80 protein-coding genes, 4 tRNA genes and 1 pseudogene (1 of these 85 only partly in view) are annotated in these 90,436 nt (G+C 48.9%); 44 read left to right on the top strand and 41 right to left on the bottom strand.

Annotation, left to right across the window (positions count from 1 at the left end; all coding sequences use genetic code 11):
* Positions 1–125: 125 nt before the first annotated feature.
* The 5 genes from ACPEPR_RS05525 to ACPEPR_RS05505 all read left to right on the top strand — a co-directional run bounded on the left by ACPEPR_RS05525 (position 126) and on the right by ACPEPR_RS05505 (position 2,804).
* Positions 126–467 carry a DUF6036 family nucleotidyltransferase gene (locus ACPEPR_RS05525; RefSeq protein WP_228288773.1) on the top strand — a complete coding sequence of 114 codons (342 nt, stop codon included), beginning with the start codon at positions 126–128 and terminating at the stop codon, positions 465–467.
* A gap of 4 nt (positions 468–471) precedes the next feature.
* Positions 472–861: a hypothetical protein gene (locus tag ACPEPR_RS05520; RefSeq protein ID WP_005181943.1), complete on the top strand. Its 390-nt coding sequence runs from the start codon at positions 472–474 to the stop codon at positions 859–861.
* A gap of 108 nt (positions 862–969) precedes the next feature.
* The gene (locus tag ACPEPR_RS05515; protein WP_005181941.1) at positions 970–1,359 is read left to right on the top strand and encodes a hypothetical protein; all 390 of its coding nucleotides are present in this window, start codon (positions 970–972) and stop codon (positions 1,357–1,359) included.
* 290 nt (positions 1,360–1,649) lie between these two features.
* Entirely contained in the window at positions 1,650–2,174 is a 525-nt protein-coding gene (locus tag ACPEPR_RS05510; RefSeq protein WP_005181937.1) for a hypothetical protein, read from the top strand.
* A gap of 204 nt (positions 2,175–2,378) precedes the next feature.
* Positions 2,379–2,804: a hypothetical protein gene (locus ACPEPR_RS05505; protein WP_104470692.1), complete on the top strand. Its 426-nt coding sequence runs from the start codon at positions 2,379–2,381 to the stop codon at positions 2,802–2,804.
* A 98-nt stretch (positions 2,805–2,902) separates the two neighbouring features.
* On the opposite strand, the gene ACPEPR_RS05500 is transcribed toward ACPEPR_RS05505, so the two are convergent.
* From ACPEPR_RS05500 to ACPEPR_RS05490, 3 genes are all read right to left on the bottom strand, one after another.
* Positions 2,903–3,859: a 2-hydroxyacid dehydrogenase gene (locus ACPEPR_RS05500; RefSeq protein WP_168398999.1), complete on the bottom strand. Its 957-nt coding sequence runs from the start codon at positions 3,857–3,859 to the stop codon at positions 2,903–2,905.
* 100 nt (positions 3,860–3,959) lie between these two features.
* On the bottom strand, positions 3,960–4,157 hold the full coding sequence (locus ACPEPR_RS05495) for a hypothetical protein (protein WP_005181929.1): 198 nt from the start codon (positions 4,155–4,157) through the stop codon (positions 3,960–3,962).
* A gap of 100 nt (positions 4,158–4,257) precedes the next feature.
* Positions 4,258–5,532: a hypothetical protein gene (locus ACPEPR_RS05490; protein WP_016659613.1), complete on the bottom strand. Its 1,275-nt coding sequence runs from the start codon at positions 5,530–5,532 to the stop codon at positions 4,258–4,260.
* 121 nt (positions 5,533–5,653) lie between these two features.
* Here ACPEPR_RS05490 and ACPEPR_RS05485 point away from each other — a divergent pair, with 121 nt between their 5' ends.
* Both ACPEPR_RS05485 and ACPEPR_RS05480 read left to right on the top strand, forming a co-directional pair.
* A complete protein-coding gene (locus ACPEPR_RS05485) occupies positions 5,654–6,436 on the top strand; it encodes a class I SAM-dependent methyltransferase (protein ID WP_171526531.1) in 783 nt (260 codons plus the stop codon).
* A 13-nt stretch (positions 6,437–6,449) separates the two neighbouring features.
* Entirely contained in the window at positions 6,450–6,998 is a 549-nt protein-coding gene (locus ACPEPR_RS05480; protein ID WP_168395838.1) for a hypothetical protein, read from the top strand.
* Positions 6,999–7,063: 65 nt separating this feature from the next.
* On the opposite strand, the gene ACPEPR_RS05475 is transcribed toward ACPEPR_RS05480, so the two are convergent.
* A complete protein-coding gene (locus ACPEPR_RS05475) occupies positions 7,064–8,266 on the bottom strand; it encodes a TIGR03862 family flavoprotein (RefSeq protein ID WP_168399000.1) in 1,203 nt (400 codons plus the stop codon).
* A 2-nt stretch (positions 8,267–8,268) separates the two neighbouring features.
* The gene (locus ACPEPR_RS05470; protein ID WP_171066723.1) at positions 8,269–8,919 is read right to left on the bottom strand and encodes an SAM-dependent methyltransferase; all 651 of its coding nucleotides are present in this window, start codon (positions 8,917–8,919) and stop codon (positions 8,269–8,271) included.
* Between the two features lie 84 nt (positions 8,920–9,003).
* Here ACPEPR_RS05470 and ACPEPR_RS05465 point away from each other — a divergent pair, with 84 nt between their 5' ends.
* On the top strand, positions 9,004–9,177 hold the full coding sequence (locus ACPEPR_RS05465) for a DNA gyrase inhibitor YacG (protein ID WP_168399001.1): 174 nt from the start codon (positions 9,004–9,006) through the stop codon (positions 9,175–9,177).
* 181 nt (positions 9,178–9,358) lie between these two features.
* Positions 9,359–9,538 carry a hypothetical protein gene (locus tag ACPEPR_RS05460; protein ID WP_005181916.1) on the top strand — a complete coding sequence of 60 codons (180 nt, stop codon included), beginning with the start codon at positions 9,359–9,361 and terminating at the stop codon, positions 9,536–9,538.
* A 69-nt stretch (positions 9,539–9,607) separates the two neighbouring features.
* On the opposite strand, the gene ACPEPR_RS05455 is transcribed toward ACPEPR_RS05460, so the two are convergent.
* The 5 genes from ACPEPR_RS05455 to ACPEPR_RS05435 all read right to left on the bottom strand — a co-directional run bounded on the left by ACPEPR_RS05455 (position 9,608) and on the right by ACPEPR_RS05435 (position 14,021).
* Positions 9,608–10,252, bottom strand: a complete 645-nt coding sequence (locus ACPEPR_RS05455; RefSeq protein ID WP_127800305.1) for an MBL fold metallo-hydrolase — start codon at positions 10,250–10,252, stop codon at positions 9,608–9,610.
* 3 nt (positions 10,253–10,255) lie between these two features.
* Positions 10,256–11,284, bottom strand: coding sequence for a ferrochelatase (gene hemH / locus ACPEPR_RS05450; protein WP_168383890.1), 1,029 nt, complete (start codon positions 11,282–11,284; stop codon positions 10,256–10,258).
* A gap of 66 nt (positions 11,285–11,350) precedes the next feature.
* Complete coding sequence (locus tag ACPEPR_RS05445; RefSeq protein WP_127801785.1) at positions 11,351–12,379, bottom strand: DUF4062 domain-containing protein; 1,029 nt, start codon at positions 12,377–12,379, stop codon at positions 11,351–11,353.
* A gap of 114 nt (positions 12,380–12,493) precedes the next feature.
* Positions 12,494–13,363: a glutamate racemase gene (murI, locus tag ACPEPR_RS05440; protein ID WP_168397726.1), complete on the bottom strand. Its 870-nt coding sequence runs from the start codon at positions 13,361–13,363 to the stop codon at positions 12,494–12,496.
* 46 nt (positions 13,364–13,409) lie between these two features.
* Positions 13,410–14,021, bottom strand: coding sequence for a DUF1285 domain-containing protein (locus tag ACPEPR_RS05435; RefSeq protein WP_034598302.1), 612 nt, complete (start codon positions 14,019–14,021; stop codon positions 13,410–13,412).
* A 188-nt stretch (positions 14,022–14,209) separates the two neighbouring features.
* Here ACPEPR_RS05435 and ACPEPR_RS05430 point away from each other — a divergent pair, with 188 nt between their 5' ends.
* Positions 14,210–15,922 (top strand): electron transfer flavoprotein-ubiquinone oxidoreductase, encoded by a 1,713-nt coding sequence (locus ACPEPR_RS05430; protein ID WP_104472115.1) that lies wholly within the window; start codon positions 14,210–14,212, stop codon positions 15,920–15,922.
* Positions 15,923–16,063: 141 nt separating this feature from the next.
* Here ACPEPR_RS05430 and ACPEPR_RS05425 read toward each other — a convergent pair.
* Together ACPEPR_RS05425 and tusA are read right to left on the bottom strand one after the other, a co-directional pair.
* A pseudogene (locus ACPEPR_RS05425) lies at positions 16,064–16,597 on the bottom strand (type VI immunity family protein); the annotation flags it as partial.
* Between the two features lie 166 nt (positions 16,598–16,763).
* Positions 16,764–17,021 carry a sulfurtransferase TusA gene (tusA, locus tag ACPEPR_RS05420; protein ID WP_005181880.1) on the bottom strand — a complete coding sequence of 86 codons (258 nt, stop codon included), beginning with the start codon at positions 17,019–17,021 and terminating at the stop codon, positions 16,764–16,766.
* Between the two features lie 198 nt (positions 17,022–17,219).
* Here tusA and ACPEPR_RS05415 point away from each other — a divergent pair, with 198 nt between their 5' ends.
* A complete protein-coding gene (locus ACPEPR_RS05415) occupies positions 17,220–18,059 on the top strand; it encodes an HlyC/CorC family transporter (RefSeq protein WP_005181878.1) in 840 nt (279 codons plus the stop codon).
* Positions 18,056–19,615 carry an apolipoprotein N-acyltransferase gene (gene lnt, locus ACPEPR_RS05410; protein ID WP_168399002.1) on the top strand — a complete coding sequence of 520 codons (1,560 nt, stop codon included), beginning with the start codon at positions 18,056–18,058 and terminating at the stop codon, positions 19,613–19,615. The genes ACPEPR_RS05415 and lnt overlap by 4 nt, the downstream gene beginning before the upstream one ends.
* A gap of 154 nt (positions 19,616–19,769) precedes the next feature.
* Here the strand turns inward: lnt and ACPEPR_RS05405 are convergent, their stop codons facing one another.
* From ACPEPR_RS05405 to gspF, 3 genes are all read right to left on the bottom strand, one after another.
* Positions 19,770–20,105 (bottom strand): hypothetical protein, encoded by a 336-nt coding sequence (locus ACPEPR_RS05405; protein ID WP_168399003.1) that lies wholly within the window; start codon positions 20,103–20,105, stop codon positions 19,770–19,772.
* Positions 20,106–20,390: 285 nt separating this feature from the next.
* Positions 20,391–20,822 (bottom strand): type II secretion system major pseudopilin GspG, encoded by a 432-nt coding sequence (gspG, locus tag ACPEPR_RS05400; protein ID WP_168399004.1) that lies wholly within the window; start codon positions 20,820–20,822, stop codon positions 20,391–20,393.
* A gap of 51 nt (positions 20,823–20,873) precedes the next feature.
* Entirely contained in the window at positions 20,874–22,079 is a 1,206-nt protein-coding gene (gspF, locus tag ACPEPR_RS05395) for a type II secretion system inner membrane protein GspF (RefSeq protein ID WP_005181870.1), read from the bottom strand.
* Positions 22,080–22,230: 151 nt separating this feature from the next.
* Here gspF and ACPEPR_RS05390 point away from each other — a divergent pair, with 151 nt between their 5' ends.
* The 6 genes from ACPEPR_RS05390 (at position 22,231) to ACPEPR_RS05365 (ending at position 29,232) form a co-directional block, all read left to right on the top strand.
* Positions 22,231–24,453 carry a primosomal protein N' gene (locus tag ACPEPR_RS05390; RefSeq protein WP_168399005.1) on the top strand — a complete coding sequence of 741 codons (2,223 nt, stop codon included), beginning with the start codon at positions 22,231–22,233 and terminating at the stop codon, positions 24,451–24,453.
* Positions 24,454–24,503: 50 nt separating this feature from the next.
* Entirely contained in the window at positions 24,504–26,345 is a 1,842-nt protein-coding gene (locus ACPEPR_RS05385; protein ID WP_168381707.1) for a monovalent cation:proton antiporter-2 (CPA2) family protein, read from the top strand.
* A gap of 50 nt (positions 26,346–26,395) precedes the next feature.
* A complete protein-coding gene (locus ACPEPR_RS05380) occupies positions 26,396–27,271 on the top strand; it encodes an Hsp33 family molecular chaperone HslO (protein WP_005181862.1) in 876 nt (291 codons plus the stop codon).
* Positions 27,272–27,682: 411 nt separating this feature from the next.
* Entirely contained in the window at positions 27,683–28,144 is a 462-nt protein-coding gene (locus ACPEPR_RS05375; RefSeq protein ID WP_127800189.1) for a DUF2147 domain-containing protein, read from the top strand.
* A gap of 403 nt (positions 28,145–28,547) precedes the next feature.
* Positions 28,548–28,886, top strand: a complete 339-nt coding sequence (locus ACPEPR_RS05370; RefSeq protein WP_168399006.1) for a chaperone modulator CbpM — start codon at positions 28,548–28,550, stop codon at positions 28,884–28,886.
* A 76-nt stretch (positions 28,887–28,962) separates the two neighbouring features.
* Positions 28,963–29,232: a YdcH family protein gene (locus tag ACPEPR_RS05365; protein ID WP_034598128.1), complete on the top strand. Its 270-nt coding sequence runs from the start codon at positions 28,963–28,965 to the stop codon at positions 29,230–29,232.
* Between the two features lie 86 nt (positions 29,233–29,318).
* Here the strand turns inward: ACPEPR_RS05365 and ACPEPR_RS05360 are convergent, their stop codons facing one another.
* From ACPEPR_RS05360 to ACPEPR_RS05335, 6 genes are all read right to left on the bottom strand, one after another.
* Positions 29,319–30,545 (bottom strand): magnesium transporter CorA family protein, encoded by a 1,227-nt coding sequence (locus ACPEPR_RS05360; RefSeq protein WP_168369775.1) that lies wholly within the window; start codon positions 30,543–30,545, stop codon positions 29,319–29,321.
* A gap of 97 nt (positions 30,546–30,642) precedes the next feature.
* Positions 30,643–32,730, bottom strand: a complete 2,088-nt coding sequence (gene pnp / locus ACPEPR_RS05355; RefSeq protein WP_171526711.1) for a polyribonucleotide nucleotidyltransferase — start codon at positions 32,728–32,730, stop codon at positions 30,643–30,645.
* A 247-nt stretch (positions 32,731–32,977) separates the two neighbouring features.
* Positions 32,978–33,247 carry a 30S ribosomal protein S15 gene (gene rpsO / locus ACPEPR_RS05350; protein WP_004637724.1) on the bottom strand — a complete coding sequence of 90 codons (270 nt, stop codon included), beginning with the start codon at positions 33,245–33,247 and terminating at the stop codon, positions 32,978–32,980.
* Positions 33,248–34,025: 778 nt separating this feature from the next.
* Complete coding sequence (gene recD / locus ACPEPR_RS05345) at positions 34,026–35,801, bottom strand: exodeoxyribonuclease V subunit alpha (protein ID WP_168399008.1); 1,776 nt, start codon at positions 35,799–35,801, stop codon at positions 34,026–34,028.
* 62 nt (positions 35,802–35,863) lie between these two features.
* Positions 35,864–39,580: a UvrD-helicase domain-containing protein gene (locus tag ACPEPR_RS05340; RefSeq protein WP_168399009.1), complete on the bottom strand. Its 3,717-nt coding sequence runs from the start codon at positions 39,578–39,580 to the stop codon at positions 35,864–35,866.
* A 3-nt stretch (positions 39,581–39,583) separates the two neighbouring features.
* Positions 39,584–43,270 carry an exodeoxyribonuclease V subunit gamma gene (locus tag ACPEPR_RS05335; RefSeq protein WP_168399010.1) on the bottom strand — a complete coding sequence of 1,229 codons (3,687 nt, stop codon included), beginning with the start codon at positions 43,268–43,270 and terminating at the stop codon, positions 39,584–39,586.
* Positions 43,271–43,451: 181 nt separating this feature from the next.
* Between ACPEPR_RS05335 and ACPEPR_RS05330 the strand changes: the two genes are divergently transcribed.
* Entirely contained in the window at positions 43,452–43,958 is a 507-nt protein-coding gene (locus ACPEPR_RS05330) for a hypothetical protein (RefSeq protein ID WP_005181834.1), read from the top strand.
* Positions 43,959–44,032: 74 nt separating this feature from the next.
* Here the strand turns inward: ACPEPR_RS05330 and pap are convergent, their stop codons facing one another.
* Positions 44,033–45,457, bottom strand: a complete 1,425-nt coding sequence (gene pap, locus ACPEPR_RS05325) for a polyphosphate:AMP phosphotransferase (RefSeq protein WP_168399011.1) — start codon at positions 45,455–45,457, stop codon at positions 44,033–44,035.
* A gap of 207 nt (positions 45,458–45,664) precedes the next feature.
* Between pap and ACPEPR_RS05320 the strand changes: the two genes are divergently transcribed.
* The 14 genes from ACPEPR_RS05320 (at position 45,665) to ACPEPR_RS05255 (ending at position 61,514) form a co-directional block, all read left to right on the top strand.
* Positions 45,665–46,369: an FFLEELY motif protein gene (locus tag ACPEPR_RS05320; protein WP_168384420.1), complete on the top strand. Its 705-nt coding sequence runs from the start codon at positions 45,665–45,667 to the stop codon at positions 46,367–46,369.
* A 207-nt stretch (positions 46,370–46,576) separates the two neighbouring features.
* Positions 46,577–47,518: a bifunctional demethylmenaquinone methyltransferase/2-methoxy-6-polyprenyl-1,4-benzoquinol methylase UbiE gene (gene ubiE, locus ACPEPR_RS05315; protein ID WP_168399012.1), complete on the top strand. Its 942-nt coding sequence runs from the start codon at positions 46,577–46,579 to the stop codon at positions 47,516–47,518.
* 19 nt (positions 47,519–47,537) lie between these two features.
* Positions 47,538–48,209, top strand: coding sequence for a ubiquinone biosynthesis accessory factor UbiJ (locus tag ACPEPR_RS05310; RefSeq protein ID WP_168399013.1), 672 nt, complete (start codon positions 47,538–47,540; stop codon positions 48,207–48,209).
* 12 nt (positions 48,210–48,221) lie between these two features.
* Positions 48,222–49,841, top strand: coding sequence for an ABC1 kinase family protein (locus tag ACPEPR_RS05305; RefSeq protein WP_104494772.1), 1,620 nt, complete (start codon positions 48,222–48,224; stop codon positions 49,839–49,841).
* A gap of 194 nt (positions 49,842–50,035) precedes the next feature.
* Positions 50,036–51,112 carry a patatin-like phospholipase family protein gene (locus ACPEPR_RS05300; protein WP_005181814.1) on the top strand — a complete coding sequence of 359 codons (1,077 nt, stop codon included), beginning with the start codon at positions 50,036–50,038 and terminating at the stop codon, positions 51,110–51,112.
* A gap of 149 nt (positions 51,113–51,261) precedes the next feature.
* The gene (gene hisIE, locus ACPEPR_RS05295) at positions 51,262–52,047 is read left to right on the top strand and encodes a bifunctional phosphoribosyl-AMP cyclohydrolase/phosphoribosyl-ATP diphosphatase HisIE (protein WP_005181811.1); all 786 of its coding nucleotides are present in this window, start codon (positions 51,262–51,264) and stop codon (positions 52,045–52,047) included.
* Between the two features lie 11 nt (positions 52,048–52,058).
* Positions 52,059–53,561, top strand: coding sequence for a UvrD-helicase domain-containing protein (locus tag ACPEPR_RS05290; protein ID WP_005181808.1), 1,503 nt, complete (start codon positions 52,059–52,061; stop codon positions 53,559–53,561).
* 16 nt (positions 53,562–53,577) lie between these two features.
* Positions 53,578–54,945, top strand: a complete 1,368-nt coding sequence (locus ACPEPR_RS05285) for an AAA family ATPase (protein ID WP_160241676.1) — start codon at positions 53,578–53,580, stop codon at positions 54,943–54,945.
* 339 nt (positions 54,946–55,284) lie between these two features.
* The gene (locus ACPEPR_RS05280) at positions 55,285–58,122 is read left to right on the top strand and encodes a monovalent cation/H+ antiporter subunit A (protein ID WP_104499198.1); all 2,838 of its coding nucleotides are present in this window, start codon (positions 55,285–55,287) and stop codon (positions 58,120–58,122) included.
* 2 nt (positions 58,123–58,124) lie between these two features.
* Positions 58,125–58,490, top strand: a complete 366-nt coding sequence (locus tag ACPEPR_RS05275; protein ID WP_160241677.1) for a Na+/H+ antiporter subunit C — start codon at positions 58,125–58,127, stop codon at positions 58,488–58,490.
* Positions 58,490–60,298 (top strand): monovalent cation/H+ antiporter subunit D, encoded by a 1,809-nt coding sequence (locus ACPEPR_RS05270; protein ID WP_168399014.1) that lies wholly within the window; start codon positions 58,490–58,492, stop codon positions 60,296–60,298. Before ACPEPR_RS05275 ends, ACPEPR_RS05270 begins: the two co-directional genes overlap by 1 nt.
* 2 nt (positions 60,299–60,300) lie before the next feature.
* Complete coding sequence (locus ACPEPR_RS05265; protein ID WP_168395539.1) at positions 60,301–60,822, top strand: Na+/H+ antiporter subunit E; 522 nt, start codon at positions 60,301–60,303, stop codon at positions 60,820–60,822.
* Positions 60,819–61,094, top strand: coding sequence for a monovalent cation/H+ antiporter subunit F (locus tag ACPEPR_RS05260; protein ID WP_005181799.1), 276 nt, complete (start codon positions 60,819–60,821; stop codon positions 61,092–61,094). The genes ACPEPR_RS05265 and ACPEPR_RS05260 overlap by 4 nt, the downstream gene beginning before the upstream one ends.
* 9 nt (positions 61,095–61,103) lie before the next feature.
* Positions 61,104–61,514 carry a Na+/H+ antiporter subunit G gene (locus tag ACPEPR_RS05255; RefSeq protein ID WP_160243587.1) on the top strand — a complete coding sequence of 137 codons (411 nt, stop codon included), beginning with the start codon at positions 61,104–61,106 and terminating at the stop codon, positions 61,512–61,514.
* A 201-nt stretch (positions 61,515–61,715) separates the two neighbouring features.
* On the opposite strand, the gene ACPEPR_RS05250 is transcribed toward ACPEPR_RS05255, so the two are convergent.
* The 10 genes from ACPEPR_RS05250 to tpiA form a co-directional block, all read right to left on the bottom strand.
* Entirely contained in the window at positions 61,716–62,120 is a 405-nt protein-coding gene (locus ACPEPR_RS05250) for a ribosome-binding factor A (RefSeq protein ID WP_168395541.1), read from the bottom strand.
* Positions 62,120–64,840: a translation initiation factor IF-2 gene (gene infB, locus ACPEPR_RS05245; RefSeq protein ID WP_005181788.1), complete on the bottom strand. Its 2,721-nt coding sequence runs from the start codon at positions 64,838–64,840 to the stop codon at positions 62,120–62,122. The genes ACPEPR_RS05250 and infB overlap by 1 nt, the downstream gene beginning before the upstream one ends.
* Positions 64,841–64,850: 10 nt before the next feature.
* Complete coding sequence (nusA, locus tag ACPEPR_RS05240; protein ID WP_005181786.1) at positions 64,851–66,335, bottom strand: transcription termination factor NusA; 1,485 nt, start codon at positions 66,333–66,335, stop codon at positions 64,851–64,853.
* 32 nt (positions 66,336–66,367) lie between these two features.
* The gene (rimP, locus tag ACPEPR_RS05235) at positions 66,368–66,892 is read right to left on the bottom strand and encodes a ribosome maturation factor RimP (protein WP_005181784.1); all 525 of its coding nucleotides are present in this window, start codon (positions 66,890–66,892) and stop codon (positions 66,368–66,370) included.
* 228 nt (positions 66,893–67,120) lie between these two features.
* A tRNA-Met gene (locus tag ACPEPR_RS05230) sits at positions 67,121–67,197 on the bottom strand.
* 143 nt (positions 67,198–67,340) lie between these two features.
* Positions 67,341–67,417 (bottom strand) — tRNA-Met (locus ACPEPR_RS05225).
* A gap of 77 nt (positions 67,418–67,494) precedes the next feature.
* A tRNA-Met gene (locus tag ACPEPR_RS05220) sits at positions 67,495–67,571 on the bottom strand.
* Between the two features lie 51 nt (positions 67,572–67,622).
* Positions 67,623–67,707 (bottom strand) — tRNA-Leu (locus ACPEPR_RS05215).
* 53 nt (positions 67,708–67,760) lie between these two features.
* On the bottom strand, positions 67,761–68,090 hold the full coding sequence (gene secG / locus ACPEPR_RS05210; protein ID WP_005181783.1) for a preprotein translocase subunit SecG: 330 nt from the start codon (positions 68,088–68,090) through the stop codon (positions 67,761–67,763).
* Between the two features lie 13 nt (positions 68,091–68,103).
* Positions 68,104–68,895 (bottom strand): triose-phosphate isomerase, encoded by a 792-nt coding sequence (tpiA, locus tag ACPEPR_RS05205; protein WP_005181780.1) that lies wholly within the window; start codon positions 68,893–68,895, stop codon positions 68,104–68,106.
* 289 nt (positions 68,896–69,184) lie between these two features.
* Here tpiA and pilB point away from each other — a divergent pair, with 289 nt between their 5' ends.
* Genes pilB through coaE form a run of 4 tightly spaced genes read left to right on the top strand, consistent with a single transcriptional unit; the run spans position 69,185 to position 73,627 of the window.
* Positions 69,185–70,891, top strand: coding sequence for a type IV-A pilus assembly ATPase PilB (pilB, locus tag ACPEPR_RS05200; RefSeq protein WP_160243588.1), 1,707 nt, complete (start codon positions 69,185–69,187; stop codon positions 70,889–70,891).
* A gap of 30 nt (positions 70,892–70,921) precedes the next feature.
* Positions 70,922–72,148 (top strand): type II secretion system F family protein, encoded by a 1,227-nt coding sequence (locus ACPEPR_RS05195; RefSeq protein ID WP_016659656.1) that lies wholly within the window; start codon positions 70,922–70,924, stop codon positions 72,146–72,148.
* The gene (locus ACPEPR_RS05190; protein WP_005181774.1) at positions 72,148–73,008 is read left to right on the top strand and encodes a prepilin peptidase; all 861 of its coding nucleotides are present in this window, start codon (positions 72,148–72,150) and stop codon (positions 73,006–73,008) included. Before ACPEPR_RS05195 ends, ACPEPR_RS05190 begins: the two co-directional genes overlap by 1 nt.
* 10 nt (positions 73,009–73,018) lie before the next feature.
* Entirely contained in the window at positions 73,019–73,627 is a 609-nt protein-coding gene (gene coaE / locus ACPEPR_RS05185) for a dephospho-CoA kinase (RefSeq protein ID WP_005181773.1), read from the top strand.
* On the opposite strand, the gene ACPEPR_RS05180 is transcribed toward coaE, so the two are convergent.
* The 3 genes from ACPEPR_RS05180 to ACPEPR_RS05170 all read right to left on the bottom strand — a co-directional run bounded on the left by ACPEPR_RS05180 (position 73,624) and on the right by ACPEPR_RS05170 (position 75,743).
* Positions 73,624–74,544 carry a DMT family transporter gene (locus ACPEPR_RS05180; RefSeq protein ID WP_016659657.1) on the bottom strand — a complete coding sequence of 307 codons (921 nt, stop codon included), beginning with the start codon at positions 74,542–74,544 and terminating at the stop codon, positions 73,624–73,626. The genes coaE and ACPEPR_RS05180 overlap by 4 nt on opposite strands.
* A gap of 17 nt (positions 74,545–74,561) precedes the next feature.
* Positions 74,562–75,314, bottom strand: coding sequence for a 23S rRNA (guanosine(2251)-2'-O)-methyltransferase RlmB (rlmB, locus tag ACPEPR_RS05175; RefSeq protein ID WP_005181769.1), 753 nt, complete (start codon positions 75,312–75,314; stop codon positions 74,562–74,564).
* 105 nt (positions 75,315–75,419) lie between these two features.
* Positions 75,420–75,743 (bottom strand): pyrimidine/purine nucleoside phosphorylase, encoded by a 324-nt coding sequence (locus ACPEPR_RS05170; protein ID WP_005181767.1) that lies wholly within the window; start codon positions 75,741–75,743, stop codon positions 75,420–75,422.
* Positions 75,744–76,454: 711 nt separating this feature from the next.
* Between ACPEPR_RS05170 and recN the strand changes: the two genes are divergently transcribed.
* The 4 genes from recN (at position 76,455) to ACPEPR_RS05150 (ending at position 80,103) form a co-directional block, all read left to right on the top strand.
* Positions 76,455–78,119 (top strand): DNA repair protein RecN, encoded by a 1,665-nt coding sequence (gene recN, locus ACPEPR_RS05165; protein ID WP_104989178.1) that lies wholly within the window; start codon positions 76,455–76,457, stop codon positions 78,117–78,119.
* 109 nt (positions 78,120–78,228) lie between these two features.
* Positions 78,229–78,783 carry a YqgE/AlgH family protein gene (locus ACPEPR_RS05160; RefSeq protein ID WP_005181761.1) on the top strand — a complete coding sequence of 185 codons (555 nt, stop codon included), beginning with the start codon at positions 78,229–78,231 and terminating at the stop codon, positions 78,781–78,783.
* Positions 78,776–79,216 (top strand): Holliday junction resolvase RuvX, encoded by a 441-nt coding sequence (gene ruvX / locus ACPEPR_RS05155; protein WP_005181760.1) that lies wholly within the window; start codon positions 78,776–78,778, stop codon positions 79,214–79,216. The genes ACPEPR_RS05160 and ruvX overlap by 8 nt, the downstream gene beginning before the upstream one ends.
* Positions 79,217–79,335: 119 nt before the next feature.
* Positions 79,336–80,103 (top strand): IclR family transcriptional regulator, encoded by a 768-nt coding sequence (locus ACPEPR_RS05150; protein ID WP_016659660.1) that lies wholly within the window; start codon positions 79,336–79,338, stop codon positions 80,101–80,103.
* Between the two features lie 85 nt (positions 80,104–80,188).
* Here the strand turns inward: ACPEPR_RS05150 and ACPEPR_RS05145 are convergent, their stop codons facing one another.
* Complete coding sequence (locus ACPEPR_RS05145) at positions 80,189–80,812, bottom strand: alpha-ketoglutarate-dependent dioxygenase AlkB family protein (RefSeq protein WP_016659661.1); 624 nt, start codon at positions 80,810–80,812, stop codon at positions 80,189–80,191.
* A gap of 137 nt (positions 80,813–80,949) precedes the next feature.
* Here ACPEPR_RS05145 and ACPEPR_RS05140 point away from each other — a divergent pair, with 137 nt between their 5' ends.
* Positions 80,950–82,752 carry an ABC transporter ATP-binding protein gene (locus ACPEPR_RS05140; RefSeq protein WP_005181751.1) on the top strand — a complete coding sequence of 601 codons (1,803 nt, stop codon included), beginning with the start codon at positions 80,950–80,952 and terminating at the stop codon, positions 82,750–82,752.
* A gap of 82 nt (positions 82,753–82,834) precedes the next feature.
* On the opposite strand, the gene pgsA is transcribed toward ACPEPR_RS05140, so the two are convergent.
* The 3 genes from pgsA to uvrC all read right to left on the bottom strand — a co-directional run bounded on the left by pgsA (position 82,835) and on the right by uvrC (position 86,239).
* Positions 82,835–83,422 (bottom strand): CDP-diacylglycerol--glycerol-3-phosphate 3-phosphatidyltransferase, encoded by a 588-nt coding sequence (gene pgsA / locus ACPEPR_RS05135; RefSeq protein ID WP_034598126.1) that lies wholly within the window; start codon positions 83,420–83,422, stop codon positions 82,835–82,837.
* Between the two features lie 108 nt (positions 83,423–83,530).
* Entirely contained in the window at positions 83,531–84,325 is a 795-nt protein-coding gene (locus ACPEPR_RS05130; protein WP_160241681.1) for a thioesterase family protein, read from the bottom strand.
* A gap of 114 nt (positions 84,326–84,439) precedes the next feature.
* Positions 84,440–86,239 carry an excinuclease ABC subunit UvrC gene (gene uvrC / locus ACPEPR_RS05125; protein ID WP_005181732.1) on the bottom strand — a complete coding sequence of 600 codons (1,800 nt, stop codon included), beginning with the start codon at positions 86,237–86,239 and terminating at the stop codon, positions 84,440–84,442.
* 173 nt (positions 86,240–86,412) lie between these two features.
* On the opposite strand from uvrC, the gene ACPEPR_RS05120 reads away from it, so the two are divergent.
* Positions 86,413–87,489 carry an AAA family ATPase gene (locus tag ACPEPR_RS05120; protein ID WP_168397781.1) on the top strand — a complete coding sequence of 359 codons (1,077 nt, stop codon included), beginning with the start codon at positions 86,413–86,415 and terminating at the stop codon, positions 87,487–87,489.
* Here ACPEPR_RS05120 and ACPEPR_RS05115 read toward each other — a convergent pair.
* Together ACPEPR_RS05115 and lpxO are read right to left on the bottom strand one after the other, a co-directional pair.
* Entirely contained in the window at positions 87,478–87,894 is a 417-nt protein-coding gene (locus ACPEPR_RS05115; protein ID WP_005181729.1) for a PH domain-containing protein, read from the bottom strand. The genes ACPEPR_RS05120 and ACPEPR_RS05115 overlap by 12 nt on opposite strands.
* Before the next feature lie 121 nt (positions 87,895–88,015).
* Positions 88,016–88,930, bottom strand: a complete 915-nt coding sequence (gene lpxO, locus ACPEPR_RS05110; protein WP_075167599.1) for a lipid A hydroxylase LpxO — start codon at positions 88,928–88,930, stop codon at positions 88,016–88,018.
* Between the two features lie 489 nt (positions 88,931–89,419).
* Here lpxO and fadB point away from each other — a divergent pair, with 489 nt between their 5' ends.
* On the top strand, positions 89,420–90,436 hold the start of the coding sequence (gene fadB / locus ACPEPR_RS05105) for a fatty acid oxidation complex subunit alpha FadB (protein ID WP_104489917.1). It continues 1,137 nt past the right edge of the window; 1,017 of the gene's 2,154 nt are visible here — the first part of the coding sequence; its start codon is at positions 89,420–89,422; its stop codon lies beyond the right edge, outside the window.

The following is a 90,436-nucleotide window of genomic DNA, read 5'->3' as shown; positions in this document are numbered from 1 at the left end:
ATTCGTAAGACGACTAAGGGTGTTAAAGCCCTTTTTCGCAGTACCAATGAAGCGTCAAAAGAGATGTGTGCAACTTAGGTTGCACTACGGAAACTCGGTTGCTTTAGCTCCGAGTAGTTCATTATCTGGATCATAATAATCTTGAAACAAATTTAGAATTTGACAGTGGATTTAATACCAGCCTTGCCTCCATCGATCCTGATTACAGGGAACGAGTGATCCCCTTAACCGCTGAAAGTATCGTAGAGGTCTATCTCGTATCTGGCGTAGATTTGGCTGTTTCTAAATTGGCACGCTTGTCTGACAGAGACATCGAAGATATTCAAGCATTATATGCAAGAAACAAGTTTTCGCTTGAGCAGTTCAAAGAAATAGCAAATAATGCTAAAGACTATTACGTTACACCTGAGCAATTCGATTCTAATATTCAATATATGATTTCGCTTCTTTCAGACCTGGGAGATTGACACAATGAATCAGCTGGAATTTGAGCATGCTTTAAAAGCACTGTTAAAGCAGCCATTGAATTCTGCAACATTCGAGCAGGTTAAACCCGTTGCTGAAGCATTATTATATTCAGAACTACTACCTGCTGTGAGTTCCAGTTTAAACCCCTTAGAAAAGCGCCGACTGTTTTTTCTATTAGAAAAATTCCGCAGATACTCATGCTCAAGTGTTTCTAGACGCCAACAACTTAAAGCACTCTCCCAAGCCTTGAATGTCGTTCCATTGCCGAGCACTCATGATACAAGAAGATTAGTTGACCCTCTGGCAAAACGTGTAGGCCTCAATGAAGATTTAAATCATTTAAAACCTCAATTACTGACCTTACAAACACGCCACTACTCACTTTACAGTTAATTCTCTCCTCCTTCTCTTAAGTACCACTATTCTATAGGTCATACCTATAGGCTTTTCCTTCCATATTCCCTATACTCAAACTGAAAACACTCAACAAGAAAGAAGCTTATGAAACTTAAAACTTTAATTTTATCTGGTCTAACTTGCCTTTCTCTGGGTGCATGTACCTCTGCGCCAGTCATTCCACAACTACAAGCGGGGGTATTACAAGAAGTCCAAAATCTTGAGGTCTATCCAGACACCACGCATAACTCGGCCAAACTGACCAAGTTTATTGATAAATGCGTGATTGAATTTAGAGGGCAGCTCAAAGCCGGCCGCTCAATTGAACAATGGGCATTTAAAGGCAACACCCTCATTTCAGCCGGTTCAGCTACCTTTGCCCAAGATGGCACCAGCACCGCCCATAATTTTGACCTGCATGATGCCACGGTACAGAAAAACTTCCTGACCCTGCGCGATCATTTCCATAAAGATGCACTGGCGCAATGTAACTAAAAATTCAAGCATCATGCCTGCAAAAGGTATGGTGCTTTTCCACATTTCCTAGAAAAAATAAAAATAACCCGAAAAATAAATAGATTTTTCATCATTCAAATTATATCTGCTATACCAACTGGTATAAGACTTCGCAGCCAATCCCCGGTTTACAAAAATGCCTGAATTGTTAAGCAGTTGTAGCAAGATTGTGGATGTTTTTGCATAAAGCATATCGGCGCATATTTTTCTCCTTAAGATAGGCACCGCTCACAGCATTGCGTCTGTGGCACACATGCAAGGAAAATCCTATGAAGAAAACTCTCACAACAATATTCATGAGCAGCGCCCTACTCGCGACATCTTCACTGTATGCCGCGCCCGCACTTCAGGCCAATGTCAACGCATCGGCAGCTGTGCAGACGCCACAGGCTGGTGGACTTTTAAATAATGTAGTGCAAGGTACGCAGCAGACCTTACACAGCGCAGGCGAGCATGTCGGTCAAGGATTACATAGCGTAAAAACCACGACCCAGAACACCTGGCAAAACACCAAACAGTTCAGCAATGAAAAAGCCGAAGCCGGCAAAGAAAAAGCCGCAGATTTAAAACAGGCGGCCTATGAACGCTCAAGCGAACTGAAACAGTCTGCCGCCAAGAAAGCCGCAGCAGCCCGTGAACATGCCGCAGATCGTACGGAAAAAACCAAAAACAGCCTGAAACAGAAATCGGCACAGGTACAATTGCACAGCAATGCGCAGGTTGATGTCGATACGCCTGTGGCCAAAGCCAAAGTCAGCAGTAAAACCCATACCGCGGTTGGCGCTGCACAATAATCAAAATGAGAGAACCAAGCCTGCAACCCTGCGGGCTTTTTTAATTTTGTGGTTGAGTTTCAAGACAATTCAGCAGATGCTCAACACAGTAACAGGAATCTTCATGATTTCTTCATGCCTTCAGTTTAGGCTTAGGCTTTCCATTCTCTTTTAGCAGGGGTCATGATTATGCATAAAATGAAATCCGTATTGGCTGTTGGCCTTATGCTCATGGGCACTGCAGTCTGGGCACAAACTCCACCAGCAGAAGCGAATAGCAGCACCAAGCTCCAAGCCCCGATTCAACCTTATGCCGATAATCCGAATTTACTGCATGTCTGGGCCTATAAAGCACAGCAAGGTGTTTTAAACGCGGCAGATCGGGTTGGTGAAGTGGCAGAAAAAGGTGTGCAAAAAGTACGGCCTTCGGTGCATCAGGCCTGGGAAAATACCAAAACCTTAACCAGCAACACCACGCAACAGGCCAACCAGAAAATTCAGGACACCAAAGAAGCTTTAGGCGGCGCACCGCAACAGCCGGTACCAATTGTACAGGGCAGCTTGAGTCAGCCAGATACCGCTCAACCGGCGGCATCAGTACCTGCTGAAACCGGTTCAGGGGCCACCAGCTATGCCGTGACCGAACTTTAAGACGGGAGTGAGCGAGAGCCTCATCATCACTCGCCTTTTCATTCCACCCAAAAATACGGACCTGAATGCGTCCGTATTTTTTATTGCTTGATATCTGCTTAATTGACCTGACGGATCGGTTGGCCCTGCTGAAACGCGATCACGTTTTCTACCATTTGCTGCACAATCCGCTGCCGCGCATCTACACTGCCCCATGCACTATGCGGGGTTAAAATTAAATTGGGAATAGCTGGGTCTAACAGGATATTGCCCTGCTTGGGTGGCTCGACACTCAGCACATCCATCGCCGCACCGGCAATTTGTCCGGACTGTAAGGCTTCGGCCAGCGCCGCTTCATTGACAATACCGCCGCGGGCACAGTTAACTAAAAACGCGCTATGTTTCATGGCAGCAAACTCAGCCGGCCCGATTAAATCCCGGGTATCTTCGGTCAGTGGACAATGCAGGCTTAAAAAATCCACCTGCGGTAACAGCTCGGCAAAAGGCACCCGCGACGCAGATTGTGGCCGGTTGGCGAGAGCAGCAATTTTGACCTGCATGCCGAAGGCTTCGGCTAGCTTGGCCACTGCCTGCCCCAACTCACCATAACCGACAATGCCCAGCGTTTTTCCAGCCAGCTCGACAATTGGATAATCCAGCAGACAGAACTGGCTAGAACGCTGCCACTGGCCCTGTTGCACCGCCTGATAATAAGGCACAAAAGAAGTAGCCAGATTTAACATCAGCATTAAGGTATGTTGCGCCACTGCGGCCGTGCCATAACCCTGACAGTTACACACCACCACACCCTGGCGGCGAGCCTGTTCCAAATCGACATTATTGGTACCGGTGGCTGAAATCAGGATCAGTTTAAGCTGCGGGCATTGCTGTAATGTCGCGGCATCCAGCAAGACTTTATTGCTGATAATCACCTCGGCAGATTGCACCCGTGGCAGCAGCTCTGCAGGCGAAGTGGTTGGATACAGCGTTAACTGCTGCTGAAAGACAGCGTTTAAGTCTTCTAGCTGTAAATCATCCTGATCCAGCGAGGCAAAATCCAGAAATATGGCGTTCATGTGGTGCATCCTCTCATCATGGCGTGAAGAAATTAAAGCACACTTGTAGCGCTGCGCGTCAGTTCAAAAATGGGATGCCCACAAAAAAACGCCCATGAGTTCATGGGCGCTTGCTGTGATAATTGCGTAAAGAAAAGCGGATTTGCCGAATGACATAAATGGTTAAAGCCAATACCAATAACAGGCCACTGCCGAACACCATATAGGCTGAATAATGCACCGTTTGTGCCGAAGCAACGGACGGAACAGCCCAACCCAGCAGGCTCAGTACCACAACAGACAGAGGTCGAATGGTCATAACACTACCCTACTTTTATCCACTGGTTGTTTTACATCCATCTTCATCTTAGCCTGAATATAAAATAAAACAAGGACTTCGGGGTCAGTGCAGTTTTGGCTTACAGCACCACTTCGGGCTGGGTCACAAATTTGGCACTTTCCGGGCTATCATCGACAAATTCATTGCCGCCAAATTCATCACTACTTAAATTCAGCTGTTTATAACTCAGCACATAATAATCGCTGTATTTTTTAATCACGATGGGGTGCATACCGGCGCTGAGCTCATCCTGTTCCTGAAACAGTTTCATGACCTGACGATCATTCATGGCCACAATATAACGCTGGTCATTCAGCCAGATTTGTACCAGTCCATTGCCCTTGGCATAAATCGGAATCAGGAATTTATGGTTTAAGGCCACAGCACTGGCAGCATAGCTTTCGATCTTCTGGCTAATGACATTAAATACCAGCCCATGGCCAAAACAGTCCATCAGCTGGCGGCGGCTTTCCTGCGGCAGGTTAAACTGAATCCCGAGTTTATGCAGGTCATGCTGATCGACCTGTTTATTGCTGAGCAGCGAGCGAATCAGGTTCTGCTTGAGCTTGGCATCAAAAAAGCCGCTGTCCAGTTGCAGTTCGTTATTTTTCAGGATTTGCCCCAGCGCATGTTTGTGCCGTGGCAACAGGTTTTCAATCAGCTTGCGATAGTAGAACTTGCTGTTCTTTTTGACCTGACGCATCTTCTGGTAAAAATGTGCCGGATCAAAAGGATGGCTAAGAAAATCATTGAGCAAATCGGAACTGGCCAGCACCGCAATCGCATCATGTCCGGTAAACGGTAAATGCAGGGTCTGCAGCGAAGGCAGTACCGCCTGCAGTTTTAAATACTGGGCGCGGTCTTCGGCATAGTGCGGATCATAAATCACGATATATTCGCGCTCAGCCGAAACATCTTGGGGCTGAATACGCATGTCAGCATTGTGCTGCGGATGGAAGAACATATTGTAGCGCGTGTCCAGAATATCTTCCGGATCAATCGAATATTGCGGCACCAGTGCCACCACACGTTGCAAATCAAGCAGGTTGGAATATTTGATGGCCGCATAACCACCCATCGAACCGCCATAGCCAATACGCTGCTGAAACGGCGCAATGGTGGCGGCAATTTCATTCAGCATCGCGCGCATCGACTGTTCGGGAAACCAGGATTTCTCCTTTGGCATGATGCCAACCACATTATAGCCGTGTTTGCTCAATGACTTTTCAGCATTAATGGTCAGGCCTTTGGCGCGGGTAATTAAATCGCCAAAAGAAAAAATCAGCGCCTCTGAATGACCGGGCATCCAGATGACGCGGATATGATCGTCTTCAAAAATTATGTGTTTATCCATTCCCACACCAGAGCTGCACAGCCCTCTATCAAGATTCAAAATAACAAATAGACCGTATGCCGACGACTAAAAAGCGAATATGTTATTTTATAGATGCCCGGCAGATAAAAAAGCGCAAAATATGACACAATTCCTCCATCCTGCAGCAGAACAAGGCTTTTCCACAGCCGCCGAACTTTATCAACAGGTCCGACCAAGTTATCCACAAGCGCTGGTTGCATGGTTAAAAAACCAGCTCAAATCTGATGCCGCACCGGTCTGTGTCGACCTAGGTGCCGGTACCGGTAAATTCCTGCCGATTCTGCAACAGCTTAGCCCGCATGTGATTGCTGTTGAGCCGGTGGCCGAAATGCTGGCACAACTACAGCAACACTATCCTGATGTGCAAAGCATTCAAGCCTATAGTCATGCCCTGCCGCTGCCTGATGCCAGTGTCGATGCCGTCTGCTGCGCGCAGTCCTTTCACTGGTTTGCCAATCTTGAAACCCTGAACGAAATTTACCGGGTGCTGAAACCGGGTGGCCAGCTGTTGCTGATCTGGAATCAGCGTGACACCCGCATCGACTGGGTCAAAGCACTGGCCGACCATATAGCACCGCTGGAAGGCGATACCCCGCGTTTTCATAGCGGCCAATGGCGACAGGTCTTTTCGGCTGCGACCGGCTTTAACGCTAACGCAGAAGCTACTTTTCAGCAATGGCAAAGCGGTACAGTTGAACAGGTGGTGTCAAAACGCCTGCTTTCTACCAGTTTTATTGCCGCGCTGCCTGAACACCAGCAACAGCAGCTGAAACAGCAGTTCGAGCAGATGGTGCTGCAATATACAGGCAAACAGCCGCAGCAACAAATTGACTTTCCCTACCTGACCCATGTGTATAGCTTTACAAAAATTACAGAACAATAAGGATGAACCTGTCATGTCCAATCTGATCAAACCTTTATCTCTGGCCTGTCTGCTTGGCAGTGCACTGCTGCTGAGTGCCTGCGAGCGTAATCCGTCACCAGAACCGAAGCAGGAATTAAGCGCCGAAGATCAGGTGCTGCAGGAACTGAAAAGTGAGCCGGTACGCACTTTCCCGAAAACCGAGCAGGACTTTCATGACCTGCAGCTGCTAACCGACTATGAACAGCGCTTTGGCCAGATGAGTGAAGACATGGAAGTTGAACTAATGCAGATGCAGCAGCAAGGCACGCTGGATGATGTCTTTGCACGAAGCCGGCAAGGTGACAATATCCAGTCGGCCCTGAATATGCTGAAAGCGCTGGATTTAAAAACTGAACAGGGCCGCTATATTCAGGGTCTGATGTATGAATATTGGGATCATCAGGCCCAGCTGCATGCCCAGCAACCAGCTTCAGCTGCATCGGAGAGTGCACCAGACAGCGTTAAAGGTCTGGGGAAATTTATTCATGCCCAAGAGCAATTAGAACACTGGCGCGACCAGTATCCACAGCTCGAGCATTAAATGATATACACAACCTCAGGGCCCTAAATAGCCCTGATTTTTTACAGGCAGGATGTCTGTGAGTTTTACTGCCCTGTAGCGAGATAGGCATGTACACCTTCCCCAGCTGCCCGTCCGGTGGCAAAACAGGCCGTGAGCAAATAGCCGCCGGTGGGTGCATCCCAGTCCAGCATTTCACCGCAGCAAAATACTGCCGGATGATCCTTCAGCTGTAACTGCGGGCTGAAGGCACTGCGCTTGATTCCGCCGGCACAGCTAATCGCTTCTTCAATCGGGCGAAAACCCGTTAATTCAATCCGCAGCTGTTTCACCTGTGCCGCCAGTGCCTCCGGCTGATGCCATAAGCTTTTATCGACCAGTTCGCGCAGCAGACTGCTTTTGGCTGCATCTAAACCGGCTTTACGCCAGACATTGCTAAGCGACTGCTTTTTACTGGGGTGTAATTTTTTGGCCAGCTGCGCCTGCGACTGCTCGGGCAGTAAATCCAGAGAGAGCACCATGCGCTGCTGCTGTTTCAGCTGTGCACGTAAGGCCCGGCCCTGCTTATAAATCAGGCCACTTTCCAGTCCATAATGGGTCAGGACAATATCGCCGACACTGCGCGTATGCGGTTCCACCCAGGTCTCAACCCGTTTTAAAGGCTGACCAAACACTGGCTGCATAAAGCTGGACCACGGATACTCCACCCCGGCATTGCTGGCCTGAAATGGTTCAATCTGCTCTGGATGGAGCCAGTCCTGCCAGGCACCATCACTGCCTAATTGCGACCACGACAGCGCACCACAAGCCAGCACAATCGCATCAAATGCTTCACTGCGCAGTTGCCCATGTTTTAAGTCCAGAATCTGCAGCTGTTGCTGCTCAAGGCCTTTGACCTGCTGGCGGTAATGAAACTGCACCCCATTATCCGCCAGTCGTTTTAACCAGGCCCGTAATAACGGCGCAGCTTTCATCTCCACCGGAAATATCCGCCCGGATGAACCGACATAAGAGCGAATGCCCAAGCCTGCCATCCAGTCCTGAATCCAGCCAGCATCCCAGCGCTGAATCCACGGCGCCAGCCAGTCGGCCTGATCATAACGCTGAATAAACTGCGGCACTGCTTCGGCATGGGAAATATTTAACCCGGTTTTTCCGGCCATTAAAAACTTGCGTGCTGCCGAAGGCTTCTGCTCATAGACATGCAGGTTATAGCCATACTGGCTGAGCACCTCAGCCGCCATCAAGCCGGCCGGGCCTGCCCCGATAATGGCAATCCGCTTGGACATGCTTATTCTTCCACTGCCTGCGCTGGCGACTGGCCCTGAAGCGGCTGAAAATCGTCAAAACGGGTACGATAACCCTCCGGTTTGCGAATAATCAGTTGCTGGCACAATTCACCGCGCTGCAAATATTTAATTTCAAAATGGGTCCGGGCAGAATCGGCGGCAATCCGCTGTTTCTCAAACGGCAGTTTCCATAGCGCCAATAATTGCTGTTCAGCTTCGGCAATATATTCAGGGATATTACTGGCCAGGGTAATCTGTCCATTCGGTTGCAAACGTGACAGCAAAAACTCAAAAAATGGCATGTTCAGCCAGCGCTGGGCCGGATTATGCGGCTCCGGATTCGGATATAAAATAAAGCACTGCTCGACTTGCGCCGGATATAGCGCATGTACAATCCACGGTAAGGCATCGGCATGGACTGGCTGCAGATTGGCATGCGGTTCTAATCCATGCTGCTTTTGCATGGCCAGAAACTTTTCCCGGGTGCGCTCAATCGCATACAGGGTTTGCTCAGGATGTTGCCCACTGAACAACAGCGCGTGCTTGCCTTTGCCTGCACCAATTTCGATACAGACAGGAGTATTGGCAATGGCTTGAAAGTCACGCGGAGCATGCATACGCTGGGCTTGAAATTGACGAATGGGCATAATCAGATCAAACTTATAAAAAACCGCACAAGTCTATCAAGTGCAGCTGTTTTTGCCTAATCTAATCCGGGATTTTATCAGGAGACCCGCATGCCACGTACATTCCCTTGCCCACGTTGTGGTGAACCTTCTGTCTGGGAAGGCAATGAATTTCGCCCTTTCTGTTCCGAGCGTTGCAAGCTGATTGATTTGGGCGCCTGGGCCAGTGATGCATATCGCCTGCCGACTCAGGATGCACCCTCGGTAGATAACCCGGAAGACTAAAATGAGTTACGCGGTTTTACAAAAAGCCGCTTTTACTGGAAAGGTGTAATAAAAATCCTACACATTTAAAACTTCTTTGCGCAAACAGCGCACACATTTAAAAATTTTACTGCAAAACGTTACCCTATTCGCATTCGGTTCTTTTTTAAATGGCCTCGAGATTCTAATTATCGAGCCCTGTATGCCCACGCTCCTGAAAATTCTTTTTTTCGCCTTTCTGCTTGCCGCAATCTTAATGCTGGCGGTCGGTTTATATAGTCAGGATACGCTGCTGATTGGGGTGGCGGTATTATTTGCCTTAATGGCCTGGCTGGTGGGCATGGAAGCGAAAAAACAGCTGAATGACCCGTTTCGCAAATAAATGGCAATCAAAACGGCGCAATAAAAAAGTCAGCACTGTGCTGACTTTGGTTAGGGTGAAATTTGCAGATTAACCGGCCTGCCCCGCCACAAAAGGATTGTGCTGTTTTTCAAAACCAATGGTACTGATCGGACCATGCCCTGAAATAAACTGGGTTTCATCGGGCAGGCTAAAACATTCACGCTGGATTGAATCCAGTAATTGCTGATGATTCCCTCGCGGGAAATCTGTCCGGCCAATCGAGCCTTTAAACAGCACATCACCGGTCCAGAGCAAACCGTAATTGGCATTATAGAACATCACATGACCTGGGGTATGTCCCGGCGCAAAACGCACTTCAAACTGTTCATTGCCCAGCTGCAGCTGCTCACCACCTTCCAGCCACTGATCCACCTCGACCTTTTCAGGAATCGGGAAACCATAACGCGCCGATACTTCCTGAATCATATCCAGCCAGAATGCATCTTCCTTATGCGGGCCAATGACCGGCACATCCCAGCGTTTTTTTAAGGCACCGACAGCACCAGCATGATCCAGATGGCCATGAGTTAACCATAAGGCTTTCACAGTTAAGCCCAGTGCTTCAACTTCTGCCTGCAGCTTGTCCGGTTCGCCGCCCGCATCAATCAAAATGGCCTCTTTGCTTTCTGCATCCCAGACGATGGAACAATTTTGGGCAAATGCCGTGACCGGCACAATTTTGACTTGTAACATGGGTTAAGCGTCCTGTTGAAAATGGGCAAAAGTCTGTTTCAGCGCATCCAGATTAGCCTGAAGCAAGGCATTCAGCAATTGTAAATGATCGTCCCGCTGGTTGAGCGCCGGAATATAGGCATAGTGTTCCCCGCCCGCCTGCTGAAAAATCTCGGCATTTTGTATCGCCAGTTCTTCCAGGGTTTCCAGACAGTCGGCAGAAAATGCCGGACTCATGATCTGAACCGATTTAACTCCCTGCTGGCCCCATTCTTCGAGCAGCACATCGGTATAGGGCTTGACCCATTCTTGCTTGCCAAAACGTGACTGGAAGCTGATCGCCCACTGATCCTCATTTAAACCCAGCGCCTGCGCCACCAGTTGAGCGGTTGTGCGACTGCGCTCGGCATACGGGTCGCCTTTATCGGCATACGGCTGTGGAATACCGTGAAATGACATCAGCAGTTTTTCCGCCGGACCATGCTCGGCCTGAAATTCGCGCACACTCTGCGCCAAAGCCTGAATATACAAAGGATGCTGATAATAATCGCGGATAATGCTCAGCCCCGGCAAATTGCGCTGCTGCGGAATCCATTTGGCTATAGCATCATATAGCGGCGCGGTGGAAGTTGCGGAATATTGAGGGAATAGCGGCAGGACAAGGAGATGATCTTGCGGCTGCTGGGCCAGCTTTGCCAGCAAAGCGTCGATGCCCGGGTTGCCATAGGTCATGGCTGGCACAATATTCAGCTCAAATTCCGGGTAGAGCGGAGTTAAGGTCTGTCTGATGGCATCAACCTGCGCCTGCAAAATTTCGCGCATAGGCGAATCCTGATTCCAGACCATGGCATAAGCATGTGCCACGCGTTTGGGGCGAAACGGTAAAATAAACAGCCTTAAAATGATTTGCCACAGCAGTTTGGGAATTTCAATCACCCGCTGATCAGACAGGAACTGTTTCAGAAAACGTCGTACCGCGGGCACAGTCGGTGCATCCGGTGTGCCCAAATTGGCCAGAATAATGGTGATTTTCGGTTTCGCAACAACAGACATTAGGCTCTCAGGAATCATCAGGGAACGCGTTTACTTTAACAGCTTTCCCGTCTGTTACTAAATGAATTAATACGTCGATTTATATTGAAAAACACGATCATTATCAAGCAGGTTACTGTCCAGCAACTTCTGCCCTTTGGCTGTAGTCTGCCATAGCATACGCTGGCGTTCATCCCGGCCGGCCTGCACAATCCAGTCATTCTGGCGCATCTGCATTTTAATGGTATGCAAGGCACGAATATTGATTTGCGCCCGTGCCACCGCATGCGCCCGTGGCATTTCACGCCGCGCATCAGTCAGGCCGGTATCATTTAAATATTCATTCATGCGTTTGGAAAAATATTCTTCCGGGGTCGGATGAATAAAGGTCGAGCCTAAAATACTGAACAGCTGCGCCCAGGTCAGCTGTTTTTGTACTTTCAGTTCTTTAAAATTACCATCCTGATAGGCATGCATCCGGTATTCAAACTGGAAAGCTTCATGCATGGATACTTTGGGCAGGCTTAAAAACGGATCGGCTTCGGTCTTGCCGAGTTCATTTTTTAACTGGGCCACTTTGGCCTGTAGCTGCTCGATTTCATCATGCAGGGCCTGGGTATTTTGCGGACGCACCCAACCCACCACCGGATAACGCTCCAGCATTTGCGGCATATTAAAGCGTACTGCCAGCTCCAGATCACGCAAGCTGCGATAGCAAAACACCTGATCAACTTCCTGCTGCAACAGGCGACGGAATTCTTTAAATTTTTCCCGCAGTTCAGGTTTGGCATCCTGCAAGCTGGCATCACGTGAATCCGGGTCTTCATGCATAAACACAATCATCGGTTTCTGCTTGGTGACCGCGTAAATATATTCCAGATGCATATAGCCCACACCCGATACCGACTGCTCGCCATACTGGCTGCCCAATAACAGCACCACATAATCGCAGTCATCAATCTGACGACGGGCAAATGCCGTACTCAATGGCGTACGCTGCTCCAAGCCCCAGGAAAAGAAGCCCATTCCCACCAAGGTCTGTGTCAATACCATGCGTTCCGGCTGCATCTCTGAACCGGACGTAGAGATAAATACCTGATAGCGTTTATCGAGCATTGGCTCTCCTTCCTTCCCTCAATAGCTGAAGCGCCCAATGGGCATCAGTATTGTTCCCCAATCAAAAAATAAGTCATGCTGAAGCAATCATGTTGCTTTCTTTATGGAGCTGGCTTAGCGTGGCAGATTGGAAATTTTCCAGCGGATCTGCTCAGGCATCAGATGCCCGACAATCGGTTGTAAATGTTCAGCATTTTGACCGCTGACATAACAATGAATCTGCACCTGATCGGCTCGGCTCTGTTCAAATAATAACTCATTTTTCGTTAAAATGCGGGAAGTTTGACGCGCAACGGCAGTTCCTGAGTCAATTAATGTCAATTTCTGACCAAAAATAGACTGAATCGCAGTTTTTAAGAAGGGATAATGGGTACACCCCAGCACCAGATGATCTGCGCCAGCATCCACCACTGGCTGTAGCAGTTCACTTAAAGTAGTTAAACAGGCCGTGCTCATTTGTGCTCCGCTTTCCACAAAAGGCACCAGTTCAAGCGAAGTTAAAGGAATCACCTTGACCTCAGCCGGCAAGGCAAAACGCTGAATCACGTCTTTAATTAGCTGGCCACGAAAGGTCGCCGGTGTCGCCAGCACAGCCACGGTTTTGGTTTTGCTCTGCAGTACCGCCGGTTTTAAGGCTGGGACCAAACCAACAATCGGGAAATCTTCCCCATAATGCGCACGCAGATAATCCAGGCTAAAGGCCGAAGCAGTATTGCAGGCCACCACTGCAATTTTACAGCCCTGCCGATACAGCCACTCGATAGCCTGAGCGGTCAGTTCGCGAATTTCCTGATCATCACGCGGACCATAAGGCACATGCGCCGTGTCGGCATAATAAACAATCTGTTCATTGGGCAAATGCTGGGCAATTTCCAGCGCCACCGACAAGCCGCCAATGCCTGAATCAAAAATCCCGATTGGCGCATCCGCCTGCGCTCTGGTCATAGGGTGCAACAAAGGAGCAAGGGGATGAATGGCGGTCATGGCAGCGGAATGAGCAGTTTGAAATAGGATGGCTCAAGCTTAAACCTCAGGTGCCTAATTGCAATAGCAAATCACCACTTTTCAGGCTTAAAATCGCATCGCCTTCGGCATTTTCCTGCAAGCTGCCCAGCTCGACCAGATGAAAAAAAGCCGCGCGCTGGATCAGGGCATTTAGGCCAAAACGCACATGCACATAGGGACGCAACTCCCCTTCATATTCACGCATAAAGATCGGATGCTGCTCATCGACAATCACCAGGTCCTGGGTGGTAGTGGTCAGTTGCAGATAGGTCTTGCCTTCAATATCAACCTGATCTACCTGATTGACAAATAAAGGCTCATCTTCCACCTCAATTTCAATCTGCTCGACCGGGGTTTTTAAATAGAACGTGTGACCTTCTTTCCAGAGTACGGTAGAAAACAGCTCAATTAATGACTGGCGCTTCACCAATTGACCTTCGTGCCACCATTCTCCATTGGCTTTTACCGTTAAATCCATTTTGCCACAATGCTTTGGATGCCATTGCTCCAAAGGGGGAATTGACCTTTTGTGACCGGGCTGTGCATCTTTTAAGTATTGCGCAATGCCCATTAAATTTTTATCATCAGAAAATGCTACTTTTTTCGTCGGATTTGGTTCATTGTGCTCATTGTTCATCATTGAATACCCTGCTGACGGAAAAATAATATGATTCAGCCAATTGGCTAGACCAAGGTTTAAAACTATACTAGCCCACAATATAAAAGACACGATAGCAAATTTGTGTCTAGGAACTAAGAACACTCATGGCAGCACCGGATTCTGAGATGACGGTTGCCACCTTCTAGTATTATGAGGAGTCCTACATGGAACACATCGAACGTGAATCGATGGAGTTTGACGTAGTTATCGTAGGTGCTGGCCCTGCGGGTCTGTCTGCGGCGATTAAAATCCGTCAACTTGCAATTGAAAATAACCTGAATGATCTGTCCGTTTGTGTCGTAGAAAAAGGCTCCGAAGTCGGTGCGCACATCTTGTCAGGTGCGGTGCTGGAACCACGTGCCATCAATGAGCTGTTCCCGAACTGGAAAGAAGAAGGTGCACCGTTAAATGTACCGGTGACAGAAGATAAAACGTTCTTCCTGCTGTCTGAAACCACATCAAAAGAAGCACCACACTGGATGGTGCCAAAAACCATGCACAACAATGGCAACTATGTCATTTCACTGGGCAACGTGGTGCGCTGGTTAGGCCAGAAAGCCGAAGAACTGGAAGTGTCTATTTTCCCGGGCTTTGCGGCGTCTGAAATCCTGTACCATGAAGATGGCACAGTAAAAGGTATTCAAACCGGTGATATGGGCATTGGTAAAGATGGTGAACCGACCCACAACTTTGCCCCAGGTTATGAACTGCATGCCAAATACACCCTGTTTGCTGAAGGCTGTCGTGGTCACTTAGGCAAACGCCTGATCCAGAAATTTAATCTGGACAAAGATGCCGACCCTCAACACTACGGTATCGGCATTAAAGAGCTGTGGGAAATTGATCCGGCCAAACATAAACCAGGTCTGGTGATGCACGGTGCCGGCTGGCCATTGTCTGAAACCGGTTCTTCCGGCGGCTGGTGGCTCTACCACGCGGAAAACAACCAGGTCACGCTGGGGATGATCGTCGATCTGTCTTATGAAAATCCGCATATGTATCCATTTATGGAAATGCAGCGCTGGAAGACTCATCCTCTGATTAAGCAATACTTGGAAGGCGGTAAGCGTATTTCTTATGGTGCGCGTGCCGTAACCAAAGGTGGCTTTAACTCGCTGCCTAAATTCACTTTCCCGGGTGGTTCTTTAATTGGTGATGATGCAGGCTTCCTGAACTTTGCCAAAATCAAAGGCTCTCATACCGCAATGAAATCCGGCATGCTCTGTGGTGAGGCAGTCTTTGAAGCGATTGCTGCTGGTGTCGAAAAAGGTGGTGACTTGGCGATTGCCCGCGTGACTGAGGGTGAAGATTTCTTTGTAAAAGAATTAACCTCTTACACTGAGAAGTTCAACAACAGCTGGCTAAAAGAAGAGCTTTACAACGCGCGTAACTTTGGCCCGGCAATGCACAAGTTTGGTCAATGGTTTGGTGGTGCGTTTAACTTTATCGACCAGAACATCTTTAAAGTGCCATTTACCCTGCATGATTTAGTGCCTGACTTCAGCGCACTGAAAACCGTAGATGCGGTAAGCTTTAAGCCGAACTATCCAAAACCGGATGGCAAGCTGACCTTTGACCGTTTGTCTTCGGTGTTTGTATCCAATACCGTACATGAAGAAAACCAGCCAGCGCACCTGAAACTAACCAATGCGTCGATTCCAGTCGATGTGAACTTGCCTAAATGGGATGAGCCGGCACAGCGCTACTGCCCTGCGGGTGTGTATGAAATTATGGAAAATGATGATGGTTCCAAGCGCTTCCAGATTAACGCAGCCAACTGCGTACACTGCAAGACCTGTGACATTAAAGATCCATCACAGAACATCACCTGGGTAACACCGGAAGGTGGTGGTGGTCCAAACTATCCAAATATGTAATCTCGATTGAGATCAAAATAAACCCGCGTAAGCGGGTTTATTTTTTCTTTCTTAGATAAATCCAACTCAATAATTATAGCTATTTTTGTTATTTAAGTAAAAATATATACTAAAGTTATAGTAAGCCGTTCATGACTGAGTTTATTCTTCCCCATCAAACTGCCAATACACATCTCCCCAATCACTTTCAAAATCAGGGAAAATATCTCCGTGTTTAAAATATTGGCGTGAGTTTTCTTTGGCAAATGTATACCAGTAACCTGCGTGTGGGCAGGGTTCTCCAGCGAGTACAATATCAATTCTTTCTGGTTCTTGAGCTTCGACTTCCACTCGTTTTAATTCAGGCCATGTACTGTCTTTATCAAATCGAGCAATCCATTGTTTCGCACTTACTACATCAAAACGTGGGTTTGGATCATCTGACCATGCATCTAAGGTCGTAAGTTTTAAGTTATCACAACGTATCGGTTTAATTAGCTCATTTGCCAACACCAATAGATCAGGGACATCTTCTTCAACTGGATAAAGTGAGAGCTCACCCAAACGAATCCAAAGACTATATTGAGTCGGATTGTTCGAATCCTCTATTTTAGTTATTTCAATACGTGGATCATTGAGTTTTTCGCGAATTTGCTCTTCACTTAAACCTAACTTTTCTAGCCAATAGGGCGAAAGGGCTTTGTTGCACAAAGATTTCATAACTATATGATTTTAAAAGTTTTGATTATTTTTTGATCCAAAATTAAATTTATTTAAATCAGATGCTTACATATTTATGCAACAAAGCCACTATCCGATAAAAAGCATGGCCTTTAAAACCGCGGCATTGTCGGAGGATGACCTAGCCTTTTTTGACCAGATAATGAAATTCTTTATTGCCAGCAGCATCCAGCACTTCTTCCTGTAACAGCAGCTCATGGCCCAAATGCATACAGAATTTTGGAATATCCCACGAAGTAGAATTGTCGGTGGCAAAAATCTCCACCACATCGCCCGATTTAGATTTACGAATGGCTTGATGCAACATCATCACTGGTTCAGGGCAACGCAGACCGCGCGTATTTAGCTGAATGGCAGGGGTAATGGATGAATCAGACATAATAAAACTCGGCGAGATACAATTTTTCTATTCTAACACAAAGCCAGCAAAACCACTGATGCTGCAAGCTGGCTTTATCCGCCTGATAAATCATCAAATTCATTGTTTCAGCGAAAGTCGATAAACAATAGACAACTGTATTTTCTGCGGTATGATTAAATCAAGTTTTTTAGATACAACGAGTCTTTAGGAAGGATCATGCACGAGGAATCAGGCCCATCGTGGGGTATGCGTGGCTTACGTAAATGGTTAGGTACTGCACCGGAAACCCGCGATGAATTGCTAAAATTAGTACAAGATTCACGTCGTTTTTTAGAACCCGATACTGTGGCAATGCTGGAAGGTGTGCTGGATTTGCCGGCCACCAAAATCCGTGAGGTTATGACCCCGCGCACTTCCATGATCAGCTTGCAGGAAGATGATGAGCTGCTGGATATTCTGCATGTACTGGTCGAGTCGGCCCATTCACGCTTTCCGGTCTTCTCTTCAGACCAGCCTGACAATGTAGTGGGGATTCTGCTGGCCAAAGACTTGTTACCCTTTCTGACCGAACCAACGCCGAAGGTCGATATCCGGGCACTGATGCGTCAGCCACTGTTTGTGCCAGAAAGTGCGCGTTCCGATCAGGTCCTGCGTATGCTGAAAAATACCCAGACCCATATTGCCATTGTAATTGATGAATATGGCAGCACTTCAGGACTGGTAACCCTAGAAGATATTCTGGAAGAAATTGTTGGTGAAATTGAAGATGAGCATGATCAGGCCGATGCCGAAGCACAATACATTGTGCCCGATCATGATCCGCAGACCGCCAACACCTGGCTGGTACAGGCACTTACACCAATTGAACACTTTAACAATGTTTTAGATGCTGATTTTTCTGACGATGAAGTAGAAACTGTCGGCGGTTTACTGCTTCAGGAAATTGGATTGGTGAGTGATCTGCAAGGTCAAATTATTGAAATTGGGGATTGGCAGTTTAAGATTCTTGAAGCAGATGCACGCACTATTCATCTGATTCGAGCTGTACGTCAATGAGGACTTATTTCACCAAGCTGTTAGATTCATCCCAACAACACAAACAGCTCCCGCTAGTTTATCCCCTGCTGATTGCCTTAATCGCAGGTGCCATTTTCAGTTTTGCCCTGGCACCGTATTATTACTGGTGGATTGCCCTGCTGTCTCCGGCCTTGCTTTATGCAGTTTTACGTCAGCGCTCTGCCAAACAGGCCTTTTTTATTGGCTGGGCCTACGGTATTGGCCTGTGGTTTGTCGGTGCCTTCTGGCTATATACCTCCATTCATGTCTATGGAGATACCCCGGCCATTTTAAGCGTGCTGATGATTGCGATTATGGCCTTGGCCATGGGGCTATTTACCGCCATTCAAACCTGGCTGTATCGCCGCTTCTTCCCGGAAACGCCGCTAACTTTTGCGCCGCTGTGGGTGTTCTTTGAATGGGCCAAAACCTGGGTATTTACCGGTTTCCCGTGGCTATTTGTCGGCTATGCCTTTACTGAGCGTTTTCTGGACAGCTATGCGCCCTTATTCGGGGTGTTCGGAGTGTCGTTTGTGGCCATTATTCTGGCCTGTGCGCTGGTGGAAATTCTGAATAAACGCATCTTCTGGCTGGTGCCGTCATTGCTGCTCCTGGCCGGCGCTTGGGGTGCTTCCCAGCTCAACTTTGTCAGCGAGAAAGATGAACCGCCGCTGTCCGTATCCTTGATTCAGGGCAATATTCCGCAAGACCTGAAATGGCTGACCGAATATCAACTGAAAACCCTGTTAATCTACAGCGAACTGACCCGCACCGAATGGGGCCGCGACCTGATTGTCTGGCCGGAATCTTCCATTCCAATGTTCCAGACCGATATCGAACCGTTTTTAGCGGCCATGAAAACCGAGGCGGAAAAAACGGGAAGTGCCTGGGTCACCGGCATTCCGTATTGGGACCTGCCTGAATCGCAGCAAAATGGCCAGCCGATGTACTACAACAGTATTATGGCCACCGGTACAGATTCAGAAGGCTTATACAAGAAACAGCGCCTGGTGCCATTTGGTGAATATATTCCTTTATCCGGCCTGTTAAGCTGGGTCTTGCCGGCCTTGCAGAATGATCCATCCATGAGTGGTTTTTCGCGCGGTGCCAAAGAGCAAAAACCGCTGATGATTCATAACTCACCGTTGGGTGCAGCCATCTGTTATGAAGTGGCCTATCCGAATCTGACCCGTCGTAATGCCAGCCAGAGTGATTTTCTGGTGACTGTGTCCAATGATGCCTGGTTTACCGGTACAGCCGGCCCGTGGCAGCATTTACAGATGGTGCAGATGCGTGCCAAAGAAAATGGCCGCTGGTTTATTCGGGCCACCAATACCGGTGTGACCGCCTTTATTGACCATCAGGGCCATATTGTGCAGCAGGCTCCAATTGATCAGGAAGCAGTGCTGCGCGGTGAGTTACCGGCAATGCAGGGCCAGACCTTGTATACCCGCCTTAGTGATTGGCCGGTGCTGATCTTCTCCTTCCTGTTGCTGATTTTGGGCTGGATCTATCGTCCACGTAAGGTCGATGTCAGCTTTAAGTCGAGAAGATAATTCGCCTATGAAGTCCCCCTTTATCAAAGGGGGGTTAAGGGGATTAACTTTATAAATCCCTCCCTTGCGAAGCAGTGCTTCTCACCCTTTGTAAAAGGGAGGCGTAATAAAAAAACCGAGGTGCATGCCTCGGTTTTTTTTATTTTGTCTATATTTAAAGCTGGGTCACCAGATAGGACAGCATCGCCGCCAGAGAGAACATCGGCAAATAACGATAGACTTTTACCACTGCCTGCTCAAAGCAAGAGGCCTGTTCTGGTTCTAGTTTTAAAATAGTGGCTTGTAGCGCCGACCAGAAACTTAAGAGCAAGCACGAGCTCATCAGGCTCAGCGCGAAGAAACCGACCATAATCTGGCTGCTGCCTTCGGTGCTTTGCCAGAGATGCAAAAAGCCCTGACTCAAGGGAAGCAGGCTTAAAATCAGCAGAACAGACTTCAGCATCGTCCAGTGAAACTGGTTAATTTCATCCGACAAGATTAATGCTTTCATACCATCCTCCAGACAAATATGTGCCTTTTGACTTATTATGAACGGTTTTAATGAAATAAATAGATGATATTGCTCCACATTCCCGGGATTATTGTAATCAGTACTGTTGGGAATAATTCTTATTATGAATCTCAAATCTGGAAGATTATCTTAAATCTATATTTATCAAGATATTAGTATATTTTTTATAATTAAGAGCTATTATCACTTCACCTTTAATTGAATAGTCCAATCAGGTGAAGTGATATATTCCATCACGGCATTTATAATCAAGCCGGCTTAAGGCTAATAATAAATATCGGCATCGGTGCCTTCACCGCCCTGCTGACCATCTGCACCAAAAGAATACAGGTCAAAAGCGCGACCTTCAGAGCCTGGAATTACATATTGAATGTCATTGTCCCAGCTGTCTTTTGGATAACCGCCTTTGACATAACCACCCGGCAACCAGTTTTTAGCTGACGCGGGCTGATTGACCAGCGCATCTAAACCGCCATCCTGCATGGATGGATAACGGCCATTGTCCAGCTTGTATTGATCCAGCGCGCCGGCCACACCTTTTAAGGTAATTGCGGTGGTATCGACTTTGGCTTTTTCACCACGGCCCATCACGTTCGGGACAATTAGCGCCGCCAGCACGCCTAAAATGACAATCACCACCATTACTTCAATGAGGGTAAAACCGGCCTGTTTATTCGAATAGGATTTCCGTTGCATCAGGTTCTCTCTTGAATCTTTCATCATTTGTTATCTTCAATGGGTCTCGATTTAAATCATATTATTCATATTGACAATAGGCAGCATCACCGCAATCACAATCACCAGCACAATACTGGCCATCAGCACCAGCATTAAGGGCTCCAGCAGCGCCAGTAAGGTCGAGATGAGCGTGGTCACCTCCCGATCCTGCATGGTCGATGCGCGCTCCAGCATCCGGTCGAGCTCACCCGATGCTTCACCACTTTTAATCATTTGTACCATCATCGGCGGGAAATAACCACTGCGCTCCAGTTGGGTGCCCAAGTTCCCCCCTTCGGTGACTTTCTCGGCCGCCAGATTAACCGAATCGCGGATCACCCAGTTACTGCTGACCGCAGCGCCAATTTTTAAGGCATCAACCAATGGTACACCGGACTGGGTCAGAATCGACAGGGTGCTGGCAAAACGTGCTGCGTTTATACCACGTGACAGTTTACCAAATAGTGGCAGTTTGAGGGTTAAACGATCAAATGCATAATGGCCGGCCGAGGTTTTTAAAAAGCGGACCAACAGGAAGATGCCCAGAATCGTCCCGACCAGCAAAAAGGGCCAGGCCAGACGGATAAAATCACTGGCTTGCATTAACGCCACGGTAATCCACGGCAAGGCGCCTTTGTCCTGATCAAAGGTTTTGACAATATCCGGCACCACATAGGTCATCAGCCCCATCACAATCGCGAAGGACATCAGCATTAAAATAATCGGATAAATCATCGCGCCCTGCACTTTTTTCTGCATGGCAAAGCGGTTTTCAGTGTAGTCCGACAGCTGGTCCAAAATTAAATCCAGATGTCCAGAACGTTCCCCGGCGGCAATGGTGGCAATATATAAATCCGGAAAATGCCCCGACTGCTGTAAGGCATTGGCCAGTGAATATCCTTCTAAAACCTTGGAGCGTACCGACAGCAATAAATTCTGCACATGGACTTTTTCACTTTGCTTGGCCACGGCGCGCAAGGCTTCTTCCAGCGGAATGGCTGCGGCCACCAGTACCGACAGCTGCCGGGTCATTAAGGCCAGATCATAAGCGGTCATTTTTTTCTGGAACCAGCGCTGGGCCTGATGCTTCTGTTTTTGTTCTACCGGATCAACACTAATCGGGATAAGGGCCTTGTCACGCAATTGCTGACGAATCTGCCGTGCAGAATCCCCTTCTAAAACCCCTTTTTGCTGCTTTCCTGATGCATCAAGGGCTGTAAACTGATATGCAGGCATTGTAATGCTCTAATTTTCCAAAAAATTATTCAACGCAGTTGCGTCTCACCACCAAAATCATTCATATTCTGAGATATAAATTATTTGCTCACTCTATCATAACTCCAGATCGAGCACGACGACATTTTCATCAGGAAGCAGACCCGCTGTTATGCCAAATTCGCCCGTTCATCCCGCCCCCATCTACCGTGTTCGTGTAGCTGTTCCGGTCTATCTGTATGACGGGTTTGACTATATGCTCAGTGCGGCTGAATATCAGCAGGCTGCCGTTGGCGCGCGGGTGCTGGTGTCCTTTGGCCGGCAGAATCTGGTGGGCATCATTATTGAAAAACTCCCGCCCGATCATCCGCTTGACCCCAAGATTAAACTGAAAGCCATTAGCGAGCTGCTCGACCAGCAGCCGATTCTAGATCAGAAAGTTTTAACTTTGTTGACATGGTCGGCGCAGTATTATCAGTTTCCGATTGGCGAAGTGATGCATAGCGCCCTGCCCAGCCTGTTACGTCAGGGACGCCCGTATAATTTACTGGCACGAATGTGGAAACTACTGGATGATCAGGCCGAAGCCAAACTGAAGCGCTCCGAGAAGCAGCAGGAGGCCTATAAAGTCCTGAAGCTGCATCCGAGCGGGACTTCAGAAAATATCCTGAATCTGGCCGGTATTGAAACTGCAACCTTAAAAGCGCTGGAAAAAAAGCAGATTTGCTATTGCGATCTGGAGCAGCAGGATTTTAGCCCGGTGCCAATGACGCTGGCGCAAATGCCGTTAACTCCGAACAGTGACCAGAAACGGGCCATTGAAACCGTACTGAAAGCGCAGCATCGTTATCAGGCCTTTTTACTCGATGGTCTGACCGGTAGTGGTAAAACCGAAGTCTATCTGCAGATCATGCAAGAGGTGCTAAAACAAGGTAAACAGGTATTGGTGCTGGTGCCGGAAATTGGCCTGACTCCTCAAACCATTAGCCGCTTCCAGTCACGTTTTCACTGTCATATTGCGCTGCTGCATTCCGGTTTAAATGACAGCAAACGTTTGCAGGCCTGGCAGGTCGCCCAGACCGGCAAGGCTTCGATTATTCTTGGTACACGCTCGGCAATTTATACCCCGCTGCCCAATCTGGGGCTGATTATTCTGGATGAAGAACACGACCTGTCATTTAAACAGCAGGAAGGCTTTCGTTACCATGCCCGTGATGTAGCCTTATACCGTGCCCATTTAGAACACTGCCCGGTGATTCTCGGTTCGGCTACCCCTAGTATTGACAGCTATGCCCTGACCGAACAGGGTAAAATGACCCGTCTGGAACTGAACCAGCGTGCCGGCCCGGCACTGATGCCGAAAATTCACATCATTGATTTAAAAGTTGCGCAAAAACAGCAAGGTCTAAGCTTGCTGCTGATTCAGGAAATCAAAAAACGCCTGCAGAAAAAAGAACAGGTGCTGATTTTCTTAAACCGCCGTGGTTATGCGCCGGTGCTGGTCTGTGACAGCTGCGGCTGGCAGGCACAATGCCCACACTGTGATGCCAACTTTACCCTGCATCATAGTCCATATACCCATCTGCATTGCCATCATTGTGGCACCATTCACCGCAAGCCGGAGCAATGCCCGCAGTGCCAGCATAGCGAACTGAAAACCCTGGGCATGGGCACGGCCAAGGTTGAAGAAAACCTGCAACATCTGTTCCCGGACTATGAGGTGGTGCGGGTAGACCGCGATTCCACCAGCCGCGTCGGCAGCTGGCAAAAAATTTATGACCGCATTCAAACCAGCCAGCCACTGATTCTGCTTGGCACCCAAATGCTGGCCAAAGGGCATCATTTTCCTTATGTCACCTTAGTAGCGATTTTAGATATTGATGCCGGCCTGTTAAGTGTTGATATCCGGGCACCGGAACGGACTGCGCAGCTGATTGTGCAGGTGGCCGGTCGTGCCGGTCGCGGTGAGCATAAAGGCGATGTCTATTTACAGACCCTGCGTCCTGATCATCCGCTGCTGAGCACGCTGGTCGAGCAGGATTATCGTGCCTTTGCCCGGCAAACCTTAAAAGAACGTCAGGCCGCCCTGCTGCCCCCATTTCGCTATACCGCCCTGATTCGCTGTGAATCGAAAAGTCAGGAGCAGAATCAGCAGTTTTTACAGCAACATGCCCAGTGGCTGCGAGAAAATTCTGAACAGTTAATTGATATCTGGGGCCCGATTCCAGCGCCAATGGAACGCAAGGCCGGCCGCTATCAGGCGCATCTGGTGCTGTTGTCGCAAGATCGCGCCCGTTTACATTTTTATCTACGTGCATGGTGGCAAAATATGTTGCATCACAAGCCATCAAATATGAAACTTAGCTTAGATATAGACCCTCAGGAATTCAGTTAACCACTGACTTTGGCTGCAGCCTGAGGGCACCATAACTCCTAGGATTGTCGATGTCGTTACTGCTGCAAATCACCCTGTTTCTGGGTGCCTCTTTATTACTGGTTCCGCTGCTCAAGCGTTTTGGGATTGCCACCGTACTCGGCTATCTGTTTACCGGTATTTTATTGGGCCCGAGTGTGTTCAATATCGCCAGCGACCCGGAAGCCATTCAGGAACTGGCTGAATTTGGCGTCATTTTACTGATGTTCATTATTGGTCTGGAACTCAGACCCCAGCGGCTCTGGCAAATGCGTCAGTCGATTTTTGTCATGGGCAGCGCGCAGGTGGCCGTCACTGGCCTGTTACTGGCGATTCTGGTGTTTTTCAGTTTGCAGCAGCAGATTGCCGCCAGCCTGATTATTGGTTTTGCCCTGGCCCTGTCCTCAACCGCCTTTGTGCTGCAACTCTTGAATGAAAAACAGCAACTGAACAGCAGTTATGGCCAGCAGTCTTTTTCAATTCTGCTATTTCAGGATATCGCCGCCATTCCATTAATTGCAATTATTCCCTTGCTGGCCGGTACTGAATCGACCCATCACGGGCTGGCCTATTTCGCCGCGATTTTAGCCACCTTTAGCGGGCTGTTTTTATTTAGCCGTTATCTCATGCGCCCGTTTTTCCGTTTTGTTGCCAAAACCGGCGCGCATGAGCTGATTACCGCGGTCGGCCTGTTTATTGTGCTGGCCGTGGTCTGCCTGATGGATGTCTTGGGGATTAGCACCACGCTTGGCGCCTTCCTGACCGGGGTGCTACTGGCCGATTCCGAATTCCGACATGAACTGGAAGCCAGTATTGCACCGTTTAAAGGACTATTGCTCGGCCTGTTTTTCATGACCGTGGGGATGACCACTCAGATGTCCCTGCTGATCGACAGTCCACTGTTCATTCTCGGCGGCGCCTTAGTACTGCTGTTGGTGAAATTTATTTCCCTGACCGCAATTGCCCGGTATTTTAAATATTCCTGGCAAAACAGTTTGCTACTGGCCACCTGTCTGGCGCAAGGCGGTGAATTTGCCTTTGTGGTGTTACAGGTTGCCTTAACAGAAAAAGTGGTGGCACAGGCCATTTTAGAGCCGATTACCCTGATGGTGACCCTGTCGATGGTGCTAACCCCGGTGCTGTACTGGTTCATGACCAGTCAAGTGATTCCGCGTCTGAATCAGGACAAGACGCCGGAATATGACCAGATTCCCGATGCGCATCCAGTGCTGATTATTGCCGGTTTTGGCCGGGTTGGGCAGATTATTGCGCGGGTGGCCTATTTGCAGCATCTACCCTATACCGCCATTGACAGCAATCTGGATAAAGTCGATTTTGTGCGCAATTATGGCGGTAAAGTCTATTATGGCGATGCCACCCAGCCCGATATTTTACGTGCTGCGGGGATTGAACATGCCAAGACCTTTATTCTGGCCATTGATGATATTGAAGACTCGATGAATGTGGCCCGGCATATCCGCCTGAATTATCCGCAGCTCAAACTGCTGGTGCGTGCCCGTGACCGCCATCATGTGCATTTATTGCGGGATTTAGGCGTTGAACACATCTGGCGTGAAACCTATTTATCTTCTTTAGGCATGGCCTATTGCGCGCTACGCGACCAGGGTATTGCAGAAGAAGATGCTTACAAGAGTATCGAATTGTTTCGCAGTTATGATGAAAAATTACTGGCCCAGCAGCAGAACATTTATACCGATGAGCAAAAAATCTATGAAACTCATCGCAATGCACTGGCCGAGCTGGAGCACCTGTTCGAGAATGATGCTCAGGTCCGGGAAAGCCCGACCGGTGTAGATTTAAAGCGTTCACTACAAAACCATCATATTGATGTAACACGTAATGAATCAAACTGACTTGTGATTTACAATATCATCACCATTAATGCAGGGTTATGGAGAATTTTATGTCTGATTTACGCCAACGCTTTTTTATTGAAGATAGCCCTGTCCGCGGTGAGATTGTTCATCTTGAAGAAGCCCTGCAAACCATTTTGGCCCAACGTGACTATGCGCCTGCCATCCAGGTCCTTTTGGGAGAAATGCTCAGTGCCACCGCTTTGCTGGCCAGTACCTTAAAAATTAAAGGTCGGATTAGCCTGCAAATTCAGGCCAGCGGCACCTTTAAATGGGCAATGGCCGAATGTAATCATCTGGGTGAAATTCGTGCTTTGGCAGATTATGAACCAGATCCACATTTCCAGCAGGCTGAAGACAGCAGCACGGTACTCAAAACCCTGGTCAATCCGGTGCTGTTTATTAATATTGAACCGGAATTTGGTGAGCGTTATCAGGGTATTGTGCCTTTAGACAAGCCAAATCTGGCCGGCTGCCTGATGCAATACTATGATTTATCTGCACAAATTCCCACCCGTATTGTACTGGCCAGCAACGACCAGCGTTCTGGCGGCTTGCTGATTCAGCTGTTACCGCGAAATAGCGAAGAAGAACAGCAACGTGTAGATGAAGATTTATGGCCACGTCTGACCATGCTGACCGAAACCCTGAAAACCAGCGAACTGACCGATCTGGAAGTTCAGGAAGTATTGTACCGTCTGTACAACGAAGAAGAAGTACGTCTGCCAGAAGTTGAACATCTTAAATTTGGCTGTACCTGTTCCAAAGAACGCTGTGCTACGGCACTGACCCAGATTGGGGCCAATGCAGTACGCGAAACCTTGGAACATCAAAACCCGATTGTGATGGATTGCCAGTTCTGTAATGCACGTTATCAGTTTACTGCAGAAGAAGCACTCGGCCTGTTTGGTGAACACCTAAGCTAAGCCGCACAATTTAAAATGACCAAGAGATCAAACCGGAGAACGGTTTGGTCTCTTTTTTATGTTCAGTTTCATGCGCTTATTCAATCTTTATGACCCTGTAAATATAGGTTCGAATAGCGCACGCTTTTTACTGAACTCAGCATCAATCTCGCTCAAGCCGTTACTCATCTTTTTTAAGCTATGGGGTTGCGACAAACCATACCGCTTTATTCATCTAGCGCAAGCACACATTCTCTGTATAACCTGACTGATGAATTCAAGCGTGTGCAATAGTTGCAACTATTTAGTGGTTTCTCATCTTATTGTGATCGCTTTCACTTATTATTTCATTGATTTAACAGTATTTTCTTCTATAGAATTAGGCACTTTACTCTAATTTTAATAACGTGCATGGCGTTGGGGATAATAATCATGAAAAAGGGGTTTACAGGGATTGTTGCTGGATTGCTTTTGGCAACAGTTTCAGGCGTATCTTTCGCAGAGAATGATCCATTGGTGGGGAAATGGAAAACAATTGATGACCGTACCAGTTATTCCCGTGCCGATGTCGAAATCCGTAAAAAGCCAGATGGCACCTATGAAGGTATTATTGTTGAAACCCGCAACATTCCGGGCGCAGAAAAAATGAATATTTGCCACCAATGTCCGGGCCAGCTTAAAAACAAACCGTTTATCGGCTTGCCATTTATCTGGGGCTTTAGGCAGGATCCAAAAAACCCGTTACAGTTTGTGCAAGGCAGTGTACTCGACCCGATTGGCGGCAAAGTCTATAAAGGCAAGGCACGCCTAAGTGCCAACGGTAAACGCCTGACCTTACGCGGCTATGTCGGTGTTTCCGTGATTGGTCGTAGCGTGACCTGGATTAAATACTGATTCTTCAACAGGTTTACAAGAGGCTTCTACGGAAGCCTTCATTTTATCTTAATGATATGGACATAATTTGAAACAATATAGTTGCTCTACCCTCTGTCCGTCCCTCTCGAAAGCCTGAATAATGAATAAAATTTAAACAGTTTATTTAAACTGGAGATTAGCCAAAAGTAGGCCTGCTGAGCGTCCTTGGTGCCAGCAAAATGGCGAAAAAGCAAGCAAGGCTACGTTTCAAGCACAAAGGAATACCAAACAAAACAGCCAAATGCTGAAATATGGTTTTAAATAAAATTAATCCTTCAGATAAAACAACAAGAGCGCAGCGCATAGACCCGAAATTACGTTAGAACAACCCATGCATCTGCTCTTCCTTGTTTTAACAAGTTCAAGCTAAAAGGAGTAAGCCATGACCACGATCCAATATCGCGAAAACTCCCAGTCTGGTCGCCCACAAGCTGAAATTATAGATGAGCGCGTATCTTTTGATTTAGAGCATTTTGCTGAAGCTTGTGGTCAAAGCCCGGAATGGATATTACAGCTTTTAGAATATGACATTCTCCCTTCACGTCCGGAAGAACGGATTCACCAGTTTTTTGGGGAAGATGTCTCTCGTGCCCGCCAGGCCTATCGCCTGCAACGTGATTTTAATGCCAGCTTTTCTGCCGTCGCCATGATGCTCGACCTGATTGATGAACTGCAAAATTTGCGCAAAGAAGTCAAACATCTACATTTAAGACAAAGCTAGGCACCACGCCATTTACTCTCTACAGGGAAATCTGCGTATTTCCCTCTCTTTATTTTTGGGAAAATAGACGGTCGCAATGAAAACAAAAGAATGCAACAAAAAGGTCAAACTCATGTTCCCGGAGTTTCGGGAATTAATGCAACAACTGCGCGAAGACAACCCACATTTTGCGCGCCTGTTTGAAGATCATGAACATCTGGACCGGAAAATCAGCCAGCTCGAGCTTGATCCGGTTCATCAGATTAATGATGATATCGAGGCGCTGAAACGCAAAAAATTAAAACTGAAAGATCAGATTTATCAGCTTTTGCAGCAGGCCCAGCAAAATCCTTCATCTTCACCTTAACCGGTTTTTATTGCAGTGCGATGAAATCTGCACGCTGCCCGAAAGAAAGCAGATGCTTTCTTTCGGGCAGGCAAATGAAGGCTGCATTATTTTGGTTTAAGCTGAGAATCTCGAAGAGCGTTCTGACCTTCCGGCAGTAATGGCTTGCCAGGCACATAATCCAGAAACCAGAACAGGTCCATCCGGGTCCGATCCGGCCGCTGCGAAAGCATGTCCAGCACACTTTTTTCACCGCGTCCCACCATATGCCGCCGATAAAAATAATACAGCAGCAACAAGGTGGTAATAAGCATGGTGCCAAGCATCACCCAGAAAGCATAGGGTGAATCCAGCCCCGGAATCATCACGAAATTCATGCCGTAAATTCCGGTTAACAGGGTTAAGGGTGCAAACACCGCGGTAATAATCGCCAGAATCCGCATATTTTCATTGGTCTGGTTGGCAATGGCAGAAAAATGCAGGTCTATGGCCGCCTGAATGGCACTTCTTAAACGCAAGGTATGTTTCTGGATGCGGGCCACATGGCTGCTTAAGTCATCTACCCGCACCAGCATGATTTCCTGTTTTTCACTGCGTTTCTTGCCTTTTAAATGCAGATAGTTTTCGACAATTTCATCGCGCAGTTCCTGCAAGGTATCAATCTGTTCTTCACACAGATTTTCCACATGCTGAAATGCCATATTTTCCTGTAGCAACTGATGCCACTGGTTAAAACGGCGATGGCCCTGCAACAGCTCACGCTGCCAAAACTCGACCCGGCGGGTTAAAGGATGACGCAGGTTTAAATAGTCATCGACCATACTGTTCAGTAAACGTAAGGCCAAATCTAGAGGCGAGGTCGCCAGTTTTTTTGGTTTATTCTGCTCTTCAGCCGGCCGGCTTAAAATGGTATCTAAACGGGCAATATAATTTTCGATGGCTTTATTGCCCTGCTCACTCACCGTAATAAGCACCTGCGGGGTCAGAATAAAACTGACCGGTGTGGTGCTTAAGCCAAACACATGCTCATGCGCTTCGTCATTAAAGTTATGAATCTGGTCATCCGGAGTAATCAGTTTGCGGAAAATCAGCAGGTCATAATCTTCCAGACTGTCGAAATTACAGGGATGTTCCAGATTTAAAATATCTCGCAGATGATATTCATTCAGCCACAGCTGGGTGTGCTGCAGTACCTGTTGCTGCCACTGTTCCGGATGCTGGCGTACATCTTCCCGGGTATAGTCCAGCCAGATAAATTCTGCCTCGGCGGCCGGCCCCCGATGCAGAAATAACTGTTGTGTGGTGTCATGGAGGGAAAAATAATACTGTTGCATCCGCGTGCATCCACATTCCTGTCATTTTATTTTGCGATCATGCCATAAAAAAGCCCGCTTCATAAAGCGGGCTTTTTCAATTCATCAGGGCCTGAAATTAAGCCTGATCAATGTCTTTCATGGTTAACTTGATACGGCCACGGTTGTCGACATCTGCAACCTGGACTTTCACTTCCTGGCCTTCTTTCAGTACGTCAGTCACGTTAGCTACACGCTCATTTGAAATTTGAGAAATGTGCAGCAGACCATCTGTACCCGGCATGATGTTTACGAAGGCACCGAATTCAACAATACGAATTACTTTACCGGCGTAGATTTTGCCTGGTTCAACTTCAGCAGTTAAAGCCTGAATTTTGGCAATAGCCGCTTGTGCAGCTGCTTTGGTTTCACCAAATACGCGAACGGTACCGTTGTCTTCAATATCAATTGCCGCTTTGGTTTCTTCAGTGATTTGACGAATGGTTGCACCGCCTTTACCAATCACGTCACGGATTTTGTCCGGGTTGATGGTAATGACCTGGAAGGTAGGCGCATGCATTGAAATTTCTGGACGTGCACGTGAAATCACTTTGTTCATTTCGTTCAGGATGTGCATACGACCGGTATAAGCCTGGTTCAATGCCACTTCCATGATCTCTTCAGTGATCCCTTCGATTTTGATGTCCATTTGCAGCGCAGTAATACCGTTGGCAGAACCGGCAACTTTAAAGTCCATGTCGCCCAGGTGGTCTTCGTCACCCAGGATGTCAGAAAGCACTGCGAAACGCTCGCCTTCTTTGACCAGACCCATCGCAATACCCGCAACTGGTGCTTTTAGTGGAACACCGGCATCCATCAGTGACAGAGATGCACCACATACAGACGCCATAGAAGATGAACCGTTCGATTCAGTAATGTCCGATACAATACGGATTACGTACGGGAAGCGGTCAGCAGCTGGAAGAACCGCTTGTACACCACGACGTGCCAGACGACCGTGACCGATTTCACGACGTTTAGGACCAGACTCACGACCCGTTTCACCAACCGAGTAAGCCGGGAAGTTGTAGTGCAACATGAAGTTGTCAGTTTTGGTTCCAGCCAGGGTATCAACCATTAATGCATCACGGGTGTTACCAAGAGTCGTTGTTACCAACGCCTGTGTTTCACCACGGGTGAACAGCGCAGAACCGTGAGCACGATCAAGAACGCCCACCTGTACATCTAACGCACGTACAGTTTTGGTGTCACGACCATCAATACGCGGCTTACCAGACAGGATGTTGTCACGTACAGTGCGGTATTTCAGATCTTCAAACAGTTCATTCAGGTCATCTGCGATGCCATCTACATCTTCTTCAGGTACGAACTGCGCAACCGCCTCTGCTTGCAATGCATCCAAAGCAGCATAACGGTCTTGTTTGATTGCAATGGTATAGGCTTCAGAGATTTTCGCTTCAAACGCTTCTTTTAATTTCGCGCGAAGGCCTTCATTTTTCTCTGGTGCAGTCCAGGTTGACTCAGTTGCGCCAGCCGCTGCTGCAAATTCATTAATCGCCTGAATCGCAATTTGCATTTCGTCATGACCGAATAACACTGCGCCTAGCATCTGGTCTTCAGACAGTTCTTTCGCTTCAGATTCAACCATCAGTACTGCAGCTTCTGTACCTGCAACCACGAGGTCAAGGTCAGACTGTGCCAGCTGTTCGTGGTTCGGGTTCAGGATGTATTCACCGTTGATTAAACCCACACGTGCTGCACCAATTGGGCCACGGAACGGTGTACCCGCAATTGCCAGTGCTGCTGAAGTACCTAACATGGCAGCAATATCCGCTTCCATGGTTTTGTCAGAAGAGACAACTGTTGCTGTTACCTGGATTTCGTTGTAATAACCTTCCGGGAACAATGGACGAATTGGACGATCAATAAGACGTGAAATTAAAGTTTCTGCCTCAGACGCACGGCCTTCACGTTTGCCATAACCACCCGGAATACGGCCAGCAGCGTATTGCTTTTCTTGATAGTTTACGGTTAGTGGGAAAAAGTCCTGACCGGCTTTTGCTGTTGGCTGTGCAACTACCGCCACCAGTACCGATACACCACCCATGGTGATTAAAACCGAGTTGGCCTGACGTGCAACACGACCGGTTTCCAGTACCACGTTGTACTGACCATATTGGAATTCTTTACGAATAATATTAAACATTGACATGTATTTTTGTTTCCTGATTTTATTCTAGTGGAGACCCCTAAGGTTTGGCATTCACGACTCAGGTTCAAGTAAATGACAAAGCTTAGAAGCCGACCTCACTAGAAATATAGGTTTTTTAAACACAAAGAAGGAGCGAAACAATCGCCCCTTCTTAATTACCCGGTCAACGCCGGGTACACTTTAGTTTTCAGACATACAGCGCAACGCATGCAATAACCCGAAAATAAAAGTCTAAATCGAATTAACGACGTAAACCTAAAGCACCGATCAACGCAACATAACGACCGTGATCTTTACCGTTTAAGTAGTCTAATAATTTACGACGTTGGTTAACCATACGGATCAGACCGCGACGGCTATGGTGGTCGTGTTTGTGCTCTTTGAAGTGACCTTGTAAGTCATTGATTTGAGCAGTTAAAAGAGCTACTTGAACTTCTGGTGAACCAGTGTCGTTTTCAGCACGAGCAAATTTAGCGATGATCTCTGCGCGATCTGCGTTTGTTAAAGCCATTCGATTTCTCCGAGATGCTTATAAAATACCTTGATAAAAATCAAACCGATGTCAAGCATCTGTCTGACTGCCGTGCATCACTACAGCAAGTGCATTATTTTAAGACAAAACCGCTTAAATTGCAAAACACAACGCGAAAAAGCCATGAATTATCCGATGCGATGTCACATGAATGATGCAGCGTCTGCCCGGAGGATTGATTCTGTTCATAAAACACCAAAGAGAAATCCGGGATGATGAAACGTAAATAAGCTGAAGTGGAATAAAAATAGCCCGGGAATAAATTCCCGGGCTATTTTTTGCGCTGTAGTTTCTTCTTTTTTCGTTGTTCTAATTTTATTTATTGTGATGTATAGCGAGGCTTTGGCCTTCTTCTAATCAACATTCCCTGTTTTAATTGGCTTTCCTTATGTGATAGATTTTGCCACAAGCCCTTGGGGAAAGAAGCAGATAATTACCTCTCTCCTTGTACGTTTTCGCTTACGTCGATGAATGACGCTTCATTTTTTTGATTTTGAACTGCCAATAAAAAAGCCCTGTAGTCTCTCCCAAAACTACAAGGCTTAGCGGCTGTAAGTTTCCTCTTTTTTTCACCTACTTCAATGTAAGCTCGCTGTCTCTCGACTTTCTTATTCTGGTTTTGCGATTTTCCTCAACTTTCCGTGTTGAGCTTTTGTGTGAAGTCATCTTCTCAAAAACTCAGGCAAAGCTCTATGCGCAAATTTCTCGAATCGTTGTAAGCATTTTCTTACAACGGCCGGGTTTATTTATGCCAACTTTATAATGACAAATGTTCATTTACTTTTTCTAACACACCACTGTTACGGCTGGTTTTCACGGTTAAGGCCTGTACCAGCGCCTGCCGGTCGGCCAGTAAACTCACCACCGATTTGGCCCGGGTAATGGCGGTATAGATCAGTTCCTTGCTCAGCAGATTCTGCGCGGCCTGATCCAGCACCACCGCCACATGCTGAAACTCCGAACCTTGAGATTTATGAATGGTCAGAGCAAATGCGGTTTCAATATTTTTTGGCAAGCGTGTGGCTGGCACCCATTTATCCAGACTCGGGAAATACACTTCAAACTGCCGGTTGCCCTCACGCAGACGTTGCAGACACAGGCCAATATCACCGTTGGACAGGCCGAGCTGATAGTCGTTATAGGTCATCATTACCGGCCGGCCGACATACCAGTCGCCCTGCTTGGCCACGTCCAGAACCAGTTGCTGCAACAAACGCTGCTCAATCTGCATGTTCAGCTGTTGCAAGCCCAAGCCACCATGCCGAATTGCAGTCAGAATCCGATACTGGTCAAAGGCTTTCACCACCTGCGCCACCACCGCGTCCGGATCATCGGCCTGTAAATACTGTTTTAGGCTGTGCACATAGCCCTGATAGCCCAGCATCAGTTTGTCATAATAGCCCTGCCCGGCTATGGGATCCGGGGCTTCATCGGGTAAATATTCCAGTTGCAGTACATCGGCCATGTCCTGCGTTAAAGTTACGGCCTGTAATTCGCCCGGCTGCACCAGCTGTGCGGCAAACTGCTGCAAGATTTGCGCGGCCGGCTGTTCAGCCGTTTGCTGCTGAATAAAGCGGGCCATTTCACCAATTAAGGCACCGGCTTTAAAACGGCGACTGGTGACCAGATGCACATGATTATCTGCCAGTGCCGGCACCTGCTGTAAATCGGCCAGTACCGAACCAACATCGACCGACGCCAGCTGCTGCGCATCTCCCAGTAAAATCACCCGGGTCTGTTCAGCAATGGCATTGAACAGCATACTGGCCAGATTCAGGTCCAGCATGGAGGCTTCATCAATCACAATCAGGTCATAAGGTAAAGGCTGCCGAGCATGAAAACGTGGCTGCTGCCGGTTGCCAAGGCCCAAAAGCCGGTGGATGGTAATTGGAGTCAGGCGTTTGAGATCGTCACTGACCAGATTGGCAATTTTCGGATCATCAAAGGAATTCTGCAGTGCTTCTTTCATACGCTGCGCGGCTTTTCCGGTCGGGGCTGCCATGGCAATCCGGATTTCCGGCAAGGCCTGGTTTAGCACGGCAATAATCCGCGCCAAAGTATAGGTTTTACCGGTACCCGGGCCGCCCGTAATCAGGTTAAAAGCGGTAGTCGCGGTCATTTTGAGCGCCTGCTGCTGGTGCTGGTCTTCCAATAAATGCAGATAGTCCGACACATCTACCGCCGTAACAACTTGCTGTTTTAAGCGTGCCACCTGCTGTGCCAGCGCCGACTCCAGCGCCCAATATCGGTACAGGTATAAATGCTGCTGGTCATAAATAAACGGCGCCACCGAACCCGGTTCAGAACCGGAGCCGACCAGATTGGCCAACGCTGCCACCTGTTCGGCAGAGGCGGCTATACAGCTGTCACCATTGAGAGTGGCTTCCAGCAACTGTGCGATGATTTTAGCGGAATCTTCTCGCTTTTCCGCCTGAAAAAAAGGCGCCTGTAAAAGATAGTTACTCCAAAGCGCAAACCATGCCGGGCTTTGTGTTTCAGGCGTTGCTGTTAAAACTGTCCGCTGGTTGTCCACACCATTATCCTCAAAGTTATCCACATGCTAAATCATTCTTTCTTTAAATGTTATTAAATGATTTAGGCAATTTTCCCCAGTTGATCGACAGTTGGATTCCCCAACAGTGCATCCAGTCGCAAAATAAACTCGACCGGCGGTTTCCAATGGTACACGCCCTGCCCGGCCTGACCATTCATGCCACGCAAATACAAATAGCTGGCCCCACCTAAATGTTGATAAATATCGTAATTTTCTAGATGGACTTTCAGGTAGCGATGCAGGGCTACCAGATACAGACCGGCCTGCAGCCAGTAACTGGACTGTGACATGCTGGCCTGCACCGAGGCCGCCTGATAATGCGACTGATCGGCGCCTAAAAAGTTACTTTTATAATCGGCAATATGGTAACGGTGGCCATCAAAATACACCAGGTCAATCGAACCGGTTAAATAGCGCGCCGAATTGGCATCATGAAAATCCAGCATCTGAATGCCATATTCATCAAACAGCTGATGAATCCGCTTGATCGCCAAGACCTGATCGGACAAGGACAGATAAAACGGAAATTCTGCCAGATGCTGCTCGGGCGCCAGCTGTTTTAACTGAAAGCCCGGATGCAGCGGTGTACTCAGCACATCCAGCAGCCATGCCGACAGCCAGCTCAGCAAGATTTCCTCCGTATGTTCCGGATATTCCTGACTAAACTTGTCCTGCAGCTCCTGCCACAAAGAAGGATAATCATTTTTAAAACGGCGCTGGATTTCCAGCGGCCAGTCCTGCTGATCCTGAAAATCAATGTGTTCAAAAATCTCATGCAGGAAATTACCGGCCAGCGTACCCATCGGGAACTGGCGTTTAATCCAGGCAATCGGCTGATTCAGGATGTCGACATCAGCCACCGCTACTGGCTGATGCAGTTCATCAGAGGCACTGCTGTGCTGCTCAATGTGCGCCGCCAGCGCATCAATCGCCTGTTTACGGCTTAAATGCTGGGCCAGAGCACTGAAACTGGTTTTACTGCGCGGATAAAAACGCTGCTGCGGGAAAGTCTTTGCCGTTAATGGCAGCGTCTGCTCATGCTGCTGCAGCTTCAGCCTTGGCGGCTTTTCAGTCAGCAACGCTTCATCGCCACAATGCGGATGCTGGAAAACGTCGCTGCCCTGACCGCGCCAGAAGGCCAGACCGGAGCAGGATTTTCCGCTCTGATCCTGCAAAATGGCATAGACCCGATGGCTGGCCCGGGTCAGTGCCACATACCACAAACGGCGCTGCTCGGCTTCGGCCCGGAGCTGATGCTGCTGTTGATCCTCTGCACTGAGCAAGGCTGCTGCATTTACCGCAATCAGACGCTGCTGCTCGGTTTGACCGGTCAGCGGATTGACCGCCTGAATGGTCGAAAAATTCAGGGTTTTGTTGACCTCACGAAAGTCCTTATCAGCCCCCAGCAAAAACACCACTTTAAATTCCAGCCCTTTGGACTGGTGGATGGTCATCAACTGTACCCCGGCGGCATTGGACAGTTTTCGCTCCAGTTCCCACTCGCGTTCACTTGGCGCCTGCAACTGTTTTAAATACCACTGATACAGGGTTTGTGCGCCCTGATAATGTTCGCTGTGCTGGCTAAGCAGTTCGCTTAAATGGCGCAGATTGACCACCACCCGTTCATTGTCACGGCTGTGATGGGCGACCAGATTCTCCCAGACCTGAAACAGGTTCAGGGCATATTGCCAGGCACTTAAAAAGCCTTTTTCAAACCAGATGCTGCGGATGCCGTCAAAATCATCCATAAACTGGCTCAAGCCAGCCGGATGGGCCTCCAGTTCCAGTAAGCGCTGTAAATTAAAATTCAGCAGGCGGCTTAACAAGGCTCTTTTGACTTTGGCTTCATCATAAGGATGCATAATTGCGATCAGCACCGCCCCCACATCTTTGGCGATCTGGCTGTCAAACACACTGCGTTTGGATGGACGGTTCACCCGAATCCCGAGCCGCTCCAGCTCGTACTGCACCTTGTCCAGCCCGTCATGGTTTTTGGACAGCACCGCAATATCATCTTCAATTAGCGGGCTGCGCTCCTGACCATTGTGCAGATAGATTTGCTGCTGCGCCGCCTGATTTAAAAGCGCCCGGATTTTCCAGGCCACCTGCAATGCTTCATTATTTTTGTCTTCCAGCATTAACCAGCGTAAGGGCTGCCGGTTCTCCCCTTGCCCGTCAATTAACGCCGGATGGGGGCGAGGTCCAGCTTCTACCAGGCTATATTGCACCTCTTCACCAAAATCCATCTGGCGCTGGAACAAGGCATCGACCACTTCCACCAAAGCCGGAATAGAACGATGATTGTATTTCAGGCTATACAGACGTCCCTGTTTGGCCTGCACATCGGCCCGGGCCTTGTTATAGGTCAGCATATCACCGCCGCGGAAACCGTAAATGGCCTGTTTTGGATCACCCACCATAATCATGCAGCCCTGCTGATAATAGCGGGCATGACGCCAGATACTGGCCAGCATACTGTCCTGATCCTGGTTTGTATCCTGAAATTCATCGACCAGAATCAACGGATATTTACTGTGCACAAACTGGGCAAAACGCAGTCCCTGCTCGCCCTGCAAGGCTTCCGACAGGCTGCGGATCTGCTGGGCAAAGGTGGTTTCACCTTTTTGCTGCAACACCTGCGGCAGGCGTTTTTTTACTTCACGGCTTAAATAGTATTTGAGATAGGCATCCAGCAGCTCTAAATCCAGTTGCAGTTGCTGCAACTGCTGGCAGAAGGCTTTCAGCCGTTGAATCACCGCATGCTGTTCAAATTGCGTCAGCACCTCGTCCGGGCATTTGTTCAGCACTTTTTTGGTGGATAAATCGGTACACAGCTTTAAGGTTTTTTCAAAATGTGGTGCAAACAAGGCATAGCCACGTTGCTGGGACAACGCCTTTAGTAATGCCGGCAAAGCCTCGCATAAGGTGTGTTGCATCAGCTGATTGGTGCGCCACTTTTTCCCAACCAATGCAGCGTACTGGCCCTGCTCCAGATAATAGTCGCTTAGGCTGTCGACATCAGCCAGATCCAGCTGCAACAACTCATCAATGGCTGCTTCAAACTGGTTTAAATCCAGTTCGGGCGCCGGTACTTCACGAAACTGGGCCGAGGCAAAATTCAGGGTATTTTCAACAATACCCACATAGGCGTCGACATGCTTGAGTTTCTTTTGCAACAGCAGATAATTCACCACCTGCTGTGGCTGGGCCTGCAGCCATTGCCGCAGCACATCATGAATCAGCTGATGCACATAACTTTTGGCATCATCGGTAATATCGGCGCGTTCAATCTTGCCACATTCAAAACTGAATTCTCGCAATAGCTTCTGGCTAAAACTGTCTAAGGTACCCACAAACAGTTCATCCAGCTGGTCAATCACCAGCTTGAGCCGATCACGGGCAAAGTCCGGTTTGGCAGCATAATCCGCCAGCACTTTTTGTAACAGCGGATCGGACTCAGTCTGGGCCTTAGCTTGCAGTTCAGCTTCGGTATAAGACTGGCACTGTTCAAAATAACGCAGGGTTTCAACCAGACGTGCGCGAATACGGCTTTTCAGCTCGGCCGCGGCAGCGCGGGTAAAGGTGGTCGCCACCACCTGATGGGGTAAATAGGCTTCCAGAAAAATCCGTACAATCAGGCTGGATAAGGTATAGGTCTTGCCGGTGCCAGCTGAAGCTTCAATCCAGTGCAGCCCCTTGAACTGCATGTCAGTAATGGGCTGGAAAGATAGCGGCGAAGAATGTGGAGTAGCGGCCATCATTTACTCCTCAAGCGTCTGCTGGTGCCAGAAAATCGGCTGGTATAAATCATAGGAAAACTGTTCACAGGCATGCGCCAATAATAAACTGGCATCCTGCTCCTGCAAAATAAACTGCCAGTCACGATGATGCTTGCAGGCTTCGTTGTCGGCCACCGAAAAGGCACTAAACTGGCCCGAATCATTCCAGTCCTTATACAGCCCCTCCAGATCTTTCAGCTGCATACGCTGTTCGGCATCGGGTTCCCATTCATGCTGCTTGCCTTTTTCCGCCACTTTCAGCAGCAAGGCCGATGGCAGCACCAAAGGCTGGCGCTGGCCATAGTCCCAAGCCTTAAACCAGTGTTCCAGCCACTGTCTGGCCTGATTGGAACTGACTCCTTCACAGCAGACGGTATCATCACTAAATACCACAATCCGCTGATGCTGCTGGCCGCCATCACCCAGATTCAGATAGGCCAGCCAGAGCAGATATTCCAGCCAGAGTGCGGTACGGCGTTTGGCACGCGCACTGGACGCTTCCAGACTAACCCAGCGCTCGGCGCCCTGTTTTGGCAGGGTCAGGCGGATGTGCAAGTCAGGACGCACTTTCCAGACCTGTCGGGTGATAGTCGTTTCACTCGGTGCATAGTGCTGCAAGCGGGCCTGTAGCTGCTGCTGTTCGACCAGACTCATGGTCCAGCTGCCTTCACGAATTTTGCCAATCGGCAGGCGGTCTTGTAACAGTGCCGGATCGGGCGTATCGTGCTGCTGTTTCAGAAAATCGCGGATGGTATAGCGACCCAAACCATCCAGCAATAACGGCTCGGCCTGATCGCTGCGCTGTTCCGGACGTAGGTTTTCCACCCCGACACTTTTTAAATACAGCCGCGCCGGGAAAATCATGTCCTGAATCCATTGCTGGCTGTCCAGCACCTGCAAATCCTGGGTCAATAAAGGATAAGGCTGATTGGCCCAGTGACTGCGCTGCCCACCCGGCTGACGAATCTGCTGTGCCACTGCATACCACTGGTCCTGAAAACGGATGATCTCGCTGGATTCAAAACCGAGAGGATCAAACGGCTGTAAACGGTGCACACAGTACAGCTGACGCAACTGCTCCGGCACCTCAATCCCGTCAATACTCACGGTCTGGTTCAGCGCAGACTCGGGCTGCGGCGCGGCAACAATCAGCGCCAGATGCTGAATCAGCTCCTGCAAGATGCTGGACGGATCACGCACCTGCCCGTCATTGACATCAAAGCCGTTATAAAACAGCCAGACCTTGTCCTGCGCCAATAGCAGTGCATCCAAAAATGCACCCTGATCATCTTCCAGACGCGAGCGGTCACCCAGTTGCGGTTTCAGCAACTGCATTAAATCGAATGGCAGCTGCACATTACGATTCGGGAATTTGCCACTGTCCAGATTCAGCATCACCACCAGTTTATACGGCAGCGGACGCAGCTGGCCCAGCTGGCAAAAGGTAATCTGGCCGCTTGGTTCAGCCTGTTCCTGTTGTGCTGCCAGCTGTGCTTCAATTTCTTCCAATATATACGGCAAAGGCAGACTTAAGGCCGCCAGTGCATGCCGGTCCTGCTCATCATAATAGCTGGCCAAAGTCAGCATACGGTATTGCTTTTTAATGATTTTATAGACGTTTTCCAGCGCGGTGACACCAGCTGCGCTAAACTCGTCAATGTCTTGCATTAAGCGTTTTAGCCACTGTTCGGCCCGCGTGTTCTCGCCGCGTTCATGCGCAATCATCCAGTGCCGGCGCTCGGCCAGGTCCTGATAAATCTGGATCAGTTTGGCAATCAGTTCAAAATCGGCCGGCATTACCTCGGCAAAACATAGGGTGTCCTGAAACAGGGTATGTTCCGGAATGGCCAGCCCCAGCGCCAGACGATCCAGCGCAAATTTAAAACTGAAGCGATAATCCTGATCATCGGCGCTCAGGCTGCGCTGCAAATGCTCGGCATCAAAACCGCGTTTAAAACCGGCGGCACTAAGCAGCTCCAGCAAACGCTCCAGCTGGGTAATGTCCAGCTCATAACGCTGCAAACTGGCCGCTAGTCCCAGCCAGTCAGCAAATTCATCCAGACTAAAGCGGCCCTGTAACAGACGAATCCGGCCGGCCACGGCGCGCCAGGCATTGCTGACATCCAGCTGGCTGACCCCGGCAATCTGAATTGGCAAATACACGCTGTGCTGGGCCAACCGGCTACTGTCATGTAAGGGACTGCCCAGATCACGCGCACTCGGTGGCGGCGCAAAGACACTGCGGATTAAAGGCTCAAGCTCTTTTAAATTTGGACTTAAAACCAGAATATCGCTTGGCCGGCGTGGCTGCTCTTTTGTGCCTTGCGACAGCCAGTGCAGCAGCTGGTCTTTTAACACTTCCAGCTGACGCAGACTGGAATGGCAGACATGAATCTGGATGGAATCATCATGCTGCTCTAAAGCATATTGATGCGCGGCCGGTTCATTTAAATACAGGATATCGGCCTGCAGCTTGCCCAATAAGCTGGGCTGATAGTCATCAATAAACAGATCGGCCCAGACGCCTTCTTCACCGGAAGATAAGGCAGAGAGTAAGGAGAAATGATCGCGTGCCTGCTTGCCCAGACGGGTCAGCAAGGGATGACGCGACTCGCGGTTCTGGGCATTAAAATGCAGGGTAAACTGTTCGAAAAACTGAGCAATCTCGGCGTCATTGGCCTGTGGATGCTGCGCCAGAAAACGCTGTTTCACCCGCGCATCATAACGTGCCTTCCAGTTCGGATCGACACTGTCGGCCCAGTATTCCTGTGAAGGGTTATAATGCAGGATAAAAATTTCAATGTACTGACCTAAACGGCGCAGGAACTGTAACTGCTGCGGCGGCAAGTCCAGCAAGGTAAATACCACCAGCTGTTTCGGTAATTTGCGTAGCGCCTTGCCCGACTGCTCCGGACTGCCCAGCGCCTGCCAGAACAGCTGGTCAATCTGCTGCATCTGCTCAAAATCTTCATGAAAAACTGCCTGCCACAGCCAGCGCTGCCACGCCTCCAGTTCTTCTGCCTGCTGCAGCATAAAGCCCGACACTTCGCTGTCGGTTTTAAAGAACATCTGCTCCAGATCAAGGGCCTGATCACGGCCCCATTGCATCAGCCAGTTGGTCGGACAGCGGCACTGCTCGCCACAGCCTTTCTGGCAATGCCCGCGATAAGTCATATAGTGGCTAAACAGTTTGGATACCTGTTCGGCCACCCAGTACAGCATGCTCTGTTTTTTCAGCTGGCGTTCCAGCGGCTGTTCCAGCCGGTCAGCACTGGCATAAATCCGCTGGATAATCGGAAACAGCGCATGGCTGGTTGCTAGCGGATTCTGTTCCGGCTGAATAAATTCTTTTAGCGCCTGAAATATGCGCCATTTAATGATAATTCGTGGAATATTGGCTTGACGGACCAAGTCTTTCTGATCGTGCAGCACCCATTGATAGGCACTCCACTGGAAACCGCGAATCCGGTGATGAAACTCGGTATTGGCACAGATGCTTTGATGTTCGGCCAGACGTTGGGTTAACCAGGCTTCCACCGCAGGGGACGGCACAATAAAGTGCTGGGTTTTTAATACCTCCAGCGGATGCGCTGCAGGTTTACGGACTGTCTTCAGCATCGCCTCGACCAGTACATCGACACGCTGACTTTGAATGACATGAATCCCCATAACGCTCTACCCTGTTAAACTTTTGCCATGATATCTACAAAACCATAAAGATTCATTACTATACTTTTGCAGTTGCCTATGTCACTTTTAGCTCATGGTTCGATTCAAAAATGCTTTGAAATACGTACCTTAATAGTGCTTCAATAAAAAAATCGATACACCGCTTAAGGTATTTAATATTATGAAAATAGACAAGATTCCCAACTCGATTGACCCCAATTTAAATTTAGAGCAAGTTCGTGCTGACTGTCTGGAGCTGGTCAAAAAACGGGCCTACGTGTCCGCAGGCGCGGCGGTCATTCCGGTTCCATTTTTAGATGTCGTGATTGACGTCGGTATTTTGTCACAACTGATTCCTGAAATTAATGCCCGTTTTGGTCTGTCGCCGGAACAGGTCAGTGTCTATGACCCCGAAACCAAGCAGATTCACTGGCAGGAACTGCGTAAACGCGGCATTGAATTTTCCGGCCTGGTGGTGGCACGTACCGCCGTCAAAAAATCATTGAACAATGTTGCCGCGAAAGTGATCACGAAGCAAGTCACCAAATTTATTCCTTTAGGCGGACAGCTGGTGGCGGCCAGCCTGGGCTATTTTGTCATGAAGAAAGTCGCCGAAGCGCATGTGGAAGAAAGCTATAAGATTGCCAAAGGCATCCAGCAGAAACAGACCCAGGTGGTCAATGGCTAAGCCTTTTTCCTCAATCTGATGCCGGTCCAGTGACCGGCATTTTTATAGCGGATTCATGCCTGTTTGCTGCCGGCTTAATCAGCTTTCAGCTGTTTCAAGATGGTTTTCAGCACTTCAATCCGGGCACTGTTTTTGTCATTGGTGGCAATAATATGCCACGGTGCATCCTCGCTGCTGGTATGGGCAAACATATCGGCTGCGGCATTTAAATAATCATCCCAGCGGTTCCGGTTCCGCCAGTCTTCCTCAGTAATTTTAAAGCGTTTATGCGCAGTCTGTTCACGCGCTTTAAAACGCTGTTCCTGCTCATCTTTGCTAATCGCCAGCCAGAACTTGATAATCACGGTCTGATGCTCGGTTAAATCCTGCTCAAAGCGGTTAATTTCCGCATACGCGCGTTGCCATTCCAGGTCACTGGCAAAACCTTCAATCCGCTCCACCAGCACCCGGCCATACCAGGAACGGTCAAAAATACAGATTTTTTCTTCTGGTTGCAGCTTGGTCCAAAAACGCCATAAATAAGGCCGGCGTAATTCATATTTTTCCGGTGCGCCAATGGTATAAATTTCGTATTCACGCGGATCCAGCTTTTTCACAATCCGTTTAATTGCGCCGCCTTTGCCGGCTGCATCCATCCCTTCAAACACAATCACCACGTTGCGGTCATCAAAACGCAAGGCATCGGCCACTTTGCGGCTGAGTTTTTTGAGTTCGGCTTTATAGTCGCCCTCATCCAGCGCGGCATTGTCCGGATTGAGCAAGGCCTCGGGAATCGGCGCCTGCTGCCAGCTCTGCTCAACAGTTTTCGGATGCTCCGGGCAATCTTTAAAAGCCTGTAATACATGCTGGGCAAACTGCTGGTCACGCAGCTGCTCATCTTCACCATCAATAATAATCCAGTCATCGGTAAAACGCTGGCGCAGCTTTTGCAAGGTGTCGTACTGTTTCTTGTTGCGCCAGTCGAGGCCATTCATCTTATGCCAGCGCACTTCGCTCGGGTCCATCTCGTTCAGGCGTTTTTGCAGGGTTTTCCAGGACAGGTCAAACCAGATCTTGACCACATCGACCTGGTTGTTTTTTAAATCCTGTTCAAAGGCCCGAAAACGCTGCACATACTCATCAAACAGGCTGTCATCAAAAGGCTTCGAGACATGGGTGGCACTGCTGAGCAGATCGCTATACCAGTTGCCAAACAGAATCATGATCTGCCCTTCGGCCGGAATAAAACGCGCATAGGGCTGCCAGAAACTGGTTTTGAAATCAAACAGGTGTGCGGCATCGGCCTTCACATGCAAATAACGCGGATCGACCCATTCACGCAGCTGTTTCACCGCCTCGCCTTTGCCAGCCAGCTCAATGCCGCTGACCAGAATCACCAGACTTTTGGCATTGCTCTGACCGCGGCTGTCTTTTAGGGCATATTGTGCTTCAATCAGCTCGACAGACAGCTGATCTTCATCCATTAACTGAAATTCTGTTTGCGGGTTCTGCTCGGTCATAGGCACACACTCTTGTTTTATTGTTCCGTTCAGTATAACCAGCCTGCTGGCCGGGCGGCTGATGATTTTGTATAGCGCGTCTGTCTGATTTTGTCTATTTCTAGTGCAAACTGACCCGATGATCCTGAATCTGTCACCAATTTGTCATGGCCTGTGCATCTAACTGGCTTTAGAATGCCGCTTAAGTCAAAACAATTGAGACGCTCCATGTCCAAACTTGCGGTTTTAGATGACCTTTTAGAACTTTATAATCAATTTGAATATCATCGCCAGCCGGAAATTTTCACACGTTTGCAGGAAGTGCAGCTGTGGCAGAAACAGCGCATGCAACGTACCCATGCCCCGCATTTTGCCGAAAAAAATAATGTACTGATGGCCGAATATTTTCTAAACCGTTTATACGGCGGCCCCGATTTTGATGCGCTGGCCGGACAGATTGCGCGCCTGACCAAATACGCACATAAAGCAGAAAAACTGATTCCGGAAAATGCCATTAAAACCGGCACCTCCGGGGTGGCCCTGGCCATTTTAGCAGTGCAACTGGATGAACAGGTTGCCATTCAGCTGTTAAAGGATTATCCGGCGCAGACGCCATTGAGCGACGAGATGATGCGCCTGACCTATTTAAAGCTCGATCAGGGCACCGCGCGTTTAAAACAGCTGGACATGCTGGATGAACTGGGCAAAAGCCTGGACAAATACATGCGCTCCTTTATGGTTTATACCGCCTTTAAAATGTGTAAAGGCGCCGCGCATAAATACAATTTCGATATCATGTACGAGTTTATGCAAGATGGTTTTGTGGCCATGAAACCGCTGAAATCTGCAGAAAAATTTGTCCGCGAATTTACCGCAGTTGAACGCCAGATTATTGACAAAGTGCATCGGGGAGATCCGCAGCCCTTTCAATAAAGCCACATAATTTTTTGCATGTGATGGCCAAAATTTGGTACAAAAACAGCAGTAAAACGAATATGCATTCACGTTCATCAGGATAACAATTCAATTTTCTGTATTTTATTCCTGACAATTGCAGGCCGATGACTGTACAACGCCTAAGAATCTGTCATCATGCTTGCACTGCCACATCAACCCGATTTTCATGTTAGGAGTGACACTATGTCTAATGAAGAGCAAAAGCCTACCCATCCAGAAACGGCAACCAACACAGACAAAGTGAGCCCATTCTTAACCTCGCCATTACCGGAAGGTGCACCACAAGGTCAACAGCAGTCTCTAGAACAGCGCCTAACCGATACTCCGGTAACGGGCAGCATTCCAAAATACAACCTGCCACGTGGCGCCAATACCGGTAATGTCGGCACGACCACACATTTTGGCTACCAGACCGTAAACAGCGAAGAAAAAGCCCAGAAAGTGGCGGAAGTATTTCATTCGGTGGCCAGCAAATACGACATCATGAATGACCTGATGTCTTTTGGTATTCACCGTTTATGGAAACGCTTTGCGATTAACATGTCGGGTGTGCGTCGTGGCCAGCACGTACTGGATATTGCGGGCGGTACCGGTGATCTGGCCAAAGTTTTTAGCCGTGAAGTTGGTCCAAGCGGCCATGTGGTCCTTTCAGATATTAACGAATCGATGCTGAATGTCGGTCGTGACCGTCTGATTGATGCCGGCTGTACCAATGTCGATTTCGTTCTGGCCAATGCTGAAACACTTGAACCTTTTGCTGACAACAGCTTTGACCTGGTGACCATTTCTTTCGGTTTACGTAATGTGACCGATAAAGATGCTGCACTGCAAGCCATGTACCGCGTGCTTAAGCCAGGCGGCCGTTTACTGATCTTGGAATTCTCAAAACCGGTATTTGAACCGTTCTCGAAACTGTACGACCTGTACTCGTTCACTGCACTGCCAATCATGGGCAAACTGGTGGCGAATGATTCTGAAAGCTATAAATATCTGGCGGAATCAATCCGTATGCACCCAGACCAGCGCACCCTGAAAGGCATGATGGAAAATGCCGGCTTCCAGAACTGTGACTACCACAACCTGACCGGTGGTATTGTGGCGGTGCACCGCGGTTTTAAACTCTAATTCCGAAAAGGACACTGCTATGTGGTCGATTCTGGCCTTAGGTGCCGTTGAACGATGCATCCATCATGTCATTAATCTGGATGCGATTACCCGCATCCAGCTGAACCAGCTACAGGGCAAAACCCTGCGTGTGGTGATGGATGCGCCGCAACTGTCGGTAGATGTATTTTTTGATGAAAACAAGGTGCGTCTGGAGCCGACCGTTACCGGACAGGCAACCCAACCGTCTATTTTCGAGCAGCGCCCGTTTGAGCGCGAACAGCAGCTCAGTGAAGCCACCGCCACCTTGCAGGTCAAGAATGTGGTGGAACTGCTGAAACTGCTGCTGACCGATGATGTCGGCACCATTCCGGTACAAGGCGACTATAAGCTGCTACAGGACATCCAGCGTATTATCGAGCAGGCCGAACCCGATCTGGCCGCGCATCTGTCGCCATGGGTTGGCCCGACACTGGCACATGAGCTGGGTAAAATCCAGCTGGCGCCCAAGCAGCTGAAAAAAACCTTGCAAAGTCAGCTGTTTTTCGCCGAAGATGCCCTGAAAGAAGATTCCGGCCTGTTTGCACCGCGCTGGCAAATGGATGATCTGCAACAGGATACCCGCATCCTGAACCAGAATATCGACCGCGTAGAAGCCAAGATTCAACAGCTCCGCAAGCAACTTGAAGACACTCCAGATTCACACGACTAGGTAAAGAGATTTATGATTCCGCACGTTTCACGTTTAATCGAACTTTGGCGTATTGCTGCGCACTATAGACTCGACACGTTGTTCCCTGCGGAAGAATTACCAGAAAAAGCCCGCCATATTCTGAGTCTGATCCGGATGCATCCGGCGGCCTGGTCCAGTAAGGAACGGAAAAATCCGCTCAAGCTGAAACAGGCGCTGGAAGATATGGGACCGCTGGCGATTAAACTCGGTCAGCTGTTATCGACCCGTCGTGACCTGATTCCACCTGAAGTATTACAGCAGCTGGTCTTGCTGCAGGACCGGGTCAAACCCTTTGGTTCCGATGTCGCGCAAATGCGGATTCAGGAATCCTTAAAGGCCGATGTCAACACCCTGTTCGCGCGTTTTGATGAACAGCCGCTGGCAGCTGCTTCAATTGCCCAGGTGCATACCGCTGCCCTGCACGATGGCCGCGAAGTGGTGGTCAAAGTCACCCGTCCTAATATCCGCCAGCAGATTCTGCAGGATTTTGAAATTCTGCAATGGCTGGGCCATTTTCTGGAAAAACGTCTTGAAGCGGCACGCGCGCTGCATTTATCCGAAATTATTCAGGACTATCGCCAGATTATCCTGAAAGAACTCGATCTGACCTTAGAAGCCGATAATACCCGCCGTATGCGTCATTACTTCACCGGCTCCAGCATGATGTATGTGCCGGAAGTGTATATGGACAGCAAAGATGTGATGGTGGCCGAGCGGATTACCGGGGTACCAATTTCCGATGTGGCCACCTTTGACCGCTTGGGTATGGACCGCGCCGATCTGGCGCAAAAAGGCCTGACCATCTTCTTTACCCAGGTGTTCCGCGACAACTTCTTCCATGCCGACATGCACCCGGGCAATGTGTTTGTAGAAACCATCAATCCGCAAAACCCGCGCTTTATTGCGCTGGACTGCGCGATTATGGGCGAGCTGTCCAAGCACGATCAGATGACCGTAGCGCGCATGTTACTGGCAGTCATGAACAGCGACTTTATGCAGCTGATCCAGATTGTGCATCAGGCCGGCTGGATTCCACCGGGCACCGATCAGGATGCTTTGGCACGTGAAATGCGCCGTACGGTAGGACCGATGGTCTCCAAACCCATGCATGAGCTGGACTTTGCCGGCATTCTGATTGAAGTGATGGATATTGCCCGCCGTTTCCATCTGGAAATTCCTCCACAGTTAATGCTGCTGCTCAAAACGCTGGTGCATGTTGAAGGTCTAGGCACCGATCTGTATCCAGAACTGGACATCTGGAGTCTGGCCAAACCAATCCTCACCGATTGGGTCAAGGCACAAATGAATCCGCAGAAAAACCTGAAAGAGCTGGGACAAAAAATTCCGGACCTACTGTTGGGTGCGCAGGATTTACCGACCCTGATGATCGACAGCTTAAACGGCCTGAAAAACCAGTCGGCCTGGCATGCCAAACAGCTGAATGAACTGCAAAGTATGCGTCTGCAAATGGAACATCAGCAAAAACGCAGCTGGATTTTTGGTAGCGTAATGGCGATTCTGCTATCGATTGCGATTATTTCACCGTGGTTTGTCTCAGTCATTCTGATTGTGCTGGCCAGTATTCTGGCAGTCTGGCGCGTGGCCAAATAAGGCGAAATGGGCGAAGTTGCGTGAAGCCTTATATCCCCCATTATTTAAACCGGTCACATGACCGGTTTTTTATGCCACGCTATTGCAGACCACATGCCGGATGACTGAGCAGTCAGAGAGTGAACATTCCTGCCCTTGTGAGCCTTGGTCACTGGCCTAAAATACAGACAACTGTTTATTTTAGGCCAGTGACCATGATCCAGATTCTGCAAAAACGTCCACCTGCCCTCACCCTTCGTGCCGGTCATCTGGCCCGGCAGCTGATTGCCGAGCAGGGCCTACAACCCGATCAGGTCGATATGATTCCGGGTGCTGCCGGTGGTCCAAAAGGTATTGGTATTCAGGGACTGGATCAGGCCATTTTTGGCGAGTTTTTGCCGCAGTCAGCGCAGCGCCGCACCCTGATTGGTTCTTCAATTGGCAGCTGGCGTTTTGCCAGCATTCTGGCCTGGGGCGCCAAAGCAGGTACCGAACGGCTGGCAGACTTATATACCAATCTGAGCTTTCATAAAAAAATGTCACGGCAGGACGTCAGTCATGTCTGCCGCGATATGCTGTTGAATCTGGTCGATGGCAAGGCACAGCAGCTGGTCGATCATCCGGATTATCATCTGACCGTGCTCTCGGTAAAAGCGCAGCACATTTTCCAGAGTGACCGTGCACTGGCCCTACTGGCCTCGGTGGCTGGTATTGTCAGCGGCAATGCACTGGCTCGCAAACACAACCGCCTGTTTATGCAGCGCGTGATCAGCCAGCCAGCTCAAGGCAACCAGTTTCAGGTGCAGGATGATTTCTTTACCCATTATCATGCGCTAACGCCGGACAATGTCACCAGCTGGCTGATGGCTTCGGCCTCAATTCCGGGCGTGATGTCCGCAATTCGGGATATTCCGGAAGCGCCGGGCAGCTACCGCGATGGCGGCCTGATTGACTATCATATTGACCTGCCGTTTCAGAGTCAGGGACTGGTGCTGTATCCGCATTTTACCGATAGCATTACCCCAGGCTGGTTCGACAAAATGCTGAAACACCGCAAAGCCAATCCGGACAATCATGCACGGACCCTGCTGATTTCACCATCAGCCGAATATTTACAGTCTTTACCCCTGGGCCGCCTACCCGACCGCAAAGACTTTAATTTAAAAGGTATGGATCAGGCACAGCGCATTCAGCTCTGGAAGCAATGTATTGCGGAAAGTCAGCGTCTGGGCGATGAGTTTTTAGAACTGGTCGAAAAGCAGTGTTTGCCGGAGGTGTTACAGCCGCTTTAAACAGGACGATAAATGAATGTTAGAGTGGTAACATCCTGAGCAAAAATAGGCAAAGATTTTTTCCTGCAAGCCGGTCAGATACCGTACACTATAGCGTTTGCGCACTGGCGTAAATCTCGTTTTTCTGAACAAATTTTGGTGACATACTCATGAATAACTTGCAATGGCTCGATGAAGTAAAATTTAACGAACAGGGATTAGTGCCAGCCATTGCACAGCATCATCAAACCGGTCGGGTGTTGATGGTGGCCTGGATGAACCGCGAAGCGCTGGCCTTAACCGCAGAAAAAAATCAGGCGGTGTATTTTTCCCGTTCACGCAACAAACTCTGGCACAAAGGTGAAGAATCCGGTCATTTCCAGACCGTGCATGAAATCCGTCTGGACTGCGATGCTGATGTGATTATCCTGCAAATTGAACAGCATGGCGGCATTGCCTGCCATACTGGCCGTGAATCCTGCTTCTATCGCAAACTGACTCCGAATGGCTGGGAAATTGTTGATGCGCAGCTGAAAGACCCGAATGCGATTTATGGCGAGAAGTCCAGCAATCCGCACACCTTGGCCATGAATGCCTCCACTGCGCAATCTGAACAGGTCGAAATTCTGAGCTATTTAGGCAAAATGATGGCTGAACGTAAAGCCGCCGATCCGGATTCTTCGTATGTGGCCAAGCTGTATCACAAAGGCCTGAACAAGATTCTGGAAAAAGTTGGTGAAGAAAGCGTAGAAACTATTCTGGCAGCCAAGGAATATCAGGCTGCAGCTTATGAAGACAATAAAAATGACCTGATCTATGAAGTGGCTGACTTATGGTTCCACAGCCTGGTCATGCTCGGCTATTTCAATCTGGACCCGCAACTGATTCTGAATGAACTGGCACGCCGTCAGGGCTTATCCGGTCTGGTGGAAAAAGCCAACCGTACTCAGGCTTAAGCTGTCGCCCTGTGTCTGAGCTGAAGAAACCGACCGCCACCTATGAGCAGGCCACTGCCATTGATAACGCACGTCTGGGCAAATCCTTCAAGGTGATTGCCTATGCCGGCACAGGGAAAACCACCACCTTGCAGATGATCAGTGAAGCAATGCCGGAGCGGCGTGGCATGTATCTGGCCTTTAACAAATCCATTGCCGCAGAAGCGCAACACAAGTTTCATCGCAATGTCGATTGTCGCACCTTTCACTCGCTGGCCTTTCGTAGTGTTCCACGTGGAGTCACCGACAAACTGCGCCTGCCGCGCCTGAGTCCGAGTTTTATTGCCAAGGAATATCGTCTCGAACCGATTACCCTGCGCCGGATGATGGGTGGCCGCTATGAAAAATATGTGCTGATGCCTTCACGGCTGGCCAGTCTGGTGGCCAATGCCGTTGGCTATTTCTGCTCGACCAGCTCGCAATATCCGGCACCACGGCATATTCAGGCACCGAACTGGCTGCACCCTGATGATGCCGAGCTGCTGCAAAAACATTTGTATCCGGCAGTAGAACGGCGCTGGCTGGAATCAATTGATCCGAACCATCAGGCCGGAATCGGTCATGATATTTACCTGAAACTGTGGGCACTGTCGGAACCGAATATTCCGGCCGATTATGTGCTGTTTGATGAAGCGCAAGATGCCGACCCGCTAATGCTGGGGATTCTGCTCAAACAACGCAACACCCAGGTGATTTATGTGGGCGATGCCCATCAGCAAATTTATGCCTGGCGCGGTGCCATCAACGCCATGCAGCAACTGCCTTTGCCGGAGTCGCGCTTAACCACCTCATTCCGTTTTGGTCCGGACATCGCCATGACCGCCAATGCCATTCTCGGCGGCTTAAATGAAACCGTGCCGCTGCTCGGCAACCCGGATTTACATTCCAAAGTGGTGAACAAGCCGCATACCAAACAGCGCGATGCGATTTTATGCCGCACCAATGCCCGGGCGATGGAATTGCTGCTGGCCGGTCTGGTACATGGTGACAAGGTCAGCCTGCAGGCCGATCATGTCAAACTGAACCGCTTTGTCGATGCCGCCAGTATGCTGAAACAGGGCCGCCGCGTCACCGATGTGCCGGAACTGGCCTGGTTTAACTCCTGGCACGATGTACATGAATATTGCGAAACCAATGAAGGCAGCGACATTAAGCCGCTGGTAAAACTGGTGGATGATCATGGTACCGATCCGCTGAAAAAGGCGCTGGCCAAAATCACCCCGATTGGTCAGGCGGACTATATTATTTCAACCGCGCACAAAGCCAAAGGGCTGGAATGGGACCGCGTGCATCTGGAAGATGACTATCAGTTCAAGGTCAATGAACGTGATCATAAAATTAGTGATGAAGAGTTACGATTACTGTACGTGGCCTGCACACGTGCTAAAGTAAGCTTAAATATCCATCATATTTACGATCTGGTGCAACAGCTGAAACAGCAGATGCCGGTGTCCTTGCGTAAGGCGGTGGGTTAAAGCATGCAGGTGACCCATGAAAATTCAGTCTGTCCAGTTCAAGCACATCACCCACTTTACCGACCTTCAGCTACAACTGCATCCGCAGCAACAGCCTGTGGCCTTAATTCTGGGCAATCAGAGTTCCGGTAAAACCTCGCTACTGCGCTTCACCTATCAGGCACTGACCTGGTTTGCTGCCCGCTATAAAGATTTACGCACCTCCGGACTGGTCATGCTTGATCAGGACATTATGCACACCCGGCTGCAGTCCAAAATTGACCTGTGCGTGTGTTTTCCCAAAGACATTGGCAGCCTGCCGGAAAGCAGCGATGCCCAGCAGCAGGACCGTCAGTGCTGCGACTGGCAGCTGTACAAAACCCTGAACAGCAACGGCGTCGGGGTCAGCAAGGCTGAAACCCAGAAACTAGAAAAAATGGTCAGCCTGTACCAGCAGGCGGTAAAACAGGACCCGCTACAAGGCCTGCCATTAATTGCCTATTATCCGGCCGAACGTTTTGTCAATGAAGTCAATCTGCTGAGTAAAAACAATCCGCTGATTTTTCAGGCTGCACATGCCTATGAAATTTCTGCTATCCCCTTCACCACCTTTACACGTTTTTTTGAGTGGTTCCGGGAAATTTCCGATATTGAAAACGCCCAGAGCGCCCAGCTGATTGAACAGTTACTGCATCCGCAGCATCCCGACGCAGAACCTCCACGGCGTGACAAACTGATGCAGGCACATGCCCAGATGCACGCGCCAAGTCTGCAGGCCCTGCGCGATGCACTACAGATTGTACTGCCAGAACTGAGCCAGATTTATCTACAATATCATCCAAAACTGCAATTAATGGTCACCTATCAGGGCAAAACCCAGCTGTATCAGCAGCTGTCCAACAGTATCCGCAACTGGATTGCACTGGTCGGAGATATTGTGCGGCGTTTATGTCTGCTCAATCCCTATAGTCTGTATCCGACTCTAGAAGGCGACGGCATTCTGCTGATTGATCAGGTCGATCATCAGCTTGATCAGGATATGGCCTCGGTAATTCTGGCACGTTTGCATCAGGCTTTTCCGGCACTGCAGATTATTGCCACCGGTAACCGCACGGCACTCTTGGAAAATGCCGAAGACTATCAATGTTTAAGACTGGATCAGCAGCAATTGCATCCAATTCATTTGCAACCGGTGCAGGAACAGCTGGACGCTATTTATGCCCAGTTTATGCAGACTGAAGTCAGCAGCAGCGATGAAAGCCTGAGTGAAGCGGTACAGGAGCCCACCAGCGTAGATGACATCTATCAGCAGATTCAGCAGCAACTGAGTGCCGAACAGCAGGAAGCCTTGCTGAAACGGCTGCAAAATGATGATGACACCTCGACCCCGCATCCGTTGCCTTAAATACGGCTTTGAATAGAGGGGAATATCGGAAAATCAGCCGAAAAAATCCGGTCTGATCTAACAATTTCATCCTGAAAAAAGTTCGGCGGCGTATAATGTCTGCCGTGTGCGCAAAAACAAATTGATGTTGTTTTATTCATGTAATAAAATCAATCAGATTTATATTTTTATAGTAAAATCCGATTTTCTATAAGTTTCTCAAGTTGCGCAACACAACTTGTTTATTTAGACATAATTCTATTTTTCGGCTTTCAAGATTGAGTATTTTGGACTGCTCCTTGCATTCCTGTAATCCTTGAAAGATAAGATTCACCCTTAGGTTTTGAACCTATCAAGACAATGGATACGAGTGTGCTATCGATTATTATATTGCTACCGCTGGTACTTGGCACAACCCTTGTCTCGTGGCTGAAGCAATTCTCGCGCGGGGTAACGGCTTTAGGGGCGATAGGAGTCAGTTTAAGCAGTCTGATCCTGTTACTGACTCAAGCAAAGGATGTCTTTAATGGCGCCACCATCATTCAGTCATGGTCGTGGCTACCCCAGTTAGGGATTGATTTAAGCTTTCGCCTGGATGCTTTAGGTTTATTATTTTCTTTGCTGATTACCGGTATCGGTACCCTCATCTTTATTTATGCTTATTATTATTTAAGCCCCAAAAACTCCCTCAGCAAACTGTATCTCCTGCTCATGCTGTTTATGGCAGCCATGCTCGGGATTTCATTGTCGAATAACCTGATTATCCTGCTGGTGTTCTGGGAACTGACCAGTATTTCCTCCTTCCTGCTGGTGGGTTACTGGAGCAATTACGAAGCGGCTCAACGCGGCTCACGTATGGCCCTGACCATTACCGGCATGGGTGGCTTGGCTATGCTCGGTGGTTTTGTCCTGCTCGGACAGATCACCGGCACCTATGAGCTGGACCAGATTCTGACCATGACCGATCAGATTCAAAGCCATGCGCTGTTTGTACCCAGTTTATTGCTGATTTTACTCGGCGCCTTTACCAAAAGTGCCCAGTTCCCGTTCCATTTCTGGTTGCCGAATGCCATGGCGGCACCAACGCCGGTATCGGCCTATCTGCACTCCGCGACCATGGTGAAAGCCGGGATTTTCCTGCTGGCACGTCTGCTGCCAATTTTTGCCGGCGCAGCGCTGTACCATAATCTGGTGACCTTTGTTGGTCTGTTTACCCTGTGTATCGCGGCTTTCTTTGCCATTTTCAAAGAAGATCTGAAAGGTCTGCTGGCCTATTCCACCATCAGCCATTTGGGCCTGATTGTCTGCCTGCTCGGGATTGGTTCTCCGCTGGCCGTGGCTGCAGCCATTTTCCATATTATCAACCACGCCACCTTTAAAGCGGCGCTGTTCATGATTGCCGGGATTATTGACCATGAATCCGGCACCCGTGATTTACGCAAACTGAGTGGCTTATGGCAGCTGTTACCGTTTACCGGTACGCTAACCATGATTACGGCTGCGTCGATGGCGGGTGTGCCGCTGTTCAACGGCTTCCTGTCCAAAGAAATGTTCTTTACCGAACTGCTGGCCAATTTAAGCGGACCGGTGGTGGTGATCTCGGCAATTGTGGCGACACTGGCCGGTATTTTTGCCGTGGCCTATTCAGTACGTTTAGTGCATGGCGTGTTCTTCGATGGCCCGATTGGCAAAGACGTACCCAATAAAGATGCACATGAGCCGCCAATGGGCATGCGCGCACCGGCCCTGATTCTGGCGATTTTATGTATTGCGGTCGGCCTGTTCCCTGCCCTGCTGGTTGAGCATCTGGTCAATAGCACCACCCGTGCCAGTACCCAGCTGATGAATTTTGAAGGCACCCATCTGGCCATCTGGCACGGCTTTAACCTGCCATTGCTAATGAGTGTGATTGCGCTGGTGGGCGGTCTGGTGATGTATTTTGCCCTGGCCAAAGGCGGCCGTATCCGCGAGATTGATCTTGATCCGGCATTGGGCCGCTTACAGGGACGGGTGTTATTTGACCTGTTCTTAAAAGGCCTATTGCTGAACTCGCGCCGCTTTAAACGCCTGACCGAAAACGGCTCCCTACAAAGTTATCTGTTCTGGATTCTGGTGTTTACCATTGCACTGGTGTCGGTGCCGCTGCTGAATCAGGGGATTGGTACCGGTACGCGTGAGCTGACCCAGGCACCTGCAATTGCCATTGTCTTGTGGCTGCTGTTATTCAGTGCCTGCTGGATGATGCTGTGGTTCCATCATGAACGGATTAAAGCTGTCCTGATCAGTGGCGCCGTCGGTCTGGTGGTAACCATGATCTTTGTAACCCTGTCGGCTCCGGATCTGGCTCAAACCCAGATTACCGTCGATGTGGTGACCACCGTCTTGTTACTGATGAGCCTGTCGCTGCTACCACAATTAACCCCGTATGAATCAAGCAGCACCCGCCGCTGGCGCGATGCCGGGATTGCAATTCTGGCCGGTGCTGGTATTAGCTGGCTGGCTTGGTTAATCATGACCCGTGATCACAACTCGATTTCATGGTTCTTTAATCAGCAGTCAATTCCACTGGGCGGCGGTACCAACGTGGTCAACGTGATTCTGGTCGACTTCCGTGGTTTCGATACCTTCGGCGAAATTACCGTACTCGGTATTGCTGCCATTGGCGCCCTCTGCCTGATGGATGGTATGCGTGCCCACGGCACCACCATGACGCAGGGCCTGACCTATCGTTTTAACCCATCTCCACTGATGCTGCGCATGACCGCTTCCTGGATTTTACCGGTGGCCCTAGTAGTCAGCCTGTATATTTTCCTGCGCGGGCACAACCTGCCAGGCGGTGGCTTTATTGCCGGACTGGTCACATCAATGGCACTGATCATTCAGTACATTGCCATTGGTCAGGACCAAACCGAGCAAATGCTGAAAGCCAAATCCGGACGTTTATATGAAATCTGGATTGGTTCCGGTCTGACCATTGCCGGCCTGACCGGGATTGCAGCCTGGTTCTGGGGCCGTCCATTCCTGACCAGTGCACATATTTATGTCAATCCGCCGGTGATTGGTGAACTGCATTTGGCTTCAGCGGCACTGTTTGATGTTGGAGTTTACGTTACCGTTGTCGGGGCAACCATGTTGCTGATTTCCGTGCTGGGCGACTCGCGTCACTCCAGTATGTCTGGTCCAATTCCTCGGGGGTAAGCATGATTAGTATCGAATTTTTAGTCGCAACCTCTGTAGGTTTACTGGTCGCCACCGGCGTGTACCTGATCTTAAGGGCACGTACCTTTCCGGTGGTACTGGGCCTGGCCATGATTGGTTATGCAGTCAATATTTTCCTGTTCGCCATGGGGCGGATTCAGCTGAATGCACCGGCCATTTTAACCACGGCGGCGCAATCCTCCGACCCTTTACCGCAAGCACTGGTGCTGACTGCTATTGTAATTGGCTTTGCCACCACTGCCTTTGTGGTGCAGCTGGCCTTACGCAGCCGTTATGAATCGGGAACCGACCATGTGGATGCCAAAGATGATCCTGCTTTACTTGACCCACGTGAGGATGAGCCATAATGCATGACTTTATCCAATTCTGGGCGCAACACACTCCTATTCTCAGCATCCTGCTGCCGGCTTTTACCGGTTTTATTCTGGTGCTGCTGGGCAACCCGGGTTCGGGTTCGCTGTCGTATGACTGGCGCCAGCCGTGGCGTCGTGGCATCAGCCTGATTTCGACTATTCTCGGACTGGGCTTGGCGATCAGCTATCTGATGCTGGCCAAAACCGGCCAGATTACCGTCTACAACCTGTCTGAATGGTCGGCTCCATTCGGGATTATACTGGTGCTGGATCAGCTGTCTGCGCTAATGCTGGTACTGACTTACGGTCTGGCCTTGCCAGTGCTGTGGTTCGCCTGCCAGCAATGGGATGAACGCGGCCGCTACTTCCATGCCATGTTCCATTTCCTGATGATGGGCTTGTGCGGGGCTTTCCTCACCGGCGATTTATTTAACCTGTTCGTATTTTTTGAAGTGCTACTGCTGGCTTCATATGTACTCTTGCTGCACAGTCAGGGCAAACCGCGCTTTCAGCTTGGGGTGCATTATGTCACCATCAACCTGCTGGCTTCAGCACTGTTCCTGATTGGTCTGGGCATGATTTACGGCAGTGTTGGCAGCCTTAACATGGCCGATGTGGCGCGTTTAATACCGACGCTGGCAGAAGATCAGCATCGTCTGGCGGTGGTCGGCGGCTTGATCCTGTTTATTGTGTTCGGGATTAAAGCGGCGATGCTGCCGGTCGGCTTCTGGTTACCGAAAACCTATGCCGTAGCAGCTACCCCTGTGGCGGCGATTTTTACCATTATGACTAAGGTCGGGATTTATGCGATTTTAAGGGTCAATGGGACGGTCTTTGATGATGAACTGAGCCAGAAAATTCTCAGCAACTGGTTATTGCCAATTGGCCTGATTACCTCGCTGTATGGCGTCATCGGCGCAATTGGGGCAGAACGCTTACGCCGTTTTGTCGGTTTTATGATGCTGTCGTCGATTGGGACCATCCTGATTGCGATTGCCCTGTTTAGCACCCAGGCCTGGACGGCAGCGCTGTATTACTTGGTACACAGTACCTTAATTGCCGCTGCCTTCTATCTGTTCTGCGGCTGGGTCACGGCGCAGCGCGGTGAATTTAAGGATCACTTTAATATCGCCCCGCAAATGAAACAGCATAAAGTGATGTCAATTACCTATCTGCTGATTGCACTGATGATTGCCGGCCTGCCGCCTTTTAGTGGCTTCCTCGGTAAAGTATTCTTGTTACAGGCCACGGCTGATGCGCCTTATCAGGGCATTATTATAGCCGTGGTGCTGCTAGTTGGTTTACTCAGTATTCTGGCCCTGACCCGGGTTGGCTTTATCCTGTTCTGGCGCGCATCGCGTCCGGAAGATGATCCGGACAATGACGCCTATCACAGCTACCAGGCCCTGCCAGCCAAGGCCCCGAAAGGCAATGATAAGGCCATTTACCTGTTATTGGCAGCACTGGTGGCTTATGTGGTTTTTGCTAATCCAATCCAGCGTTATGCCTTTAGCACGGCCCAGCAAATGCAGAACAACCGTCTGTATGAAATGGCGGTGTTAAAGCAGGATGAAACCGGCCAGGTGATTAGCGTCCAGCCTTATGATCCAAACTATTTGCCAGAAACCAAATACAGTGGTGAAAAACCGGACCCGAATGCCAAGCTGATTCCGTATGTAATCAGTCCAAATACACTGGAAGGTGAGCATATTTCGGACTATAAACAACGTCAGATCAATCAGCAGATTGAGCAGGACGCCGCAAGCAACGACCTGCCACAACTTAAACCTATGGAGCCATAACTATGCAAAAGACATCGTTTTGGGATATCTGGCTGCCACATCCCTTTGTTTCGGTGATTGTGGCCATTAGCTGGTTGTTACTGGCACATAGTGTTTCTGCCGGCAATCTGCTGATGGCATTGATCCTGAGTATCCTGATTCCACTGATGATCAAACCGTTTATTGCCCGCACCCCGAATATCCACTGGGTGCCAGCCTTTAAACTGTTCTGGGTGGTGGTCTGGGATATTATCCTGTCCAATATCCGCGTCGCCAAACAGGTGCTGGGACCCACCGATGCGCTGCATCCGAAATGGTTCCGTGTACCGCTGGAGACCGAGCATGAACAGGTCAACACCTTGCTGGCGATGATCATTACCACCACGCCAGGGACGGTCACGGCCGGTATTGACCAGGACCGCGGCGATATTCTGGTGCATGCCTTAAGTACCGATGATGAAGAAGCTGAAATTGCCCTGATCAAGAGCCGTTATGAACAGCCGCTGATTGAAATCTTTAACGTCAAGACAGGAGTGGCCTCATGATGATATTGCCTTATGCGCTTGGCATCTGCCTGATTGCCATTGCCGGCTCGATGTTTATGTGCCTGATTCGTCTGATTATGGGACCGTCAATTGTCGACCGTCTGCTGGCGCTGGATACCCTGTTTTTAAATGCGACCTGCCTGATTGTAGTACTGGGTATTTACTGGACCAGTACTTCACTGTTTGAAGGTGCATTACTGGTGGCGATGCTGGGCTTTGTTTCAACCGCTGCCCTGGCCCGTTACTTCACCTCTGGCCACGTGATTGATTAGGAGAACAGCATGCAACTGATGATGGAAATCCTGGTCTCCATTTTCCTGTTAATCGGCACCTTCTTTATGCTGGTCGGCGGAATTGGCATGATTCGTCTGCCGGACCTGTTTATGCGCCTGCATGCCCCGACCAAGTCCAGTACCTTAGGTCTGGGCAGCTTCCTGATTGCTGCCATTATTTATTCGGCTTATCTGGGTCGCTTTGGTTTTGCCGAAGTGCTGATTACCCTGTTTGCCTTTATTACCGCGCCGGTATCGGCCAACCTGATGGCACAGGCAGCCCTGCATTTACGTCTGCGCTCGATGAGTGGTGAAGTCTCAGAAACCCTGGAACGTCCGCTACCATGGCAGCGTAGCCGTCGCCGCGCCTTTACAGATCGTGAACCACTGGGCAGAATCAAACCCTCTAAAGACGAATAAGTCTTCGCGTCATCTTCTAAAAAAACCTGACCCGGATTGTTCCTGGTCAGGTTTTTTATGTGCTGTCTCAACCGCCCTGCCCTTGCCTGATTGCAATCTTAAAGCGCTTGTTTCTGCTGGAAGATAAGCAAGTCAAGCAATTATGAAGGACATAAAAAAGCCACCCGAAGGTGGCTTTTTTACATAGACCTGCTGGCCTACTTATTCTTCATCTTTTTTTGCATCGGCAGCTGGTAAATCTTTTACTGCTTCTGCAATCAGACCAAACATATAGTTACCGTAGGCATTGGTTTTGTCGTAATGGAAACGCAAACGCGGCGTAATCCGGGTCTTGATCCGACGGCTCAGCTCATGGCGCAGGAAACCGGCGGCTTTGTTAAGCACATCCAGGGTTTCCTTGTTTGCCGCTTCACTTTGCTCATCGCCAAGTTCACGACCCATTACGGTCACATACACTTCGGCATAGCCTAAATCTGGGCTGACTTTCACCGCCGAGATGGTCACCAGACCACCCAGACGTGGATCTTTCAGCTCCTGGCGGATCAGGTCGGACAACTCGCGTTGTACCGTATCTGCCATTCGCTTAAGACGCTGACTACCCGCCATTAAAGACTCCGTTTAATTAGTTGGACATCGTACACTTCAATCTTGTCTTGTACTTTGATGTCTTTATAGCCTTTGACTGCAAGACCACATTCCATACCAGCACGGACTTCTTCCACCACGTCTTTATAACGACGCAGAGATTCAAGTTCGCCCTGGAACACCACCACATCATCACGTAATACGCGAATCGGCTTGTTACGGTGTAAAGTACCTTCCAGTACCATACAGCCTGCTGCTGCACCGAACTTGCTTGAGTGGAATACTTCACGGACTTCAGCCACACCCAGAATCGTTTCACGATGTTCTGGTGCCAGTTTGCCGCTCATCGCATCTTTCACGTCATCAATCAATTGATAGATGATCGAGTAGTAACGGATGTCGATACCGTCAGCATCGGCTTTTTGACGTGCAGTATTGTCGGCACGAACGTTAAAGCCCAGCAGTACCGCTTCTGAAGATTCAGCCAGCGTTACGTCAGATTCAGTGATCGCACCGACACCTGAACCAATCACACGGACTTTCACTTCATCCGTTGAAAGCTCGGCCAGTGCCACGTGCAATGCTTCCAGCGTACCACGTACGTCAGTTTTCAGTACCACGTTCACAATCGGTACATCTTTCTTGCCCATAGACGCCATGATGTTCTCAAGACGCATTGCAGACTGACGCTCAAGACGTTTCTGACGTTCACGATCCATACGCGCATCAGCAACTTCACGCGCTTTCTTCTCGTCATTGACCACCAGTACTTCATCACCCGCCATTGGCGCTTCTGGCAGACCCAGAATTTCCACTGGAATTGATGGACCAGCAGACTTGATGCGTTTACCGTTTTCATCGGTCATGGCACGTACACGGCCATAAGATGAACCGGCAAGTACCAAGTCACCCACTTTCAGGGTACCGTTTTGAACCAGAATCGAGGTCACTGCACCACGGCCTTTATCAACACGTGCTTCAATCACCACACCTTGTGCTGCACCTTCTTCAGAGGCTTTCAATTCCATCATTTCTGCTTGAATTGAAATCAGGTCAAGTAATTCGTCAATGCCGGCACCGGTATGCGCGGAAACTTTGGCGACTGGAACATCACCGCCCCATTCTTCAGGCACGATTTCCTTGGTGGTTAATTCGTTCAGTACGCGGTCTGGATCAGCTGAATCTTTGTCCATCTTGTTGATGGCAACAATGATTGGCGTACCCGCTGCACGCGCATGGTCAATCGCTTCTGCAGTTTGTGGCATCACGCCATCATCTGCTGCAACCACCAACACCACGATATCAGTCGCTTTGGCACCACGTGAACGCATCGCGGTAAACGCAGCGTGACCCGGAGTATCCAGGAAGGTGATGATACCTTTGTCTGTTGTCACATGGTAAGCACCGATATGCTGGGTAATACCACCGGCTTCGCCTTGTGCCACTTTAGCACGGCGGATACGGTCAAGAAGCGAGGTTTTACCATGGTCAACGTGACCCATGATGGTAACAACAGGTGGACGCGTAGTTTGCTCACCACGTGCTTCTTCAGCCGCTTCCAGCAGGTTGTCTTCTGCCGCAGTTTCAGACACCAGCACCGGATTGTGGCCCATTTCTTCAACCACAAGCACCGCAGTATCCTGATCAATGGCCTGGTTTTGTGTGACCAGCTCACCCATCTTCATCAGGGTCTTGATTACTTCACGTACTTTAATTGCCATTTTCGCAGCCAAGTCAGCCACAATAATGGTTTCACCAATTTCTACATCATAAACCTGTTTTTTCACCGGTTTTTCAAAGCCATGCTTATTGGCCTGACTGGTTTTTAAACCACGTTTATGCGAGTTGTCACGGAATGACTGTTCTTCACCACGACGGCCGCCTTTCTTCTGGCCACGGGTATCTTTGGTTCCGCCACCACGTTTGATTTCACGGTCTTCTTTGGCAAATGAATCTTCATACGCCTGACCCACCAGACCTGCGGCCAATGGTGAATCATCAATTACGCGAATGGTCGGTGCAGCATCATCAGATGAATACTTCGATGCCATTTTACGCATTTGCTCAAGGGTACGTTGCTGCGCTTCTTCAGCTGCCTTACGACGTGCAGCTTCTTCAGTCGCTTTCAACTGTGCTGCCTGTTCTTCACGGGCGCGTTTTTGCTCAGGCGTTTCAACCACTTTAACCTGGGCTTTCACCACTGGCTTGTTGGTTGATTTACGCTTCACCACCACAGCGGCTTTAGAAGTTTCCTGTTTGGCGGTTTCCTGTTTCGCAGCAGCACGCATTGCTTCTAAGGCCTGTTTGGCTTTAGATTCGCCTTTGCTGGCAGCTTCTGGCGCAGCTTTTGGCTTCGCCGGTTCACGGGCTTGCTGTTCAGCTGCTTTGGCTTCTGCTTCAGCCTGTGCTTTGGCCAAAGCTTCTGCTTTGATTTGCTCAGGGTCTGGCTTGACAAATGTATGCTTCTTGCGCACTTCTACATTAATTGTTTTCGCCTTACCTGACGTACTTGCCACTTTAGCAGTACTGGTAGTTTTACGTTTCAACGTGATTTGTCCTGCATTACCCGCATCTTGACCATGTACTTTTTTCAAGTGGGTCACGAGGGTATCTTGTTGTTCAGTGGAAATAATGTCGTCAGCTTTACGTTGCGGTAAACCTGCATCACGAACCTGCTCCAGGAGTTTCTCAACTGGACGTCCTACGCTGAGCGCTAACTCTTTAATCGTCTTGTCCGTCATACATTACCTCCTAGTTAAACCATGATTCGCGTGCTTTCATAATGAGTTGACCCGCTTTGTCAGCACCTAGACCTTCAATATCTGCGATATCGTCGGTGGCCTGGTCTGCCAAGTCATCAACGGTCACTACACCACGAGCAGCAAGCGCATAGGCGATCTCTTGTGTCATCCCTTCCATTGCCAGAAGTTCGTCACTCGGATCCTGAATATTTTCTTGCTGTTTTAACGCATCTGCCAAAGCCACTTCTTTGGCACGACTTTGCAATAATTCAACCAGCTCGGCATCAAGCTCAATTTCATCAAATGTTTCTGCTGGTACATAGGCAATCTCTTCCAGTGAAGTGAAGCCCATTTCAACCAGTGCCATCGCCAGGTCCTCTGCAATGTCCAAACGCGATACAAACATATCCAGATATTGCTGCGCTTCATTTTGCTGACGCGCGTAATATTCTTCTTCCAGCATCATGTCCAGTTTATAACCGGTCAGTTCAGATGCCAGACGTACGTTTTGACCTTGTGAACCAATGGCACGGGCCAATTGATCGCTGGTGGCAAAAATAATGTCAGCAGTACGTGCATCTTCATCAATCACGATACTCGATACATCAGCCGGCTCTAAAGCGCTGGCAATGTACTGTGCCGGATCATCTGACCACACCACCACATCAATACGTTCACCATTAAGTTCCTGCTGGACTGCCTGGATACGCGTACCACGCATACCAATACATGCACCAACCGGATCAATACGATGATCGTTGGTTTTCACTGCAATCTTAGCACGAACGCCTGGTTGACGCGCAGCCGCCTTGATTTCAATGATTTCTTCAGAAATTTCAGGAATTTCTTTTTTCATTAACGCCATCAGCATTTCAGGTTTTGCACGTGACAATAATAATTGCGCACCACGACCTTCACGGTTGACGTTAAATAAAATGGCATTCACGCGCTGTTTTGGACGCAGAATTTCCTTTGGAATCATTTCTTCACGTGCCAGATACGCTTCGGCATTGTCACCTAAATCAATGATAAAGCCATCTTTGGTCTGCTTTTTCACTTCACCGTAAATCAGCTCGCCCACTTTGGCTTCATAAGCATCGGCAACGAGTGCACGTTCTGCTTCACGAATTTTCTGAACAATTACCTGTTTGGCAATTTGCGCCGCAATACGACCGAAATCAATTGATTCCACTTCAAGTTCGCGAATGTCACCAATTGACCACTGCGCCGGATCGACATCAGAAATCGCATCCTGACATGCTGGCATTTCATGATCTTCATCCGCCACCACTTCCCATTGACGGAAAGTACGGTAGTCACCTGTTTTACGGTCGATTTCTACACGTAAACGTGCTTCTTCCGCATTTGTGCCTTCGTAAAATTTCTTTTTCGTCGCAGCAACAAGAGCCTGCTCTAGCGCCTCAAAGATTGCTTCACGACTTACACCTTTTTCGTTACTAACCGTTTCAACGACGGTAAGAATTTCGCGTGCCATAAGTCACCTATTTTAGATTCTTATTTATTGAATTAATCTTGATAAACCAGATTGGCCTTATCGATATTATGGCTGTCAATTTCCAGCACTTGCTGTTTTTCAACTTCAACCTGAATGGTTTCATTTTCAAGGTCAACTGCCACCAGTTTCGCCTGGAATTTACGACGGTTTTCTACCGCGCTAATCAAACGCAAGGCAATGGTCTGGCCAATATAGGCAGGAAGCTGTTCCAGCTGGAAAAACGGACGATCCCAACCTGGGGAAGACACTTCGAGTGCATATTCACCTGAGATCGGATCATGAACGTCCAAAATGGCGCCCACTTGCTGAGTCACGCGCACACAATCCTGTACGCCTACACCACGACCCTGCTCGAGTTCACCGTCTTCATTCAGGACCGGTGCGGCATTTTCATCAACCGCTTTGTCGATATAAATACGCAATAGTGAGCGTTTACCTTGTGGCAGGAATTCAATTCCCCACAAATCTACATCACAGGCTGCAACTGCGGGTGCAATCAAGTCCTGGAGTGCCTGGGTTTTATTTGATAGCTTCATTTACTCTCGTCATATGGGTGCGATTCAATGGCCTGATCTGACCACTACAGTCTCATTCAAGCTATAGTAGTAGTGAAACATGACACTTGAGTTTATGCCGTATCCGGCTCATATCGACACTACACGATAGCCAATAAAAAAGGGCGTAAATCGCCCCTATTATTACACAGAAAAACCAATGTCCACTGTGCAAAAAGGCCCACCTTGTTGTGAGCCTCTTAAGAAACTTGGTAGCGGGAGCTGGATTTGAACCAACGACCTTCGGGTTATGAGCCCGACGAGCTACCAGACTGCTCCATCCCGCATCAACGTGCAAAAATTATATACAAAATATGCGCAATTTTCAATGAAAATCGTATGTCCTGTATATGGCGTTATTTATCGCTGAAGAATGAGTAACAAGCGTCAGATTCAACCAACATGAAATATATTACTCAACCATTAAAAATGGTAGCGGGAGCTGGATTTGAACCAACGACCTTCGGGTTATGAGCCCGACGAGCTACCAGACTGCTCCATCCCGCATCAGCGTACAAATAACTCTTCTCAGCTCAAGAAACTTAAGCCGCCTTTTAAAGTTTGCATCTTTAAAAAGGATTGATTGGTAGCGGGAGCTGGATTTGAACCAACGACCTTCGGGTTATGAGCCCGACGAGCTACCAGACTGCTCCATCCCGCATCAACAGAAGTTTTGCTGCATACACCAAACTTATGTTCTGGATTATAAGTTTGGTGCGGAAGGGGGGACTTGAACCCCCACGCCCGAAAGCACTACCACCTCAAGGTAGCGTGTCTACCAATTCCACCACCACCGCAGCTGTGACGCATTCTAGTCGCATCACCGCGAAAAATAAAGGCCTAATTGCAATTATTCGCCAGTTTGAGGTGTAGTTGGTGAAGAATCAGGCAATGTTGCCGGCGCGGTTGTGGTCGCCGGAATTGATTTTAAACTGTAGGCATCGGTGGTTTGCTGTTTGGCAAATACCGCCAGGGTCAGACTAGTGATAAAGAACAAAGCCGTTAAAATTCCAGTCAAACGGGTCATAAAATTACCCGAACCAGAGGCACCAAATACGGTCGCCGCACCGCCGCCACCAAAAGAAGCACCAGCATCTGCCCCTTTGCCGTGCTGAACCAGAATCAGCACAATCATCAAGACGGCTAAAATAATATGTACTACCAGCACAAAAGTTTGCATGCTGAACTCCTAATTATTGTGTATTGGCAAAGGCCTGCGCAATTTGATGGAACGATGCTGCATTTAAAGAAGCACCGCCGACCAGCGCGCCATTAATATCTGGGCAGGCTGCTAACTCTACTGCATTTTCCGGCTTAACACTACCACCGTACAGAATAGCCATTTGCGGACCATAGCTGGTCAGCTGGGTCAGACCTTCACGAATTTTGGCATGCATGGCCTGCGCATCTTCAGGCGAAGCGGTTTTACCAGTACCAATGGCCCAGATTGGCTCATAGGCAATTACAATATTCTGCCACTGCTCTGCCTCGACCACTGCCGCAATGTCACAAATCTGCTGTAACACCACCTGCTCGGCCTGGCCACTTTCACGCTGCTGCAGGCTTTCACCGACACAGTAAATTACGGTCAGACCGGCTGCCAGTGCATTTTGAATTTTTGCATTTAGAATTTGCACATTTTCAGCAAAAATTTCACGGCGTTCTGAATGACCGACCAGTACAAAGCCAATCTGGCTGTCTTTTAATAGCTCGGCACTCACCTCACCAGTATAAGCACCTAAACCAGCAATACGTGAAACATCTTGTGCCACGGTATACACCGGACGTACCGCAGTTTTCAGCTGTTCCTGAACACTGCCCAATGCGATTGCAACTGGCGCAACCCCTAAATGACACTGTGCGGCATCAATGGCCTGCTGTTCTAATAATGTTTTAAATTCTGAAACCAGCTGTTGCGCTTCTGCTTGCACTGGGTTCATTTTCCAATTGCCAATCACCCAAGGCGTAATCGCCGAACCCGACATACAATACCTATTCAAATACCTATGTTTCAATCGCGCACATTCTACACGTAAATCGATTCAGGACAGAACAATTTGTTGCGGCATTTTTAGATTTGCAGTCTAAATAGGCCCATCTGAACATCGGCTTAACAAAAATCTTTGCCGATTAATTGCGACTGGTTCATGCTTTTAGGGGATACTTAGGTGGTGACATCATTTTCAGATATGGTATTTTTATGCAACAAAAGTATAATTTTGTGATACCAATTATAAACAAACTTTTTTGATTTTTTTTTAAGGACGTTGGGGAATGTCAGTACAACAAGCAATGCCTAGATTTACAGGTTTTATTCGGCAACTGGTCGAAGAAGGGCTTGTGACGGCTGAAAATATGCAGCAAGCCATTGTCGCGGCGAAAAAAGCCGAGACCGATATTGTGCCGTATTTAATTCAGCAGTTGCAGATTTCACCGCTGACCATTGCTGAAAAAATTTCCTATGAATTTGGTGAACCGATTTTTGACTTGGCGGTGTACGATTCGCGTCTGATTGTACGTGAAGGTCTGGATGAAAAACTGTTCACCAAATACCGAATTCTGCCCATTTTCCGACGTCACAATCAGCTTTATATTGCTACCAGTAACCCAACCAATATCGAAGCCATTGATGCGATCCGCTTTAACAGCAAGCTGAATATTGAAGTGGTGATTGTTGAGCATGACAAGCTGGAACGGCTGATTGAACAGAACTTTACCGAAGACAGCACCTTTGACTTTGATGAAGACTTTGATCTAGAAGTTGGCGACAACGCTCCCGAAACACAAGAAGATAACGATGAGCCACAAGGCGATGAAGCCCCAATCGTCAAATATATTAACAAGTTACTGGTCGATGCAATCCGTATGGGCGCCTCGGATTTACACTTCGAGCCTTATGAAAAAAGCTACCGGGTCCGTTACCGGATTGACGGCGTACTGCGCCAGATTGCCAATCCTCCGTTACAGCTGGCCACACGGCTCGCCTCACGTTTAAAAGTTATGTCACAAATGGACATCTCGGAAAAACGTATTCCGCAGGATGGCCGGATCAAGCTCAAGCTGTCAAAAAACAAAGCCATCGACTTCCGTGTCAACTCACTGCCCACCCTGTTCGGGGAAAAAATTGTACTGCGTATTCTCGATCCATCTAGTGCCATGCTGGGGATTGATGCACTCGGTTATGAACCGGAGCAAAAAGAGCTGTTTATGGAGGCGCTGGACAAACCACAAGGCATGTTGCTGATTACCGGTCCGACCGGTTCTGGTAAAACCGTGTCTTTATATACCGGCTTAAATATCCTCAACCGCGAAGACACCAATATTTCTACCGCCGAAGATCCGGTAGAAATTAACCTGGAAGGCATCAATCAGGTCAACGTCAACCCCAAAGTGGGTCTAACCTTTGCCGCAGCACTAAAATCATTCCTGCGTCAGGATCCGGATATTGTCATGGTCGGTGAGATCCGTGACCTGGAAACCGCAGAAATTGCCATTAAAGCCGCACAAACCGGTCACATGGTCATGTCGACGCTGCACACCAACAGTGCACCTGAAACCCTGACCCGTTTACGCAACATGGGCGTCCCTTCATTTAACATCGCCACCTCGGTGAACCTGGTGATTGCCCAGCGTCTGGCACGTCGTCTGTGTCAGAAATGCAAGGCCCCGGTGGAGATTCCACGCCAGAGCCTCTTGGAGCTCGGCTTTACCGAAGAAGATTTAAACCAGCCAGAGTTCCAGCTGTATCAGCCGGTTGGCTGCCCGGAATGTCGTGAAGGTTATAAAGGCCGTGTCGGGGTCTATGAAGTGATGAAAGTCACCCCGGAAATCTCACGCATTATTATGGAAGATGGCAATGCCTTGCAGATTGCAGCAGCCTCGGCAAAATCCGGGTTTAATAATTTACGCCGTTCAGGATTAATCAAGGTCATGCAGGGGGTCACTTCTTTACAGGAAGTGAATCGTGTGACCAGCGAATAGATGAAGCATTTAAAATAAGGATAAACACGCATGGCTGTCAAAAAAGCACAGATGATGCCCACCTTTATTTATGAAGGGATTGACCGCAAAGGGGCAAAACTTAAAGGGGAACTGCCAGCACGTAATATGGCGCTGGCCAAGGTCACGTTGCGCAAGCAAGGGATCACCATCAAAACCATCCGCCAGAAGAAGAAAAATATTCTTGAAGGCTTGATGAAGAAAAAAGTCTCGACCCTGGACATCACGATTTTTACCCGCCAGCTGGCGACCATGATGAAAGCCGGTGTACCGCTGGTGCAAAGCTTTGAAATTGTGGCTGAAGGTCTGGAAAACCCGGCCATGCGTGAAGTGGTATTGGGGATTAAAGGCGAAGTCGAAGGGGGCAATACCTTTGCTGGTGCACTGCGTAAATATCCGCAACATTTCGATAATCTGTTTTGCTCGCTGGTTGAATCGGGTGAACAGTCGGGTGCTCTAGAAACTATGCTGGACCGGGTAGCGATCTATAAAGAAAAGAGCGAATTACTCAAACAAAAAATCAAGAAAGCCATGAAATACCCGGCAACGGTGATTGTGGTGGCGGTGATTGTCACCATTATCCTGATGGTCAAAGTGGTACCGGTGTTTGAAGAACTCTTCACCTCTTTTGGTGCCGACTTACCAGCCTTCACCAAAATGGTGGTGAATATGTCGCAGTGGACCCAGAAATACTGGTTTGTGCTGATTATTGTGGTCGGCTTTGCGATTGCAGCTTTTCTGGAAGCCAAGAAACGCAGCAAGAAATTCCGTGACCTGCTGGACAAAGCCGCCCTGAGAGCACCAATTTTTGGTGATCTGGTGTATAAGGCGATTATCGCGCGTTATAGTCGTACCCTGGCCACCACCTTTGCTGCCGGTGTTCCCTTAATTGATGCACTGGAATCCACTGCCGGCGCCACCAACAACGTGGTTTATGAAGAAGCAGTAATGAAAATCCGTGAAGATGTCGCCACCGGTCAGCAGTTACAGTTTGCCATGCGGGTCACGGATAAATTCCCTTCGATGGCCGTGCAGATGGTTGCGATTGGTGAAGAATCCGGTGCGCTGGATGCGATGCTGGATAAAGTCGCTACTCACTACGAAAACGAAGTCGATAACGCCGTCGATGGCTTAACCTCGATGATGGAACCACTGATTATGGCCGTTCTCGGGATTCTGGTCGGCGGTCTGGTGGTCGCGATGTATCTCCCAATCTTCCAAATGGGCTCTGTGGTTTAATGCAAGAATTCATTCATTATCTGATTCAACACCCAACTGCGCTGTATTTCGTAGTTGGGATTTTTAGTTTATGTATTGGCAGTTTTCTGAATGTGGTGATTTACCGCACGCCAAAAATGATGGAACAGGAATGGCGCAATGACTGTCAAATGCTGCTGCATCCTGAACAGGCCATCATTGATGAAAGCAAAATCAGCCTCAGTCAGCCAGCCTCGACCTGTCCGAAATGCCACAGCCCGATTCGCTGGTATCAGAATATTCCAGTAATCAGCTGGCTGCTTCTACGTGGCAAATGTGGCCAATGCCAAAACCCGATCAGTATTCGTTATCCTTTTATTGAACTGCTGACCGCAGTGTGTGCCTTAACCGTAGTCGCGGTTTTTGGCCCGACCCTGCAAATGCTGTTTGGCCTGGTGTTGACCTATGTGTTAATTGCCCTGACCTTTATTGATTTTGACACCCAGCTGCTGCCTGACCGCTATACCCTCCCCCTGGCTGCACTCGGCTTGGGGGTGAACAGCTATGCCCTGTACACCTCCGCTAGCTCTGCCATTTGGGGATATATCATTGGCTTTTTATGTCTGTGGGTGGTGTATTACCTGTTTAAGCTGGTGACTGGCAAAGAAGGTATGGGCTATGGCGATTTTAAATTGCTGGCCGCCTTAGGTGCCTGGATGGGCCCGCTGATGCTGCCGCTGATTGTGTTGCTATCTTCTCTGGTTGGTGCAATCATTGGCATTATTTTGCTGAAAATCCGCAAAGAGAACCAGCCTTTTGCCTTTGGCCCTTATATTGCCATTGCCGGCTGGATCGCCTTTTTGTGGGGTGATGCAATCATGAAGCTTTATTTAGGTCAATAAGGACAACAGGATGACATTTGTTTTGGGTTTAACTGGCGGCATTGGCAGCGGTAAATCGGCAGCAAGTCACTGGTTTGAAACCCAAGGCATTGTGGTGGTCGATGCAGATGTGGTGGCACGTGAAGTGGTTGAGCCAGGCCAGCCGGCCCTGACCCAGATTCATCAGGCCTTTGGCGACTGGGTCCTGCTCAATGGCGAGCTCAACCGCCGTGCCTTACGCGAGCATATTTTTAAAGAACCGGCAGCACGCAAAACCCTGGAAGCGATTACCCATCCGGCCATTCGCCAGTCGATCATCCAGCAGTTACAGGCAGCCCGCAGTGCCTATGTGGTGCTGGTGTCTCCACTGTTATTTGAAAGCAACCAGCATGAACTGACCCAGCGCAACCTGTTAATTGATGCCTCTGAAGAACTGCAGATTCAACGCGCCTCACAACGCGATGGACAAAGTATCGAACAAATTCGCAAGATTATTCAGGTACAGATGTCACGCGCAGACAAACGCCAGCGGGCAGATGATATTGTGCTGAATGATGGTCATCTGGAGCATCTCTATGCCCAGCTTCAACCCTTACATCAACACTATCTGACTTTGGCGCAACAGCAGCAGTCGGTTTAAGACGGCTTGTTTTGTCGTTCGATTTGCTGGCTTAAGCTGTCTTTCCGGCCCCACCAGCGCCAAGGCTGTAACGCCCCAATGCCCATACCAAGCAGACCACAGACAATCGCCAGGCTCAATGGCTCATTCAGTAACGGTACCGCCAGAATAGCGGCAATAAACGGTGCCAAGGTCACAATACTGCCAGCCTTAAAAGCACCTAAACGCTTAATCGCTTCGACATAGCTGAGCGTGGCAATAATCACCACAAAAATTCCATGAAACAGGGTCTGACCAATTAAATGCAGTGGTTCAGGACCACTCAGGTTTTTCGGAAAAAATAGCCAATAAATAGGTACATACACCAAAGCTGACCAGATGGCTACACTGGCCATAGAATGCCAGGCCGACAGCTTCCATTGCCGCAACAGCACCGTAAAGACGCCCCACCACAAGGCACTCAGGAAAAACAGCAGATCGCCAAAACCGAAAGCGACACCGGTTTCCTGATACATCAGCAGACTCATGGCAGCAATCGCCAGCAGCATGATCAATACGCTGATCCAGGTATGCCGGTCAAAGGGCTGTCGAAACAGCAACCAGGCCGCCAGTGCAGTACATAAGGGAATACAGCCATTCAAGAAAATCGCCGCATGCGCCGCTGGCACAAAATGAAATGCACTATAAGCCGTCAGGCAGTAACCGACACCGCCAATCATCGCCAGGATAAAGGACTGTCGGGTCCATAAAAATGCCGTATCTTTGCGATATAGCAAAACCGGCATCAGCAAGCAAAAGGCCAGCATAAAACGCAAGGCCACCAGATCCCAAGCACTAATGCCCCACAGGGCACTTAAACGGGTACTCAGGGTAAAGCCACCCCAAATACACATGGTGATGGCCAGTAACAGATAGCCTTGCTGACGCGCGTTGATCATTAAGATGGAAAGAGCGCTTAAGCCGGTTGACGCTGACGGCAGGCTTCATACAGCGCCATGCCGGTGGCCACACTAACATTCAGACTTTGCAGATTGCCCATCATCGGGATATACACGGTTTGATCACACTGCGACTGGGTGATTGGGCGCAAACCGGTATCTTCGGCTCCCATCACCACACACACCGCCGTACCGGTGAAGTCAAACTTCTGGATCGGCAAGGCTTTTTCATCCAGCATGGTGCCGACCACGCGCACATTAAACTGCTCTTTGATTTGCCCCAAAGTACGGGCCAGATTGGTGACCTGAATAAATTTAACTTTCTCGGCACCACCAGCAGCCACTTTACGCGCCGTTGGGGTCAGGCTGGCTGAACGGTCACGCGGTACAATCACCGCTTCTACACCCATGGCTGCTGCCGTACGGATACAGGCGCCCAGATTATGCGGATCGGTGACCTGATCCAGAGCCAGTAACAGTGGCTGATTGGACTGCTGCAACAGCTGTTCCAAATCTTTTTCATTTAAGGTTGGATGCGGACGCACCGCAGCCACCACGCCCTGATGAAATGGCAAACCGGCCAGTTTTTCCAGGCTGTCACGACTGGCTTTTTGTACGCTAATACCAAACGGCTCTGCCAGTTCCAGAATACGCTGTAAACGCTGGTCATCACGACCTTTGAGGGTAAACAGGGTTAATACACGCTCCGGTTCAAGTTCTAACAATGACTCTACCGAATGAACGCCATAATAATATTCTGGTTTTGCCATGAATGACCTCAACGCTGTGCTGTAAATCCAAAAGAAAAATCCTGCAAAGGAAACTTTACAGGATTTCTGTGTCGGCCTAGTTTAACCGATTTGGGCTAAAAATGCTTAGCCTTCTAAATGACAAACGTAGTCCAGTACATCATCAGTTTCAATCTTAAAACGGCTGTTGCCCGGTACATAAAAAGACTGACCAGCGCGGAAAAGCTCACTTTCTTCACTATCGGCGATTTGCACACGACATTCACCTGAAATAATTTCCATCCGTTCAGGAACATGCGTTTCGAAAGTTAAGGCTTGTTCAGTCGGTAAAATCACACCCAGCGTCTTTTTGGTGCCATCTTCAAATTGCACCGTATGACTAATGCAGAGCCCGCCAAAATAAACATTGGATTTTTTTACCACTGATACATGATCAAACTGAGCTGACATGCGTATTCTCCAGCTAACGCGTTTTTATATTTTATGATTGAGGTAGTGTAATGCTGCCTACTGAACTAATCAATCAATCTTCATCTAAGGTAAATCACTCTATTTCCTGTCGTTTCAGGCAAGTCATTTTGCCTGGCACGCGAATAAATTCACCTCATTTTTGCGAGAGTCTAAATCAACTTTCAGGCAAGTACAAATACCTTTTAATCGCAGATGAACTAAAGTTCAACGCCCCCATTGCACTCTCCGACCATCTGTATTTTCAGCCTGACAAATCCTGCGCCGAACTGGTTCAATTCGGGTTATGCATCTGACTGATTTTCATCTGAATCTCTAAATATAGTGAGCACTTTTCTGCTCGTTTTCAGCTTGTCTGATAATCATAAAAAATTTGATGATTGGCAGATAAAGTTATGCAACATTCTGCCGACGCTGTATTGCAAGCACATGAAACTGGACACAGTTTTCTGTTTCAGATGAAGATAAGAGTAGAGATTCCGATTGCGGCACTAGCGACTTGATCTACATGGTGGATATAGAACCTCTGCTCACAGCATGCCGCTGAATATTCTGTACCGAGAAGTTTTATTTTTCTGCAAAAATTAAGCTAGAATGATTGTGTTTTTTCAGTTGCTTAAAATAAAGGGCAATGCTTTGCACTGCCCAACCTGACACTCTTCAACTCAAACTTTTCGCAGCCTGGATGCGTTTATGCTGACACATTTAACCCTGATCAATTTTGCCTTAGCCGACCGTTTAGCCATTGATATTGAATCTGGTTTTAACGTCCTGACCGGGGAAACAGGTGCCGGAAAATCATTATTGCTGGATGCACTTTCGGCCTGTCTAGGCGAACGCACCGACACCAATTATGTTCGTTATGGCGCAGACAAGGCCGATGTCACTGCCACCTTCAGCTATCATGACGGTAGTCCAGAAGCCGAGTGGCTAAAACAGCAGGAACTGGATGATGAATCGGGCGAAATTCATTTACGCCGGGTAATTTTCGCCACCGGACGCAGCAAGGCCTGGATTAACGGCCGTCCGAGCAGTCTGTCTGAGCTCAAAGAAATTGGCCGTTTGCTGGTGCAGCTGTATAGCCAGCACAGCCAGCAGCAGCTGTTAGAACCGCCTTATCCAAAACACTGGCTGGATCGTTATAGCAATTTTTATGCGCCAGCCCAGGCCGTACGCGATGCCTATAGCCAGTGGCAAAAAGATATTCGCCAGCATCAGGCGGCTTTGGATGCCCAGGCGACGCGTAAACAGCGCATCGACACACTGGAATTGCAGCTGGAAGAATTAGAAGAAGTGGTCCAGGTCGATTATGCCGATATTGAACAGGAATTTGATCGCTTAAGCCATCATGAAGCGATTATGCAAGATTGTGCCTATAGTCTGAACGGGCTGGATGAAGCAGAGCCAAACCTGAGCCAGGAACTGTCCTCGATTTTACGGCGTCTGGAAAGCCATGCCGGCCGCAGTGAACAGCTGTCAGAAATTTATACTTCCCTGCTGAATGCGCAAAGTGAAATTGAAGATGCCACCGCCAGTTTGCGTCATTTTATTGACCGGCAGAGTTTCGATCCGGAGCGGATGGAAGAACTGAATTCCAAACTGGAAATTTTCCATCGTCTGGCCCGTAAATATCGCACCCAGCCAGAATTATTGAAAACCGAATATGACAACTGGCAGGCCGAGCTGGAACAGCTGCATCAGCTGGAAGATCCGGAAACCTTGGCCGAACAGGTCGAAGTGTCCTATCAGGACTTTTTGGCCAAGGCCGAACATTTAGACCAGATTCGACGTGAAGCTGCCGGACCTTTGGCCAAACAGCTGACCGAACAGGTGAAACAGCTGGCCTTACCAGAAGCACATTTTGAATTTAAATTTGAGCCTTTAGAGCAGCCATCGAGTGAAGGCTTAAGCTTTATCCAGCTGCTGTTTACGGCCAATAAAGGCATTCCAGCACAACCACTGGCGCGTGTCGCTTCGGGCGGTGAACTGTCGCGTATTGCGCTGGTGATGCAGGTCATGAATGCTGAAAAAACCGAAGCAGAAGTGCTGGTGTTTGACGAAATTGATGTCGGGATTAGTGGTGGTACTGCAGAAATTGTGGGGCGTTTACTGGCCGGTCTGGGGCAGCACGTACAAATCCTGTGTATTACCCATCAGGCGCAGGTTGCGGCTCAGTCTGACCAGCACCTGCTGGTGAAGAAACAGCAGACTGATCCGGCCAGTAGTACTATTTTAATGCTGCAAGAAGAAGAGCGGATTCTGGAACTGGCACGGATGACTGGTGGCGTCGAAATTAACGAAACCACCTTGCAGCATGCCAAGCAGTTACGTCAGCTCAAGTTTCAATCTGGCGCATAAAATCACTGAAAAACCACAAAAAATGTTTGGTGAAATAGCAATCCTCTTGTAACGTGATGATTAAGACCTATATCTATATCAGAACATACATTTTAGGAGAAAGGCTTAGGTGACCAAACAATATCTGACACATCGCTGTCTTATTGCGCCACCCGAGATAAATGATGACTTTTTTGCGAATACTGTCATTTATTTGGCGCGTCATGATGAAGACGGGGCGCAAGGCATTATTCTCAATCGTCCGGCAGGGATTCAAATTAAAGAGTTACTGAATGATCTGGATATTGAAGCCGATCATGTCCATCCACATGAAGTATTGCAAGGCGGGCCGCTGCGTCCGGAAGCCGGATTTGTGCTGCATACTGGCCAGCCAACCTGGCATTCATCCATTGCGGTTGGTGAAAATGTCTGTATTACCACTTCCAAAGATATTCTGGATGCTATTGCCCATAACGAAGGCGTAGGCCGTTACCAGATTGCCCTCGGCTATGCCAGCTGGAGTAAAAACCAGCTGGAAGAAGAAATTTCGCGTGGTGACTGGCTGATCTGCGATTCAGATATGGATCTGATTTTTAATCTGCCCTATAGCGACCGTTGGGATGCCGCCTACCGGAAAATCGGAATTGACCGCACCTGGCTTGCTTCAGAGATTGGCCATGCCTGAGTCTGCTGCACACATGATTATGGCCTTCGATTTTGGCACCCAGAAAATGGGCATGGCGGTGGGTCAATCCCTGATCGAAAGCGCCACGCCGCTGGCCCTGTTTCCCATGAAAGATGGTATTCCAAACTGGGATGAACTGCTGAAACTGGTGAAACAGTATCAGCCAAATTTATTTCTGGTTGGCTTGCCACTGAACATGGATGATAGCGAGTCAGAGCTGTCGACCCGGGCGCGCAAGTTTGCCCGACGTTTACGTCATCAGACCAATATCGAAACCCTGATGGTGGACGAGCGTTTGACCACGCGTGAAGCCCGTGATGAACTGGATCATTATCAGGCTCAGGGACGCGGTAAAAAAATTGCCGCCGACAGTATTGCGGCCGCCCTGTTCATTGAAAGCTGGTATCGTTATCCGCAAGGCGTCCAGCCTTAAAATCTCGCTGTTGACGTCCAAATCCCCTTTCTCTTGGTTTTCAGCTCAATCCGGTCTGTTATGATAGTCAGTACCGGATTTTTTCATTGATCTTTTTTCACGTTGTAGAGTAATCACTGATGGCAATATCGAGTTTTGGCAAAATTTTGATGGTTCTGAATTTATTTTCAGTGTCACGTCCGGTGATTAATGTCGATATGATCAGTGAAGAACTGGGCCTGTCCAAACCGACCAGCTACCGCTATTTAAAAGAACTGGTTTCGGCCGAATTATTGCAGCGTTTAAGTGGGACTTCGGGCGATTACACCCTCGGCTCGAAAATTGCAGTGCTGGATTATATTTCCCGCACCACCGATCCACTGGTGCAAATCAGCATTCCGTTTATGCAGGATATTGTGCAGCGTACCGAATTTTGCTGCGTACTGACCTATCTGAATCAGGATGCCTGTATCGACCTGCATGATGAAGTATTCCAGCATATGAATCTGCTGTCCTATGGCCGCGGCTGCCCACGTCCGGTGTATATGGGTTCGTCACCGAAAATCATGCTGGCGCATTTACCAAAACAGAAAATGCTGAATTATTATCAGCGTTTTGCCGTGCAGTTCCGTCAGTCCGGTTTTGCCCAGGATGAAGCCGAGTTCATCAGCAAAATGAAAAAGATCAAAAAACAGGGCTATTACTATTCTAGTGGTGAACTGGAACCGCAACTGGCCGGCTTGTCGGTGCCGATCAGACTCTCCAATAAAACAGCACCATTCACCCTGACCTTACTGGCCTCCAAAAACCGCTTTGAATTTGTCAATGTCGAAAAGCTGATTGCCATTTTGCAGGAAAATGCCGCGCTGATTGAACAGAAAGTTGAAAGTCTGAATCCACATACCTAGATTGATCTTTATCAAAATACAGCTGTTAAGATCAGCGTGGTGAGATAAATCTCTGCCCTGCCCGGCCTTTGGATCACAACCAGCATTAGAGTGGATAAAAATAGCGAAAGGTTAAATTGATTCGCGGCGTCACCACACGGCTGGATTTGGGCAGGCTGTGCTTCCAGTAGCGCTGGGTCTGCCCACGCATCACAATTAATTGACCACTCTGTAGCAGCAGCTCGACTTTTGCTGCGCTGTGTTTGTGCTTAAAGCTAAATTTACGGGTTGCACCCAGACTTAAAGAAGCAATCACCGTTTCTGCACCCGGAGATGCGACCAGACTCGGTTCATCATCACTGTGCCAGCCCAGTCCCTGACTGCCATCTGCATATAAATTGGCTAAACAGGAATTAAATGGATGTCCCACGATCTGTTCAATCTGCTGTTTTAACTGCCACAAAGCCGGATGCCAACGCTGCGCCTGCTTCAAACTGCCCGAATAACGATACTGATAATACTCATCACCATACCAGGCAATTTTCCGCGCGGTGACATAATGTTTGCCAAATAAGGTGACTTCATCGGCTTGCCAGGCCAGCTGCTGTAAACATTGCTGCAAGTAAGCGTGACTGTCCTCAGCGGACAGAATCAGCCCATAATCCTGCACGATCCCCTCATAGGGCAACAGATTCTGCCGTGGCTCGGGCGGAAACAGTTCCAGATTCATTGTGGCGTTTTCCTGCGAAGCGGAACTTCAGTTTAAACCCAAAACGGCTTCACAAATCAAAACATTCTCTGTGCTTGTGAGCCACGCCAAATCGACATAGACTGAAAAACAGGTTTTAGAATAAAAAATAATTGCTTATGAACTTATGGCAGCTCTTTCAGAAGCTCAAGCCCTTTGTGCGGCCGTATCGGCTGCTGGTGATTGCCACGCTGATTCTGACTTTAATTGGTTCTCTGACCGCACAGGTCAATGCCCTGACCCTGCAATATGCCGTCGACAGCATTAACCGGCTGGTAGAAGCCGGTCAGGGGCTGGCTGAAGGCTGGCAGATTCTGATAACCATTAGCGCCATTTTACTGGGCAAGGAAATCATTAATGCCTTTGTCCAATTCGGGCAGAAATTTTATGGTGAAAAACTGCGGATTTTTGTGTCGCAGGATTTGGCCCAAGGCATTATTGAAAAGTTCCTGACTTACCGGCTGGCGTTTTTTAATCAGGATAACAATCAGGCCGGCAAGCTGCAAACCCGGATTGATCGCGGCATTGGCTCCCTCACCCGGCTGGTACAAATCTTTTTTATTGATATTTTACCGTTATTTACCAGTGCGATTATTGCCTTAGGGCTGATGTACTGGGCCAATTTCTATGTCGGGCTGGTAGCCTCGGCTATTGTGCCCATTTATTTCTGGCTGACCTATAAACAGGCCCAGAAACTTGGCAGCTGGCGCCGCAATTTACGTGATGGCCGTGAACGGAAAAGCCAGGGCATTCTGAGTATTATCAACTCGATTACCGTGATCAAATCCTTTAACCGGGAACATATCGAATCGGACAAACAGCTAAAACTGCAAAAGGAACTGACCGACAACCAGATGCATACCCGGCAGACCAGCTTCCTGTTTGATGGCCTGAAAACCTTTATTGAACAGATCGGAATTGTGCTGATTATTATCCTGACTGCCTATTTTGTGCTGGATGGCCAGATGAGTATCGGCATGATCATGTATCACGTGTTGCTGTTTAATAACGTGTCGGCACCAATCCGTTCACTGCACCGGATTTATGATGAAGTGAATGATGCCATGATCTACTCGGAAAGCTTTTTCCAGATTCTGGAGGCCGATGATGAAATTGAAGCCAGCGGTGCACAAAAACCGGTAATTCGCGGGCAATTCAATTTAAGCGGGGTCGAGTTTTATTATCCGAACGGGCATCATGCCTTAAAAAATATCGAGATGTGCATTCAGCCCAACAAGATTACCGCACTGGTCGGCCTGTCCGGTGCAGGGAAATCGACCCTGATCAGCCTGCTGGATAAATTCTATGAACCACAGCAGGGCAGCATTCAGTTAGATGGAGTGGATTTAAAAGACATCGACACCCAATACCTGCGTGACCATATCGGGCTGGTGCTGCAAAAAAACCATATTTTCCAGGGCAGTATTTTTGACAATATCCGCTATGGCAAAACCGATGCTTCTCAGGAAGAAGTGATACAGGCCGCCCAGAAAGCCTCGATTCATGAGCAGATTTTGCAGCTCCCGCAAGGCTATGACAGTGATGCCCTGATGCTCTCGGGCGGTCAGCAGCAGCGGATTGCACTGGCGCGGATGTTCCTGAAAAATCCACCGATTATTTTTCTGGATGAACCAACCGCCAGTCTGGATGCCATTGCCACCGAGCAGATCAAGCAGAGTCTGGATGAAATTAAACAGGGCCGTACCGTAGTGATTATCTCACACAGTCTGTCGCAGATTATTGATGCCGATTACACCTATGTCATGAAAGAAGGTGCGATTGCCGAACACGGCGAACATGACACGCTCTACCATCAGGACGGTGTCTATAAAGAAATTTTTGATGCGATGGCCAAAAGCCTGAATATTGAAAAGATTGCCCGAACCTTTGAAGATGACGCAGAAGAAGAAACCCATAGTTAAACCGCAATCCGGTTAAAGATGAAGGAATGATTCTGTATTTTTTAATCCATAAAAAAAGCTCCTGTACAGGAGCTTTTTTGCCTTAAGGCTGTTTTAAATACGGCCAGGCGGCTTTTAAATAAATAAACATCGACCACAAAGTCAGCACCACCGCAGTATAGAGCAAGGCATAACCAAGCAATTCCAGTGGCTCCCAGTTCAGCAAGAATACGGAAATCGCAATCATCTGAAACGCAGTTTTATATTTCCCGACGGTAGAGACCGCCACGCTGGTACGCGCGCCGAGTTCTGCCATCCATTCACGCAAGGCCGATACGGTAATTTCACGTGAAATAATCACAATTGCAGCAAAGGCCATGGAAATGGTCGGCTGCCATTGCACCAAGACAATCAGGGCGGCTGCCACCATCAGTTTATCCGCCACCGGATCCAGAAAACGGCCAAAGGCTGAGGTCTGGTTTAAGGTTCGTGCCAGATAGCCATCAAACCAGTCAGTGACGGCAGCAATCACAAAAATCGCGGTCAAAATCAGATGCCGGGTCATCCCTGCATCATGATCATGGATTCCCATGGCAGGCGGCCAGTAGGCCACCAATAAAAATACGGGAATTAAGGCTATACGCGCTAAAGTTAAAATATTTGGAATGTTCAGGATTCGACCTGTTGTCATAGACACCGCCAATGCTTCCCCGTTATGCACGAGCTAAATGCACATATTTTTTGAGGGTTTATCCATCGTTAATAGGCTTCACTTTATACGAAATGGCAGAAAGTGTCACTAGGCAAAGACCGTTACGGTTTGCCGCGAAATGGCAATCAGCCGGTTTTCAGCATCCCAAAGATGCGCCGTTTCAGTAGAATAGCCATCTGCCGCATGCTCGGTAATCACTTTATATTTAAACCAATCATGCACTTGGTGGCGGATCGGATGCACATAAGTGATATGCCAGGTCAGCGAACTGGCCGGTGACAAGGTTTTAAATAAAGGCAGTACACCCGGTGGCCAAATGTCCATCAGTGTGACCAGATCGGCCACAGTAAAGTCGCGGTTGGCATGTTTTTCTGGCGTATAGCGGCACCAGCCGCCAAAATCGGACTGCTGGCTGCCGGTACACGGATAATCACCTTCGGCCCAGCACACCTCAAACTGCTGATAACATTCCGGCATCAGCTGATGCACCGGTAAATAGTTAAGCTGCGCTGGTGCAGGATAATCCGGCGCCAACGGTTCCTGCTGTACCTGAATAGTGGACTCACGCACCGCGCCAAAGCTGGCCAGCAAGATGCTTTGTACCGCATCATCCTGCCATAAGCGCACTTCCAGCGTGATCACCGACTTGCCCTGTCGCAAAATTTCTGCACTGATTCTGGCCCGGTCTTCCCGCACCGGCCCGACAAAGGTCACCGATGCACTGAGCAGACGTTTATCCGGGTCGGCAATCACCGAAAGGGCTTTCTGCATCATCAGTCCGGCCACCAGTCCGCCATAGATGGTTCGGCCCTGTAACCAGCCTGTTGGAATCTGAATCCATTCATCCTGCTCGATTGCGGCAAATACAGAACGCAGCGACATATATTTTCCTTTTTATTGAGTGCGCTTCATCTTGCAGCTTTTCAGTGTGGATGTGAATGGTCAATCGTATACTGGCCAGTGACTATTTTTGCCAATAGGTCAAATATGCCGGACTTATTCGTGCAGAATTTTATAGATGGTCCGCGCCATGACCTGCCCCAGTCCCGGTACCAGCATCAGGTCTTTTTCCGAGGCTTTTAGCACGCCCTGAATCCCGCCAAAATGGGTCAGCAAATCACGGCGGCGTTTCGGGCCCAGGCCGGGAATCACTTCCAGCACCGAACTGCCGCGTTTTTTATCACGTTTGGCCCGATGCCGGGTAATGGCAAAACGGTGTGCTTCATCCCGCACCTGCTGAATCAGATGCAGGGCTTTATGGTCTTCCGGCAGCTGGATTTTGCTGCCATCGGTAAAATGCAAGGTTTCCAGTCCGGGTTTACGCCCCTCGCCTTTGGACACGCCGACCATAAAGGCTTCCAGTCCCAGTTCCTGCATCACTTCCATCGCCATATGCAGCTGGCCTTTACCGCCATCAATCAGCAGCAAATCCGGCAGCATGGCTTTTTTATAACGTCGGGTCAGGGCCTGACGCATTGCGGCATAGTCATCGCCTTCGGTAATGTCATTGATGGAAAACTGGCGATAATCGCGTTTGCGCGCACCGCCCGAATCAAACACCACACAAGACGCCACGGTCGCTTCGCCCATGGTGTGGGAAATATCAAAACATTCAATCCGGTCAATAGGACGCCCCACCACCTGCTCCAGCTGATGAAAACGCTCATTCAACTCGAAGTGATTGGCCAGCTTGCCTTTAATCGCGTGTTGCACGTTCATTTGTGCCAGTTCTTGCCATTCGGCCCGGGTTTCGCGGACTTTGTGCTTGATCTGGACTTTCTGCTGAAACTGCTGCTGTAGCGCCTGCTCCAGCTCTTTGGCATCTGGCAGTTCTACATTGACAATCAGCTCGGCCGGTACTTCATCGGCGACCTGAAAATAGAAGTTGGCGATAAAATCGGACAACATCTGGCCCTGATCATCTCCGAGCATATCCGGGAAATAGCTTTTCCCGCCCAGCATCTTGCCATTGCGCACATGCATAATCTGCACACAGGTCACCCCAGCCTGATAGGCAATTGCCAGAATATCGGCTTCGCCTTTGACCTTATAAATGGCCTGTTGTGCCTGTACATCGCGCAGCAAGGCCATTCGGTCCCGATAAAACACCGCTTTTTCAAATTCCAGTGCTTCAGCCGCGGCTTCCATTTTGGCAATCAGTTCCTGATTCAGTTCACGGGTATCGCCCTGTAAAAAACGGATCGAGTTCTGCACATCTTCCTGGTAGGCTTCCGGTGAAATCAGCCCGACACAAGGCGCCGAACAGCGTTTGATCTGATATTGCAGGCAGGGACGTTTGCGCTGGGAAAAATAGCTGTTTTCGCACTGGCGCACATTAAACAGCTTTTGCAGCACGATTAAAGTATCGCGGGCGTTGTAGGCACTTGGATAAGGCCCGAAAAATTTACCGACCTGATGCTTGCCTTTGCCACGGCCACTGGCAATCCGCGGATAAGGCTTGTCACTGGAGACAAAAATATAGACATAAGATTTGTCATCGCGCAGCATGATGTTATACGGCGGCCGATGCAGCTTGATCAGGTTCTGTTCCAGCAGCAAGGCTTCGGTTTCAGAGCGTACCACCAGCGTTTCAATATCATAAATCCGCGCCACCAGCGCCTGGGTTTTCGGATGTTCGATGGTTTTTACGAAATAGCTGGACACGCGATTTTTAAGATTCTTGGCCTTGCCCACATATAACAGTTCCCCATCTTTACCCAGCATGCGGTAAATACCGGGCAAGGTGGTCATATTGGCCAGAATTTTGACAATATGTTCGCGTGCGTTTTCGTTCACATTCAGCCTATTTATCGATCTCGTCTGCTCTAGCATGATGTGATGGTGATTCTGCTATTTTCAAGCATTGCCGCGCAAGCATGCCGGCAGAAATGACATGATTGCTACAAAGTCTTAGTGCCACAGGCAAATTTTGCTATGCTGAACAGCTTGTCCCGCTCAGGATTCAGTTTATGCACACCGCCCACTCTGCCATGCATATTATTCAGCCGGCCACCTCAACACATGCGGCATCGGAAAAAGACCGCCTGATTGGCAAACCGCGCTTTCATTTTGAACCGCGTGAAGTGATGCAGCTGCTCAGAACCCGGATTATTGGACAGGACGCAGCCTTAAATGAAATTGAAAAAATGCTGCATGTGGTCAAGGCAGATTTTTCCAGCCCGGAACGTCCGCTGTCGGTGACGCTAATGCTGGGGCCAACTGGCGTGGGTAAAACTGAAACCGTCCGGCTGATCAGTGAAGCGATTTATGGCCGCCCGGATGCTTTTTGCCGGATTGATATGAACACGCTGGCACAGGAACATTATGCAGCAGCACTCACCGGTGCACCGCCGGGCTATGTTGGCTCCAAAGAAGGCCATAGCCTGTTTGATGAAACTGCGATTGCAGGCAGTCACACCCGCCCCGGCATTGTGCTGTTTGATGAACTGGAAAAAGCCTCGACTGAAGTACTGCGCGGGCTAATGAATGTGCTGGACACCGGCAAACTGACCCTGACTTCTGGCACCAAAACCATCGACTTTCGCAATTGCATGATTTTCATGACCAGTAATGTCGGTGCCCAAGCTGCGCAGCAATATCTGGACAAGCTGAATCTGTTCCCGAAAAAAATGCAGGACCTCTGTCTAAAACGTCTGCCGGCCAGACAGATTATTGAAAAGGTGATGCAGCGCCGTTTTGATCCGGAATTTCTCAACCGGATTGACCGGACCCTGCATTATGCGCCGGTCCAGGAAAATGCCCTGCCGCAACTGGTCGAGATTGAACTGGAAAAACTGAACAAACGCCTGCAGCATCAGAAACGTCAGGTGCAGCTGACCGATGCTGCCAAGGCTTATTTTTATCAAGGACATGATATTCGCTATGGCGCCCGGCATTTGGGCCGCCGCATGCGCACCGAACTGGAACCGATTCTGGCGCTGTATTTCCTCAGTCATCCAGAGCAGCTTAGTCTGTGTCTGGACTGTCAGGATCAGCAGCTGTTGATTCAGCCGGACCCAGCGACCAGCACTGAATCAGGACGATAAAGGCTGTTTAATCGCGGCGCAGAATTGCTCCGGATGCCGCGGCGACACCAGCACAAACTTGTTCACGCCATCTTGCTGATAGTCAATCTTTAAGCGTTTTAAGGACATGGCCGGAGATGCCACCGAGTTATTGGTCGGTGATACTTTTTGAATCTGCGCCAATGGGATGCGCCAGCTTAAAAACAGGCAGCGGATGGTCAGGCAGTCTTCGCTCACACGATAGCGGGTATTCCACACCGGCCACCAGATCACCACAATGGTCAGCAGATACACCGCAGTATGCACCGGATACGCTTGCATGGTACCTTTGGCCTGCATGGTCAGCAACAATTGCACCAGCAGCCCAGTCATACAGATCAGAAAAGCCAGCACCCACCAGTCAATTTTGGAACGAAATTTCTGCATTATTTTCCCCTTTACTGTCTGTATCTTACACAAAATTTATGGGGGCTGCTGTATTCGGCCGTGCAGAAAAAAACGCCCATGTGGGCGTTTGGGTTGGAGTGCAAAAGATCAGCATGTCATCTTAAAACAGATAAGGCCGGATAAAAATCAGGAAGAATAGCCCCAGCATCAGCACCCATTTTAAAATGTAATACAGGGTCCGGTTTCTGGCTTTCAGGGCCTTGGCCTGAATCCGGATCTGATAAACATAGGCAAAGACTTTATTCAGGCCGCCGGTACGATCGCCAACTTCATTGGGCGAGCTGGCTGCCGTCATCACCTTTTTACCAAACCAGTGATTAAACTTTTGCATCCAACGGGTAGTTAACGGCCGCTCGACATCGGCAAAGAAAATAATCCGGTTTTGCGTAGTGCCGTTTTCAGCATAGTGAATATAGGTTTCATCAAATACCACACTTTCACCATCACGCCATGAATAGCGCTGGCCATCGACATCAATAAAACAGCGCTCATCATTCGGGGTCATTAAGCCCAAATGATAACGCAGCGAACCGGCATAAGGATCGCGATGCCGGACCAGGCGGCTGTCCGGTGCCAGTTCGGTAAACATTGCCGCTTTAATACTTGGCAAGGTTTTTAATAAAGCCGTGGTTTTCGGGCACAGCTCGGCCGCAGAAGGATGCGCGGTGTCATACCATTTCAGGTAAAAGCGTTTCCAGCCGGTTTTAAAGAAAGAGTTAAACCCCAGATCATCATATTTGCTGGAGGCCTTGATGCCGCCTTGTTCATACAGCGCTTTGGCCTCATCGCGAATCATCTCCCAATGTTCATCCAGCACTTTTAAATCCTGAAAATGCTGGGTGTCGATGTAGGGCTGATTCGGTACGCGTGAAAAACGGTACATCAGAAAATTAATCGGGGCGAACAGGGTCGAATGGTCAAAGAACTGACGATAAAACGAATGCCGAACTTTGCCGCGTTGCTGGATATAAAACGCTGAAATGACAAAGATGGCCAGAATAATCCACTTAAGCATAGCAACATCCGGGAAATTGCCGCCCTGTACAGGTACGACAGACAAGCCAAAATATCGGCGAGCATAACAAATTTAGCCAGGCCAATCAGCCGGTCGTTTAAGACACAGCGTTGCAAAACTGGCGCTGTTCAGGTACCTGTACTGCCCTGCCCATTCACACGAATTGACTTTTTTGACCAAAACACCACAACTCCGGCATGGGCAGCGCCAGCTTTTTCCGTTATAAACAGAGGGCAACTGCGCCAAAAAAGTAAAACCGAAACAAGTACTTCATTGGCTTTTAAGCGAAATAAGCAGGAGAAGAAAGGGAACAAGACCTTGATTGGGCATAGAAAAATTGATGACCCTAGCGTCACGGCTTGATACAACTTGTTATGTTCTTTTTCGATATAGTTATCGTAAGATTAGCGAGGCATAGAAGTGTGCGGGAAATGCACACTCGCTTCACAACATCAACTTAGAAATCCTCCAAAATAAAGGAGATCAGGCATGATCCACGCTGGCAATGCCATTACCGTCCAAATGCTTTCGGACGGAATTGCAGAATTCCGCTTTGACTTACAAGGTGAGTCGGTCAACAAATTTAACCGTGCAACGATTGAAGATTTTAAAGCTGCAATTGACGCTGTCAAAGCCAATAGTGAAATTAAAGGCTTGGTGGTCACTTCAGGTAAATCGACCTTCATCGTGGGTGCAGATATCACTGAGTTTGGTGAAAACTTCGCACAAGGCGAACAAGCAATTGTAGAATGGGCCTTGCCTGTTCACGACATCTTCAACAGCTTTGAAGATTTAGATATTCCTAAAGTGGCTGCCATTAATGGTATGGCGCTGGGTGGCGGTTTTGAAATGTGTCTGGTCTGTGACTACCGTGTCATGTCCGAACAGGCGCAAGTCGGCCTGCCAGAAATCAAACTGGGAATTTTCCCGGGCTTTGGTGGTACAGTACGTTTAAGCCGTTTAATCGGGATCGACAATGCGGTGGAATGGATGGCAATGGCCAATCCGAAAAAACCAGCCGCAGCATTAAAAGATGGTGCAGTAGATGCCGTTGTTGCCGCAGACAAACTGACTGAAGCAGCGGTTGATCTGGCTAAACAGGCAGCAGCTGGCCGTCTGGACTGGAAAGCCAAGCGTCAGGAAAAACTCGATCCGGTGAAATTGAACCCGCTGGAACAGATGATGGCGTTCAACACAGCCAAAGGTGCGGTACTGGCCAAAGCCAATCCGGCTCAATATCCGGCACCAAAACTGTTACTCGATTCATTACAAGCCGGCGCTGGCCTGAGCCGTAATGATGCCCTAAAAGCAGAAGCGGAAGGTTTTGCCAAAGCTGCGGTCACCCCACAAGCGGGTGCCTTAATTGGTCTGTTCCTGAACGACCAGGTCGTAAAGAAAACTTCAAAAAAACATGAAAAAGGTGCTCATCCTGTTAACCAGGCCGCTGTTTTAGGTGCCGGGATTATGGGTGGTGGTATTGCTTACCAGGCGGCAAGCAAAGGCACA

The sequence above is a fragment of the Acinetobacter sp. AND/436 genome (assembly GCF_049546925.1).
In the GTDB taxonomy this organism is placed as follows: Bacteria; Pseudomonadota; Gammaproteobacteria; order Pseudomonadales; family Moraxellaceae; genus Acinetobacter; species Acinetobacter indicus.
The sequence above is the reverse complement of the archived record's forward strand: the minus strand, read 5'-3'. Positions and strand labels throughout refer to the sequence as shown.

What these genes read in the sequence shown, in the direction of transcription:
- ACPEPR_RS05250 (WP_168395541.1), bottom strand. Translation starts at nt 62,120, where the DNA reads ATGGCGGGTAGTCAGCGTCTTAAGCGAATGGCAGATACGGTACAACGC.
- ACPEPR_RS05335 (WP_168399010.1), bottom strand. Translation starts at nt 43,270, where the DNA reads ATGGGGATTCATGTCATTCAAAGTCAGCGTGTCGATGTACTGGTCGAG.
- ACPEPR_RS05260 (WP_005181799.1), top strand. Translation starts at nt 60,819, where the DNA reads ATGATGATATTGCCTTATGCGCTTGGCATCTGCCTGATTGCCATTGCC.
- ACPEPR_RS05510 (WP_005181937.1), top strand. Translation starts at nt 1,650, where the DNA reads ATGAAGAAAACTCTCACAACAATATTCATGAGCAGCGCCCTACTCGCG.
- ACPEPR_RS05375 (WP_127800189.1), top strand. Translation starts at nt 27,683, where the DNA reads ATGAAAAAGGGGTTTACAGGGATTGTTGCTGGATTGCTTTTGGCAACA.
- lpxO (WP_075167599.1), bottom strand. Translation starts at nt 88,930, where the DNA reads ATGCTTAAGTGGATTATTCTGGCCATCTTTGTCATTTCAGCGTTTTAT.
- gspF (WP_005181870.1), bottom strand. Translation starts at nt 22,079, where the DNA reads ATGCCTGCATATCAGTTTACAGCCCTTGATGCATCAGGAAAGCAGCAA.
- ACPEPR_RS05310 (WP_168399013.1), top strand. Translation starts at nt 47,538, where the DNA reads ATGTGGTCGATTCTGGCCTTAGGTGCCGTTGAACGATGCATCCATCAT.
- ACPEPR_RS05340 (WP_168399009.1), bottom strand. Translation starts at nt 39,580, where the DNA reads ATGGCCGCTACTCCACATTCTTCGCCGCTATCTTTCCAGCCCATTACT.
- ruvX (WP_005181760.1), top strand. Translation starts at nt 78,776, where the DNA reads ATGCCTGAGTCTGCTGCACACATGATTATGGCCTTCGATTTTGGCACC.
- pilB (WP_160243588.1), top strand. Translation starts at nt 69,185, where the DNA reads ATGTCAGTACAACAAGCAATGCCTAGATTTACAGGTTTTATTCGGCAA.
- ACPEPR_RS05265 (WP_168395539.1), top strand. Translation starts at nt 60,301, where the DNA reads ATGCAAAAGACATCGTTTTGGGATATCTGGCTGCCACATCCCTTTGTT.
- ACPEPR_RS05495 (WP_005181929.1), bottom strand. Translation starts at nt 4,157, where the DNA reads ATGACCATTCGACCTCTGTCTGTTGTGGTACTGAGCCTGCTGGGTTGG.
- ACPEPR_RS05475 (WP_168399000.1), bottom strand. Translation starts at nt 8,266, where the DNA reads ATGTCCAAGCGGATTGCCATTATCGGGGCAGGCCCGGCCGGCTTGATG.
- ACPEPR_RS05190 (WP_005181774.1), top strand. Translation starts at nt 72,148, where the DNA reads ATGCAAGAATTCATTCATTATCTGATTCAACACCCAACTGCGCTGTAT.
- ACPEPR_RS05380 (WP_005181862.1), top strand. Translation starts at nt 26,396, where the DNA reads ATGTCTGATTTACGCCAACGCTTTTTTATTGAAGATAGCCCTGTCCGC.
- ACPEPR_RS05320 (WP_168384420.1), top strand. Translation starts at nt 45,665, where the DNA reads ATGTCCAAACTTGCGGTTTTAGATGACCTTTTAGAACTTTATAATCAA.
- ACPEPR_RS05455 (WP_127800305.1), bottom strand. Translation starts at nt 10,252, where the DNA reads ATGTTACAAGTCAAAATTGTGCCGGTCACGGCATTTGCCCAAAATTGT.
- ACPEPR_RS05195 (WP_016659656.1), top strand. Translation starts at nt 70,922, where the DNA reads ATGGCTGTCAAAAAAGCACAGATGATGCCCACCTTTATTTATGAAGGG.
- recN (WP_104989178.1), top strand. Translation starts at nt 76,455, where the DNA reads ATGCTGACACATTTAACCCTGATCAATTTTGCCTTAGCCGACCGTTTA.
- ACPEPR_RS05430 (WP_104472115.1), top strand. Translation starts at nt 14,210, where the DNA reads ATGGAACACATCGAACGTGAATCGATGGAGTTTGACGTAGTTATCGTA.
- ACPEPR_RS05130 (WP_160241681.1), bottom strand. Translation starts at nt 84,325, where the DNA reads ATGTCGCTGCGTTCTGTATTTGCCGCAATCGAGCAGGATGAATGGATT.
- murI (WP_168397726.1), bottom strand. Translation starts at nt 13,363, where the DNA reads ATGACCGCCATTCATCCCCTTGCTCCTTTGTTGCACCCTATGACCAGA.
- pap (WP_168399011.1), bottom strand. Translation starts at nt 45,457, where the DNA reads ATGACCGAGCAGAACCCGCAAACAGAATTTCAGTTAATGGATGAAGAT.
- secG (WP_005181783.1), bottom strand. Translation starts at nt 68,090, where the DNA reads ATGCAAACTTTTGTGCTGGTAGTACATATTATTTTAGCCGTCTTGATG.
- rimP (WP_005181784.1), bottom strand. Translation starts at nt 66,892, where the DNA reads ATGAAGCTATCAAATAAAACCCAGGCACTCCAGGACTTGATTGCACCC.
- ACPEPR_RS05415 (WP_005181878.1), top strand. Translation starts at nt 17,220, where the DNA reads ATGCACGAGGAATCAGGCCCATCGTGGGGTATGCGTGGCTTACGTAAA.
- ACPEPR_RS05435 (WP_034598302.1), bottom strand. Translation starts at nt 14,021, where the DNA reads ATGAACAATGAGCACAATGAACCAAATCCGACGAAAAAAGTAGCATTT.
- ACPEPR_RS05180 (WP_016659657.1), bottom strand. Translation starts at nt 74,544, where the DNA reads ATGATCAACGCGCGTCAGCAAGGCTATCTGTTACTGGCCATCACCATG.
- ACPEPR_RS05490 (WP_016659613.1), bottom strand. Translation starts at nt 5,532, where the DNA reads ATGGATAAACACATAATTTTTGAAGACGATCATATCCGCGTCATCTGG.
- ACPEPR_RS05140 (WP_005181751.1), top strand. Translation starts at nt 80,950, where the DNA reads ATGAACTTATGGCAGCTCTTTCAGAAGCTCAAGCCCTTTGTGCGGCCG.
- ACPEPR_RS05270 (WP_168399014.1), top strand. Translation starts at nt 58,490, where the DNA reads ATGCATGACTTTATCCAATTCTGGGCGCAACACACTCCTATTCTCAGC.
- ACPEPR_RS05515 (WP_005181941.1), top strand. Translation starts at nt 970, where the DNA reads ATGAAACTTAAAACTTTAATTTTATCTGGTCTAACTTGCCTTTCTCTG.
- ACPEPR_RS05500 (WP_168398999.1), bottom strand. Translation starts at nt 3,859, where the DNA reads ATGAACGCCATATTTCTGGATTTTGCCTCGCTGGATCAGGATGATTTA.
- ACPEPR_RS05385 (WP_168381707.1), top strand. Translation starts at nt 24,504, where the DNA reads ATGTCGTTACTGCTGCAAATCACCCTGTTTCTGGGTGCCTCTTTATTA.
- pnp (WP_171526711.1), bottom strand. Translation starts at nt 32,730, where the DNA reads ATGTTTAATATTATTCGTAAAGAATTCCAATATGGTCAGTACAACGTG.
- rlmB (WP_005181769.1), bottom strand. Translation starts at nt 75,314, where the DNA reads ATGGCAAAACCAGAATATTATTATGGCGTTCATTCGGTAGAGTCATTG.
- tpiA (WP_005181780.1), bottom strand. Translation starts at nt 68,895, where the DNA reads ATGTCGGGTTCGGCGATTACGCCTTGGGTGATTGGCAATTGGAAAATG.
- coaE (WP_005181773.1), top strand. Translation starts at nt 73,019, where the DNA reads ATGACATTTGTTTTGGGTTTAACTGGCGGCATTGGCAGCGGTAAATCG.
- ACPEPR_RS05485 (WP_171526531.1), top strand. Translation starts at nt 5,654, where the DNA reads ATGACACAATTCCTCCATCCTGCAGCAGAACAAGGCTTTTCCACAGCC.
- ACPEPR_RS05115 (WP_005181729.1), bottom strand. Translation starts at nt 87,894, where the DNA reads ATGCAGAAATTTCGTTCCAAAATTGACTGGTGGGTGCTGGCTTTTCTG.
- hemH (WP_168383890.1), bottom strand. Translation starts at nt 11,284, where the DNA reads ATGTCTGTTGTTGCGAAACCGAAAATCACCATTATTCTGGCCAATTTG.
- ACPEPR_RS05370 (WP_168399006.1), top strand. Translation starts at nt 28,548, where the DNA reads ATGACCACGATCCAATATCGCGAAAACTCCCAGTCTGGTCGCCCACAA.
- ACPEPR_RS05120 (WP_168397781.1), top strand. Translation starts at nt 86,413, where the DNA reads ATGCACACCGCCCACTCTGCCATGCATATTATTCAGCCGGCCACCTCA.
- ACPEPR_RS05460 (WP_005181916.1), top strand. Translation starts at nt 9,359, where the DNA reads ATGCCCACGCTCCTGAAAATTCTTTTTTTCGCCTTTCTGCTTGCCGCA.
- ACPEPR_RS05330 (WP_005181834.1), top strand. Translation starts at nt 43,452, where the DNA reads ATGAAAATAGACAAGATTCCCAACTCGATTGACCCCAATTTAAATTTA.
- ACPEPR_RS05145 (WP_016659661.1), bottom strand. Translation starts at nt 80,812, where the DNA reads ATGAATCTGGAACTGTTTCCGCCCGAGCCACGGCAGAATCTGTTGCCC.
- pgsA (WP_034598126.1), bottom strand. Translation starts at nt 83,422, where the DNA reads ATGACAACAGGTCGAATCCTGAACATTCCAAATATTTTAACTTTAGCG.
- rpsO (WP_004637724.1), bottom strand. Translation starts at nt 33,247, where the DNA reads ATGGCTTTAACAAACGCAGATCGCGCAGAGATCATCGCTAAATTTGCT.
- ACPEPR_RS05445 (WP_127801785.1), bottom strand. Translation starts at nt 12,379, where the DNA reads ATGCTCGATAAACGCTATCAGGTATTTATCTCTACGTCCGGTTCAGAG.
- ACPEPR_RS05150 (WP_016659660.1), top strand. Translation starts at nt 79,336, where the DNA reads ATGGCAATATCGAGTTTTGGCAAAATTTTGATGGTTCTGAATTTATTT.
- gspG (WP_168399004.1), bottom strand. Translation starts at nt 20,822, where the DNA reads ATGCAACGGAAATCCTATTCGAATAAACAGGCCGGTTTTACCCTCATT.
- ACPEPR_RS05390 (WP_168399005.1), top strand. Translation starts at nt 22,231, where the DNA reads ATGCCAAATTCGCCCGTTCATCCCGCCCCCATCTACCGTGTTCGTGTA.
- tusA (WP_005181880.1), bottom strand. Translation starts at nt 17,021, where the DNA reads ATGTCTGATTCATCCATTACCCCTGCCATTCAGCTAAATACGCGCGGT.
- nusA (WP_005181786.1), bottom strand. Translation starts at nt 66,335, where the DNA reads ATGGCACGCGAAATTCTTACCGTCGTTGAAACGGTTAGTAACGAAAAA.
- ACPEPR_RS05360 (WP_168369775.1), bottom strand. Translation starts at nt 30,545, where the DNA reads ATGCAACAGTATTATTTTTCCCTCCATGACACCACACAACAGTTATTT.
- ACPEPR_RS05170 (WP_005181767.1), bottom strand. Translation starts at nt 75,743, where the DNA reads ATGTCAGCTCAGTTTGATCATGTATCAGTGGTAAAAAAATCCAATGTT.
- ACPEPR_RS05405 (WP_168399003.1), bottom strand. Translation starts at nt 20,105, where the DNA reads ATGAAAGCATTAATCTTGTCGGATGAAATTAACCAGTTTCACTGGACG.
- lnt (WP_168399002.1), top strand. Translation starts at nt 18,056, where the DNA reads ATGAGGACTTATTTCACCAAGCTGTTAGATTCATCCCAACAACACAAA.
- ACPEPR_RS05285 (WP_160241676.1), top strand. Translation starts at nt 53,578, where the DNA reads ATGAAAATTCAGTCTGTCCAGTTCAAGCACATCACCCACTTTACCGAC.
- ubiE (WP_168399012.1), top strand. Translation starts at nt 46,577, where the DNA reads ATGTCTAATGAAGAGCAAAAGCCTACCCATCCAGAAACGGCAACCAAC.
- hisIE (WP_005181811.1), top strand. Translation starts at nt 51,262, where the DNA reads ATGAATAACTTGCAATGGCTCGATGAAGTAAAATTTAACGAACAGGGA.
- ACPEPR_RS05480 (WP_168395838.1), top strand. Translation starts at nt 6,450, where the DNA reads ATGTCCAATCTGATCAAACCTTTATCTCTGGCCTGTCTGCTTGGCAGT.
- ACPEPR_RS05505 (WP_104470692.1), top strand. Translation starts at nt 2,379, where the DNA reads ATGCTCATGGGCACTGCAGTCTGGGCACAAACTCCACCAGCAGAAGCG.
- ACPEPR_RS05255 (WP_160243587.1), top strand. Translation starts at nt 61,104, where the DNA reads ATGCAACTGATGATGGAAATCCTGGTCTCCATTTTCCTGTTAATCGGC.
- ACPEPR_RS05280 (WP_104499198.1), top strand. Translation starts at nt 55,285, where the DNA reads ATGGATACGAGTGTGCTATCGATTATTATATTGCTACCGCTGGTACTT.
- ACPEPR_RS05305 (WP_104494772.1), top strand. Translation starts at nt 48,222, where the DNA reads ATGATTCCGCACGTTTCACGTTTAATCGAACTTTGGCGTATTGCTGCG.
- infB (WP_005181788.1), bottom strand. Translation starts at nt 64,840, where the DNA reads ATGACGGACAAGACGATTAAAGAGTTAGCGCTCAGCGTAGGACGTCCA.
- ACPEPR_RS05365 (WP_034598128.1), top strand. Translation starts at nt 28,963, where the DNA reads ATGAAAACAAAAGAATGCAACAAAAAGGTCAAACTCATGTTCCCGGAG.
- ACPEPR_RS05520 (WP_005181943.1), top strand. Translation starts at nt 472, where the DNA reads ATGAATCAGCTGGAATTTGAGCATGCTTTAAAAGCACTGTTAAAGCAG.
- ACPEPR_RS05465 (WP_168399001.1), top strand. Translation starts at nt 9,004, where the DNA reads ATGCCACGTACATTCCCTTGCCCACGTTGTGGTGAACCTTCTGTCTGG.
- ACPEPR_RS05300 (WP_005181814.1), top strand. Translation starts at nt 50,036, where the DNA reads ATGATCCAGATTCTGCAAAAACGTCCACCTGCCCTCACCCTTCGTGCC.
- ACPEPR_RS05275 (WP_160241677.1), top strand. Translation starts at nt 58,125, where the DNA reads ATGATTAGTATCGAATTTTTAGTCGCAACCTCTGTAGGTTTACTGGTC.